99 protein-coding genes, 3 tRNA genes and 2 pseudogenes (1 of these 104 cut by a window edge) are annotated in these 115,343 nt (G+C 66.2%); 59 read left to right on the top strand and 45 right to left on the bottom strand.

All coding sequences use genetic code 11. The annotated features are described in order from the left end of the window. Positions 1-283: 283 nt before the first annotated feature. Complete coding sequence (locus tag H9654_RS06750; RefSeq protein WP_182655452.1) at positions 284-634, top strand: DUF3301 domain-containing protein; 351 nt, start codon at positions 284-286, stop codon at positions 632-634. 40 nt (positions 635-674) lie between these two features. Here the strand turns inward: H9654_RS06750 and H9654_RS06755 are convergent, their stop codons facing one another. The 7 genes from H9654_RS06755 to H9654_RS06785 all read right to left on the bottom strand — a co-directional run bounded on the left by H9654_RS06755 (position 675) and on the right by H9654_RS06785 (position 6,775). Beyond that, positions 675-1,145, bottom strand: a complete 471-nt coding sequence (locus tag H9654_RS06755) for a ClpXP protease specificity-enhancing factor (protein ID WP_191769993.1) — start codon at positions 1,143-1,145, stop codon at positions 675-677. Between the two features lie 78 nt (positions 1,146-1,223). After that, complete coding sequence (locus tag H9654_RS06760; RefSeq protein WP_182655450.1) at positions 1,224-1,859, bottom strand: glutathione S-transferase N-terminal domain-containing protein; 636 nt, start codon at positions 1,857-1,859, stop codon at positions 1,224-1,226. 162 nt (positions 1,860-2,021) lie between these two features. Then, positions 2,022-2,771, bottom strand: a complete 750-nt coding sequence (locus tag H9654_RS06765) for a cytochrome c1 (RefSeq protein WP_191769994.1) — start codon at positions 2,769-2,771, stop codon at positions 2,022-2,024. Further along, positions 2,764-4,023 carry a cytochrome b gene (locus tag H9654_RS06770; RefSeq protein WP_101100016.1) on the bottom strand — a complete coding sequence of 420 codons (1,260 nt, stop codon included), beginning with the start codon at positions 4,021-4,023 and terminating at the stop codon, positions 2,764-2,766. Before H9654_RS06770 ends, H9654_RS06765 begins: the two co-directional genes overlap by 8 nt. After that, complete coding sequence (gene petA / locus H9654_RS06775; RefSeq protein ID WP_101100015.1) at positions 4,023-4,643, bottom strand: ubiquinol-cytochrome c reductase iron-sulfur subunit; 621 nt, start codon at positions 4,641-4,643, stop codon at positions 4,023-4,025. Before petA ends, H9654_RS06770 begins: the two co-directional genes overlap by 1 nt. Before the next feature lie 150 nt (positions 4,644-4,793). Then, positions 4,794-5,753 carry a lytic transglycosylase domain-containing protein gene (locus H9654_RS06780; protein ID WP_191769996.1) on the bottom strand — a complete coding sequence of 320 codons (960 nt, stop codon included), beginning with the start codon at positions 5,751-5,753 and terminating at the stop codon, positions 4,794-4,796. Between the two features lie 47 nt (positions 5,754-5,800). Next, entirely contained in the window at positions 5,801-6,775 is a 975-nt protein-coding gene (locus H9654_RS06785; protein ID WP_191769997.1) for a helix-turn-helix transcriptional regulator, read from the bottom strand. Between the two features lie 75 nt (positions 6,776-6,850). On the opposite strand from H9654_RS06785, the gene H9654_RS06790 reads away from it, so the two are divergent. From H9654_RS06790 to H9654_RS06830, 9 genes are all read left to right on the top strand, one after another. Then, on the top strand, positions 6,851-7,471 hold the full coding sequence (locus tag H9654_RS06790; protein ID WP_191769999.1) for a glutathione S-transferase family protein: 621 nt from the start codon (positions 6,851-6,853) through the stop codon (positions 7,469-7,471). Positions 7,472-7,592: 121 nt separating this feature from the next. After that, a complete protein-coding gene (miaB, locus tag H9654_RS06795) occupies positions 7,593-9,014 on the top strand; it encodes a tRNA (N6-isopentenyl adenosine(37)-C2)-methylthiotransferase MiaB (protein ID WP_191770001.1) in 1,422 nt (473 codons plus the stop codon). 227 nt (positions 9,015-9,241) lie between these two features. Continuing rightward, entirely contained in the window at positions 9,242-10,228 is a 987-nt protein-coding gene (locus H9654_RS06800) for a PhoH family protein (RefSeq protein WP_101100123.1), read from the top strand. Then, the gene (gene ybeY / locus H9654_RS06805) at positions 10,225-10,710 is read left to right on the top strand and encodes an rRNA maturation RNase YbeY (RefSeq protein WP_042614395.1); all 486 of its coding nucleotides are present in this window, start codon (positions 10,225-10,227) and stop codon (positions 10,708-10,710) included. Before H9654_RS06800 ends, ybeY begins: the two co-directional genes overlap by 4 nt. 79 nt (positions 10,711-10,789) lie before the next feature. Beyond that, the gene (locus H9654_RS06810) at positions 10,790-10,984 is read left to right on the top strand and encodes a hypothetical protein (RefSeq protein WP_042614394.1); all 195 of its coding nucleotides are present in this window, start codon (positions 10,790-10,792) and stop codon (positions 10,982-10,984) included. Between the two features lie 95 nt (positions 10,985-11,079). Next, the gene (locus H9654_RS06815; RefSeq protein ID WP_182655445.1) at positions 11,080-11,634 is read left to right on the top strand and encodes a hypothetical protein; all 555 of its coding nucleotides are present in this window, start codon (positions 11,080-11,082) and stop codon (positions 11,632-11,634) included. 110 nt (positions 11,635-11,744) lie between these two features. Then, positions 11,745-12,626: an HlyC/CorC family transporter gene (locus H9654_RS06820; RefSeq protein ID WP_042614392.1), complete on the top strand. Its 882-nt coding sequence runs from the start codon at positions 11,745-11,747 to the stop codon at positions 12,624-12,626. Further along, positions 12,623-13,882, top strand: a complete 1,260-nt coding sequence (locus H9654_RS06825) for a lipoprotein N-acyltransferase Lnb domain-containing protein (protein WP_191770003.1) — start codon at positions 12,623-12,625, stop codon at positions 13,880-13,882. The genes H9654_RS06820 and H9654_RS06825 overlap by 4 nt, the downstream gene beginning before the upstream one ends. A gap of 15 nt (positions 13,883-13,897) precedes the next feature. Further along, positions 13,898-14,914: a magnesium and cobalt transport protein CorA gene (locus H9654_RS06830; RefSeq protein ID WP_191770005.1), complete on the top strand. Its 1,017-nt coding sequence runs from the start codon at positions 13,898-13,900 to the stop codon at positions 14,912-14,914. A 68-nt stretch (positions 14,915-14,982) separates the two neighbouring features. On the opposite strand, the gene H9654_RS06835 is transcribed toward H9654_RS06830, so the two are convergent. Then, entirely contained in the window at positions 14,983-16,347 is a 1,365-nt protein-coding gene (locus H9654_RS06835) for an NAD-dependent succinate-semialdehyde dehydrogenase (RefSeq protein WP_191770007.1), read from the bottom strand. A 282-nt stretch (positions 16,348-16,629) separates the two neighbouring features. On the opposite strand from H9654_RS06835, the gene H9654_RS06840 reads away from it, so the two are divergent. Next, on the top strand, positions 16,630-17,019 hold the full coding sequence (locus H9654_RS06840) for a MoaF-related domain-containing protein (RefSeq protein ID WP_191770009.1): 390 nt from the start codon (positions 16,630-16,632) through the stop codon (positions 17,017-17,019). 47 nt (positions 17,020-17,066) lie between these two features. Here the strand turns inward: H9654_RS06840 and H9654_RS06845 are convergent, their stop codons facing one another. The 3 genes from H9654_RS06845 to H9654_RS06855 are packed head-to-tail and all read right to left on the bottom strand — an operon-like array spanning position 17,067 to position 19,953. Next, complete coding sequence (locus H9654_RS06845) at positions 17,067-17,912, bottom strand: ABC transporter permease subunit (RefSeq protein WP_191770011.1); 846 nt, start codon at positions 17,910-17,912, stop codon at positions 17,067-17,069. Beyond that, positions 17,909-18,820: an ABC transporter permease subunit gene (locus H9654_RS06850; RefSeq protein WP_191770012.1), complete on the bottom strand. Its 912-nt coding sequence runs from the start codon at positions 18,818-18,820 to the stop codon at positions 17,909-17,911. Before H9654_RS06850 ends, H9654_RS06845 begins: the two co-directional genes overlap by 4 nt. Next, the gene (locus tag H9654_RS06855; RefSeq protein ID WP_191770014.1) at positions 18,817-19,953 is read right to left on the bottom strand and encodes an ABC transporter ATP-binding protein; all 1,137 of its coding nucleotides are present in this window, start codon (positions 19,951-19,953) and stop codon (positions 18,817-18,819) included. Before H9654_RS06855 ends, H9654_RS06850 begins: the two co-directional genes overlap by 4 nt. A 192-nt stretch (positions 19,954-20,145) precedes the next feature. Here H9654_RS06855 and H9654_RS06860 point away from each other — a divergent pair, with 192 nt between their 5' ends. Beyond that, on the top strand, positions 20,146-20,616 hold the full coding sequence (locus tag H9654_RS06860; protein WP_191770032.1) for a MoaF-related domain-containing protein: 471 nt from the start codon (positions 20,146-20,148) through the stop codon (positions 20,614-20,616). Between the two features lie 9 nt (positions 20,617-20,625). On the opposite strand, the gene H9654_RS06865 is transcribed toward H9654_RS06860, so the two are convergent. From H9654_RS06865 to H9654_RS06875, 3 genes are all read right to left on the bottom strand, one after another. After that, positions 20,626-21,741 carry a polyamine ABC transporter substrate-binding protein gene (locus H9654_RS06865; RefSeq protein WP_191770034.1) on the bottom strand — a complete coding sequence of 372 codons (1,116 nt, stop codon included), beginning with the start codon at positions 21,739-21,741 and terminating at the stop codon, positions 20,626-20,628. Positions 21,742-21,859: 118 nt separating this feature from the next. Next, positions 21,860-23,257: a glutamine synthetase family protein gene (locus tag H9654_RS06870; protein ID WP_191770036.1), complete on the bottom strand. Its 1,398-nt coding sequence runs from the start codon at positions 23,255-23,257 to the stop codon at positions 21,860-21,862. After that, positions 23,254-23,685 (bottom strand): gamma-glutamyl-gamma-aminobutyrate hydrolase family protein, encoded by a 432-nt coding sequence (locus H9654_RS06875; RefSeq protein ID WP_191770038.1) that lies wholly within the window; start codon positions 23,683-23,685, stop codon positions 23,254-23,256. Before H9654_RS06875 ends, H9654_RS06870 begins: the two co-directional genes overlap by 4 nt. Positions 23,686-23,782: 97 nt before the next feature. On the opposite strand from H9654_RS06875, the gene H9654_RS06880 reads away from it, so the two are divergent. The 3 genes from H9654_RS06880 (at position 23,783) to H9654_RS06890 (ending at position 27,222) form a co-directional block, all read left to right on the top strand. Further along, a complete protein-coding gene (locus tag H9654_RS06880) occupies positions 23,783-25,090 on the top strand; it encodes an NAD(P)/FAD-dependent oxidoreductase (protein WP_191770041.1) in 1,308 nt (435 codons plus the stop codon). 68 nt (positions 25,091-25,158) lie between these two features. Continuing rightward, entirely contained in the window at positions 25,159-26,484 is a 1,326-nt protein-coding gene (locus tag H9654_RS06885) for a GGDEF domain-containing response regulator (RefSeq protein ID WP_191770049.1), read from the top strand. A gap of 276 nt (positions 26,485-26,760) precedes the next feature. Then, positions 26,761-27,222 carry a bacteriohemerythrin gene (locus H9654_RS06890; protein WP_191770050.1) on the top strand — a complete coding sequence of 154 codons (462 nt, stop codon included), beginning with the start codon at positions 26,761-26,763 and terminating at the stop codon, positions 27,220-27,222. Here the strand turns inward: H9654_RS06890 and H9654_RS06895 are convergent, their stop codons facing one another. Continuing rightward, positions 27,223-28,515: an MFS transporter gene (locus H9654_RS06895; protein WP_042614378.1), complete on the bottom strand. Its 1,293-nt coding sequence runs from the start codon at positions 28,513-28,515 to the stop codon at positions 27,223-27,225. It lies immediately after the preceding gene. 251 nt (positions 28,516-28,766) lie between these two features. On the opposite strand from H9654_RS06895, the gene H9654_RS06900 reads away from it, so the two are divergent. Further along, positions 28,767-29,420 carry a hypothetical protein gene (locus tag H9654_RS06900; RefSeq protein ID WP_225211922.1) on the top strand — a complete coding sequence of 218 codons (654 nt, stop codon included), beginning with the start codon at positions 28,767-28,769 and terminating at the stop codon, positions 29,418-29,420. A gap of 754 nt (positions 29,421-30,174) precedes the next feature. Here H9654_RS06900 and H9654_RS17980 read toward each other — a convergent pair. The 7 genes and pseudogenes from H9654_RS17980 to H9654_RS06930 form a co-directional block, all read right to left on the bottom strand. Next, positions 30,175-30,465: pseudogene (locus H9654_RS17980) on the bottom strand (DUF5076 domain-containing protein); the annotation flags it as partial. Positions 30,466-30,505: 40 nt separating this feature from the next. Further along, positions 30,506-31,108, bottom strand: a complete 603-nt coding sequence (locus H9654_RS06910) for a DUF416 family protein (protein ID WP_191770057.1) — start codon at positions 31,106-31,108, stop codon at positions 30,506-30,508. 270 nt (positions 31,109-31,378) lie between these two features. Beyond that, the gene (locus H9654_RS18005) at positions 31,379-31,579 is read right to left on the bottom strand and encodes an immunity protein Imm33 domain-containing protein (RefSeq protein ID WP_455233758.1); all 201 of its coding nucleotides are present in this window, start codon (positions 31,577-31,579) and stop codon (positions 31,379-31,381) included. A gap of 580 nt (positions 31,580-32,159) precedes the next feature. Further along, complete coding sequence (locus H9654_RS06915) at positions 32,160-32,504, bottom strand: DUF6984 family protein (RefSeq protein ID WP_191770059.1); 345 nt, start codon at positions 32,502-32,504, stop codon at positions 32,160-32,162. Between the two features lie 460 nt (positions 32,505-32,964). Further along, on the bottom strand, positions 32,965-33,390 hold the full coding sequence (locus H9654_RS06920; RefSeq protein WP_225211924.1) for a DUF4265 domain-containing protein: 426 nt from the start codon (positions 33,388-33,390) through the stop codon (positions 32,965-32,967). Next, a complete protein-coding gene (locus H9654_RS06925; RefSeq protein WP_318241119.1) occupies positions 33,387-34,283 on the bottom strand; it encodes an RHS repeat domain-containing protein in 897 nt (298 codons plus the stop codon). The genes H9654_RS06920 and H9654_RS06925 overlap by 4 nt, the downstream gene beginning before the upstream one ends. After that, positions 34,280-40,189 carry an RHS repeat protein gene (locus tag H9654_RS06930; RefSeq protein ID WP_191770061.1) on the bottom strand — a complete coding sequence of 1,970 codons (5,910 nt, stop codon included), beginning with the start codon at positions 40,187-40,189 and terminating at the stop codon, positions 34,280-34,282. Before H9654_RS06930 ends, H9654_RS06925 begins: the two co-directional genes overlap by 4 nt. 376 nt (positions 40,190-40,565) lie before the next feature. Here H9654_RS06930 and H9654_RS06935 point away from each other — a divergent pair, with 376 nt between their 5' ends. From H9654_RS06935 to H9654_RS06975, 9 genes are all read left to right on the top strand, one after another. Next, a complete protein-coding gene (locus H9654_RS06935; RefSeq protein ID WP_191770063.1) occupies positions 40,566-41,918 on the top strand; it encodes an omega-aminotransferase AptA in 1,353 nt (450 codons plus the stop codon). A 63-nt stretch (positions 41,919-41,981) separates the two neighbouring features. Beyond that, the gene (locus H9654_RS06940) at positions 41,982-42,851 is read left to right on the top strand and encodes a ParB N-terminal domain-containing protein (RefSeq protein ID WP_191770065.1); all 870 of its coding nucleotides are present in this window, start codon (positions 41,982-41,984) and stop codon (positions 42,849-42,851) included. Between the two features lie 123 nt (positions 42,852-42,974). Then, positions 42,975-44,258, top strand: a complete 1,284-nt coding sequence (locus H9654_RS06945; protein WP_191770224.1) for a DUF445 domain-containing protein — start codon at positions 42,975-42,977, stop codon at positions 44,256-44,258. Between the two features lie 268 nt (positions 44,259-44,526). Further along, on the top strand, positions 44,527-45,672 hold the full coding sequence (locus tag H9654_RS06950; RefSeq protein WP_191770066.1) for a M23 family metallopeptidase: 1,146 nt from the start codon (positions 44,527-44,529) through the stop codon (positions 45,670-45,672). A 52-nt stretch (positions 45,673-45,724) separates the two neighbouring features. Then, entirely contained in the window at positions 45,725-46,126 is a 402-nt protein-coding gene (locus tag H9654_RS06955; RefSeq protein WP_157825150.1) for a hypothetical protein, read from the top strand. 264 nt (positions 46,127-46,390) lie between these two features. Further along, positions 46,391-48,613 carry a TonB-dependent siderophore receptor gene (locus tag H9654_RS06960; protein WP_191770068.1) on the top strand — a complete coding sequence of 741 codons (2,223 nt, stop codon included), beginning with the start codon at positions 46,391-46,393 and terminating at the stop codon, positions 48,611-48,613. Between the two features lie 99 nt (positions 48,614-48,712). Continuing rightward, positions 48,713-49,045, top strand: a complete 333-nt coding sequence (locus tag H9654_RS06965) for a DUF3649 domain-containing protein (RefSeq protein WP_318241120.1) — start codon at positions 48,713-48,715, stop codon at positions 49,043-49,045. Further along, the gene (locus H9654_RS06970) at positions 49,042-50,676 is read left to right on the top strand and encodes a PepSY-associated TM helix domain-containing protein (protein ID WP_191770070.1); all 1,635 of its coding nucleotides are present in this window, start codon (positions 49,042-49,044) and stop codon (positions 50,674-50,676) included. Before H9654_RS06965 ends, H9654_RS06970 begins: the two co-directional genes overlap by 4 nt. Continuing rightward, entirely contained in the window at positions 50,673-51,002 is a 330-nt protein-coding gene (locus tag H9654_RS06975; protein ID WP_101099990.1) for a DUF3325 domain-containing protein, read from the top strand. Before H9654_RS06970 ends, H9654_RS06975 begins: the two co-directional genes overlap by 4 nt. A 119-nt stretch (positions 51,003-51,121) precedes the next feature. Here the strand turns inward: H9654_RS06975 and rlmKL are convergent, their stop codons facing one another. After that, complete coding sequence (rlmKL, locus tag H9654_RS06980; protein ID WP_191770072.1) at positions 51,122-53,257, bottom strand: bifunctional 23S rRNA (guanine(2069)-N(7))-methyltransferase RlmK/23S rRNA (guanine(2445)-N(2))-methyltransferase RlmL; 2,136 nt, start codon at positions 53,255-53,257, stop codon at positions 51,122-51,124. Between the two features lie 265 nt (positions 53,258-53,522). Further along, the gene (locus H9654_RS06985) at positions 53,523-54,050 is read right to left on the bottom strand and encodes a hypothetical protein (protein ID WP_191770074.1); all 528 of its coding nucleotides are present in this window, start codon (positions 54,048-54,050) and stop codon (positions 53,523-53,525) included. A 72-nt stretch (positions 54,051-54,122) separates the two neighbouring features. Here H9654_RS06985 and H9654_RS06990 point away from each other — a divergent pair, with 72 nt between their 5' ends. After that, positions 54,123-54,692 (top strand): N-acetylmuramoyl-L-alanine amidase, encoded by a 570-nt coding sequence (locus H9654_RS06990; RefSeq protein ID WP_191770076.1) that lies wholly within the window; start codon positions 54,123-54,125, stop codon positions 54,690-54,692. 113 nt (positions 54,693-54,805) lie between these two features. Here H9654_RS06990 and H9654_RS06995 read toward each other — a convergent pair whose 3' ends face one another. From H9654_RS06995 to H9654_RS07005, 3 genes are all read right to left on the bottom strand, one after another. Next, positions 54,806-55,711, bottom strand: coding sequence for a sulfurtransferase (locus tag H9654_RS06995; protein WP_191770078.1), 906 nt, complete (start codon positions 55,709-55,711; stop codon positions 54,806-54,808). Continuing rightward, entirely contained in the window at positions 55,708-56,520 is an 813-nt protein-coding gene (locus tag H9654_RS07000; protein ID WP_191770080.1) for a CoA pyrophosphatase, read from the bottom strand. The genes H9654_RS06995 and H9654_RS07000 overlap by 4 nt, the downstream gene beginning before the upstream one ends. 99 nt (positions 56,521-56,619) lie before the next feature. Beyond that, positions 56,620-57,321 carry an FKBP-type peptidyl-prolyl cis-trans isomerase N-terminal domain-containing protein gene (locus H9654_RS07005; RefSeq protein ID WP_042614363.1) on the bottom strand — a complete coding sequence of 234 codons (702 nt, stop codon included), beginning with the start codon at positions 57,319-57,321 and terminating at the stop codon, positions 56,620-56,622. A 204-nt stretch (positions 57,322-57,525) separates the two neighbouring features. Here H9654_RS07005 and H9654_RS07010 point away from each other — a divergent pair, with 204 nt between their 5' ends. From H9654_RS07010 to rnt, 11 genes are all read left to right on the top strand, one after another. Next, entirely contained in the window at positions 57,526-58,284 is a 759-nt protein-coding gene (locus H9654_RS07010) for an enoyl-CoA hydratase/isomerase family protein (RefSeq protein ID WP_191770228.1), read from the top strand. 3 nt (positions 58,285-58,287) lie between these two features. Beyond that, positions 58,288-58,644, top strand: a complete 357-nt coding sequence (locus tag H9654_RS07015; RefSeq protein WP_191770082.1) for a hypothetical protein — start codon at positions 58,288-58,290, stop codon at positions 58,642-58,644. Then, complete coding sequence (nth, locus tag H9654_RS07020) at positions 58,644-59,333, top strand: endonuclease III (RefSeq protein WP_191770084.1); 690 nt, start codon at positions 58,644-58,646, stop codon at positions 59,331-59,333. Before H9654_RS07015 ends, nth begins: the two co-directional genes overlap by 1 nt. 183 nt (positions 59,334-59,516) lie before the next feature. Then, positions 59,517-60,728, top strand: coding sequence for an OprO/OprP family phosphate-selective porin (locus H9654_RS07025; protein ID WP_101099981.1), 1,212 nt, complete (start codon positions 59,517-59,519; stop codon positions 60,726-60,728). 206 nt (positions 60,729-60,934) lie between these two features. Continuing rightward, on the top strand, positions 60,935-61,954 hold the full coding sequence (pstS, locus tag H9654_RS07030; protein ID WP_191770086.1) for a phosphate ABC transporter substrate-binding protein PstS: 1,020 nt from the start codon (positions 60,935-60,937) through the stop codon (positions 61,952-61,954). Positions 61,955-62,398: 444 nt separating this feature from the next. Continuing rightward, a complete protein-coding gene (gene pstS, locus H9654_RS07035) occupies positions 62,399-63,490 on the top strand; it encodes a phosphate ABC transporter substrate-binding protein PstS (protein WP_042614356.1) in 1,092 nt (363 codons plus the stop codon). Positions 63,491-63,575: 85 nt separating this feature from the next. Next, on the top strand, positions 63,576-64,544 hold the full coding sequence (pstC, locus tag H9654_RS07040) for a phosphate ABC transporter permease subunit PstC (protein ID WP_042614355.1): 969 nt from the start codon (positions 63,576-63,578) through the stop codon (positions 64,542-64,544). Then, positions 64,544-65,407 carry a phosphate ABC transporter permease PstA gene (pstA, locus tag H9654_RS07045; RefSeq protein WP_042614354.1) on the top strand — a complete coding sequence of 288 codons (864 nt, stop codon included), beginning with the start codon at positions 64,544-64,546 and terminating at the stop codon, positions 65,405-65,407. Before pstC ends, pstA begins: the two co-directional genes overlap by 1 nt. Before the next feature lie 19 nt (positions 65,408-65,426). After that, a complete protein-coding gene (pstB, locus tag H9654_RS07050; RefSeq protein WP_042614353.1) occupies positions 65,427-66,257 on the top strand; it encodes a phosphate ABC transporter ATP-binding protein PstB in 831 nt (276 codons plus the stop codon). Between the two features lie 32 nt (positions 66,258-66,289). Further along, positions 66,290-66,994: a phosphate signaling complex protein PhoU gene (gene phoU, locus H9654_RS07055; RefSeq protein WP_042614352.1), complete on the top strand. Its 705-nt coding sequence runs from the start codon at positions 66,290-66,292 to the stop codon at positions 66,992-66,994. A gap of 114 nt (positions 66,995-67,108) precedes the next feature. Beyond that, entirely contained in the window at positions 67,109-67,744 is a 636-nt protein-coding gene (gene rnt, locus H9654_RS07060) for a ribonuclease T (protein ID WP_372487490.1), read from the top strand. A gap of 68 nt (positions 67,745-67,812) precedes the next feature. On the opposite strand, the gene H9654_RS07065 is transcribed toward rnt, so the two are convergent. From H9654_RS07065 to H9654_RS07075, 3 genes are all read right to left on the bottom strand, one after another. Next, complete coding sequence (locus tag H9654_RS07065) at positions 67,813-70,749, bottom strand: diguanylate cyclase (RefSeq protein ID WP_406833459.1); 2,937 nt, start codon at positions 70,747-70,749, stop codon at positions 67,813-67,815. 248 nt (positions 70,750-70,997) lie between these two features. After that, positions 70,998-72,413 (bottom strand): ATP-binding protein, encoded by a 1,416-nt coding sequence (locus H9654_RS07070; protein WP_191770090.1) that lies wholly within the window; start codon positions 72,411-72,413, stop codon positions 70,998-71,000. Then, on the bottom strand, positions 72,410-73,138 hold the full coding sequence (locus H9654_RS07075; RefSeq protein WP_042614348.1) for a response regulator: 729 nt from the start codon (positions 73,136-73,138) through the stop codon (positions 72,410-72,412). The genes H9654_RS07070 and H9654_RS07075 overlap by 4 nt, the downstream gene beginning before the upstream one ends. Positions 73,139-73,339: 201 nt before the next feature. Here H9654_RS07075 and H9654_RS07080 point away from each other — a divergent pair, with 201 nt between their 5' ends. From H9654_RS07080 to H9654_RS07090, 3 genes are read left to right on the top strand one after another with little or no spacing between them, the layout of a single operon-like run. Further along, positions 73,340-74,584: an efflux RND transporter periplasmic adaptor subunit gene (locus H9654_RS07080; RefSeq protein WP_191770092.1), complete on the top strand. Its 1,245-nt coding sequence runs from the start codon at positions 73,340-73,342 to the stop codon at positions 74,582-74,584. Further along, on the top strand, positions 74,581-76,548 hold the full coding sequence (locus H9654_RS07085; protein ID WP_191770094.1) for a MacB family efflux pump subunit: 1,968 nt from the start codon (positions 74,581-74,583) through the stop codon (positions 76,546-76,548). The genes H9654_RS07080 and H9654_RS07085 overlap by 4 nt, the downstream gene beginning before the upstream one ends. A gap of 8 nt (positions 76,549-76,556) precedes the next feature. Next, positions 76,557-77,996, top strand: coding sequence for an efflux transporter outer membrane subunit (locus H9654_RS07090; RefSeq protein WP_191770096.1), 1,440 nt, complete (start codon positions 76,557-76,559; stop codon positions 77,994-77,996). 258 nt (positions 77,997-78,254) lie between these two features. Here H9654_RS07090 and rlmB read toward each other — a convergent pair whose 3' ends face one another. The 3 genes from rlmB to rnr form a co-directional block, all read right to left on the bottom strand. Next, entirely contained in the window at positions 78,255-79,001 is a 747-nt protein-coding gene (rlmB, locus tag H9654_RS07095) for a 23S rRNA (guanosine(2251)-2'-O)-methyltransferase RlmB (protein WP_101099975.1), read from the bottom strand. A 63-nt stretch (positions 79,002-79,064) separates the two neighbouring features. Then, entirely contained in the window at positions 79,065-79,547 is a 483-nt protein-coding gene (locus tag H9654_RS07100) for a GFA family protein (protein ID WP_191770097.1), read from the bottom strand. A 58-nt stretch (positions 79,548-79,605) separates the two neighbouring features. Next, positions 79,606-82,077 carry a ribonuclease R gene (rnr, locus tag H9654_RS07105; protein WP_191770099.1) on the bottom strand — a complete coding sequence of 824 codons (2,472 nt, stop codon included), beginning with the start codon at positions 82,075-82,077 and terminating at the stop codon, positions 79,606-79,608. A 128-nt stretch (positions 82,078-82,205) separates the two neighbouring features. Between rnr and H9654_RS07110 the strand changes: the two genes are divergently transcribed. Together H9654_RS07110 and H9654_RS07115 are read left to right on the top strand one after the other, a co-directional pair. Then, positions 82,206-82,292 (top strand) — tRNA-Leu (locus H9654_RS07110). A 108-nt stretch (positions 82,293-82,400) separates the two neighbouring features. Then, a tRNA-Leu gene (locus tag H9654_RS07115) sits at positions 82,401-82,487 on the top strand. Between the two features lie 44 nt (positions 82,488-82,531). On the opposite strand, the gene H9654_RS07120 is transcribed toward H9654_RS07115, so the two are convergent. Beyond that, complete coding sequence (locus H9654_RS07120; protein ID WP_191770101.1) at positions 82,532-83,281, bottom strand: sulfite exporter TauE/SafE family protein; 750 nt, start codon at positions 83,279-83,281, stop codon at positions 82,532-82,534. 89 nt (positions 83,282-83,370) lie between these two features. On the opposite strand from H9654_RS07120, the gene H9654_RS07125 reads away from it, so the two are divergent. Together H9654_RS07125 and H9654_RS07130 are read left to right on the top strand one after the other, a co-directional pair. Continuing rightward, complete coding sequence (locus H9654_RS07125) at positions 83,371-84,267, top strand: LysR family transcriptional regulator (protein ID WP_191770102.1); 897 nt, start codon at positions 83,371-83,373, stop codon at positions 84,265-84,267. Positions 84,268-84,342: 75 nt separating this feature from the next. After that, positions 84,343-84,429, top strand: a tRNA-Leu gene (locus H9654_RS07130). A 115-nt stretch (positions 84,430-84,544) separates the two neighbouring features. Here the strand turns inward: H9654_RS07130 and H9654_RS07135 are convergent. The 4 genes and pseudogenes from H9654_RS07135 to H9654_RS07150 all read right to left on the bottom strand — a co-directional run bounded on the left by H9654_RS07135 (position 84,545) and on the right by H9654_RS07150 (position 89,333). Then, positions 84,545-86,128, bottom strand: a complete 1,584-nt coding sequence (locus H9654_RS07135) for a DHA2 family efflux MFS transporter permease subunit (RefSeq protein ID WP_191770104.1) — start codon at positions 86,126-86,128, stop codon at positions 84,545-84,547. 96 nt (positions 86,129-86,224) lie between these two features. Next, a pseudogene (locus tag H9654_RS07140) lies at positions 86,225-87,388 on the bottom strand (HlyD family secretion protein); the annotation flags it as partial. Positions 87,389-87,399: 11 nt separating this feature from the next. Further along, the gene (locus tag H9654_RS07145) at positions 87,400-88,893 is read right to left on the bottom strand and encodes an efflux transporter outer membrane subunit (RefSeq protein WP_191770108.1); all 1,494 of its coding nucleotides are present in this window, start codon (positions 88,891-88,893) and stop codon (positions 87,400-87,402) included. Then, positions 88,890-89,333, bottom strand: coding sequence for a MarR family winged helix-turn-helix transcriptional regulator (locus H9654_RS07150; RefSeq protein ID WP_042615348.1), 444 nt, complete (start codon positions 89,331-89,333; stop codon positions 88,890-88,892). Before H9654_RS07150 ends, H9654_RS07145 begins: the two co-directional genes overlap by 4 nt. Positions 89,334-89,476: 143 nt before the next feature. Between H9654_RS07150 and H9654_RS07155 the strand changes: the two genes are divergently transcribed. Both H9654_RS07155 and parC read left to right on the top strand, forming a co-directional pair. Continuing rightward, positions 89,477-90,382 (top strand): AraC family transcriptional regulator, encoded by a 906-nt coding sequence (locus tag H9654_RS07155; protein ID WP_191770110.1) that lies wholly within the window; start codon positions 89,477-89,479, stop codon positions 90,380-90,382. A gap of 58 nt (positions 90,383-90,440) precedes the next feature. Beyond that, on the top strand, positions 90,441-92,684 hold the full coding sequence (gene parC, locus H9654_RS07160; RefSeq protein ID WP_191770111.1) for a DNA topoisomerase IV subunit A: 2,244 nt from the start codon (positions 90,441-90,443) through the stop codon (positions 92,682-92,684). 118 nt (positions 92,685-92,802) lie between these two features. Here parC and bfr read toward each other — a convergent pair whose 3' ends face one another. After that, positions 92,803-93,291, bottom strand: a complete 489-nt coding sequence (gene bfr, locus H9654_RS07165) for a bacterioferritin (protein WP_101099965.1) — start codon at positions 93,289-93,291, stop codon at positions 92,803-92,805. Positions 93,292-93,442: 151 nt separating this feature from the next. On the opposite strand from bfr, the gene H9654_RS07170 reads away from it, so the two are divergent. Further along, complete coding sequence (locus H9654_RS07170; protein ID WP_191770113.1) at positions 93,443-95,752, top strand: penicillin acylase family protein; 2,310 nt, start codon at positions 93,443-93,445, stop codon at positions 95,750-95,752. A gap of 70 nt (positions 95,753-95,822) precedes the next feature. On the opposite strand, the gene asnB is transcribed toward H9654_RS07170, so the two are convergent. Further along, entirely contained in the window at positions 95,823-97,514 is a 1,692-nt protein-coding gene (asnB, locus tag H9654_RS07175; RefSeq protein ID WP_191770115.1) for an asparagine synthase B, read from the bottom strand. Between the two features lie 363 nt (positions 97,515-97,877). Here asnB and H9654_RS07180 point away from each other — a divergent pair, with 363 nt between their 5' ends. After that, positions 97,878-98,771: a tetratricopeptide repeat protein gene (locus H9654_RS07180; RefSeq protein ID WP_191770117.1), complete on the top strand. Its 894-nt coding sequence runs from the start codon at positions 97,878-97,880 to the stop codon at positions 98,769-98,771. A gap of 81 nt (positions 98,772-98,852) precedes the next feature. Further along, positions 98,853-99,536, top strand: a complete 684-nt coding sequence (locus H9654_RS07185; RefSeq protein ID WP_191770119.1) for a pentapeptide repeat-containing protein — start codon at positions 98,853-98,855, stop codon at positions 99,534-99,536. 13 nt (positions 99,537-99,549) lie between these two features. Here the strand turns inward: H9654_RS07185 and dapE are convergent, their stop codons facing one another. Genes dapE through map form a run of 5 tightly spaced genes read right to left on the bottom strand, consistent with a single transcriptional unit; the run spans position 99,550 to position 105,518 of the window. Then, a complete protein-coding gene (gene dapE / locus H9654_RS07190) occupies positions 99,550-100,677 on the bottom strand; it encodes a succinyl-diaminopimelate desuccinylase (RefSeq protein ID WP_191770121.1) in 1,128 nt (375 codons plus the stop codon). Further along, positions 100,674-101,036: an arsenate reductase gene (locus tag H9654_RS07195; protein ID WP_191770123.1), complete on the bottom strand. Its 363-nt coding sequence runs from the start codon at positions 101,034-101,036 to the stop codon at positions 100,674-100,676. Before H9654_RS07195 ends, dapE begins: the two co-directional genes overlap by 4 nt. 5 nt (positions 101,037-101,041) lie before the next feature. Then, complete coding sequence (gene dapD, locus H9654_RS07200; RefSeq protein ID WP_191770125.1) at positions 101,042-102,103, bottom strand: 2,3,4,5-tetrahydropyridine-2,6-dicarboxylate N-succinyltransferase; 1,062 nt, start codon at positions 102,101-102,103, stop codon at positions 101,042-101,044. Then, on the bottom strand, positions 102,103-104,739 hold the full coding sequence (locus H9654_RS07205) for a [protein-PII] uridylyltransferase (protein ID WP_191770230.1): 2,637 nt from the start codon (positions 104,737-104,739) through the stop codon (positions 102,103-102,105). The genes dapD and H9654_RS07205 overlap by 1 nt, the downstream gene beginning before the upstream one ends. 2 nt (positions 104,740-104,741) lie before the next feature. Beyond that, entirely contained in the window at positions 104,742-105,518 is a 777-nt protein-coding gene (map, locus tag H9654_RS07210) for a type I methionyl aminopeptidase (protein ID WP_042613845.1), read from the bottom strand. A 463-nt stretch (positions 105,519-105,981) separates the two neighbouring features. Between map and rpsB the strand changes: the two genes are divergently transcribed. The 10 genes from rpsB to bamA all read left to right on the top strand — a co-directional run. Further along, entirely contained in the window at positions 105,982-106,791 is an 810-nt protein-coding gene (rpsB, locus tag H9654_RS07215; protein ID WP_042613841.1) for a 30S ribosomal protein S2, read from the top strand. 124 nt (positions 106,792-106,915) lie between these two features. Then, positions 106,916-107,794 (top strand): translation elongation factor Ts, encoded by an 879-nt coding sequence (tsf, locus tag H9654_RS07220; RefSeq protein ID WP_042613840.1) that lies wholly within the window; start codon positions 106,916-106,918, stop codon positions 107,792-107,794. 210 nt (positions 107,795-108,004) lie between these two features. Next, the gene (locus H9654_RS07225; protein WP_191770127.1) at positions 108,005-109,543 is read left to right on the top strand and encodes a GGDEF domain-containing protein; all 1,539 of its coding nucleotides are present in this window, start codon (positions 108,005-108,007) and stop codon (positions 109,541-109,543) included. 85 nt (positions 109,544-109,628) lie between these two features. Next, on the top strand, positions 109,629-110,360 hold the full coding sequence (gene pyrH, locus H9654_RS07230) for a UMP kinase (protein WP_042613838.1): 732 nt from the start codon (positions 109,629-109,631) through the stop codon (positions 110,358-110,360). Positions 110,361-110,450: 90 nt separating this feature from the next. Beyond that, positions 110,451-111,008, top strand: coding sequence for a ribosome recycling factor (gene frr, locus H9654_RS07235; RefSeq protein WP_191770129.1), 558 nt, complete (start codon positions 110,451-110,453; stop codon positions 111,006-111,008). A 5-nt stretch (positions 111,009-111,013) separates the two neighbouring features. After that, positions 111,014-111,781, top strand: a complete 768-nt coding sequence (uppS, locus tag H9654_RS07240) for a polyprenyl diphosphate synthase (protein WP_101099954.1) — start codon at positions 111,014-111,016, stop codon at positions 111,779-111,781. Next, a complete protein-coding gene (locus tag H9654_RS07245) occupies positions 111,778-112,620 on the top strand; it encodes a phosphatidate cytidylyltransferase (RefSeq protein WP_101099953.1) in 843 nt (280 codons plus the stop codon). The genes uppS and H9654_RS07245 overlap by 4 nt, the downstream gene beginning before the upstream one ends. Before the next feature lie 2 nt (positions 112,621-112,622). Beyond that, entirely contained in the window at positions 112,623-113,813 is a 1,191-nt protein-coding gene (gene dxr / locus H9654_RS07250) for a 1-deoxy-D-xylulose-5-phosphate reductoisomerase (protein ID WP_191770131.1), read from the top strand. A gap of 34 nt (positions 113,814-113,847) precedes the next feature. After that, positions 113,848-115,206: an RIP metalloprotease RseP gene (gene rseP / locus H9654_RS07255; protein ID WP_191770133.1), complete on the top strand. Its 1,359-nt coding sequence runs from the start codon at positions 113,848-113,850 to the stop codon at positions 115,204-115,206. Between the two features lie 95 nt (positions 115,207-115,301). Continuing rightward, on the top strand, positions 115,302-115,343 hold the 5' end (the start) of the coding sequence (bamA, locus tag H9654_RS07260) for an outer membrane protein assembly factor BamA (protein ID WP_182655395.1). It continues 2,313 nt past the right edge of the window; 42 of the gene's 2,355 nt are visible here — the first part of the coding sequence; the start codon lies at positions 115,302-115,304; the stop codon falls past the right edge of the window.

Below are 115,343 nucleotides of genomic sequence, written 5' to 3' on the forward strand. Positions count from 1 at the left end.
ACCATGGGTCGGCGCTACCGAGGCCACCATGGACCTGTCGAAGGCGGGGTGGGGTAGCTGTGCAGGACCGTGTTTTCGCATGGATGCGAAAAGCGAGCCTACACGGACGTACTTGCGGCGTGTCCTGCACAGCTGCCCCGCCCCGCCAGCACACAGCCCTGCAGCTGTTGACGTTGGCGTTGACGTTGACGTTGACGTTCGCCTAAAAGCCCGCGCGCAGCGCTTGAACTACGCCATCCGCTGCACCATCTTGTGGGTTCCTACTTCAATCAGTACGCCGACCATGCCCACCCTGATCCTGCTGATGATCGTCGGCGCCTGCGGCTACGCCTTCTGGAACTCGTCGCGCGCGGCGGCCGAGCGTGCCGGCGTGCTCGGGCGCAACGCCTGCAAGGCTGCCGACGTGCAGTGGCTGGACCAGAGCGTGCATGCCATCGGCCTGAAAGTGGCGCGCGGCGACGACGGGCGCCTCTGCTTCGAGCGCACCTTCAAGTTCGAATATTCGTATGACGGCATCGATCGCCATGTAGGCAGGATGGTCCTGCGTGGCGATGAGCTGGTGTCTTTCAGCGGGCCCGGCGCGGCGCGGATCAGTGCGATCCGCCCCGACGTGGATGACGCCGAAGACGTCTGAGGGCGCGAAGGGAGCGGCCATCGCCGCTCCTCCGTCAGGATTACTTCACCACGCGCAGCTGCGGACGGCCGCTCGGGCGCGGTGGCGGATTGCCGTCCGGCGGCGTGTCATCCGGCGTGCCGTCGGCATCGGCCGACACGTCTTCCAGCGTCACCTCATCCTCGGCCGTTTCCGCACCGATGATGTCGTCAGGCAGCGCCATGCCCTGCCCGGTCTCGCGCGCGTATACCGCCAACACGGCGCTGATCGGCACCTGCACCGCAAAGCTCACGCCGGAAAAACGGGCCGAGAAAGCGACCGACTCGTTGTCGATCGCCAATCCCACCACCGCCCGTTCGGCGATGTTCAACACCACGCGGCCGTCCTTGATGCTGGACGGCGGCACCTGCACGCCAGCCACGCCGGCATCCACCAGGATGTGCGGGGTCAGCTGGTTGTCATTGATCCATTCCACCAGGGCGCGCAACAGGTACGGGCGGTGGCTGGTCATCCGGAAGAATTCGTCAGTCATGCGTGAAGTGTACGCGCACGCCCCCCTGCGTGGCAGGGGAGCGGACCAAGTGTTGGGCAAACAGTCGGGAAGTGCGGGTCAGCCCGGCAGGTCGCGCAGCTTCTTTTCCTGGTCGGTCAGGCTGCGGATGAAGCCGGGATGGCGGAAGATCCGGTTGCCGTAATCCTCGATCGCCTTGCCGTCCTTCGGCAGCGGCACATCCAGCGCCTGCAGGCGCCAGATGATCGGCGCGACCGCACAGTCGGCCAGGGTCATTTCAGGATTCAGGAAGAACTTGCTGGCCTTGAACAACGGCACCGCGCTGGTCAACAGTTCCTTCAATCGCTTACGACCGGCTTCGGCCTGGGTCTTGTTGCCCAGCTGGATGGCCTGCACCTGCGGCACCCAGTCATGCTCGATGCGCAGCATCGCAAGACGGATGCGCGCTCGCGACAGCGGATCGACAGGCATCAACGGCGGATGCGGATAGCGCTCATCAAGATATTCGCTGACCACCGACGCCGCATACAGCACCAGCTCGCGCTCCACCAGAGTGGGCACGGAGTGATAGGGGTTGAGGTCGATCAGGTCTTCAGGTGGATGTTGCGGATCCACCGGCACAAAGTCATAGGTGACGCCCTTGGCCGCAAGGACCAGACGTACCCGGTGACAGAGCACATCGTCGTTCGAGGAAAACAGCGTCAGGGTATTACGCATGCGTACGCTCGCCGCCATCAAAGGCTCTCCAACGACAGGAGTCCGCCTGCCGCATCGGCGCTGCCGGACCATTTCCGACAGTCGACTCTTTCCCGAGTGTGCAACCGACGCTCACAAAAGCCAATAGGCCAAGGGTATTGGGCCATGCATCAACGCAAACGACCGCGCATGCCGCAGCCGTCAATGGACATCCTTCCAGTAATCCTTCTTCAGCAGGTACAGCAGGAAGGTCAGGAAGGCCAGGAACAGCACCACCCAGACACCCAGCTGCTGGCGCTTGAGCGCGGCGGGTTCGCCGGCGTAGGCCAGGAAGTTGGTGATGTCACGCACGGCCTGGTCGTAGTGTCCTGGATCCACATTGCCCGGCGCGCGCAGCTCCAATGCCAGCACCGGCGGATCCAGCCCCGGCGCTTCCGGCTTGCCATGCACGGCATGCTGCAGGCCCTGCATCTGCCACAGCGGATTGGGCATGGAGGCATTGGGGAACACGGTGTTGTTCCAGCCCAACGGACGGCTGCTGTCCAGGTAGAACGACTTCAGATACGTGTAGACCCAGTCCGGCCCGCGCACCCGCGAGATCAGGCTGAGATCGGGAGGCATCTTGCCGAACCATTTCTCCGCTTCGGCCTTTGGCATCGATACCGGCACCGGATCACCAATCGCCGAGCCGGTGAAGTTGAGGTTGTTCATCACCTCTTCTTCGGTCAGGCCCAGGTCGGCGGCCATGCGCGAGTAACGCAGGTATTTCAGCGCATGGCAGCTGGAGCAGTAGTTCATGTACAGCTGCGCGCCGCGCTGCAGGGACGCGCGATCACCGAGGTCGTTGCCGGCCTGCAGCATCTTCGCCGTGCCTTCGGCGGCAGCGGCCAGGCCGCTTGCCAGCAGCATCGTGGCCACCAGGGCCATCCGCACCATCCAGCGCTCAGTCATGCGTGGTCACCCTTTCCGGTACCGGCTTGGTCTTGTCCAGTCGCGTCCATATCGGCATGGTGAGGAAGAAGGCGAAATACAGGAAGGTCAGCACCCGACCCACCCAGGTTTCCCACACCGCCGTTCCCGGGCCCGAACCGATAACCCCCAGCCAGATGAAGCACACCACCAGCACGCCCAGCATCACCTTGGATATCCAGCCCCGGTAGCGCACTGATTTGACCTTGCACTTGTCCAGCCAGGGCACCAGGAACAGGATCGCGATCGCCGAGAACATCACGATCACCCCGCCCAGCTTGTTCGGGATCACCCGCAACATCGCGTAATAAGGGGTGTAATACCAGACCGGCTTGATGTGTTCGGGGGTCACCAGGCGGTTGGCCTCGGTGAAGTTGTCGTGCTCCAGGAACTGCCCGCCGAAGGCCGGTGCGAAGAAGATGATGAAGGCGGCGATGACCAGCAGGAATCCGGCCCCTACCGCATCCTTCATCGTGTAATACGGGTGGAACGGGATGCCATCGGTGGGCGCGGTCGGCGACCAGCGGTTGCCCTTCGGCCCCTTCTTGATCTCCACGCCATCGGGATTGTTCGACCCGACCTCGTGCAGAGCGCCCAGGTGCAGCACCACCAGCAGCAGCAGCACCAGCGGCAGGGCGATGACGTGCAGGGCGAAGAACCGGTTGAGCGTGGCGTCGCTGGGCAGGTAGTCGCCCATGATCCATTCGGTCAGTCCGTTGCCGATCACCGGAATGGCGCCGAACAACGAAATGATCACCTTCGCGCCCCAGAACGACATCTGGCCCCACGGCAGCACGTAGCCCATGAAGGCTTCGGCCATCAGCACCAGGTAGATCAGCATGCCGAGGATCCACACCAGTTCGCGCGGCTTCTGGTAACTGCCGTACAGCAGCCCGCGGAACATGTGCAGGTAGACCACGATGAAGAACAGCGAGGCACCGGTGGAGTGCATGTAGCGGATCAGCCAGCCCCACTCCACGTCGCGCATGATGTATTCGACCGAAGCGAAGGCTTCGGCCGCGCTGGTCTTGTAGTGCATCGTCAGGAAGATGCCGGTGACGATCTGGTTGACCAGGATCAGCATCGCCAGCGAACCGAAGTAGTACCAGATGTTGAAATTCTTCGGTGCGTAGTACTCGCTGACGTGCTTGCGATACACCGGCATCAGCCCCGGCGCGCGCGCGTTGACCCACTCGGCGACACCGCTGGCGGTGCGGGCAAGGATGTTGGCCATCAGGCAGTTCCCTCCGGGTCCACGCCGATGATCAGGGTGTTGTCATCCTGGTAGTGATGCGGCGGCACCAACAGGTTGGTCGGGGCCGGGACATCATTGAAGACCCGCCCGGACATGTCGAAGCGCGACTTGTGGCAGGGGCAGAAATAGCCGCCCTTCCACTGCGCGTCATACGGTTCGGGACGGATCTCGGCGACCATTTCCGGCGAACACCCCAGGTGCGTGCACAGCCCGACCAGCACCGATACCGCCGGCTTGATCGAGCGCAGCTCCGGGTTTTCCTTCAGCACATACTCCGGCTGCTGGTCCTTGACGCTGGATTCGGGATCCTTCAGCCGGCCGTCCAGGCCCGGCAGCGCCTCGAGCACCGCCTTGGACCGTTTGACGATCCAGATAGGCTGCCCACGCCACTCCAGGATCAGCCGTTGGCCTTCCTGCAGGGCACTGATGTCAGCGGTGATCGGTGCACCGGCCAATTTGGCACGCGCACTGGGATTCCAGGACTTGATGAAAGGAACTGCGACGAAACCGACGCCGACTGCACCGACCACCGCCGTGGTGGCAGAAAGGAAACGGCGACGTCCATGGTTCACTGGATCGTATACCCCATCGTTGGCCATCCGGCACTCCGATATTGATTAGGTAGCTTTAAGGCTGCCGGCAACCTGGTGGGGGCCAGGCCGCTTTGAATCTGAAACGAGTGTAGCGAAACGTTTGTCGCGGTCAATGTGCCAGTGCAGCAGCGCCACGCCGCTGGACCGGCCGTGCAGCTACTGGTTGCTTGCCAGCGCTCCCCGGTAGCGTTCGGCAAGCTGCCCGACCCGCTGCACGTAGTAGCGCGTTTCACTGTAAGGCGGCACGCCGCCATGCCGGTCCACGGCGCCTTCGCCAGCGTTGTAACCGGCAGCGGCAAGCGTCAGGTCGCCATTGAAGCGCTTCAACAACCACGACAGGTACTGCACGCCGCCGCGGATGTTCTGCGCCGCATCATAGGAGTCGGTGACGCCGAAGCGTGCGGCGGTCGGCGGCATCAGCTGCATCAGGCCCTGCGCGCCGGCGCGGCTGAGCGCGGTCGGGTTGTAGGCCGATTCGGCATGGATGATCGCGCGTACGATGGCTTCTTCCACGCCGTACTGGCGGGCCGCCGCGGCGATCTCCGCCTGGAAGGCGGTGGTGTTCAGACGTACCGAGCCGAAATTGACACCCGGCTGGGTGCCGCAGGCGAAACACCGCTCGATGAAGCTGTAACGGATGGTACGCACCTGTTCCAGGCTGGCGACCTGCCGCGAAGGACGTGCGCTGGTGTAATGACGCACCCCATCCTGCATGTAGGAATAGACCTGGCCGCTGACCACGCGCCCCGCCTTGTTCTGCGGCTTTGGCGCTGCGACCGGAGTCAAGGCAGGGGTGACGGAAGGTGAGGCGATCACCGCGGCGGTGGTACTGGCGACCGCCGTGGCCGCGCCCATCATTCCGACCGGGACCGCGCCGGCGGCCGGTGCTTCACGCGGAGCGGCCACCGCAACCGGCGCTGCAGGGGCCACCACCGGTCGTGGCGAGCGGCTGTCGCGGGTGTAGCTGATGACGCTGCATCGGGCCCCGGCCAACCGCTTGCTGACATAGCTGGGCACGCCGTCGGCACCGACGCACTTGTATAGATTGCCGGCACTGGCCGGCACGGCAACCAGTGCAGCAACGATGAGTGCCGCGATCCCCAAGATCCCCTTCATGGGCGCGAGTGTCCCAGCTTGTGCGGCCCTTGCCAAGCACGTTCCACTCAAACCGCGCGTGAAGATCCCGCATCGGCCATCACCGCGGCCAGCCCGTCCAGGCAGGCGACCATCTCGGCACGCAGCGCCGCAGGCGTCGTCTCGATGCGCAGGGGCCGGATGCCCAGGCTGAGGATCTGGCTGGCCAGCATCGCCGGCGTGTCGGCCCCGACGTGCAGGATGCAGTGCCCCGGACCACCTTCCTGCAGCACCCCGCACCAGGGTGGCACCTGCGGGGCCAACTGTTGGAGCGACCCGGGCAGGTGCACTTCGGCCTTGAGCACGAAGGGCGCCTGGCTGACCGCCTGGTGCACCGCCACTTCCGGGGGCACCGACAGCGCGCGACGCATGCCCTGCCCCGGCAACGACTGCAGGCCACTGATACGGTCCACGCGCAGGGTGCGCCAGTCGGCCCGGCCGTGGTCCCAGGCCAGCAGGTACCAGCAGCGGCCGTAGTTCACCAGATGCTGGGCATCGACCCGGCGATGCGTGGCTGCACCGCCATGGCTCAGGTAATCGAACGCCAGCGGCGCGGCCTGCCGGCAGGCCACCGCCAGCTTGCCCAGCAGCTGGCCGTCCACGCTTGGCTTCTGCGACAGGGTGGCGGTGGCAGCATGGATCTCGCCGGCCTGCTGGCGCCGACGGCTGGGCACCAGCGGGTCCAGCTTGGTCAGCACCGAGCGCGCGGTGTCCTCCATGCCGGCCATGCTGGAGGCCGCCGCGCGCAGCGCCAGGGCGATGGCGGTGGCCTCTTCTTCTTCCAGCAGCAGCGGCAGCAACGGTCCGCCGGCGCCCATCCGGTAGCCTCCGCCTACCCCGGAAGATGCCCGCACCGGATAGCCCAGCTCCCGCAGCCGCTGGATGTCACGGCGGACGCTGCGCCGGTCCACCTGCATCCGCTCGGCCAGTTCGCCCCCGGACCAGTGCTGGCGGGCCTGCAGCAGGGCGATCAGGCGCAACAGGCGGTGGGCGGTATGCGACATGGGCCGGGCTATCGAGGTCAGAAGTTGTCCGCGATACTGCGCCACCATGGCGGCTCATTCCACTGGAGCGCGACCATGACCACCCGCCACGTCACCCTTTACCACGCCTCCCCGTCGCGTTCGAGCGGGGTGCTGGCCCTGCTCGAAGCCCTCGGCGCGGATTACGCGCTGGAACGGCTCAGCCTGAAGGAAGGCGACAACCTGGCGCCGGCGTACCTTGCCCTCAATCCCATGGGCAAGGTGCCTGCGATCGTGCATGACGGCGTTCTGGTGACCGAGCAGGTCGCGGTTTACCAGTACCTGGCCGAGCTGTACCCGGAGGCCGGGCTGGCCCCGCCGGCAGGTGATCGGCTGCGCGGTCCGTTCCTGCGCTGGCTGGCGTTCTATGGTTCGTGTTTCGAGCCGGCGATGGTCGACAAGGCGATGAAGCGCGATCCGGCGCCTCGCGGCATGTCGCCGTATGTGGATGCGGAAACCGTGCTGGCCGTGGTGGAAGAGCAGCTGCAGCAGGGGAATTACCTGCTGGGTGAGCGCCTGTCCGCAGCGGATTTCCTGTGGGGCAGCGCGCTGGGCTGGATGAGCGGTTTCGGCCTGCTGCAGCCCGGTCCGGCGACGGCGGCGTACATCGCCCGGATGGCTGCACATCCGGCTGTTCTGCGCGGGAAAGCGCTGGACGCGGGATTTGCGGCGGGCTGAGGCCGACGCGGACGGCCCATTGCCCACGGCCCGCTGCGCTCGCCGACCATGGGTCGGCGCTACCGGGGGCTGGCTCCGGTAAACTACGGGGCCATCACCCCACCCGCCTGGATTGATCGCCATGACCGGGACGCCAGACGTCTTCCTGCCCGCCAGCCCGGGCGACACCCCCCTGTTGCCCCTGCCCGCCGGTCCGCGCAAGCCCGGCACGGTGCGCGGCAAGCTCTACATCAAGACCCACGGATGCCAGATGAACGAGTACGACTCGGCCAAGATGGCCGACGTGCTCGCTGCCAGCGACGGGCTGGAGCTGACCGATCGGCCCGAAGAGGCCGACGTGATCCTGGTCAACACCTGCTCCATCCGCGAAAAAGCCCAGGAGAAGGTCTTCAGCCAGCTCGGCAACTGGAAGGCGTTCAAGAACAACGGCCGCGACGTGATCATCGGCGTGGGCGGCTGCGTGGCCTCGCAGGAAGGTGAAGCGATCATCAAGCGCGCGCCCTACGTGGACCTGGTGTTCGGGCCACAGACCCTGCACCGCCTGCCGGAACTGATCCGCGCACGTCGCGAGCAGAACCGTCCGCAGGTCGACATCAGCTTCCCGGAGATCGAGAAGTTCGACAACCTGCCGGCCCCGCGCGCCGAAGGCGCGTCGGCGTTCGTGTCGATCATGGAAGGCTGCTCCAAGTACTGCTCGTTCTGCGTGGTGCCCTACACCCGCGGCACGGAAGTCAGCCGGCCGTTCGAGGACGTGGTGGTGGAAGTGGCCGAACTGGCCGCGCAGGGCGTGCGCGAGATCAACCTGCTCGGGCAGAACGTCAACGCCTATCGTGGCCCATACGGCGAAGGCGAGTTCGCCGACCTCGGGCTGCTGATCCGCACCATCGCCGAGATCGACGGCATCGGGCGCATCCGCTTCACCACCTCGCATCCGTTGGAGTTCAGCGATTCGCTGGTGGACGCCTTCCGCGACGTACCGCAGCTGGCCAACTTCCTGCACCTGCCGGTGCAGGCGGGCAGCGACCGCGTACTGTCGGCGATGAAGCGCGGCTACACCGCGCTGGAATTCAAGTCGAAGATCCGCAAGCTGCGCGCGGTGCGCCCGGATATCTCGATCAGCTCGGATTTCATCGTCGGTTTCCCTGGCGAGACCGAAGCAGACTTCGAGAAGACCATGAAACTGATCGAAGACATCGGCTTCGACCAGAGCTTCTCCTTCATCTATTCGCGTCGCCCCGGCACGCCGGCGGCAGACCTGGAAGACACCATCAGCGACGCGGAAAAGCACGCCCGGCTGACGCGCCTGCAGGCGCGCATCAACCAGCACGCCAGCGGAATCTCCGAGCGCATGGTCGGTACGGTGCAGTCGGTACTGGTGGAAGGTCCTTCGCGCAAGGATCCCAACGAACTGAGCGGCAAGACCGAGAACATGCGCACGGTCAACTTCGCCGCACCGCCGCGGCTGGTCGGGCAGTTCGTCGATGTGCTGATCACCGAGGCGTACGCCAATTCGCTGCGCGGACGGGTGGTGGAGCGCGCCTGAGCGGTCCAGCAGGCGGTGCGCTGGCGAGGAAATGACCAGCACCTCGCCAGCGTTGTCCTCACTGCCTTTGCGCGGCTTATCCACACCTTCTTCGCATGCCCGCCCACAGTGCCTGTGGAAAGCAGGCCAAAGCCGCGCTGCGGTGGCGGTCCGTGCATGACAGCGCTACTCTGTTGTCCCATTCCAAGCCCTGCGGCACGGTCGTCCCGGCGGTGCCGCCTGATGCAATGACCGCACTTGCCCATCGCGATTTCACCCTGTCCCCGGAAGACACCGAACGGCTTGCCAACCTGAGCGGCCCCTTCGATGGCCACCTGCGCCAGATCGAACTGAAACTCGGCGTGGAGATCGCCAACCGCGCCCACGTGTTCCGCATCACCGGACCGGCCGAAGCCGCCGCCGAAGCCCAGAAGCTGGTCGAGGCCCTGTACGAAGAGGCCGCCGAAGTCACCTTCGACAGCCAGGCCATCCACCTGCGGCTGAACCAGGCCAACGTGGAACACATCGCCGAACGCGCCTACGAGGCGCAGGACGTGGCGATCAAGGTCAAGCGCGGCACGGTACGCGGACGCGGTGCCAACCAGGCCCGCTACCTGCACCAGATCGCCGCGCATGACATCAATTTCGGCATCGGCCCGGCCGGTACCGGCAAGACCTTCCTGGCCGTGGCCAGCGCGGTGGAAGCACTGAACGAATCGCGCGTGCAGCGGCTGATCCTGGTGCGCCCGGCAGTGGAAGCCGGCGAGAAGCTCGGCTTCCTGCCCGGCGACCTTTCCCAGAAAGTCGACCCGTACCTGCGCCCGCTGTACGACGCGCTGTACGAAATGCTGGGCGTGGAAAAGGTCGTCAAACTGCTGGAAAAGAACGTGATCGAGATCGCGCCGCTGGCCTATATGCGCGGCCGCACGCTCAACGACGCGTTCGTGATCCTGGACGAAGCACAGAACACCACCATCGAACAGATGAAGATGTTCCTGACCCGGCTGGGCTATGGCTCCACCGCCGTGGTCACCGGCGACCTGACCCAGACCGACCTGCCCAAGCATGTGAAGTCTGGCCTGCGCGATGCCATCGACGTGCTGCGTGATGTCGAAGGGGTGAGCTTCACCTTCCTGGAGGCCCGCGATGTCGTGCGCCATCCGCTGGTGGCCCGTATCGTAACCGCCTATGACCGTCGCGATCTGCACGAAATCCAGCCCGGAGCCACCCCATGACCAAGGGTCCGGTCCGCCTTGATGTTGCGGTCAGCTACGCCCTGCCCCGCACCGGGCTGCCCTCGGCGGTGAGTTTCCGGAAGTGGGTGGCGGCGGCGCTGAAAGGCCGCATCCGCGAGGCGGATCTTGCCATCCGGCTGGTCGATGCCAAGGAAGGTCAATCCCTCAACCGCCACTACCGCGGCAAGGATTACGCCACCAACGTGCTCAGCTTCCCGGCCGAACTGCCCGAAGGCCTGCCGAAGGGGGTGAAATTCCCGCTGCTGGGTGACCTGGTGATCTGCGCGCCAGTGGTGGCACGCGAAGCCGACGAACAGGCCAAGGCGCTCAACGCCCACTATGCGCACCTCACCGTGCACGGGGTGCTGCACCTGCTCGGATGGGACCACGAGGACGACAAGGAAGCCGACGCGATGGAACAGCTGGAGCGCGAGATCCTGGCCGAGCTCGGCATTTCCGATCCCTATGCCGGCGAGCGCTGAATCTGTCGCTGACGGCTCTTCCGTAGGCCGTGGGGTTCGTGCTTCAATCCCGCGTCGAATTCATGCCAGGAAGGCTGTGATGCTGGAACAACGTCCGACCGCCGTCGCTCCCCTGCTGCTCGTTCTCGGCGCGGCCTGCGCGCTGGGTGCAGGCTGGCTGCCGCTCTCCCCGAACAGCGGCATGGCGGTGACCGCACTGGGTACCGTCGGCGCGGTCCTGGCAGCCGGTCCGGCCTGGCGCTGGTGGACCCGCAGCGAGCAGCGCCTGCGCTGACCGGTACAGCACGCCTGGCAGGACACCGTTGGTCGATACCGGCGTGGTGCCGCTATCATCGGGCATCCTGCCCAGCGCACGCCCGTTGATTTCCGATGACACTGCCCGCCCGCATCGCCCTGCTGATCCTGTTGCCTGCACTGCCGGCCGCCGCCGCCGGCGTGGACATTCCGGCGCTGGTCGAGTGCCGCCAGGGAATCGCCGAGCATGCCGCCCTTGGCGCTGCCACCGCCGATCCGCTGAAGGCGGTCGCACTCGGCCTGCAGCCGATGCCACAGCAGAATCAGTTCATGACCGAATTCCGCCTGGCCAACCCCGCCACGGTGTTCGGCCGGCAGACCGACCACATCGCGCTGGCCGGCGCCAGCGTCATGGCCGTGCTCGACCTGGACGATCCGCGGCCGCTGGCCGGCGAATTGAAGCTGGAGACCGCCTACGACGCAGACGGCAAGTTCATGGCCGGGCGTGAAGTAGTCAGCCGTGACACCACCGATCCGAAGACCGGTGAGCCCATGATCGAGTCGATCATCCTCAGCGTGTCCACCGTCCGCAGCCACCCCGGCCAGACCCTGGCGGGCTGCACCTACAGCCTGGACCTGCCGGCGGAAGAAGCGACTGCCCCGGCCCCGACGGCGTCCGCAGAGGGCTGAACACGGCCTTCGGGGCCGGCCCCGGGCGTCGGCGGCAGACGCGTTGCACGTCCCGCCATCCTGCTAGACTGCGTCCATCGCCCGGCCTGCCGGGTGCCTTTTTTCCCGAGATGTCTGAAGACGACAGTACAAGCTCCGCACAGGAGCACAGTGAGAAGAAACGCAGCTGGCTTGAACGCCTGGGTGCTGCGTTTTCCGGTGAACCGCATACGCGCGACCAGCTGGTTGCGGTGCTGCACACAGCACACGAAGACGGCCTGATCGCGGCCGACACCCTGCGCATGATGGAAGGTGCCATTTCGGTTGCCGACCTGACCGTGGGCGATGTCATGATCTCGCGTTCGCAGATGGTGTCGCTGCCGGTGGAGGCCCCGTTCCTGGAGCTGATGCAGCAGGTGGTCGAATCCGGCCATTCGCGCTTCCCGGTGCACGGCGACAACAAGGACGACATCCTCGGCGTGCTGCTGGCCAAGGACCTGCTGCGCGGCGTGGTCGCCGACAACGGTCCGGGCAACATCCGCGAGCTGCTGCGGCCGGCAGTACTGATCCCCGAAGCCAAGCGCCTGAACGTGCTGCTGAAGGAATTCCGCCTGTCGCGCAACCACATGGCCATCGTGGTCGACGAGTACGGCGGTGTCGCCGGGCTGGTCACCATCGAGGACGTGCTGGAACAGATCGTCGGAGAGATCGACGACGAGCACGACGAAGCCGAAGATCCCACCGCCGGCATCGCCATCCAGGCCGACGGCCAGTACGTGGTGGATGCGCTGACGGCCATCGGCGACTTCAACGAGCGCTTCGGCGCTACCTTCCCCGATGATGACTACGACACCATCGGCGGGCTGGTCACCGAAGCCATCGGCCACCTGCCGGAGATCGGCGACGAGCTGGCCCTGGACCGCTTCATGTTCCGTGTTGCCCGTGCCGACGCCCGTCGCGTGCAGGCTTTCCACGTGACCGTGCTGCCGGCGGACGAGCAGGAAAACGCTTGAACCTTCGCACTGGAACGCTGCTGAGCTGCTGGCTGGCGGTACTGTTGTTGGCCGGCCTGCTGGGCCTGCCCATGCAGGCACTGGCGCAGCAGCCCGCGGCCGAGTCGGTTGCCAGCGCAGCAACCGACCCCGCGGTACCGCGCATCGGCGTGGTCACCATGCAGCCGGGCACGATCTTCTTCGAGCGCTTCGGCCACGATGCGATCGTGGTCGTCGACCCGGTCAGCGGCGCCGCCACCTCGTACAACTTCGGCTACTTCGACCCCGGTGAGCCTGATTTCGTCAGCCGCTTCGTGCGTGGCGAAATGATGTATTACCTGGTCGCGTTGCCGCTGGAGCAGGACCTGGGCTACTACGACCAGGCCGGCCGCGGCGCCAGCGTGCAGTGGCTCGACCTGGACCCGGCGCAGGCGCGTGCACTGGCCGCCGACCTGGCCGAGCGTGCCAAGCCGGAGAACGCGCGCTACCGCTACGACTACTACACCGCCAACTGCGCCACGATGGTGCGCGACACGCTGGACAAGGCGCTGGGCGGCGGCCTGCACGCGCAGCTGTCGGGCCGTTCGCGCGGCAACACCTACCGCAGCGAATCGGTGCGTCTGGCATCGCCCGCACCGTGGATGTGGCTCGGCTTCGACCTGGGCCTGGGCCCGTTCGCTGACCAGCCGCTGTCGCGTTGGCAGGAGGCCTTCGTGCCGATGCGGCTGGCCGATGCGCTGCGCCAGGCACGAAACAGCGAAGGGCGTCCACTGGTGCAGTCCGAACAACAGTTGCTGGCCCACCGCATCGATGCCGAACCGGCTGAACGCGCGCGTGCCTGGTGGCCGTGGCTGGCACTCGGGCTCGGGCTGGGCGCCGGGGTGATCGCGCTGCGTCGGCGGCCGCGCCTGCTGGCCGCGCTGGCGCTGCCGTTCTGGACCTTCAGCACAATCGCCGGCGGCCTGCTGGTGTTCCTGTGGGGCTTCAGCGACCACCACGCCGCGTGGGCCAACCGCAACCTGCTGCAGCTTTCACCGCTGTGCCTGCTGCTGCTGCCCGGCGCCGTCGCGCTGCTGCGCCGTCGCGCTCCCGGCCGCCTGTTCCGCATCACCCTGTGGAGCGTGGCGATGCTGTCAGTGGCGGGATTGGTACTGCATTGGCTCAGCCTGCAGGCGCAGTACAACATCCAGTGGATCGTGCTGCTGCTGCCCGTGCACGCCGCGCTGGCCTGGGTGCTGGGCCGACGCCTGCCGCGATTGGCGCTTCACGCACACTGACGCAGGATACGTGGCATGACCCTGCCTGATACCACCGGCCCCGCCCCACACAACCCCGCGTGCGTCATCAACTGTGTCCATTATGACGATGATGGCAAACGCCATGACATCAGCCTGGATGCGATCAGCGACGTAATCGCCAGTGGCAACGGCTTCGTATGGGTCGGCCTGTACGATCCGGCCGATCCGGTCCTGTTGAAACTGCAGGAGGAATTCGGCCTGCACGACCTGGCCATCGAAGACGCGCGCAACGCACACCAGCGGCCGAAGGTGGAAACCTACGGCAACTCGATGTTCGTGGTGGTCACCACCGCGCAGATGGTCGACGAGCGCATCCAGTACGGCGAAACCCATGCTTTCGTCGGGCCTCGCTTCCTGGTCACCGTGCGGCATGGCGCGTCGCTGTCCTATGCACCGGTGCGCGCACGCGTGGAGCGCGAGCCGCACCTGCTGAAGATGGGCCCCTCCTATTGCCTGTACGCGGTGCTGGACTTCGTGGTCGACAACTACCTGCCGATCACCAACCGCTTCCGCGATACGCTGGAGCTGCTGGAAAAAGATATCTTCGCCGAGAACTACAAGCGCAGCACCGTGGTGCGCCTGTACGAACTCAAGCGCGAGCTCAACAAGATGCGCATGGCAGTGGCTCCGCTGCAGGACGTACTGTCTGCGCTGAGGCGCTATCCCGCTGAAACCGGGCTGGTGCCCGATGAGGTCAAGCTGTACATCCGCGACGTGCATGACCATGCGGTGCGGATCAGCGATGTGATCGATACGCTGCGCGAGATGCTGGGCACCGCGCTCAGCGTCAACCTGTCACTGGTCACGCTGGCCCAGGGCGAAACGGTCAAGCGCCTCGGCGCCTGGGCCGCCCTGCTGGCGGCACCGACGCTGATCACCAGCTGGTACGGCATGAACTTCACCCACATGCCCGAGCTGGATCAGCCGTGGGCCTACCCGGCGATGATCATCGGCGTCGGCGCGGTCTGCGTGGGCCTGTTCCGGCTGTTCAAACGCGTGCGCTGGCTGTAATCGGTAGCGCCGCGCCATGCGCGGCGGATCACTCGACGCCGCGCATGGCGCAGCGCTACCGGCGCTGCTCAGGCGACGTAGATCGTCTTGATGTTCATGAACTCATGGATGCCGTGCTCGGCCAGTTCGCGGCCGAAACCGGACTCCTTGCTGCCGCCGAACGGCAGCCGCACGTCGCTCTTGACGATGGAATTGACGAATGCCGCGCCGCACTCCATCTGTTGCGCGAACGCTTCGCCACGCGCCGCATCGGTGGTCCACACGCTGCCACCCAGCCCGAAGCGGGTATCGTTGGCCACCCTCAGGGCGTCCGCTTCGTCCTTCACCCGGATCACCGCGGCAACCGGGCCGAACAGCTCCTCATCATAGGCCGGCATGCCCGGCCCGACCTGGTCCAGCACGGTTGCCGGATACCCTGCGTGGCTGCCAGCCACCGGCTCACCACCGGCCAGCACCCGCGCGCCCTTGGCAACGCTGGCCTGGACCTGCTTGTGCAGTTCATCGCGCAGGTCGGCCCGCGCCATCGGCGCCAGCGTGGTCCGCGCGTCGGCAGGATCGCCATATCGACGCTCGCCGGCTGCGGCGACGAAGCGTTCGGTGAAAGCATCAGCCACCGCCTCGACCACGATGAACCGCTTGGCCGCGATGCAGGTCTGTCCGCTGTTGTCGAAGCGGGACTTCACCGCCGCCTCGACCGTCTTGTCCAGGTCCGCGTCATCGAGCACGACGAAGGCATCGCTGCCGCCCAGTTCCATCACGCACTTCTTCAGGACGTCACCGGCGGTGGCGGCGATCGAGCGCCCTGCCCGCTCGCTGCCGGTCAGGGTGACTGCTTTCACCCGGCGGTCGCGCAGCACCTCGGCGGCCTGGTCGTTGTCGATATGCAGCACATCGAACACGCCATCGGGCAGGCCACCGGCGCGCACCACCTCGTTGATCAGGTCCGCGCATTGCGGCACGTTGCTGGCGTGCTTGAGCAGGGCCACGTTGCCGGCCATGAACGCAGGCGCGAGGAAGCGGAATACCTGCCAGATCGGGAAGTTCCACGGCATCACCGCGAACACGCAACCGATCGGCTCGTAGCGCACGTAGCTGCGCTGCGCCTCGGTATCGATCAACTGCGGCTTCAGGTAGTCGGCAGCATGGTCGGCGTAGTACTCGCAGGCGGCCGCGCATTTTTCCACTTCCGCCAGCGCCTCGGCCTTCAGTTTGCCCATCTCGCGGGTCATCGCGTCCTGGATGTCGTCCTTGCGGGCGCGCAGCTGGGCACCAATGCCGCGCAGCACCTTCGCGCGTTCCTGCAGGGACGTGGCGGACCACGCCGGAAAGGCGCTGGCCGCAGCCTGCAGGCGCTGTTCGATCCCGGCCTTGTCCAGCAGCTCATGGCGATAGTCCACGCGGCCGGTGGTGGGATTGACGATCTCGACGGTCATGGAGGGCTCCTGTAAGTCAGGCCTCCATTCTGCGCCGCCCAACGTGAGCCGGATGTTGCCGGACCAGCACCCTCGGCAGCCGACGGAGAAACCGGATGTCGCTCCCCTCTACCAGCCCGGGGTAAGACGGGCACATTGCACCAGCCGTCAATCCCCGACCGGCTTCCCTCTTACGGCGCTGGGCCCATGCGGTGAAACTTCCTCTGCGCCAGCCCTCACGCCAGCGCCATCCACGGCCTTCAAACAGGCCCACAAGGAAACGTCGTGTACAGGAAGATCATCATGAGCACACTGCTGGGGTTGACCGCCGCCGCCGCCCTGGCCAGTCCCACGCCGCAGACGCATCCGGACCATCCGTACCCCGGCATCGGCAGGGTCGTGGAGGTGGATTTCGGCGAGAATGCCTACGAACTGCGGTTCGAAGAAGATGGCCGCACCATGACCTATGTCGGCATCCGCGGTCCCGAGCAGGGCGAGACCGAAACCGTTGAATACACCGCCATCGCCACTGCGCCGGACCATTATCTTCTCTACTGGATCGAGCCGGTCCATCGGGCGACGGTCGCGCAGGTCCAGGACTGGTTCGAAGACCGCGTCTACACCAACATCACCAGCGAAGGACTGGAGTTCACCAACCTGAGCGGAACGCTGCGCGACAAGGGGCCTCTCTGACCGGCTGAGCCTGCCGGCGTCGGGTGCCTGCTGCGCACCCGATACCCTCAGCCGTTGTCCTGGCGCGCCAGCAACAGGTCGCGCTGGCGGCGTTTTTCGCCGCGCGCGGTGACATACCAGCCGATCACCGCGGCCACCGCCACCGCCGATACCATCAGCGTGGCCAGTGCGTTGATCTTCGGGCTGATGCCCATGCGCACCGAAGCAAAAACCTTCATCGGCAACGTCGTCGAACTGGGCCCCGCCACGAAGCTGGCGATCACCACGTCGTCCAGCGACAGGGTGAAGGCCAGCAGCCAACCAGCCAGCAGCGCCGGGGCGATGATCGGCAGGGTGATCTTCAAGAACACGGTCAGCCGGCTGGCGCCCAGGTCCATCGCGGCCTCTTCCAGGGATATGTCCAGCTCCTGCAGCCGCGAAGACAGCACCACCGTCACGAAGGACAGGGTGAAGGTCACGTGGGCGATCCAGATGGTGGCCGCGCCCCGTGCCGGGAACCCGGGAATGCCGCCCATCGACACCAGCAGGGTCATCAGTGAAAAGCCCAGGATCACATCCGGCATCACCAGCGGCGCGGTGATCAACGCACTGAAGGCGGATTTGCCACGGAAGTGCCGGAAGCGGGTCAACACCATGGCCGCCATCGTGCCCAGCACGGTGGCCGCACAGGCGGTCCAGAACGCCACTTTCAGGCTCATCCACAGCGCATCCATCAATGCGCGGTCGTTGAACAGTTCGCCATACCAGCGTGTGGAAAAACCGGCCCAGACCGTGGCCAGCCGTGAGCTGTTGAAGGAGAACACCATCAGCAGCAGGATCGGCAGGTACAGGAAGGCAAAGCCCAGCGCCAACGCGCCCCAGCCCATCCAGCGGTAACCGCGCAGGGTGCTCATGCCTGCTTTCCTTCCAGCACACGCTGCTGGGACCGGTTGAACAGGAAGATCGGTACCAGCAGCAGCAACAGCATCACCACCGCCACCGCCGAGGCCACCGGCCAGTTGCGGTTGTTGAAGAACTCGCCCCACAGCACGCGGCCAATCATCAGTGTGTCCGGTCCACCGAGCATTTCGGGAATCACGAATTCGCCCACCGCCGGGATCATCACCAGCATGCAGCCGGCGATGATGCCGGCCCTGGACAGCGGCAGGGTGATGCGCAGGAAGGCCTGCCACGGCTTGGCGCCGAGGTCGTAGGCGGCCTCCAGCAGGCGCTGGTCGTGCTTGACCAGGTTGGCATACAGCGGCAGCACCATGAACGGTAGATAGCAGTACACGATGCCGATGTAGGCTGCGGTCGGGGTGTACAGGATCTGCAGCGGCTGGTCGATCAGACCGATCTTCAGCAGCAGCTGGTTGAGCAGGCCGTTGCGGTCCAGGATGCCGATCCAGGCGTACACGCGGATCAGGAAGGAGGTCCACGACGGCAGCACCACCAGCATCATCATGATGTTGCGTGTGGAGGGCTTCATGCGCGCGATGGCATAGGCCATCGGATACCCGATCAGCAGGGTCAGCACGGTGGAAATGGCAGCGATCCTGAACGAGCTGACATAGGCCAGCACGTACTGCTGGTCGCGCACCAGCTGCAGGTAGTTTTCCAGGTTCAGCTTCAGCGCAAGCGCGCCATCCACGTACTGCAGCAGCCAAGTGTACGGCGGCGAACCCACCCGGGTATGCGCGAAGGAGATCATCAGGATGATCACGAACGGCACCGCGAAGAACAGCAGCAGCCACAGGTACGGTACGCCCACCACCGCATCGCGCAGTCCCGGCATCCAGCGCTTGCGCACTGCCCCGCTCATGAGGTCAGCACCACGCCGTCGTTGTCGCGCCAGTGCACCCACACCTCATCGCCCCAGGTCAGGCCATCGCTGGCCCAGCGCTGCGAATTGGCGAAGTTGGCCATCACCCTGGCCCCGCTGGGCAGGCGCACGTGGTACACCGAATGGCTGCCGAAGTAGGCGATGTCCTCGATCACGCCCTGGGCCTTGTTGGTATGCCCTTCCGGCTCGTCCTTGCCGATCATGATCTTCTCCGGTCGTACCGCGAAGGCGACCGGCTGGCCTTCGTAGCAGGTGATGCCGTGGCCGATGTAGATCGGCGCGGGAAACGCCGGCGAGCGCACGGTGACGTACTCCGGCAGGTCCTCGTCGATCACCCCTTCAAACGAATTCACCGAGCCGATGAAACCGGCAACGAAGCGGTTGGCCGGTTGCTCGTAGACATCCTCCGGCTTGCCCACCTGCTGGATCCAGCCGGCGTCCATCACCGCGATGCGGGTGGCCATGGTCATCGCCTCTTCCTGGTCGTGGGTGACCATCACGCAGGTCACCCCGGAGGTTTCGATGATGTTGACCAGCTCCAGCTGCATCTGCGAGCGCAGCTTCTTGTCCAGCGCACCCATCGGTTCGTCCAGCAGCAGCAGCTTGGGCCCCTTGGCCAGCGAACGGGCCAGCGCCACGCGCTGCTGCTGGCCACCGGACAGCTGGTGCGGCCGGCGCTTGGCCAGCTGGGTCATGTGTACCAGCTCGAGCATTTCACCCACCCGGCGGCGTATCGCGTCATTTGCCAGCCCATCCTGCTTCAGTCCGAAGGCGATGTTCTGCTCCACGCTCATGTGCGGGAACAGCGCGTAGGACTGGAACATCATGTTGACCGGACGCTTGTACGGCGGCAGCGCAACCAGCGGCTGGCCATCGAGCACGATGCTGCCCTTGGTGGGCGTTTCGAACCCGCCCAGGCAACGCAGCAGCGTGGATTTGCCACTGCCCGAGCCACCCAGCAGCGCGAAGATCTCGCCCTTGCGCACGTCCAGGTTGACGTCGTCGACCGCGACGAAACCGTCGAATTCCTTGCGCAGGTCACGGATGGACAGGTAGCCGGGCTCGCCGTGGGTATCGGCGACGACGGCTTCCGGCAGGGCTTCAGCGGGCATGGGGGGCTCCGGGAGCGGATGGTGGACAGCGGCGCCATTCTAGCCATGCCCGTGCCGAAGCGACATGACGGCAGTTGGCGGCCGGCGGCGCACCACTGCGGCGCGTCGCGGTCCGCTCTTACCCTGCGCACGATGGACAGGCACGCTCATCCCATAACCTGCACCGCAGTCCCCGAAGCCGAGACCCCTTCCATGCGCACCCTCCGCCCCTTCGCCGCCCTGATCCTCGCCTGCGCACCGCTGGGTGCCTGGGCCTGCAGCCCCACCGGCTACCCCGGAACCGGCCAGACCATGCTGTCGGACTTCGACAACGGCGCCTTCCTCATCCATTTCCACGACGACGGCTGTACGGCCAGCTTCTGGGGAGTCAGCGGTGATGCAATCGGCAACGACAACACCGTGGAGTACGCGTACACGCCCATGGGCGCCGGCCTCCACAGGCTCACCTGGGTGGCATTCAAGCCGGAGAAAGTGGTGTTCGCCAACGTCGTGCACATACAGAACTGGAACACCTGCATGGTCTATAGCAGCTTGAGCAAACCGGATATGACGTTCGTGCACTGGCAAGGTCCGCAGATCCGCAACTGGGACAGCACGTCCGACTCCGTCGCCTGCCCCGGCACCCGCATGCCCCCGCCCGAAGGCGGGGATCTGGCCGGCTGACCGCACCGATCAACGGCCGGTTTTGATTTCCGTCCACAAGCGGGTGTACAGCTTGTCGGTTTCCGGGGTGTTGATCGAATAGGTGAACATCTTCTCCGCCACGTCTGCCGGCGGGTAGATGGTCGGATCGGTACGGATCGCCTCGTCCACCAGCGGCGTCGCCTCGCTTACCGGGTTGGCGTAGTGGATGAAGTTGGTGTTGGCCGCGGCGACCTTCGGTTCCAGCAGGTAATTGATGAACTGGTAGGCGGCTTCCGGGTTCTTGGCATCTTTCGGGATGGCCAGCATGTCGAACCACTGCGGCGCCCCTTCGCGCGGGATCGAATAGGCCACGTGCACACCGTTGGCCGCTTCTTCGGCGCGGTCACGCGCCTGGATGATATCGCCCGACCACCCCACCACCAGGCAGGTGCCGCCGTTGGCCAGCGAGCCCACGTACTGTGAGGAGTGGAAGTTCTGCACGTACGGGCGGATCGACTTCAGCAGCTCGCCAGCCTTCTGGATATCGGCCGGATTGTTGCTGTGCGGGTCCAGGCCCAGGTAGTGCATGGCCACCGGAATCATGTCGGCCGGGGTGTCCAGCAGGGTCACGCCGCAGTCCTTCATCCTGGCGATGTTTTCCGGCTTGAACACCAGGTCCCAGCTGTTGGCGATGTCGGCGCTGCCGCCGAAACGTTCCTTCAGCATGTCCACGTTGTAGCCGATGCCGGTGGTGCCGATCATGTACGGCACGCCGTACTTGTTGCCCGGGTCCTGGGTGGCGATGCGCTCCATCACCTTCGGGTCGAGCTTGGCCAGGTTGGGGATCTTCGCCTTGTCCAGCGGCAGGAACACGCCGGCCTGGATCTGCCGGCCGAAGAAGTTCAGCGTCGGCACCACCACGTCGTAGCCGCTGTTGCCGGCCAGCAGCTTGGTTTCCACCATCTCGTCACTGTCGAACACATCGTAGGTGACCTTGACCCCGCTCTGCTTTTCGAACTCCGGGATGGTGTCTTCGGCGATGTAATCGCTGTAGTTGTAGACGTTCAGGACCTTGCTGTCCTGCGCGGTGCCGCTGCCACCACCGCCACCACAGGCGGCAAGCAGGGCGGCGGAAAGGCCGAGGGTCAGGGTACGCAGCTTCATGGGAGGGGGCTCCATAGCGGGGTGGGGGCCGATGCCGGCCTGCAGACGGCTGCCAGCCTAACGCCGCAGCGCCGGAACGGGTAGCGCCGAGCCATGCTCGGCCGAATGTATCCACTGTCTAGACATTCAGCAGCAGGAACTCGCGTTCCCACGAACTGATGACCCGGAAGAAGGTCTCGTATTCCTTGCGTTTCACCGAAATATAGGCCCTGCAGAAGCGCTCGCCGAGCAGCGCCTGCAGTTCGGCGCACTGCTCCAGCCCATCCAGTGCCTCGCCCAGTGATCGCGGCAGGTCGTAGCCCAGTTCCTTGGCGCTGCCACTGATCGGTGCATCCGGTGCCAGCTGTCCACGCAGGCCCAGCAGCCCGCAGGCCAGGGTGGCCGCCATCGCCAGGTACGGATTGGCATCGGAACCGGCAAAGCGGCTTTCCACCCGCATGTTGTCCGGCGTATCCATCGGCACGCGCAGGCCGCAGGTGCGGTTGTCGAAGCCCCAGTGCACGTTGCTCGGCGACACCTCGCCGAATACCAATCGCCGATAGGAGTTCACGTTGGGCGCGAAGAACGCCATCGCCTGCGGCGCGAACTTCTGCAGCCCGCCCAGGTAATGCCCGAACACCGGACTGAACTCCCCTTCCCCATCGCCATCGCCAGCGAACACATTGGCTCCGTCGTTGATCCGCAGCAGGCTCTGGTGGATGTGCATGGCACTACCTGGCTCGTTTTCCATCGGCTTGGCCAGGAACGTGGCATACACCCCGTGGCGCATGGCCGCCTCGCGCATGGTGCGCTTGAACAGGAACACCTGGTCGGCCAGGTTCATCGCGTCAGCATGGGTGAAATTGACTTCCAGCTGCGCCGCGCCGGATTCGTGGATCAGCGTATCCACGTCCAGCTTCATCGCATCGGCGTAGTCGTACATCAGGTCCAGGATCGGATCGAACTCGTTCACTGCATCGATGGAATAGGACTGCCGCGCGGTCTCCGGGCGCCCGGAGCGACCGGCCGGCGGCAACAGCGGGAAGTCCGGATCGGTGTTCTTCTGCACCAGGAAGAACTCCAGCTCCGGCGCCACCACCGGGCGCAGGCCCAGCTCCGTGTAGGCATCCAGCACGCGGCGCAGCACGTTGCGCGGCGCCAGTTCGTGCGGCTGGCCGTTCTTGGTGTAGCAGTCGTGGATGATCTGCGCGGTGGGATCGGTAGCCCACGGCACCATGCGCACCGTCTCCGGATCCGGGCGCAGCACCATGTCCGAATCCGAAGGCGAAGTCAGTTCGTAGTAATCATCCGGATAGTCACCGGTGACGGTGGTAGCGAAGATACCCTCCGGCAGACGCGTGCCGTAATCGTGGGAGAACTTGTCGGCCGGGATGATCTTGCCGCGCGCGATGCCGGTGATGTCCGGTACCAGGCACTCCACTTCGGTGATGCGGCGGTCCTTCAGCCAGCGCAGCAGGCTGCTTTCCTGCGCATCTTCCTCCGTTGGCATCCTGCGCGTGCGGCTGTCGGTACTCATGCGGAATCCTGTTGAAATCGTTGTCGCTGCCGGCAAGCTTGGCCGAACGCATGCAACACAGCGTGATAGAAGGGATTGTGGGTGACGCGCCCCACCGGATGCCACGGCACGCCCGGCACGAAGCAATGCCCACGGCTGCGGGCGGCTTCGACCAGGCCCTCGTCGGCATGCGCTTCGGCCAGCAGGCCGTCAGCCACGGCGTCGATTCCCTGGCCGTGTACCGGATTGACCACGGCAGAACGCCCGCCGTGCCACTGCGCCAGCCAGCCGCCCGCGGCCAGCGGCGGCTGCAGCGAGGGCAGCAGCACCGGGGTGACCACAGCGGCATCCAGCAGCGCGCGCACATACTTCCCGCCGGCCATCGCGAAGCGACGATGGCCCTGCAACGTGCTGTCGGTCGGCAATCCCACGAGGGGCGGAAGGCGCATGCGAAGGTCCTCGGCGCTGCGCACACGGTAACCCCGGCAGATGACCGCAGCAACCTTACCGGCAGTCACACCATCACCGTGGCAACTGCGCCAGACTATGCCCATGGACCCCACGCACGCCCTGCGCGAAGACCCTGCCCTGCCGCCCAGCTGGTATGCCGCCAGCGTACGACCCCGCGCCCCGCTGCCGGCGCTGGACGGCGATGTCCACGTTGACGTGGCGATCCTCGGCGCCGGCTACACCGGGCTTTCGGCGGCCCTGGAACTGGCGCGCCGTGGTCTGCGCGTGGTGGTGCTGGAAGCCTGCCGGATCGGCTGGGGGGCCTCCGGCCGCAATGGTGGTCAGGCGCTGGTCGGCTATGGCTGCGAGGTGGACGTGCTGGAAAAGCAGGTCGGCGCGGAAGACGCACGCACCCTGTTCGACTACTCCCGCCAGGGCGTGCAGCTGCTGCGCGATCGCATCGACCAGCACCGGATCGACTGCCATTGGGTGTCCGGCCATGCCAACGTACCGATCACCACGCGACAGTCGCAGGCGCTGCAGCGCGACGCGGAACGGCTGACCACCCATTACGACTACCCCATGCAGTGGTGGGACCGCGCTACCCTGCGCGCGCAGCTGGACAGCCCGCGCTACCAGGGCGCGATGTTCGACCCGCTGAGCGGCCACCTGCATCCGCTGGCCTACGCGCAGGGGCTGGCCGATGCCGCGATCGCCGCCGGCGCGGTGATCCACGAACACACGCCCGTGCTGGAACTGCAGCGCACGCCGCGCCCTGCCCTGCGCACCGCCACCGGCACCGTGCACGCCGCCCACGTGCTGCTGGCCGGCAATGCCTGGCTGGAAGGCATCGCCCCGGAACTGGAGCGCCACGTGATGCCGGTCGGCACCTATGTCGGTGCCACTCCGGTGCTGGGCGAAGCGCGCGCGCGGTCGCTGATCCGAAACAACATGGCCGTGTCCGATACCGGGCTGGTGCTGGACTATTTCCGGCTCAGCCACGACCACCGCGTGCTGTTCGGCGGCGGCGCCAGTTACTCGTCGCGGCCCCCGGCCGGCCTGGACGCGGTGATGCAGCGACGCCTGTGGCAGGTGTTCCCGCAGCTGCACGGCGTGCCGCTGGACTACCTGTGGGGCGGCTACGTGGACATCACTCCCAGCCGCGCCCCGCACTGGGGCCGGCTGACCCCGGACATCTACTTCGCGCAGGGCTTTTCCGGGCATGGGGTGGCCTCGGCCAACCTGGCCGGGCAGGTCATCGCCGAAGCCATCGCCGGCCAGGCCGGACGGCTGGACGTATTCGAGCGCCTGCCGCACCGGCCCTTCCCCGGCGGACGCCTGCTGCGCACCCCGTTGCTGGTCGCCACGATGGCATTTGTAAAGCTGCGCAATCTAATTTGGTGACGCAGTTCAAGTTTTCAGAGGAGCGGCCGATAGCCTTGAAGACCCAGCCCGTTCCGAGCGCACGCCTCATGCCCGCCTTGCTGCAGGGCGCTTTCGTAAGCGACCCCGGTGTTGACCCCCTGCCCCAGCGCATCCTGCTGGTGGAGAATTCGCGAACCTTCACCACCCTGGTGCGTGAAGCCATCGAACAGCGCCTGGAGCTGAAGGTGACGGTGGCTTCGACCCTTGCCGAAGCCGGCGGCCTGCTGGAGCAGGAACAGGGCTGGTTCCTGGTGCTGACCGGGCTGGTGCTTGCCGATGGCGACCGCGAAGCCGTGGTGGATTACTTCGTCTCCCGCGGCCTGCCGACGGTGGTGGTCAGCGGGGTGTATGACGAAGACGTGCGCCGCCGCGTGCTGGAACAGAAAGTCATCGATTACGTGCTGAAGAACACGCCGGGCAGTGTGGACTACCTGGTGTGGCTGGTGCAGCGGCTGGACCGCAACCGCCGCATCGCCGCGCTGGTGGTGGATGATTCGCCGTCCGCGCGTGCCTATGCCGCCGCCCTGCTGCGCATGTACGGCCACCCGGTGTATGAGGCCGCCGACGGTGAAAAAGGACTGGCAGCGATCGATGCACATCCGTCCATCCGGCTGGCCGTGGTGGACCAGGAAATGCCCGGCATGCAGGGCGTGGAATTCACCCGACGGCTGCGCATGCAGCGTTCGCGCGACAAGGTGGCGGTGATCGGCCTGTCCGGCAATACCGATGCCTCGCTGATTCCCCGTTTCCTGAAGAACGGCGCCAACGACTTCCTGCGCAAGCCTTTCTCGCGCGAAGAATTCTTCTGCCGCGTCTCGCAGAACGTGGACCAACTGGAACTGATCGGCACCCTGCAGGACCTGGCCACGCGCGATTTCCTGACCGGCCTGCCCAACCGCCGCTGCTTTCTGGAACACAGCCAGCGCCAGTTGCAGGGCGTGCAGCAGCAGGACGACTGGATCGCGGTGGCGATGGTGGACATCGACCACTTCAAGCACATCAACGACACCTTCGGCCACGACGGCGGCGACGACGCGCTGCGTGCCTGCGCCGATACCGTGGCCACGCACGCGCGCAGCGGCGATCTGGTCGCCCGCTTCGGGGGTGAAGAGTTCTGCCTGATGGTGCCCGGGCTGGCGCCGGACGAAGCGGTGGAGTACTTCGAAACCCTGCGCCAGAGCATCGCCGCGCTGCAGGTTCCCATCGCCGGCACCGCGCTGCGCATGACCGTCAGCATCGGCCTGTGCTGCATCCGCCCCCAGCATGACAGCCTGCACGAACTGATCACCGAAGCCGACCGCCAGCTGTACCTGGCCAAGGCCGGCGGCCGCAACCGGGTCTGCAGCGCCGCACTCGCCGCCACTGCCGCCTGACCTCTGCCCTGGTGGGTGACGACCGTTGGTCGTCACGCTGTTACCTCGGCGGCGTCCGGCGCGGACCGCGATGCCTGGAACATTCCGCCGAGCATGGCTCGGCGCTACCGGCCTACCGCCCTTGTGGGTGACGACCGACGCCCCGGTAGGTGACGGCCTACCGCCTTGGTAGGTGACGACCTTGGTCGTCACGCTGTCACCCGCTTTGATCCAGATCAGTGTCGCAATCGGAACGCCCGCCCAGACTCGCTCCCATCGCAAACAGGGAGCACGCAGATGGCCTTACTGGTCTGGCAGGACGATCTCAACATCGGCATCGAGGTCATCGACAACCAGCACAAGCGGATCGTGGAGATGCTCAACCATCTGCACGTCGCCCAGCAGGGCCTGCAGCAGCTTGCCGTGGCTGATGTGATCGACGAACTGGTGGACTACACCATGTCCCACTTCGCCTTCGAAGAAGAGCTGATGGAAGAAGCCGGCTACCCGTTCTGCGCCGCGCACAAGCGCGTGCACGAAATCTTCGGCAAGCGCGTGACCGACTACCGCCTGCGCTTCCAGGCCGGCGAAGACGTGACTGACGAACTGCGCACCATGCTCTCGCGCTGGCTGTTCAACCACATCCGCGGCGATGACAAAGCCTACGCCGAAACGGTCAAGCACCACCTCAACCAGTTCACCCGCGAACACCAGGGCGGCAACTGGCTGGGACGTACGCTGAAGCGCTTCTTCGGCTGATCAGCGCACCCGGCGCTGCAACGCCAGCAGCGCGCAGATGGTCACCAGCGCGGCGATGCACAGGTAATAGCCGACCGCCACCAGTCCGAAGCGTTCGGCCAGCCATGTCGCCAGGTACGGTGCGGGCGCCGCGCCGAGGATGCCGGCCAGATTGAACGACAACGAAGCGCCGGTGTAGCGCACCTCCACCGGGTAGATCTCTGCCAGGAACGTACCGCACGGACCGTAGGTGAGGCCCATCAGGAACAACCCCAGCGACAGGAAACCCAGCACCATCCACGGGCTGCCGGCCTGGAACATCGGCGCCAGCAGCACGCCGAACACCACGATCAGGCCACTGGCGATGATCATCGTGCGGCGCGTGCCCCAGCGGTCGCCGTAGCGCGCCGAAATGGGAATACCGGCGGCGAAAAACAGGATACCGACCATCTGCAGCAGCAGGAACTGCTCACGGCTGTAGCCCAGCACCGCGGTGCCATGGCCGAGCGCGAACACGGTCATCAGGTAGAACAGCACGAAGGTGGCGAACGCGCCCAACGTGCCCAGCAGCATCGGCATGGCGTGGTCGCGCAGCACCGTCAGCATCGGCAGCTTGACCCGCGCATGCGCATCCAGTGCCTTCTGGAAGGCAGGCGTCTCATGGATGTTCAAGCGCACCCACAGGCCCAGGCCGACCAGCAGCGCACTGGCCACGAACGGGATGCGCCAGCCCCACTGCAGGAAGTCATCGGCGCTGAGCAGGCGGCCCAGGATCAGGAAGATGCCGGCCGACAGCAGGAAGCCCAGCGGCGCGCCCAACTGCGGGAACATGCCGTACCAGGCACGCTTGCCCGGCGGCGCGTTTTCGGTGGCCAGCAGCACCGCACCGCCCCATTCCCCGCCCAGCCCCAGGCCCTGTCCGAAACGGCAAAGCGCCAGCAATGCCGGCGCCCACAGGCCGATCTGCGCATGCGTGGGCAGCAGGCCGATCAAGACCGTGGACAGGCCCATCGTCAGCAGCGCTGCCACCAGCGTGGCCTTGCGCCCGATGCGGTCGCCGAAGTGCCCGAACACCGCCGACCCCACCGGCCGTGCGATGAACGCCACCGCGAAGGTCGCCAGCGACTGCAGCATCGCCGCCTTGTCACTGCTCTCCGGGAAGAACAGGTGCGGGAACACCAGCACCGCCGCGGTGGCGTAGATGTAGAAGTCGAAGAACTCGATGGTGGTGCCGATCAGGCTGGCCAGCAGCACGCGCTGCGGCGAATTGGCCGGCGCGGACGGGATCGAGGCGGGTGCAGCAGTGGACGACATGGGCAGGATCAACAAGCAGAGAGCGTTCCGGATTCTGCCACGCTCCTCCCGAAGGGGGGCAGATTGGTTTCAGCCGACACCGCCCGGTAGCGCCGGGCCTCGCCCGCTTCTGGTAGCGCCCAGCCATGCTCGATTTTGGTAGCGCCGAGCCATGCTCGGCGAGCGAAGCGGCCGCCCCTGAACCCCCCAACGAAACTTTCCGCCCTCACGCCTACTCTCACCCCGAAGGTAACCGCATGGATGCACCACCAATGTCGACCCTCGCCCTACCCCGCCCATCACTCCCCGCCGCCGCCCCGCACGTCATCGCCTGGGCGCTGGTGATCGCCGTGCATGCCCTGATCGGCTGGTGGCTGCTGACCACCACGCGCGCCACCCTGACGCGCAGCGATGCCCATCGCATGAGCGTGCGCTGGTTGCCGCCGCCACCCCCTGCATCGCAGCCCATCGCGCTGCCCAGCAGCCCTGATGTTTCGCCCATGCAACGTAGCCTCCGCGTGGTCAGCCCGCTACAGCCTGTCGTTTCCGCACCCGATGCGGCGACCCTTGTGGACATCGCCGACCCGGTCGCAAGTGCGCCGCTGGACCTTCGCTTGCGCGGCGATGCGGTCAGCGGCGGTGACGGCATCGACGCTGCCACCCTCGCCCCGAAACTGATCGGACGCCGCGCCGTGCATGCGGCCTTCCAGGAGCGACCGCGCTACTTCCGCATGCGTCCGCAGATGAGTCCGCAGCAGATCATCGCCGGAGTGGCGCAGTTCCTTGGATTGTGGCCGCCCGGCTATACCGACGACCCCTGCGGACTGGGCAAGCAGGACCTACAGTACTTCCAGGATGCGGTGGACGAGCGGGATCGGCAGGCGCTGCGCGATGCGATACATCAGGTCAGCGCGAGCTGCCGTTGAGCCGCGCGGTTTGTCGCGACGGACGCGTTTTGCATGCTTTGCCCATGTACGTCGCCGGGTCGCGTTAAGCACGATCGCGATGCTGGCGACGTAGAAGCGCCAGCCAGGATTGGCGGTGTGTGGGGATTCCGTATATCCGCCGGTTTTTGGACTGCTGCACCGGTACGCCAACCCGCACCGCCCGCCACCCTGCGCCCTGACGCAGGGGGCCCATCCGGCTACGGGGTTGCCCCATGTCCGATCACACCCTAAGCGGTATGCGCCTGTATGCGGAAGACCCGACTGACCTTGGGTGGAAGCCTGCGCCCCTTGCGGGTGAAGGCCAATCGATGGAACCCCCTTATGCACTTGAAGCACCAGTCAACTCTGACCACGTCCACCGAAGCAAGAATCCTGGGCGAGGACTTCTCCATCATTGACATCAAGCGGACGGCGTAGACCCCGTTGATCCACAGAAGCAGAAGCGGACAAAACCGCAGCGCATTCTCAAGCCCCATCGCACCTCGCCGTCAGCCTCCAAGGCCGGAATACATCGCAAAATATCAAACACGCAAGCCAGCACGCGCGTCCCATCCGTTACCTTACTATCGAAGCATGTCGGCGAAAGCGCATCCGTGCTAATTCGAGGCATCCCACGCATCCAAGGCGTAGTCGAAGACAATCAAAGAATGTCAGCAAAACACGAATTCCTGATGCCCGTAGCAGCGTCGGCTCCATCGCCCCATGCAGGCACTTTTCGTGCAATGGACACGCGTCATGTCTCACCACGCATCTTGCCACTCCCACCGACGAATCCTCCTTCAACAGAAGATGCAGGCAGCGCCACCTCGCTTTTGAACGCGCGCGTTATCTCGTGAAGTACCGATTGCCGGTCCGTTCCATAGCCTGACTCCGGTGCGCTGGCCACGTGACGGGCCACGTCGCCCAGGATGATTCCCCCACGCCTTCTGCTCCGAACCTCCGACGATTCTTCGTACATGCCGGCTTTGATCGAGTAGTGAAGCCGCTTCGAGGCAATCCACACGCTAATCATCTCGACTGAGGCATCGTCATCAAGCGTAGCAACGGTATAGAGAGCTCATCCATCAGCCGGAACTGCTAGTCAGCGGCAGACTGCACGCGCACAGAGACGGAGAATGCGCACGCAATTCCGCGAGGGTAGCGGCGCGGTCCGTGCACCTTTCAAGCAACTGCAGACTCTCCCACTGGAGTTCGATTTCCGACTGCATCAGAGGGTGCGCAGCCATGACATCCTCAAAATCGAAAGAGGTTGGATCAATGTCCTCAGTGGATTGCACGAAGAGATCGGCGGTGTCTGTTGCATACGAAGCGACCGCGATGGCGCTCTCTACGGGGGCGCGGGTCAGTGCCCGCAGTGTCACGGCAAGCGCTGCACTGGCATCCAACGCAGCAGAGGTGTAGACCGAGGCATGTTCACCAGTAAAAGGCGCCTGTTCTTCGCATGCGCTGGCTACTTTCTCTGCATCAAGTGGCACCACCGACGCCGCGACCCATTCCCAGACCAAATCGAGCCCTGACCTCAGCACGGTTGCGTCACCGTATGACTCTTCTCTCTGAAACCGTTCGTAGTTGGGTAACATGCGCTCGCAGCAGCACGCCATGAAAGCGACCCGCCTCCATCCTGGCATTGTTGTGAGCTTGAGCCGCAGGCGGGTTGAATGCGCCATCACGGTACCGCGCCCTCGACTAATACCGCCTTCTTCTGCGCCTCAAAGACGAATCCGGCGACGGAAATGCACGGAAGCACCGCGGACGACCGGGCTGCCAGCAAGCGTCTTCTCATCATAGGACTCCATTCGATGGGTGCACGTTCTGGGTATAGCAACGCTAATTCTTGTCGCGCAACATGTATATTCCTCCCCACCCCAACAACTAAGCGGATAGCCGACAACTGCAACCCGCAATCGCAACCGCGACCGCGAACAGCTCACCGCAGCTCAGCACAATTCAGACGCGAACAATGACGCGTCGTACCAAATGTCTTCGTAGCCAATCGCGCCAATCAGTAATCGCCATCCCGGAGGCAGCGCTAGGTAAGGCGCGAACACCATTGGACCCGACAGGGCATGATTCACGTGCAACGGTTCAAAGAATTCAGGAAACTCGGGATAATCAACGGACCACGCCTGGCAACTCAGAACAAAACCTTCTCATCACGATCTCGATCGAATCCATAGTTGCCTGACCAATATAGATCTCTTACCGGACCTGACAACAACAAGAGCGAGCGCAATGGGCGCAATAACATGAAATACAGCATATGGGTCGGGCCCTAAATTTTTAATGATTAATATATACAAAGAATATAAAAATAAACAAACCCATGCAGCAAACACCGCGCATTGCTTTACAAGCATGAAAATCGAAACGTCGCCATTTTTCATCCCCACCCCGCGCTAATCGAAAGATGTTTCAGAACTCTCGAGAATAGAGCGAATCGCACCCTAGACTTTCTCCGCGTGGCGGACGCCGCTATCCGTTGATAGGGAGAACCCCGCCCCCTGCCCCCCCCTGAGTCAGGCCCAGCTTGTAACCCGCTTCGGGCACATGGATCTCCGTGCCGTCTCGCCTGCATATGTCCGCCTGCTGCGCCGCGTCTCGATCCTGCATGCCGACACGCTCCGCTCCAATCCTCCCCGCCGGGTCCAGGTCATCCGCGAAGTAGGGACGCGAGCGCATGATGCATTTGCAGGCCAAGAATTCTCATCGCTCGGCCAGTTAGTAGAACCTGGCGGAGCTGGCATCAGGAGCAAGCGGCAAACCCTCTCCCCACCGGATGATCTCAAGTTCGTAAAGTCGATTGTTCTCATCTGCGTATAGCACGGCAGTCAGCTCCGCTCCGTCTGCATCTGATAGGCGAATCTCAACTGGATAGCTGTGCGGGCCCTTGCAAGACGGTCGCTCATATCCCGCGATAGCAAACACAACCCTTGCACCCTGCACAGCATCATCGGCTACAACAGCGCGTTCCAGGTCGGCCGTAAGCCCTGAGGCCTCAAGAGGAGCAAGTCTGCTCGCGACGCCCTCGATCAAGAGCCTTTCGAGACCGGTGATATCCCGCATGAAAATTTCCTTGACGAGCTACCATCGGACCTGACCCCACTGCTCGCCGCACGGGATCCGATGGGTCTCCTCCGCGCCCTCGATCCTGAAAATTGACCACATCCCCACAGCCGTTCAATCCGTTCCGCTGTCAATGTCAAGTCCCTCAGAGACATGCAGGCTTCCCACAATCCACGAGTCCGACAGCACAGCACGATGCAATTTCGAACCGGGCGCAAGATCAATAAATCCAGCCAGTTCGGCCGAGACCTCCACCACCTCACGGAGACTCCAAACCTGAGCGCCATTGAGTCAGAATGACGCCACCCAGGATGTCCTACCGGACGAGCGGCTGGTGGTCGGGTTGATCGTGGCGGGGCGGGAGTTGGTGAAAGTGACTGGTCCTGCTGTTGATCTGCGGCAATTGCGCTGATGGGGAGTGCTGTCTAAGGTGACTCCTACGTCCCTTGCCGGAGGTACGTCAGTGACGGAATGAGGGGAAAGCCACCGAGACCTCCTCCCTATTGAGGGCATCCAAACACTCATCTAGCCGCTCTACGGGACACTCTGCGGGAACATCAACTGCGAAGTATCGATATGCCTCGAACTCCGCCACATTGCATCTCATGCGCTTTAGGCACTCGATTTCACTAGCAACAGAATAGTCGCCGGAAACCATGATCCAGACGATGCTTCGCTTCGACTTCTCAACATGAGACCAGGCTACGACTTCACCGTCTTCACCCCACACGACCTCGATAACGTCTCCAACTGACAAGTCTTTGATAAAAAGTGGCGGTTCTTGGATCTGGTACCCGCACTCCGCGTCGATACATCTCAAGCACTCTTTCGCCACAGGTGGCCAACCATCGTCGACATCCAGCACGAACATCAATTCTGTCTTCATTTTGCTCCCTTGTGGCGATCATTGTGACAACCAGGGCATAACACTACCGCCTTACTGTGTTTCCCGCCGCCATATTTGATGGCGGGGTCGTGGTGAATTTGTGCTTGATTTGAGGGTGTGGGAACCCCTCTCTGGCTTGCCACGCTTTCTACGCCCTTCGTACAATCAGTGCAGGCCATTTTTCCGCCGTTCTGGGCCGCGTTCTCAGCCTTAGCTGCATTTTTCTGAGCGCGCGTGAAGTCTCCAACCCGACCGCCGTTCTTGATGGCTGCTTTAGCGATATCCCCCCCGATGGGAACTACGCCAACAGCCGCACCAGCGATGTTCGCAGGCGTCGGAGCTTGGATCGCCTCAACTATCCCCTTGACATCACCCAGCACAGGAGTGAAATCCGCAACTATAGGGAGTATCTGCCGAGCCTGCTCAGCCGTTACAGGATTGTAGAAATCTCTTGGCGCCCCTACCACTTGACGACCATCGGGATCAGTGAACCGATATGGATTGCCATTCGCATACCGATACCGGTTGAACTGCCCTATCGGTTCGCTATAAGCAGTCACGGGATCCACAGACAAAAACAGCCCTACCTCCGGATCGTAGTACCGCTGCTGCATGTAGCTCAGCCCGGTTGCCGCATCACTCACATGCCCCGTATAGCCCGGGCCGTCAGCCACCGCGCCGCCCACCACCGCGCCATACGGCTCGAACGTAGTCCGCTCGACCACGTTCCCATTGGCATCGGTCTTCGCCACCACCGTACCCAGCGCATCGGTGTGCAGGTAGCGCACCGTCGTCTGCGCCTGGGCAGGCGCCAGACCTGCCACGGCCGCCGTGATTACCAGCAATCCGAATGCCTTGAGCAGCTTCGTCATCATCATCGCCTCAGTGCTCACGGGATCACCTCCCCATCGCCCGGATACGGGTCCTGTTCCAATGTCTGGTGGAATGGCGCGGACCAACCCGAGCAGCCCGCCGCATTGCATGCGCGCACAACATAAACCGTCGCACAGAATTGAATGGTCAGGTACTGGCCTTCTACAGTCGTGGCCGCTCCGCTGTAGAGCAGCGCTCCGCCGTGAGCCTGGAGGTCATAATGGCTCGCATATGACGCGGGCGTCCAAGTCACTTTGCACAAGGAGAACTCCCCATTGTGAGGACCGGCGTAGTAGTTGTGCTGGTGCGCATAGGTAATGCTGGGTGTGGCTGGCGGTCGCCGCACCGCCACCGTCTTGGTGGCCGACCACCCACCGCAGCCCGTCGCATTGCAGGCCTGCACGCGATACGCGTAGCTCCCTGAGCTGCCCGGGTTCAGCCCGACACTGGTGCCGCCATAGCTGCCAAGCGCGCCCCAGCCCCCACCGTTGATATTCTGCTGCACGTTGTAGCCGGTAGCGGTAGAGACGGCTGACCAGCTGATCGTATATGCAGCGGCGGCGGAGGCGGGGGCCGTCAACGTAGGCGCACTCTGCGGCACCAGCAGCACTGCCACGGTACCCGTGCCCGAGTATGCGCCGCAGCCACCTGCGTTGCAGGCACGTACCCGGAAGCGATAGCTGCCGGTGGCCCGTCCGGTGAATGCCTTGCTCAGCGCGGAAGTGTTCTGCTGCTGGGTCCACGCACTTCCGACCTGCTCTTCCAGCTCGTAGCGCGTGGAGGTGGCCACCGCCGCCCATGACACGCTGAAGCTGCCGTTTCCATTGGACGCGGGCAGACTCAAGGCCGGTGCAGCACCTGGCGGCCTCGTTACCACCGTGGTGACAATTGCAGAATACGCACCACAACCACTGGCGTTGCATGCCCGGCCGCGATATCCATGGCTCCCGGTACCGCGAGCGCTGGTTCCCCAGTTCACTGCCGTACCGGTGTATGCAAGAGCCCAAGCGCCGGCGTTGACCCGCTCTTCCAACTGATAAGAAGTTGCAGTAGCCACAGCCGCCCAACTCACCGTCCACGCACCACTGCTATTGGTGGCTGGCGTGGTCACTGCCGCGGCACCTGGCACACGCAGCACTGTGGTGGTTTTCTCCGCCGACCAACCGCTGCAACCGCCGGCGTTGCAGGCCTGTACGCGGTAACCGTAGGTGCCGTTTCCCTTGCCGCTGATCGCGCGCAGCGTGGCCGCTTCGGCCTGCAGCGCGCCCCAACTGCCGGTACCTGTGCGCTCTTCCAGGCGGTATTCCACCGCACCGGCCACTGCATTCCAGCCGACGTTGTAGCTGCCGCTGGTATTGCTTGCCGCCAGGGTAATTGCAGGCGCTGCGGCAGGCGGCAACAGCACGGACGTGGTAACGATGTTCGACCACGGGCCGCAACCGGCCGCGTTGCAGGCCCTCACTTGGTAGCCATGGCTACCGGTCGGTTTGCCGCTGATGCTCAGCGAGGTCGCCGTTGTGTTGGCCAAGTTGGTCCACGCACCGGTCCCCAGCCGCTCTTGCGGCTCGTAACGGGTGCTTCCGGTAACGGCAGTCCAGCTCACGATGAAGCTGCCGCTGTTGTTGCTCGTCGGCGCGGTAATGGTGGGGGCGGACTCCGACGGATAGATAACGGTCATCGCCTGTTCGGCGGACCAGCCGCTGCAGCCAGACACATTGCAGGCTTGGCCGCGGTAGCTGTACGCACCAGCGGCTCGACCACTCAGGGCCACACTCAGCCCAGCGGCATTATGGACGGATGTCCACGCACCCACCCCGGCGCGCTCCTCGATGGCATAGCGCGTGGCCCCGGTCACGGCCGGCCAGCCGATGCTGTAGCTGCCATTCAAACCGGCAGCCGGCACCACCAGGGCAGGCGCCGAGGCAGGAACCGGTACGACCTGCACCACCAGCGTGGCACTCCATCCGCCGCAATTGGAACCCTGGCAGGCACGCACCTGGTAGGAGCGCGACCCGGTGGGTGCGCCACTTACCGCATGCGATGTCGCGGTGCCGGTATAGGCCGAAGACCAGCTGGTACCTGCGTTGCTGGAATGACGCAGCTCATAGCGGTTTGCGTTGCCAACCGATGTCCAGCTGACGCTGTAGCTGCCGGTAGCCACGTTGGCCGGCCCGCTCAACGCCGGGACAGCGACTGCTACCGTGCTCTCCAGCTCTGCGAGCAGACTGGTGCCCAGGCTGACGTACTCCAGCTCCTTGCCGGTGCGCTTGTTGTGCTGCCGGCGCAGGACCCCATCGTTGCCGTAGAACGACAGGATGTCACCCAGCGAGGTGCTGTAGTTGCCGACCCGGCGCCCGTGGGCGTCGTAGGCGTACAGCTCCTTGCCCGCGCCATCGCGCAACCGATTGCCGTAGTCGAAGCGGAACACCTCGCCGTTCTTCTTGGCCAGGTTGCCTTGGACATCGTAGTCCAGGCCCATGATCGCACTGCCGTCGTCGCGGTTTACCGTCGTCATGCGGTTGCGCGCGTCGTAGTAATAATTGTGCTGCTTGATGGTGCCCAGCTTGGCGCTGCGGATGTTGTCCAGCACATCGTAGGTATAGCGGAATACGCCACCTCCACCGAACGCAGCCGAGGTAGCCTGGGTCAGGCGATCAAGCGCGTCGTACTGCATCTGACGCGACTTGCTGGCTTCCACCGCATCGGTCACGGTGGCCACGTTGCCATTGGCGTCGTAGGTGATCGTGTTGTCCAGCACGCCCGCATCGATGGCGCGTGCGGGCAGCGCACGCGCATTCTGGGTCATGCTGTGGGTGACACCATTGCCATAGGTGAACGAACGCAGCCCGCCGTTCGGGTAGTAGCGCACCGCCGATGCGTAGTTGCCTACCTGTGTCGGCTGGCCGAACGCGTTGGGCGCCAGCGTTACCTGCAATCCGCTGGGGTACTGCAGGCTGGCCATGGCCGCGTTGGCATCGTAGCCGTAGCCCATCGTCCAGATACCCACGCCCTGTTGCTGCATGGTTTCACCGGTGATCAGGCCGCGCCTGTTGTAAGCGTAGGTATTGATGACCTGGCGGCTGCCCGCATTTTCGGTCACCACCTGGGACGGTTTGCCTGCCGCAGTGTAGCTCCAGGTCTGGTTGCCATTGCCATCCGGGAAGCTCAGTTGATTCAGTCGGTTGCGACTGTCGTAGCCGCGGTCCACGCGGCGACCGGAGGCCTGTGCCGTGGCGGTCTCGCAGCCGTTTGCGGCGGTAAGTGCCAGCCCTGCTGCGCTCCAGGCAAGATTACCCGCTGCATCATAGGCCATCGCCGTCGCACCGGACTCGGGCTCGACCGATCTGCACAGTTGCTGCTGCCCGTCATACACGTAGGAGCGGGTGATGGCGACGCTGCTGTCTGCATTGCGGCGCTTGATCGATGTCGGTTTGCCGAAGCGGTCGCGGGCGATCTCGGTAAAGGCGCCAGCGGGGTGCTCTATCCGCGTCGGTGCGTCGTAGTTCGGCGTGTCGAAAGCCTGATGGCTGGTGATCGTTTTCTGCCCGCGCGGGTTGGTCGTACGCGTACGCAGGCCGGAGAGGTATTCGGTGATCGTGGTCAACAGGCCCAGTTCACTGTCAGCCGAAGTGGACGTCGGACGGCACAACGCGTCGTATTCACTCCACTGGCCACTGGTCAGGTTGGTGGTTGCACCGGGATACGACTGGAAGGTGGTGCGACCGGCATGGTCATAGCTGAAGCGCTGGTAGCGGTCGGTATCGGCGACGTTGCCGGCGTCGAACTCGCGGGTGATGAGCGGGCGCCACATGGCATCGAACCAGGTGGTCTTGCGACGGTTGCCGGTGCTGCTGCTCAGGCGCCAGTGGCCCGGTGCAATGCCAAGTTCATCAGCATCCACGCGCTCGAACACCTGGGTACTAGCATTCCACGCGACCGAATCGCCGCTGGCGAACACTGTCGCGGTGATGCGCCCCATCGCGTCGTAGTCATAGCTGGTCTGGTAGCCCAGTTCATTGGTGACTGAACGGATCCATCCGTTGTCATCCACCGTTGCGCTCATCCCGTTGCCGTCGGCAAAGCCGATGGTCTGCGGCGTGCCGCGTTTCCAGTTGTTGAGCGTGGTGCTGTTGCCGCGACCATCGGCAAAACTGGCCACCGCGCCATCGGCATGATAGTTCAGCGTCTGCACGAGCTTGCCGAATTGACGTTGCTCCACGGGCAGCGCCATACCGTTGAAACTGGTCTGGGATTCCACCAGGCCGGTATCGTTGTTGGTCACGCTGGCGGTCTGACCGAGCAGCCACGCACCGGTGTTGTCATGGTAGGCGGTGGTATCGGTACGACTGTGGCCCAAAGTGCTGCTGCGGGTGACCTTCACTGGCCTGGCTTTGGCGTCGAAGGTAGTGGCCTCCCAGGTCAGCGTGGCGCCATCACGCACGATGACTTTCCTGGCAAGCGGACGCACCAGCACCGAGGACTCGTCGCTACCGCCCCAGCGTGAGCCATAACGCGCAGGGAATGGCATGGACGGAACCTGCGCGTTGCTGACGTAGCTCAGCGTTTCGCTTTCCAGAGTCGTCCCGCTGGCGGCTACGGTACTGCGCGCCAGCATCTTGCCTTCATTGTGCGAATACACCACACCGTAGGTCTCCTCGACACTGCTGCCATCCGGCTGGGTGATGCGCACCACCTTGGACTGCACGCAGGTGGTGCACGGCGGAACGTTGCCGCTCCACGAACCGTAGCTTTGACCAAGGTCGGTGTAGTACCAGCGCAGCGGGGAGGACAGACCCGGGCCTTCGATGGTTTTCTCGGTCAGGCCCAGCACGTCGAACCAGGTCGGTACCGGGGTGTAGTGCACGATCGGGAACCCCGTGCCGATACTGCCTCCTTGCGCCTCGCCTTGGCACAGGATGCCAGGCACGCCGGATCGCGCAAGCCGCTGATGGTCGAAGCGGAAAGTGCCCAGGGCACCCGATGGGTGGCGCATCTGCAGGCGGTAAAGCTTGTCGGCCATCGGTGCGACGTTGCCGCAGCCCGGCCCGATATCTTCGTGCCAGATTTCATAGTTGATCCGGCGATCTTCCAGATGCGTGAACTCCCACGCGGCCTGGTCAGGCTGGGTCACCCGTTGCAGAGTTTCGCCGCTGTAGGCGTAGGTCCAGGTGCGCCCATGGGCGGAGGCGCTGACCAGCCGATCACCCGAATACTGGAGGGTTATCTGGCGCCCATCGCTGGCGCTGAAGGCGGTTGGATGGCCGTTACCGTTGTAGCTGATGTCGACGAAGTTGCCGAAACGATCCTGGATGCGGCTTGCCATCAGGAAGATTTCCACACGCTGGCGACCGGCGCCTCCGGAATCCCGCGCCATGAGCCCCATCGCGCGCTCGGTAGCCACGTTGAAGGTATAGGTGATGCCATCGGTGGTCTGCAGCACAAACCCTTCGCCGGGGTATCCACCTGCCATTGCGGTACAGGTAATTGAATCCAACGAGGTGGTGGTCCAGGCATGGGCCTGCCCGTCGGGGCGCTTGAACTCGTCCGGCGGCATGGCCACCAAGGAGCGCGCACCTTGGCCCGGAAGATTGACGTTGTAGCCTGACCAGACGTCTTCAAGCTTGTTGGGGACGTCCGTGCGGGGGTAGAAATTCGTACTGCAGCGCGGCGTGTCGCCAGTGACGGTCACGTTCCAGCGGAACGCCGAGTCGAATACGCCGGAGATATAGGGAACATCGATATTCCAGTCTGCCGCACCCGCATAAGTCTTGGGTGCAAGGCCGACAGCCGGGATGGGGCGGATGTTGAGCGACCGGCTCAGCCGCACCGGCAGCGCGTTGGTTCCCGGCAGATCGATATCGGTCTGGTTGAAGGTGGTGCTCTGGTCGTAGACGTTGACGGCGTCACCGAACAGATCCGAGGTCAAGGCCCCCACCTGTTCTGCAGTCCGTAGTCGCTTGTCGTACTCCTGATAGGGCTGCATGGGCTGGGCAGACGCCGTTGCCGCCATGCCGGCCCACACCATCGCTGTCCCTGCCCACGCGCCTGCGCGCGCACATGCCACGGCCGCACCTAAGCGGCCCTGCTTCACGATCTGCATCCTTGCACCCCTGTTATCGGCTTGCTCATAGTCATGGCTGGTTCAGACTGATTCAAGCCCGACGTTGGGCTCGGTGTGCCGATGCTTGTGCGGACCGCAGCGTGTCAATTGCACATACCGCTCATTCCCCACCTCAAGTCACGCCAGCGCGGCATATCCCTACGCTACAGTCAGATAAACCGCCGCCGTTCCGGAGCCCGTCATGCCCTCCCCGACCCCGCCGCTCAACGTCCTGGCCACCACGCAGCCGGACACTCTCGATGCCTTCTGGATGCCCTTCACCGCCAACGCGCAGTTCAAGGGCGCGCCGCGCCTGTTGGTCCGTGCGCAGGGCATGTATTACGAGGACGTGGAGGGTCGGCAGATCCTCGATGGCACCGCTGGGCTGTGGTGCTGCAATGCCGGTCATGGCCGCAAAAAGATCGTGCAGGCCATCGCCGAACAGGCCGGCACGCTGGATTTCGCACCCACCTTCCAGATGGGCTCACCGCTGCCGTTCGTACTGGCCCAGCGCCTGGCCGCGTTGGCACCGGCGGGCCTTAACCATGTGTTCTTTACCAACTCCGGTTCCGAGGCCGTGGATACGGCGATGAAGATCGTGCTGGCCCACCATCGTGCCCGTGGCGAAGGCCAGCGCACCCGCTTCATCGGGCGCGAGAAGGCTTACCACGGCGTCGGATTCGGCGGCATGGCGATCGGCGGGCTGCCCAACAACCGGCGCCAGTTCGGCCTGCAGTTGGGCGGCAGTGCGCATCTTCCGCATACGCTGGACCTGCAGCGCAATGCCTTCAGCCAGGGCCTGCCGCGGCACGGGGCGGAGCTGGCCGATGCGCTGGAGCGGCTGATCGCGCTGCACGATGCGTCCACCATCGCGGCGGTGTTCGTGGAACCCATCGCCGGCTCGGCCGGGGTCATCCTGCCGGCGCCAGGCTACCTGCAGCGCCTGCGCGAAATCTGCGATCACCACGGCATCGTGCTGGTGTTCGATGAGGTCATCACCGGCTTCGGCCGCGTCGGCATGCCCTTCGCCGCGCAGCGTTTCGGCGTCACCCCGGACCTGATCACCTTCGCCAAGGGCGCCAGCAACGGCGCGGTGCCGCTGGGCGGGGTGCTGGTCAGCGATGCCATCCATTCCAGCCTGCAGCAGGGGCCGGCGCAGGCCATCGACCTGTTCCACGGCTATACCTATTCCGGCCACCCGCTGGCCTGCGCCGCCGCGCTGGCTACCTTGGATGTGTATGCCGAAGAGCGCCTGTTCGAGCGCGCCATCGAACTGGGCGAGCACTGGCAGCGTGCCCTGCACGGCCTGCAGGGGTTGCCCAACGTGGTGGACATCCGCAACTTCGGGCTGGTCGGCGCGGTGGAGCTGGCGCCGCGCCGCGATGCCCCGGGCAGCCGCGGTTACGAGGTGTTCCGGCGCTGCTTCCACGACGGCAACCTGCTGGTGCGGCAGACCGGCGATACCATCGCGTTGTCGCCGCCGCTGATCGTGGAACCGGCGCAGATCGACCAGATCGCCGACGTTCTCGGCGCGATGATCCGCGCCACCGCCTGACCCGGGACGCGCCAGCCCGAGCCGGTACAATGGGCGGTTCCGCTCCACGACTGCCCGTTGCCCATGAACATCGTCGTCAAAGAAGAACTGAAGGCCTACATCGACCCGCTCACCGCAGACGAGTACGAAGCGCTGGAGCGCAGCATCCTGGCTGAAGGCTGCCGCGATGCGCTGGTGTTGTGGGGCGATGTGCTGGTGGACGGACACAACCGATATGGCATCTGCCAGAAGCACGATCTGCCGTTCAATACGGTGCAGAACACCCGCTTCCAGAGCATGGACGATGTCCACCTGTGGATGATCGAACAGCACCTGGGCCGGCGCAGCGTGTCTGACTTCCAGCGGGGCGAACTGGCGCTGCGCAAGCGCGAGATCCTGGCCCAGCGCAAGCGCATCGAGCAGGAAAAGCTGCAGCGCGAAAGCGACGGCACCGCCGACGGCCAGGACGAGGACCAGGACAGTCCGCCGTGGGATCCGGCACCCAGCTTCAGCCGCGCCGAACTGGCCCGTGAGGCGAAGCTGAGCAGCAACCAGATCAGCATGATCGAACGCATCCGTGCGCAGGCGGCGCCGGAAGTGGTGGAGGCGGTGAAGAACGGCCAGCTGTCGATCAGCGCGGCGGCAGCCGTGGCATCGCTACCGGAAGACGAGCAGCGCGCGGCCGCCACCGGTGGCAAGGATGAACTGAAGCAGGCCGCCAAGCGGGCCCGTGAAGCCAACCGCAAGCCGCGTGCGGCCAAGCCGGACGCGGCGGTGCAGGCCGAAGAGGTCAGCGAGGACGAGCAGGCGCTGCGCGATGCCGAGGTGATGCATGCCCTGGAACAGCTGGGCGAAGGCGCCCCGGCGCTGCGCGCCCGCATCGTCAGCCTGACCCGCGAAAACGATGCCCTGCGCCAGCAGCTGGCCGCGCTGCGCGCGCAGCTCAGCGCGTAATTCGGACGTGGAGCGGCATGCATCACGCTGCCGCTGCGCTCGCCGAGCATGGCTCGGCGCTACCGCATGCACTTGCCCGTCAACGGGGCCCAACACCGGCCCCGGTAGACTGCCCGCATGACCATGACTCCCGATGATCCGCGCCGCGCCCAGCTGCGGCGCCTGAAAGCCATCGCCTTCGGCATGCTGCTGGTGATGCTGGCCGGTTTCGCGGTCAGCCACTGGCAGGGCGAGCGCGGTATCTGGGCTTGGGTCGCCGCGTTCTGCGAAGCCGCGGCGGTGGGCGCCATGGCCGACTGGTTCGCGGTGGTGGCCCTGTTCCGCCGGCCGATGGGCCTGCCCATCCCGCATACCGCGATCATCCCGCGCAGCAAGGAACGCATCGGCGACAGCCTGGCGGTCTTCGTGCGCGACCAGTTCCTGGCGCCGGACATGCTGCTGGCGCGATTGAAAGTCTTCGATCCGGCCGCCCGCCTGGGCAGCTGGCTGTCCGCGCCCGAGCAGGTGCGCATGCTGGCCGACATGGCGCGCGGCTGGGCCTTGCAGGCGCTGGATTTCTTCGACGAAGCGGCCGTGCGCCGCCAGCTGCACGGCTTCGTGGTGCAGCAGCTGCGGCAGTGGAACGCGGCCTCCACCGCCGGCGAACTGCTGACCCTGCTGACCGCCGATGGCCGCCACCAGCGCGTGCTGGACGAAGGCCTGCAGCGACTGGGGCGCTGGCTGGAACAGCCGGAGGTCAAGGAGCGGGCCTCGCAGCTGATCGTGCGCTACATCCAGCGCGAGTGGCCGACCCTGTCCAGCACGGTGAACTGGATCAAGCCGATCGACGAGATCGGCGACAGCGTGGCCGAACGGCTGGCCGGGGCGGTGCTGGAGGAAATGCAGCAGGTGCTGGCCGACCCGCTGCACCCGCTGCGGCAGGACTATGAACAGTGGCTCGGCACCTACGTACAGCGCCTGCGCGAGGACCCTGCGCTGGCTTCCCGCATTGAACAGCTGAAGCAGGAAATGATCGACCACCCTGCCCTTCAGGAGTACGTGCAGGGCCTGTGGTCGCGCATCCACGCCAGCCTGCGTGCGGACCTGCAGAGTGAGAACTCTGCGCTGGCCGGGCACCTGGAGCGCAGCATGGCCGCGCTGGGCCGCAGCCTGTCTTCGGACCCGGCGCTGCGTGATGCGCTCAACCTGCACCTGCTGGAGGGTGCGCAGCGGCTGACCTCGCGCCTGCGCGAAGGCGTCACCGCACATATCGCGCAGACGGTGAAGGGGTGGGACGAACGCCACCTGGTGGAACAGCTGGAACTGAGCGTAGGCCGCGACCTGCAGTTCATCCGCTTCAACGGCACGCTGGTCGGTGGCCTGATCGGGTTGCTGCTGCACGCGGCCACCACACTGCTGCCGATGTGAGTGCGGGCGTGCGGGCGTGCTGCCGAGCTGTCCGATTGATGGCATAGCCATCAATGCCATCTCCGATGGATCTTTCCAACACCAGTGACTTTGTGATTGCCGACAAACCCGGCGTTGTCCCACGTACCTAGCATTGGCCCTGCTCGCCCGCCAATAGCGGCAGCAGCGAGCCAGCCCCGACTTCTCGACGTGGTCCCTTCCGCAGGGTCCAGGGAAGGTTGCGGCCTGAATACACCATGCCGCTCAGATCCACTCTGGAATCCGAACGATGACCATCCATACGCGCCGATTGATGAAACCCGCACTGCTGGCCGTGCTCTGCGCGGCATCCACGCTGGGAACGGCGCAAGCCGGCGGGCCTGCCGTGCAGAGCCAGGACCTCGTGTACCAGTACGAGGAAATGTTTGATTTCGATATCGCCACCTGGCTGTCCGAGCATGCGCCACAGCTCAGCCGCCACGCCGAAGTGCTGTCCCATTGGGCGGGCTACAGCGGCATCAGTCCGCGCGTCCTGCTTGCCCTGATGGAGCTGCAGACCGGCGTGGTGGGCAACCTGGATGCTTCGCCTGGCAGTCTGGAACGGCCCTTCGGCACGCTGGTCACCAGGGCCGGCTTCGGGCCGCAGCTGCGCGAAGTGGCCGAAACGCTGCGTGATGCGATGTACGACGCCGCTGACACCCGCACGATGGGGCCTGTGGCGCTGTCGGCCGACAACCCGCTGCGCACCCTGTACGCGCTGTCAGGCATGGACACTGTGCGTGCCACGGCGCTGGCCGACGCCGGTTTCAATGATGTCTACCGCAAACTGTTCGGAAGCAGCCCAGCAAGGGAGCAACGCGGTGGCGAGACTCGGGCGCAGGCCGTTGTGCCGCCGACCAACCTCTTGCAGTTTCCTTATCCACTCAAGGCGAAGTGGCATATCGGCGGCGCACACACGCACTCCGGCAGCGGCCGGTTCCCGATGTCTTCGCTGGACATGTCGGTGGGCGGCTGGTGGGGCAGCAACCAGAGCAACTACTGGGTATCGGCATCGGCGTCGGGACGTTTCAAGCGTCACTCCTCCTGCATGGCCGAGATCGTGCACGAAGGTGGCTGGTCCACCACCTACTACCATCTGATGAACATCCGCCCCGCAACAGGCGCCATGGTGGCGGCCAACGATGCCATTGCCAACCCGGCCAATACCCGGAACCAGGCCTTGTGCGATGGAGGGTCCTCTACCGGCCCGCACGAACATTGGTCCCTGAAGTCCAACGGCAGCCAGCACCATCTGAACGGTGTGACCCTGTCCAGCTACCTGATCACCGCCACGGGCACCAGTTACGACACCAACTGCCAGCGCTTCAACCTCAGCCGTAATGGCAGGCGCTACTGTTCGGATTTCTACACCAACATAGGTGTTGACGCTCCCTGAATCGGGTATTCTCCCGCGCATCGCGCGCCAAGGCGGTGCGCCGGGGGGATCAATGACCAGGATGTTGGTGACGCTGGCGCTGTGCGCGCTGGCCACGCAGGCGCACGCGCAACGCGTGTACAAGTGCAGCGATGGCAAGCAGGTGGCCTATCAGTCGGTGCCCTGCCCGAAGGAGCAGGACACCGGCATCAGCCGGCCGGTCGTGCGCGATCCGAACCTGACCAGCGCCGACCGCGTGCGCGTGGCGCAGGAATCATCGCAGGCGCGCCGCTGGGTGCGTCAGGGCGCCGGTTACGACCAGCCCGACGTGCGCGGTACGGTGATCGACAACGTGGTCGATCCGCAATCCTGCGAAGACGCCCGCCTGCGCAAGGAGATGGCCGAAGTGTTCACCGGCCGCAGCGCTCCCGCGCGCATCGACCAGGAAATCCACCGCGCCTGCGCGGTACGCTGAAAGCCCGTGCGGTCCTACGTGTGACCGTACTGAAAACGCTTGCTTAACTAAATGCGAATACTTATCATTTAGTCAACAACGTACGCCCAGCCAGTCAATCGCGGATCCCTTCCGCCGTTGCCGCCCCGTGTACCAGCTAACGTTCGCCGCCCCAGCCTGGTGCGGTAACGATGGGAGCGGGCGCTGCATGCTGGCGCTGGGCATGCGCGCCTGCGCGGCCGTTTCCATCGCCGGCTTTCTTACCTGCATGGAATCGCATCCCTCATGTCGTCGCTGTTCAACGCTCCCCCCCGTTCGCTGCTCGCGCTTGCCAGTGGCAGCCTGTTGCTCGCTTCGGCCGCCCACGCCGACACCGCGGCCGATGCCTCCGCGCGCACGCTGGATGCGGTGCAGGTCACCGCCGATGGCGAAATCCGCAACGGCTATACGGTCAAGCACGCCAGCACCGCTACCAAGCTGGACCTGTCGCTGCGCGAGACGCCGCAGTCGGTCACCGTGATCACCCGCCAGCGGCTGGACGACATGGGCCTGTTCGCACTGTCCGATGTCATGGGCCAGGTCACCGGCGTGCACGTGTCGGTCACCGACAGCGAGCGCATCAACTACGTGTCGCGCGGCTACAACATCACCAATTTCCAGGTCGATGGCATGCTCAACACCTTCGGTGGGTCGATCAAGACCAACACCGACAGCGTGATCTACGAGCGTATCGAAGTGGTCCGCGGCGCCACCGGCCTGACCACCGGTGCCGGCGATCCGTCGGGCACCATCAGCTTCGTGCGCAAGCGCCCTACCGATACCTTCCAGGCCGGTGCCAACCTGACGGTGGGCCGCTGGGGCAACCAGCGACTGGAAGCCGACCTCGGCGGTCCGATGGCGCTGGACGGGCGCATCCGGGCGCGCGTGGTGGCGGCCAAGCAGCAGAGTGATTCGTTCCGCGATGTGTACCAACTGGACAAGGACGTGTTCTACGGCATCGTGCAGGCCGACGTCACCGACAGCACCCTGCTGGAACTGGGCTATGAGTACCAGTCGCCGTACACCTCCGGGGTGACCTGGGGCGTGGTGCCCTACTGGGGCGCCGATGGCACGCCGGCGAACCTGCCGCGCTCGACCAATCTGTCAGCCTCGTGGAGTGCCTGGCCGATCATTGAAAAGACCCGCTTCGTACGCCTTGAGCAGCAACTGGGCAACGGCTGGTCGGCCAAGGCCAGCCTGACCCACGCCGACCGCGATACCGATGGCAGCGTCTGGTACGGCGCCCAGGGTTATCCGCGCGCGGATGGCACCGGCGTGTCGGCCTACGTTTCGCACTTCAACGAACAGAGCACGATGGAGGTGTTCGACCTCAACGCCAGCGGGCCGTTCAAGCTGTTCGGGCGCGACCACGAACTGGTGTTCGGTCTGGGCCGGTCGGTGCGCAAGGGGGAATCCGATGCGCTCGATTTCGACTACACCGCCGCCTATGCGGTAGTGCCGGACTGGCGCAACTGGACAGGCGATGTGCCGCGCTTGCCGGTCACCCGGCTGGGCTACCTGGCATCGGAGAACGAGCTGAAGCAGAGCGCCGCCTACCTGGCCGCACGGCTGCAGTTGGCTGATCCGCTGCTGGCCGTGGTCGGTGCCCGTTATGGCAGCTGGGAAACCAAGACCTGGCGCTATACCCATGACACCGCCGGCAACCTGACCGCCACCACCCGCACCGGCTACAAGCCCGATGATTCGCTGACTCCGTACCTGGGTCTGGTGTACGACTTCAACGCGATCTTCAGCGGCTACGTCAGCTACGCCGATATCTTCCAGCCGCAGAATTACCGCGACCGCAATGGCGATCATCTGGAACCGGTGGTCGGCACGATGTGGGAAGGCGGCCTGAAGGCCGAGTTCTTCGGCGGTCTGCTCAATGCCTCCGCGGCGATCTTCGAAGGCGAGCAGGACAACGTGGCCGAGATCGATGATTCGGTGCCGCCGTCGTCGCTGCCCGATGGCAGCCAGGCCTACCGTTCCACCGGCAAGGGCAACAAGGTGAAAGGCTGGGAGCTGGAAACCCAGGGCAGCATCGGCGAGCACTGGAACCTCTCTGCCGGCTTTGCCCACACCACCATCCGCAACCGTGCCGGCGTGCTGCAGAAGACCACCAATCCGCAGGACACCTTCCGGCTCAACGCCAGCTGGCGCCCGGGCGGCATCGACGGCCGGTTCTGGCTGGGCGGTGGTGCGACATGGCAGAGCGGCATCTGGAACAACAGTACCAAGCCGCGCGCGGACTACCTGACCAGCGGCCGCACCGAAAGTGCGCGCATCCAACAGGATGCGTTCTACCTGGTGAACCTGTCGGCCGGCTACCGCTTCAACGAAAATTTCAGTGCCCAGCTCAACCTCAACAACGTGCTGGACAAGGCGTACTACAACAATGTCGGCTTCTACCAGGGCGTGTACTGGGGCGAACCGCGCAACGTCACCATGACACTGCGCTGGAAGCTCTGACGATCTGATGGATGCCGTCGGCGATGTGCCGGCGGCCGGCCACGGACGGCCACCTTTTCCACCGGCAGCGATGCCATCAACCGCAACTGCAGGATCACCGTGGACCGCTCGTCTTCTACTGCCAACACGACCGCCAGCGCCCGCCTGGCCACCTTCTTCGCCCGCCCCGGCTGGGGGGTGTTCTCGCGCAGCATGGCCGCCATCTTCGGTGGCTACGCGCTGGCCGCGGTGACCAGCGTTTTCTGCGCGCTGGCGTTGCCCGGCGCGCGCGGACAGACCGTGCTGACCGGCATGCTGCTGGCGATCGTGGTGTGTGCCTGCGCGGCGCTGTGGGCCTTTGCCACGCGCACGGCGTTGCGCGCATGGATCGGCATTCTGCTGCCCACCGTGGTGATGGCTGCGGTTGCGCGGGCACTTGGAGCGTGGGCATGAAGAACGGATTCCGCCAGTCGATGGCCTGGCTGCATACCTGGACCGGCCTGCTGGTGGGCTGGCTGTTGCTGCTGATCTTCATGGCTGGCACCGCCAGCTATTACCGCGAGGAAATCAGCCGCTGGATGCGCCCGGAACTGCCGGCCACCACGGTCAGCACCGATGTCGCCGCCGAGCGCGCGGTGCACTACCTGCAGGAACACGCTGGCCAGGCCGAAACCTGGTTCGTCACCCTGCCCGACCCGCGCAACCCGGCCATGCGCATGTTCTGGCGCAATCCCGAATCGATGGTCAAGCCGCCGGAGGAAGGCGAGCGCCGCCGCCGCGGTGGCGGACGCTTCGGCGACGCCACGGTCGATCCGAACACCGGCGACAAGCTGGAAGCCCGCGAAACCCGCGGCGGTGAGTTCTTCTACCGCCTGCACTTCGATCTGCACTACATCCCGGTGCTGTGGGCGCGTTACCTGGTGGGTTTCTGCGCGATGTTCATGCTGGTGGCGATCATCACCGGGGTCATCACCCACAAGAAGATCTTCAAGGACTTCTTCACCTTCCGCAAGGACAAGGGCCTGCGTTCCTGGCTGGATTTCCACAACGTCAGCGCGGTGATGGCGCTGCCGTACCACGCGATGATCACCTACACCGGCATCGTCACCCTGATGGTGATGTACCTGCCGTGGGGCATCAAGGCGGCCTACCCGAGCGATGAAGATGCGTTCTTCAGCGAAGCGTTCGGCGGCATGCCGGAGGTCAGCGCACCGGCCGAAGGGCGCGCTGCGCCACTGCCGATCCAGCAGCTGCTGGACAGCGCGCGCGCACACTGGAAAGGCGTGGATGTGTCCGGCTTCAGCGTCACCCGCCCCGGTGCGGCCAATGCGGTGATCGACATCCGCCAACGCGATGGCCGCCGCCTGTCCATCGATACGCCGGCGCTGCGCTATGACATGGTGACCGGCAAGCTGCTGATGGAATCACCAGCCACCGGCGCAGCCACTGCCACCCGCGGGGTGATGTACGGGCTGCACCTGGCCCGCTTCGCCGACTGGGGACTGCGTGCGCTGTTCTTCCTGTCTGGCCTGACCGGCTGCCTGATGGTGGCCAGCGGCGTGGTGCTGTGGGCGGTGAAGGAGCGGCCCAAGCATGCCAAGAGCGGCCGGATCGGCTTCGGCCTGCGTCTGGTGGACGCGCTGAACATCGGCGCGGTGGCCGGCCTGCCGATCGCCTTTGCATCCTACTTCTGGGCCAACCGGCTGCTGCCGCTACAGGCTCCCGAGCGTGCCGATGCGGAGGTAAGCGTGTTCTTCTACGCCTGGGGCGCGGCCCTGCTGGCCGCGTTCGTCTGGCCCAAGCGGGTCATGTGGACCTGGCAGCTGTACCTCGGCGCGGCCCTGTTCGCGTTGTTGCCGCTGCTCAATGCGCTGACCACCCAGGCCCATCTGGGCGTGACCATCCCGGCCGGCGACTGGGTATTGGCCGGCTTCGACCTGGTGATGCTGGCCTTCGGCGCGATGCTGGCGATGTGCGGCTGGCGGATGCAGCGCTGGACGCCGCCGTTGAGCGCGGCAGAGAAGAAAAAGCGCGCGGCCGCGGCAGGCGGGGGCAGTGCGGTGGCGGTGGAGGCGAAGGCATGATGCTGCTGGCCTTGGGCCTGTCCTTCAGCGCGTTCACCGCGCTGTCGCTGGCGATGGAAAAGCACCAGCTGGACCTGCATGGAAAGCAGGCCGCGCCGGTGTCGCGGCGCCGGCAGTGGTCGGGGCTGGGCTGGGTGCTGCTGGGCGCGGCATTCGGGCTGAGCGTGGTCGACCACGGCTGGGCGATGGGACCGGTGCTGTGGCTGGGCACGATGACCATCGCCGGGCTGCTGCTGGCCTTCGGGCTGTACCCGTGGAAGCCACGCTGGATCGCGCCGCTGGCACTGGCGTTGCCCGCGCTGGGACTGGTTGCCGCGTTGGTTTGAGCGGTGTTTGGTGGGTGACGACCGTTGGTCGTCACGCTTTGGCGCCCCGCGCGATACCGGTAGTGACGACCAACGGTCGTCACCCACCGTAAGCGTCGGTCGTCACCCACCCGGTGCCATCACAGCGCGCGCAGTTCCCACGCGCGATGGATGCGCGCGTTGCGTTCGAAATCCGGCCCGATGGTGCGCGGGCTGATCTCGCGGCACGTGGCGAACCCGGCGATCGCGTTTTCTTCCAGCTTGAAGCGGCGGAAGTTGTTGGAGAAGTACAGCACGCCGCCCGGTGCAAGCCGGGCCACGGCCGCGCGCAACAGCCGCAGCTGCTCGCGCTGCACGTCGAAATCTTCGGCACGCGCCGAGTTGGAGAAGGTCGGCGGATCGCAGAAGATCACGTCGTACAGGCCTTCGTCGGCCTCCAGCCAGGCCATTGCATCGGCCTGCACCAGCAGGTGCTGGTTGCCGCCCTGCCCGTTCAAGGCCAGGTTGTCGTAGCACCACTGCAGGTAGGTCGCCGACAGGTCCACGCTGGTGGTGCTGGCCGCCCCCGCCACCGCCGCCTGCACACTGGCCACGCCGGTGTAGCAGAACAGGTTGAGGAAATGCTTGCCGCGGATCTGTTCGGCCATCGTCCGGCGCAGCGGACGGTGGTCCAGGAACAGGCCGGTATCCAGGTAATCGAACAGGTTCACCCGCAGCAGCGCGTTGTTCTCGCGCACGATGAGGAACTCATCGCGGCGCTCGAAGCGACCGTACTTGCTGCCGCCCTTGCCGCGCTCGCGCGACTTCAGCGCCACCTGCTCCGGCGGCACCTGGAACACCTCGCGCGCGGCCGACAGCAGTTCGTTGCGGCGGCGGCGTACGTCGTTTTCGGGGATGGTCGCCGGCGGGGCGTATTCCTGCACGTGCAGGAAGGTGCGGCCCTTGCCGCCATCTTCCTGGTAGACGTCGATGGCCGCCGCGTATTCGGGCAGATCGGCATCGTAGGCACGGAAGCAGGTCACCTGCTCGCGCGCACGCCAGGTCTTGAACTTCTTCAGGTTCTTGCGGATGCGGTTGGCCACCATCTGCGCGCCTTCGCTGAGCTCGCGCGGCACGGCCGGGTCGCGCTTGGGCACGGCGATCGGATCACAGACGATCAGCGCGCACTCCAGCGCACCGTTGAACATCTGGTACTTCTTGCCGGCGCGCAGGCCGGTGGCGAAGGCCAGTTCGTCATCGCCACACAGCAGGCTGGCGCGCCACTGCGGCACCGCCTTCTGCAGGGCATCGCCGAGGCGGCGGTAGAGCGCCGGATCGGCCGCCAGCCGCTCATCGTAGGGCGGATTGCAGACCACCGTGCCGATCTCCAGCGGCGGCGCCGGCAGGTCATCGATATCGGCGCGGGTGAAGGTGATCGCATGCGCGACGCCGGCTACTTCGGCATTCTCGCGCGCCGCGGCGATCGCCAGCGGATCGATATCGCTGCCGAAAACCACCGGCTTCAGTGCGGCCAGGCCGGCGGTCTCGCGCTCGCGCGCCTCGGTCAACAGGGCCTTCCAGCTGTCCTTGTCAAAGCCCAGCCAGCGGCTCGGCGGCAGGCTGCCGTGGCGCATCAGGCCGGGCGCCACGTCGGCGGCCATCAACGCGCCTTCGATCAGCAGCGTGCCACTGCCGCACATCGGGTCCAGCAGGCCACCCCCAGCAGCATGCAGGCGCGGCCACTGGCCACGCAGCAGCACGGCGGCGGCGAGGTTTTCGCGCAGCGGCGCCTCATGCGCGGCGCCACGCCAACCGCGGCGGTGCAGCGGGCCGCCACCGAGGTCGATGGAGATCGTGGCCCGGCCCTTGCGCAGGGACAGGTTGATGCGGATGTCGGGCAGATCGGTATTCACCGATGGGCGCTCCAGCCCCTCGCTGCGCATGCGGTCGACCACCGCGTCCTTGATCCGCTGCGTGGCAAAACGCGCGTGGGTGATCTTGTCGCCGGACACGTGGGCATCCACGGCCAGGGTCATCTCCGGCTTCATGTGGTCCTGCCACGGCATCATGTGCACGCCGTCATACAGGGCCTGTTCGTCGGGGCAGTCGAACTCGGCCAGCGGCCACAGCACGCGGCTGGCCAGGCGTGACCACAGCACCACGCGCTGCGCCTGGGCCAGGTCGCCTTCGGCGTTGGCGCCGGCAATGGTGGCGGTCGCCTTGGCAAGGCCCAGGGCCGACAGCTCGTCGGCAAGCAGGTATTCCAGGCCCTTGGCGCAGGAGACGAAGAAATTCACGGGATCGGTTTCGCAGGTGGGGCGGCCGCTTGCGCGGCGCAGGATCGGGCAGGCCCTGGCAACAGGCCCGCGCCCATGCCGGCGGCACGGGGGCACCATTGTAATCGTTGGCGGGCCGGCCCGCCCTGAAGGGTGGCCGGTGCTGGGACAAGAGCGTGACGACCAACGGTCGTCACCCACCGTGGGCAGAGTCGTCACCCACCGTGGGGAATGGTGGTCACCCACCTCCAGGCCTTGGTGGGTGGCGACCGTTGGTCGCCACGCCTTACAGCCGGCGCAGCAGGGCCTCGAAGGCGGCGGCCGATTCGGCCACGTGGTCGTTCAGGCGGTGGCCGTCGTTGACCATCAGCAGCGATGCCGAGCGCTTGCGCGCCCATTCGATGACCCCGGCCGCGGGGATCAGTTCGTCATGCCAAGCGTGGACCACGCTGGTCGGAACGGCGGCCGCATCCAGGGCCGGCATGGGGCCCATGGTGGTTGGCGGCACCATCAGGAACAGGCCGGCCACCGGCACGTGCAGCGAGGCGATGGCGGAGATGTAGGCGCCCAGGCTGGAACCTGCCAGCACCACCGGGCCGCGTGCCACGGCGGACGTGGCCCGCTCGATCAGCCGCTGCAGCCGTGCCGGCACATCGCCGAGCCGGCTCACGTCCGCTTTGGCATCCAGGTCCATGAAGTCCGGCCGCTCGTGGCTCCAGCCCAGGCGCTCGGCCACGTCGGCCAGCGCGGTCACCTTGATGGCATCGGGGCCGCTTTCGAAGCCATGCGACAGGATGCAGTGGCCGCGGCTCATGCGGACACCGGCGGAACACGCGCAGGGATCATTTCGGGAATGCAGTTCATCGCGCAATGCTAGCATCGGCACATGCCGAATCCGCTGATTCCCGGGCTGCAGATCCAGCCGCTGCCCTACCACGACCTGCTGCCACTGCGCGCGACGGATACGCTGCAGACGGTGGTGGTGCATTGCACCGAACTGCCCGACCTGGCCATGGCACGCCAGTACGGTGAGAAGCCGCTTTACGAGAGCGGTACCGGCAACAGCGGGCACTTCTATATCGACCGCGATGGCAGCGTGTACCAGTACGTGGCCACCGACCGCATCGCCCACCACGTGCGGGGCATGAACGATAAGTCCATCGGCATCGAGCTGGTCAATACGGGCCGTTATCCGGACTGGTTCGACAGCCGTTGCCAGACCATGCCGGAGGCCTATCCCGAAGCACAGATCGCCGCGCTGGTGCGCCTGGTCCAGGCATTGGCGGCTCGGTATCCGTCATTGCGCCACATCGTGGGCCATGACGAGCTGGACCTGGAGCAGATCCCGGCCAGTGACGATGCGGCGATCAAGGTGGCGCGCAAACGCGATCCCGGTCCGTTGTTTCCGTGGCGCGAGGTGCAGGCCGCCGTGCCGCTGCAGCACGCCGTGCCGTGAACGAAGCAGCTGTGTAGTGGCGAGCTTGCTCGCCGCCGCGTAGCGAGCTCGCCACCGCGTAGCGAGCAAGGTCACCGCGTAGCGAGCAAGCTCGCTACTACGGACAAGGGGCGCTATGCGCCGGTCGCCACCGGCCGGCTGCCGTCACTGATCCAGCCGCTCCAGGAATCGGCATAGATGCGTGCGCCGTGCAGGCCGGCCGATTCCATCGCCAGCAGCAGATGGCAGGCGGTAACGCCGGATCCACACATCAGCACCACCTGCGCCGGATCATGCGCGCCGATCACCTGCTGCAGTTCGGCGCGCAGTTCATCGGCCGGGCGCATCCTGCCGCCCACCACGTTCAAGCCGAACGGGCGGTTCACGGCACCAGGGACGTGGCCGGCCACGGGATCCAGCGGCTCGACTTCACCGCGGAAACGTTCGTTGGCGCGTGCATCGACCAGCCAGCCGGATGCATGTTTCAGCCGCATTGCCACTTCATCCACGCTGGCCACCTGACGGGCATCGAGCTGGCCGGGATACGGCGGCAGGGCGGCAGGTTGGACGAGCGCGGTTGCCACCGGAAGACCTGCCTGCTGCCATGCCGCGAAGCCACCATCGAGCACGGCCACCTGACGGTGACCCATCAAGCGCAGCAGCCACCACAGGCGTGCGGCGGCCATGCTGCCTTCGGCCGCGTCATACACCACCACCTGCGTGTCCGGGCCGATGCCCCAGCGACCCACGGTGGCAGCAAAGGTCGCGCTGTCCGGCAGCGGATGCCGGCCGTGGCCCACGCTGCGCTTGTCCGATAGATCGCGGTCGAGGTCGGCATATACCGCGCCGGGAATGTGCCCGGCGGCGTACTGTGCTGCCCCGGCCTGGGCATCGGCCAGCGAAAAACGCGCATCGACCACGCGCACTGCGGTGCTGGCCGTGGCGCGCGCGTCCACCACGCGCAGCGCATCGGCATCGAGCATCGCGGCCAATGATGCCGCATCGACAAGCGGGCTCCAGTTTGCATCGTTGGCGTTCATGACAGTTCCTCCAGGCGACGGCGCAGGTTGTACAGGATGGCCGCGGTTGCGCCCCATATGCGCTGGCCGGGCCAGCTGTATTCCAGGACGTGGCGCACGCGTCCACGATGGACGATTTCCACGTGGCGCAGGTTGTCCGGTGACATCAGAAAGTCCAGCGGCACCTCGAACACATCGGCCACTTCGTCAGGCGACGGCACCGGCTTGAAACCTGGATCAATCACCGCCACCACCGGCGTCACGCGGTAGCCGGTAATGGTCACGAACGGGTCCAGGTAACCGAGGGCCTGCACCTGGCCGGCCGCCAGCGCGATCTCTTCGTTGCTTTCGCGCAGCGCCGCGGCCACCGCATCGGCGTCGTCGGCCTCGGTGCGTCCGCCGGGGAAACCCACCTGGCCGCCATGCTGGCGCAGCGCTTCGGTGCGGCGGGTCAGGATCACCTGCGCGCCGGTGGCACGCGGCACGATGCCGGCCAGCACCGCCGCTTCGACCAGCGGCCCGGGCGGCAGCAGATCCTCCAGTTCGCTGCGGTTCCAGCCATCCCCCTGTGGCGGCGCATCCAGCGGATGCAGCGCGCGCATCAGGCGTTGATGATCGGCCAGCGAGCCTTCCAAGGAAGCTCGGAGCTGCTCGCGCAGCGGCAGGCGATGGTGCATGACGTGCTGCCGTTCGCGCTCGCTCATCGACGACCACCGCGCGATTTCGTCGAGGCTGCGCAGGCAGCCGGTGCACGACCGATGCGGGTCGAGTTGGCATTTTCCAATGCAGGGACTGGGCACGGCACGTGCTGGTTTTTCCGTGGTTTGCACCGCCGTACATTACCGCGAATGGACCGCGGCCGGCACCCGGCGCAAACAGAAACGCGCCGGTGGAAGCCACCGGCGCGTCGGGTCGAACGGCGCTGCTGATTACTTGACGCTAACCAGCTTGATTTCGAACTGCACGGCCACGTTCGGCGGGAACGGGGTACGCGGGTCGGCACCATAGGCCTGTTCCGGCGGCAGGGTCACTTCCCACTTCGAACCGGCCGGCATCTGCAGCAGGGTCTCGCGCATGGCCTTCATTTCCACTTCGCTCAGCTTCATCGCAGGAATCTGCTGGGCGGGGCGTGCTTCAGCCGGACGGGTGCCGTACGGGAACGGACCGGCCACTTCCAGCTGCACGGTGCTGGCCTGCGTCGGCTTGGCGCCCTTGCCGGCTTCGATCACGCGGTACTGCACGCCGCTGGCCAGGGTCTGCACGCCGGCCTTGGCCTTGTTGGTGGCCAGGAACTGGGTGCTCTTGGTCTTGTTTTCAGCAGCAGCCTTGTCGTACTCGGCCTTGGCGGCCTGCGCACGACCCTGCTCGCGCTTCTGGAACGCTTCAACGGCCGGCTTCAGCTGGTCGGCGGTAATGGCCGGCTGCTTCTTGGCGTAGGCATCCTGCAGGCCCTTCACCACCGAGTTGATGTCCAGCTGCTCACCGCGACCGGTCAGCTCGGCAAGGTTGTTGCCGTAGTCATAACCGAAGTAATAGCTGAGCTTGCCCTTTTCGGACGCAACGTCCTGGGCGAAGGCATTGCCCGTCAGGGCCAGGGCCGCGACGGCGACCGCGATAGAACGCAACTTCATCAAACAATTCTCCAGGGGTGGTAACTCAGGGGGCGTTTTCGCCGCCCTGAGGCGACGGGTTAGGATAGCGGCCGCGAGGGGGGTTCCGCTACTGACAACGCAGGCTTTGACCTGATTGCGTTTCAAGAGTTCAACATCACTGTTTTTTAACGTTTCTGGAGATTCCGCGTGGCCGACGCCCCGATTGCCGCCCCCGTTGCCGTAATGGACCACGGTGCCATCCGCACCGTGACGGTGCAGCGGCCGGAGAAACTCAATGCACTCAACGGGGAAACCCTGCGCGCGCTGGCTGCGGCGTTCGAGGACGCCGCCCGGGACCCGGCCGTGCGCGTCGTGATCCTGACCGGCGCCGGGCCGAAAGCCTTCGTTGCAGGGGCTGACATCAGTGAGATGAACACCCTGTCGGCCGTGCAGGGGCGGGACTTTTCCATTCTGGGACAGCGCCTTATGCGTCAGATCGAGCGGATGCCCAAGCCGGTCATCGCACGCGTGAACGGGTTCGCACTGGGCGGCGGGCTGGAGCTGGCCATGGCCTGCCACCTGCGTATCGCCGTCGATACCGCCCGGCTGGGCCAGCCGGAGATCACCCTGGGGCTGATTCCCGGCTTCGGCGGCAGCCAGCGCCTGCTGCGCCTGTGCGGACGCGCCGCCACGCTGGAACTGTGCCTGCTGGGCACTCCCATCGATGCTGCGCGTGCGCTGCAGCTGGGCCTGGTGAACGAAGTCGCCGGCGCCGAGGCGCTGGATGCGCGCGTGGCCGCGCACGCCGAACGCCTCGCAAACGCGGCGCCGCTGGCCCTGCGGGCGCTGCTGGATGCGGTGCACGTAGGCGGCGAATGCAGCCTGGAATCGGGGCTGGAATACGAAAGTGCGCAGTTCGGGCTGCTGTTTGCCACCCAGGACATGCGCGAAGGCACCAGCGCCTTCCTTGAACGCCGCCCTGCCGTATTCCAGAACCGCTGAACCATGGCACGCGTGATCGACCCTGCCGTGCTGCTGGAACGGGTGTTGGCCGACGACCTGGATGGCGCAGTGCAGGCTGGCCTGATGGAGTACGCGCCCGGTGAGGCCGATGCCAGCCGGGTGCCCGGGCATCCGGATCTGCCGCAGCGGTTGCTGCAGGCCCAGCACCAGCTGCGCCAGGCTTGGGCGGCACGGGAGCGCTACCGGGCACGTGCGGTACGCCTGGCGCGCCGCGATGCCGAGCGCGACGCGCGCCGCGCACCGCCGCCGGCACCCGACCAGAAGCCCGCCCTGCCCTCTGCCGCCGCGGCGATCCTGGCGCGCGCCAAGGCGCGGGCGGCCGCCCCCAAAGGAAGCTGATGGCTACCGCCAGCAAGACCGCACGCGCACCTGCGCGGCGTACCGCGAAGATGCCGCGCGCCGACGTGGTGGAGATGTTCACCCGATTGCGCGAGCTCAATCCGCATCCGAAGACCGAACTGGAGTACAGCTCACCGTTCGAGCTGCTGGTGGCCGTGGCGCTGTCGGCGCAGGCCACCGACGTGGGCGTCAACAAGGCCACGCGCAAGCTGTTTCCAGTGGCCAACACGCCGCAGGCGATCCTGGACCTGGGCGAAGAAGGCCTGAAGCGCTATATCTCCACCATCGGCCTGTTCAACGCCAAGGCGAAGAACGTGATCGCCGCCTGCCGCCTGCTGGTGGAGCAGCACGGCAGCGTGGTGCCGGAAGACCGCGCCGCGCTGGAAGCCCTGCCCGGCGTGGGCCGCAAGACCGCCAACGTGGTGCTCAACACCGCCTTCGGGCAGCCGACCATGGCGGTGGACACGCATATTTTCCGGGTGTCCAACCGTACCGGGCTGGCACCGGGCAAGGATGTGCGCGCCGTTGAGGACGGGCTGATGAAGGCGATTCCCGGGGAGTTCCTGCTCGATGCGCACCACTGGTTGATCCTGCACGGGCGCTATGTGTGCAAGGCGCGCAAGCCCGACTGCCCGCAGTGCGTGATCCGCGATCTGTGCCGCTTCAAGGACAAGACGCAAAGCGCCTGAAGCCAGTGCGCGCCCTGCCATCCCGACGCAATCCTGCCGTCATATGGATCGGGCCTGATAAGGGCCCTCCGCCCCGGCAAAGGCCGTGGCGGCCGACACGCGTTCGCAAACTGTCATATTTACGCAATCTTCACGATCTAGCCTGCGCGCATCTTCCCACCTGCCTGCAAGGCTACTTTCTCCATGAAACTGCATCGCCAACTTCTCACTGCGGCCGTTGCGGCTGCGCTGTTCGTCCCGGCCGCCCACGCTGAAGTGGCCATCGATGTGATCGGCGGCTCGGAGATCACCTTCGAAGGCCTGGTCCAGGCCGATGGCAACTGGTTCGACAACGATGTAGCCGACCTCAACGGCGGCGATGCAGCCAACGGCAAGGACAGCGAGTTCGAGCTGCGTCGTGCCGAACTGGTGCTCAAGGGCAAGGGCCCGGGCAACGTGGAATGGGTGGTCGGCTACGACGCGAAGGCCGACAAGTTCCTCGACACCAACATCAAGTACAAGCTGGGCGGCAACAGCAGCCACTTCATCCAGCTGGGCCAGTACAAGCAGCCCAACAGCCTGGAAGAACTCTCCAGCACCAAGAACAACGACTTCATCTCCAAGGCCGCAGTGACCAACACTTACGCCGTGGCGCGTCGCCTCGGCGGTGCCTGGGGCTACGGCCAGGACAACTGGTCGGTGACCGCCAGCGCCTTCGGTCGCGAACTGACCCGCAACCTCGCCCACGGCAGTGGCTACGGCGCACGCGGCACCTTCGCCCCGATCAACGAAAAGGGCCAGGTGCTGCATTTCGGCCTGAGCTACGTGGCCTATGACACCGACGCGGACACCCTGCGCGTGCGTGCCCGTCCGAATGCCGACCTCGCCACCGTGCGCCTGATCGACAGCGGCAACATGGTCGACACCGACAACGTCACCACCCTGGGCGTGGAAGCGATGTACATCGGTGGCCCGTTCAAGGCGCAGGGTGAGTACTACAGCAGCAAGGCCAAGCGCATGGCCAACGACAACTACACCAGCGATGGTTTCTATGTCAGCGGCCTGTGGAACATCACCGGTGAGACTTGGGGCTACAAGGGCGGCGTGCCGGGCACCGGCCTGCCGGACAACCCCGCCAGCGGCATGTGGCAGCTTGGCGCACGCTATGACCACATGGACCTCAACGACGGCAACCTGAGCGCCAACCCGGTCGCCGGTCGTCCGCCGATCGTGGACGGCGTGCTCGGCGGCAAGATGGATATCTGGACCGTGGGCGTGAACTACTACTGGCGCTCCAACACCAAGTTCGCCCTGAACTACGTGATGGTGGACAGCCAGAAGTACAGCTCCAGCGTGCGTGGCTTCGTCAATGACGACCCGAACATCCTGGAAGCACGCCTGCAGTTCTTCTGGTAAGACCCGTAGTTGCAATCAGCTGATCGTGGAGGGCACGGCATTGCGCCGTGCCCTTCTGCGTTTGTGGGCACCTTACCGCCGTCTGGTCGGTTTTTTACGCTGTCATGGATGCGTCATGTGACAGTCGCGCTGGTGTCACGCAATCGTTATGGAATGTGCAGCGACACGACGGGTACTCACCCGTCCACCACCCAGGAGCCATCCCCGTGATCCACGCCTTCAAGTCGCGCGCCGCCGTCGCCATCCTGGCCGCGTCGTCCGTCTTCGCCGCCAACGCCGCTGATGTGACCGGCGCCGGCGCGTCCTTCATCTTCCCCGTGATGTCCAAGTGGTCGGCCGATTACACCGTCGCCACCGGCAAGAAGGTCAATTACCAGTCCATCGGTTCCGGCGGTGGCATCGCGCAGATCAAGGCCGCCACGGTCGACTTCGGTTCCTCCGATGCTCCGCTGAAGCCGGAAGAACTGGCTGCTGCAGGCCTGGCCCAGTTCCCCTCGGTGATCGGCGGCGTGGTGCCGGTGATCAACGTGGCCGGCATCGCCCCGGGCGCGCTGAAGCTGGATGGCGCCACCCTGGCCAACATCTTCCTGGGCAAGATCAAGACCTGGAACGACCCGGCCATCGCCGCGCTGAACCCGGGCCTGACCCTGCCGGCGGCGAAGGTCACCATCGTCCACCGTTCGGACGGTTCGGGCACCACCTTCAACTTCGTCAACTACCTGTCCAAGGTCAGCCCGGAGTGGAAGAGCAAGGTCGGTGAAGGCACCTCGGTCCAGTGGCCGGCCGGCATCGGCGGCAAAGGCAACGAAGGCGTCGCTGCCTACGTGAAGCAGATCAAGGGCGGCATCGGCTACGTCGAACTGTCCTACGCACTGCAGAACCGCATGTCCTACGCTTCGATGAAGAACGCCGCCGGCAATGTCGTGCAGCCGTCGGACACCACCTTCGCCGCCGCTGCCGCCAGCGCCGACTGGGCCAACGCCAAGGACTTCTACCTGGTGATGACCAATGCACCGGGCGCCCAGGCTTGGCCGATCACCGCCACCAACTTCATCCTGGTGCGCAAGCAGCCGCGCAACGTGGCCAATGCGAAGGCGACCCAGGACTTCTTCCGCTGGATCTACAAGAGCGGCGACAACCAGGCCAAGCAGCTGGACTACGTGCCGCTGCCGGACAGCCTGGTGCAGCAGATCGAAACGTACTGGACGCAGAACCTGAAGTACTGATCCATCACGACATGGGGCCGGCGGGGACTCTCTCCCTCCGCCGGCCCCGTCCGGGGCGCGTGACCTTTCCAGGGTTGCGCGTTTTTTTTTGCGCCCGGTCTTTGGCAGGCACGCTCGGGCGAGTGGGCGAAGGGAGCTGGGCAGGACACGCCGCAAGTACGTCCTTGTAGGCTTCTGTTCGGCTCCTGCCTCACAGAGTCCTGCCCAGCTCCCTTCGCCCACTCCTGACAGACTGCGGGCGCGGTGGGGGGGGGAGCGAAGAGCAGAAGCCGCGCAGTTCTGGTCGCCCGCGCGGGAAGCGGGCGCTGGCGTGGGGGTGTGAAAGGCCCGTCATATGGTGACGTGGCGGGTGTTCGTGACCTGCGTCATCAGGCTGTAACAAAAACATCATTTCATAGCCGCAACCGCCGGACAGACCGGCAACCTACCGCTATGGAGTGACGCATGAAACTGCAGAAGGCCGGCCTGGCCACCCTTTCCCTGGCCATTGCCCTCGGGCTGTCGGCCTGCGGCGGCAACGAAGCGCCGACCGCCCAGCAGCCGGCCGATGGTTCCACTGCCGCGGCCCCGGCCGCCGGTGACAAGGTCAGCGCCGAAGTCTCCGGCGCCGGCGCTTCCTTCATCTTCCCGCTGGTGTCCAAGTGGTCGGCCGATTACAACGCGGCCAGCGGCGCCAAGATCAACTACCAGTCGATCGGCTCCGGCGGCGGCATCGCCCAGATCAAGGCAGGCACCGTTGATTTCGGTTCGTCGGACAAGCCGCTCAGCAGCGAAGAGCTGGCCCAGTCCGGCCTGGCGCAGTTCCCGTCGGCCATCGGCGGCGTGGTGCCGGTGGTCAACATCGAAGGCCTGGAGCCGGGCAAGCTGCGCCTGAGCGGCGCCCTGCTGGCCGACATCTTCCTGGGCAAGATCAAGACCTGGAACGACCCGGCCATCGTCGCCGCCAACCCGGGCGTGACCCTGCCGGAAGGCAAGATCACCCTGGTGCACCGCTCCGATGGTTCGGGCACCACCTTCAACTTCACCAACTACCTGTCCAAGGTCAGCGCGGACTGGAAGGGCAAGGTCGGCGAAGGCACTTCGGTGCAGTGGCCGGACGGCGTGGGTGGCAAGGGCAACGAAGGCGTGGCTTCGTACGTGAAGCAGATCAAGGGCTCGATCGGCTATGTCGAACTGGCCTACGCCCTGCAGAACAGCATGCCATACACCTCCATGCAGAACGCGGCCGGCACCTGGGTGCAGCCGAGCGCTGAAACCTTCGCCGCCGCTGCCGCCAGCGCCGACTGGGCCAGCGCCAAGGACTTCAACCTGGTCATCACCAATGCACCGGGTGAGCAGGCATGGCCGATCACCGCCACCAACTTCATGCTGATGCAGAAGCAGCCCAAGGATGCCAAGCGCAACCAGGACGCACTGGCGTTCTTCAAGTGGGCCTTCGAAAACGGCCAGGCGCAGGCCAACGAGCTGCACTACGTGCCGCTGCCGGCCGAGCTGGTCACCCAGATCGAAGCCTACTGGGGTACTGAACTGAAGTGATGCCGGCACGGTGCCCGCCCCGCGCGGGCACCGTCCTTTCGAGTACCGCGTCACCCCGCCCCCAACTGGCCGCGTCGCCTATCCCATGAATGCCATCGCACAGCCTGCCGCCGTACCTTCCACGCGTGATGCGCGTGACGCCCGCAATGACCGCCTGTTCCGATGGGTGCTGGTCGGCACCGTCATCTTCGTCCTGGCCGCGCTGGCCTGCGCCGCGCTGTCCATGCTGTGGGGCGGACGCCACGCCCTGGAAGCGCAGGGCCTGAGCTTCTTCTACTCCTCCGAATGGAATCCGGTGGAGAACAAATTCGGTGCGCTGGCACCGATCTACGGCACCCTGGTCACCGCGCTGATCGCCATGGTCATCGCCGTACCGGTGAGCTTCGGCATCGCCTTCTTCCTGACCGAAGTCGCCCCGCGCTGGATGCGCGGCCCGGTCGGTACGGCCATCGAACTGCTGGCCGGCATTCCTTCGATCATCTACGGCATGTGGGGCCTGTTCGTGCTGGTGCCGGTGATGACCGAGTACGTAACCCCCTTCCTCAATGAAACCCTGGGCGAATGGCCGATCATCGGCCCGATGTTCCAGGGTCCGCCGCTGGGCATCGGCATGCTCACCGCCGGCTTCGTGCTGGCCATCATGGTCATTCCCTTCATCTCTTCGGTGATGCGCGAAGTGTTCCTGACCGTACCGACCCGCCTTAAGGAATCGGCTTATGCGCTGGGTTCGACCAAATGGGAAGTCAGCTGGGACATCGTGCTGCCCTACACCCGCTCGGCGGTGATCGGCGGCATCTTCCTCGGCCTGGGGCGCGCCCTTGGCGAGACCATGGCGGTGGCCTTCGTGATCGGCAACAGCGTGCGCCTGTCGCCTTCGCTGCTGGAGCCAGGCACCACCATCGCCGCGCTGATCGCCAATGACTTCGGCGAAGCCACCGAGACCTACCGTTCCGCCCTGCTGCTGCTCGGCTTCGTCCTGTTCATCGTCACCTTCGTGGTGCTCGCCATCGCCCGCCTGATGCTGATGCGCCTGTCCCGCAAGGAGGGCAACTGATGTCCACTGCCACTGAATCGCTGTATCTGCGCCGCCGCATCGGCAACGTCGTGGCGATCCTGCTGTCCGTCGTCACCGCGCTGTTCGGCCTGTTCTTCCTCGGCTGGATCCTGTGGACGCTGTTTTCCAAGGGATTGCCGGGCATCAACTGGGCGCTGTTCACCCAGATGACCCCGCCGCCGATGCAGGAAGGCGGCCTGGCCAATGCCTTCTACGGCAGTGCGGTGATGTGCGCCATGGCGATCGGCATCGGTACCCCGCTGGGCGTGCTGGCCGGCACCTGGCTGGCCGAGTACGGCAACTTCCGCAAGGCTGGCACGGTGGTCCGTTTCGTCAACGACATCCTGCTGTCGGCCCCGTCGATCGTGCTGGGCCTGTTCGTCTACACGCTGTTCGTGATGCAGACCGGAGGCAGCTTCTCCGCCTTCGCCGGTGCATTGGCACTGGCCTTCATCGTGCTGCCGGTGGTGGTACGCACCACCGACGAGATGCTGCGCCTGGTGCCTTCGCAGATGCGCGAAGCGGCGCTGTCGCTGGGCATCCCGCAGTGGAAGGTCACCGTGCAGGTGCTGTACCGCAGCGCCTCGGCCGGCATCGTCACCGGCATCCTGCTGGCGCTGGCACGCATTTCCGGCGAGACCGCCCCGCTGCTGTTCACCGCCTTCGGCAACCAGTACTGGAGCAGCAACGTGTTCCAGCCGATGGCTTCGGTGCCGGTGGTGATGAACCAGTTCGCCGGCAGCCCGTACGAATCCTGGCAGGTGCTGGCCTGGGCCGGCGCGCTGGTGCTGACCGTCTTCGTGCTCCTTATCAGCCTGAGCGCACGCGGCATCCTGCTGCGCAACCGTATCTCCCATGACTGACCTTTCCGCGGACACTGCCATGAACGATCTTTCCAACGCCGTGCCGATGCAGCGCATCGTGGTCCCGGCCTCGCATGAATCGCTTGCCACCCCGGCGCCGGTCAAGCTGGCCGCGCGTGGACTGGACTTCTACTACGACAAGTTCCATGCCCTGAAGAGCATCGACATCGAAGTGCCGGAGAAGCGCGTCACCGCGCTGATCGGCCCTTCCGGCTGCGGCAAGTCGACCCTGCTGCGCATCTTCAACCGCATCTACGCGCTGTACCCGAAGCTGGAAGCGCGTGGTGAGGTGCTGCTGGATGGCGAGAACATCCTGTCGCCGAAGTACCCGATGAACCGCCTGCGCAGCAAGGTCGGCATGGTGTTCCAGAAGCCGGTGCCGTTCCCGATGACCATCTTCGAGAACGTGGCCTACGGCATCCGCCACCACGAAAAACTGTCCAAGGCGGACATGAACGACCGCGTCGAGCATGCGCTGCGCCAGGGCGCGCTGTGGGACGAAGTGAAGGACAAGCTGGGCCAGAGCGCGCTGGGCCTGTCCGGTGGCCAGCAGCAGCGCCTGTGCATCGCACGCGCCGTCGCCCTGCGCCCGGACGTGCTGCTGCTGGACGAACCGACCTCCGCGCTGGATCCGATCTCCACCAGCCGCATCGAACAGCTGGTGGAAGAGCTCAAGCACGATTACACCATCGTCATCGTGACCCACAACATGCAGCAGGCCGCGCGTGTTTCCGACTACACCGCCTTCATGTACCTGGGCGACCTGATCGAGCACGACCGGACCGAGGTGATCTTCTCGCAGCCCAGCAAGCAGCAGACCGAAGACTACATCACCGGCCGCTTCGGCTGATCCGCCGCACGCCCTTTTTCGAGAGCATAGACATGAACCTTCCCAACGACCACATCGTCAAGAGTTACGACGAAGAGCAGCAGCGCCTGGTCGCCGAAATCGTGCGCATGGGCGAGATGGCCGTGGCGCAGCTCGAGGCGTCGATGGACGTGATCGAGAAGCGCGACGAGAATGCCGCCCGCCGCATCATCGCCAATGATGAGGCCATCGACGCGCTGGAACAGCAGATCAGCCACGACGTCATGCGCCTGTCGCTGCGTGGCCCGATGGCGCGCGACCTGCGCGAGATCCTCGCTGGCCTGCGCATCCCGGCCGACATCGAACGCATCGGCGACTATGCCGCCAACGTGGCCAAGCGCTCCATCGCGCTGGGCAAGGTGCCGCCCCTGCCGCAGATCCAGGGCCTGCGGGCACTCGGCCGCTTGGCTGCGGTGCAGGTGCGCCGGGCCATCGAGGCCTACCGGGACAACGATGTGGAAGCGGCACTGGCGCTGCGCGAGGACGACGCCCGCCTGGATGCGCAGTACACCGCGCTGTTCCGCGAGCTGCTGACCTACATGATGGAAGACCCGCGCAACATCACCCCCTGCACCCACCTGCTGTTCATGGCCAAGAACCTGGAACGGGTCGGCGACCACGCCACCAACATCGCCGAGAACGTCTGGTTCCTGGTGCATGGCGAACAGCCGCTGCCGCCGCGCGAGAAGCGCGACGAGACCTCCAGCGCGGCGGAGTGATCCCCCCGGCGTGGCAGTGCCCGGAAGCCGAGCCCTGCTCGGCTTTCCTCGTTCATGCCCCTGGAGGGGGCGACCGGCGGCCTCTGTTAGAATTCGGGTATGACTGACACCCCGCTGCCCCCGCCCGTCGACGCCCCTGCCCCGCCTCCTGCCACGCACCGTGCGATGTCGCAGCGCTTCCGCGGCTTCCTGCCGGTGGTGGTGGACGTGGAAACCGGCGGCTTCGACTGCCGACGCAATGCCCTGCTGGAAATCGCGGCCGTTCCCATCGAAATGGACGACAACGGGCTGCTGTACCCGGGCCAGACGGCCAGCGCGCACGTAGTGCCGGCCGAGGGCCTGGAGATCGATCCCAAGTCGCTGGAGATCACCGGCATCATCCTGGACCACCCGTTCCGGCTGGCCAAGGAAGAGAAACACGCGCTGGACCACATCTTCACCCCGGTGCGTGCGGCGATGAAGAAGTACGGTTGCCAGCGCGCGATCCTGGTCGGCCATAACGCGCATTTCGACCTGGGTTTCGTCAACGCTGCGGTCGAGCGCGTGGGCCACAAGCGCAACCCGTTCCATCCCTTCAGCGTGTTCGACACGGTGACCATGGCCGGCATCGCCTACGGCCAGACCGTACTGGCCCGCGCCGCCACTGCGGCAGGACTCGGCTGGGATGCCGAAGAGGCGCACAGCGCGGTGTATGACACCGAGCAGACCGCCAAACTGTTCTGCACGATCGCCAATGCCTGGCCGCGCTGAGCTGCGTTGGAAGCGTGACGACCACCGGTCGTCACCCACGTGGACGAGCATCGGCTGACCCGAATGGGTCAGCCGATGCTTGTGCGATCGCGGCCGTCGCTCTTGGCGCGGTAAAGCGCGCGGTCGGCGCGCTGGTACAGCAGCTTGGGCGTGCGGTCGGCCGGGTCCAGCTCCACCAGGCCGGCGCTGAAGGTGACCCGCAGGTCCGGGATCCCGGCCCAGTCCGGATGGTCGTGGAACAGCCCGTGCAGGCGAGCGCAGACCTGCGCCGCTTCCTCCAGCCGGGTGTCGTTGAGCAACAGGGCGAACTCTTCACCGCCGGTGCGCGCAGGCAGGTCCGAATCGCGGCAGGCGGAGGCCAGCACCTGCGCCACCTCGACCAGCACCGCGTCGCCCACGCTGTGCGAATGGCGGTCGTTGACGTTCTTGAAGTGATCCACGTCAAGCACCACCAAGCACAGCGGATGCCCGCTGCGCTGCGAACGGGCGAAGTCACGCGCCATCGTTTCGTCGAAGGCGCGGCGGTTCGGCAGGCCGGTCAGTGCATCTTCGCGGGCCTGGCGTTCGAACGCCTCGGACTGCAGTGCCAGCCGGTCCACCAGGTCGCTCTTCTCTGAATTCAACGCCTGTAGGTGCACGGTCTGCGCCTGCAGGTCGCGCGTGGCCTCGTCCACCATGCGCGCCAGGCGGATATTGGAGGTCTTGTAGCGGTTGATCAGGAAACGGTACAGGGCGATCAGCGCGGCCAGCAGCAGCAGCGCCGCCACCGCCTGCACGCTGTGCCGCTGCCACCAGAACGGCTCGATGGTGAACGACCACACCGCTTCACTGTCACTCCAGGCACCGCCTGGATGCGCCGCCGATACATGCAGGGTGTAATCGCCTGGCGGCAGGCCGATGAACTCCACGCTGCGTTGCTGCCCGCGCTCCACCCAGCCACTGTCCAGTCCGTCCAGCCGGGTGCGGTAGCGGATCCGTTCGGACATCAGGTAGCTCAAGCCGACAAAGCTCACCGCCAGCCGTCGCCCGCCTTCGATGCGATTGCGCTCGCTGCCTTCCCAATGGATCGGTGCGCCGTCCACCTGCACGTTCTCGATCGCCGCCGGCGGCGCCAGCCGCTCGCGGAAGCGCTGCAGCCGCAGCGGATCAACCATGCTCAAGCCACCGGCGGTCACCACCCAGTAGGTGCCGTCCTGGCGCAACAGCGCCGCCGGCCCGGAACTGCCGTTGGCCTGCGAGTTCGCCATCCCGTCGATTTCGTTGTAACGCTCCACGTCCAGGCGCGCGGCGCGGCCGTCGGCCACTTCGTTGAGCATGCCCATGTCGGTACGCAGCACGCCGCGGTTGCTGCTGATCCAGACGTTGCCCACTTTGTCCGGCACCAGCTGGAACACGGTATCCACCGGCATGCCCTGCTCCAGCCCGACGCGCGAAAGCACGCCCTGCTGGTAGCGATAGAGACCGCGGTCGCTGCTGATCCACATCGCATCGCCGATCTGCTGGAAGCCGAACACACTGCGCCCCCCGCCCAGTCCGGCCAGGTCGATGTACTGCACGGTGTCGCCGCGCAGCACGCGGATGCCTTCGATGGTGCCGATCCACAGGTTGCCGGCGGCATCGTGGGCCAGCGCGGTGATCAATGCGGTCGGCATGCCTTCCATGCGCGGCAGGCTGGCACCGTTCTCATCGATGCGTGCCACGCCCCTCTGGGTACCGGCCCACACCACGCCCTGCGCATCGATGCTGATCGCGCGGATGTTGCCGATAGGCACCCCGTCGACGCTGTCATAGGTGCGTTCGGGATGCCCGCTTTCGTCCAGCCGCATCACCCCGTCACCGAAGGTGCCTACCCATACAGCGCGGTCCCGGCCCTGTGCCAGGCTCAGCACCGATGGGGGCTTGCCGCCCCGGTTATGCAGGATGACCGGTGCGAAACGACCGTCCGCGCCGCGCCGGTCCAGGCCGCTGGCGCTGCCGACCCACAGCGTGCGCTGCGCATCTTCCAGCACCGTGCGCACGTAGTCACCGCTCAGGCCGTCGCGCTCGGTGTAGCTGGCGAACAGGGTTTCGCGCAGCCGGTACAGCCCGCCATTGGCGCCGACCCAGATGCTGCCTTCGGCATCCTCGCGCAGGCTCACCACCCGCCCGCCGGGCAGGTTCAGGCCCGCCGGCAGGCGCTCCAGTCCGTGCTGTGAAATGCGCAGCAGGCCCTGGTTCTCCGTACCCAGCCACAGATCGCCGTGGCGATCCTGCAGCATGGCGGTCAGGTGGATCTGCCCTGGCAGACGATGGACCAGGTGCGGTGTATCGTCCTGCAACCGGTACAGGCTCTCCCCGCCGACGATCCACAGCACCCCATCGGGAGCGCGGTAGGGCCACACCAGACCGCTACCCACGCCCCAGGCGGCTGGCGCGCGCTTGAGCGTGCCATCGGTATCGCGCAGCACCAGGCCGTCCAGGGTTCCGATCCAGACCCGGTCCTGCGCATCGACCACCAGCTTGGTGAAGTTGAGCGCGAACGGCAGATCCTTCGGTGGCGCCTCGTAGACCATCTTCCCGTCCGGCCCCAGATAGCCGATCCCCTTGCCTTCGAACAACAGCCACAGGCGGCCATGGCTGTCCATCTGCATCGCCTGGATCAGCACCTGTGGAGTGTGTTGCTGGCGTTGCCACACGTCCCACTGGCCATCGGTCGAACGCCGGGTGATGTTGCCGCGCGAATCGCTGATCCACAGCCCGCCCTGCCGGTCCACCAGTAGCGAGCCCACGCCGTTGTCGCGCAGGCCGGGGCGCGTGCTGCGGTCGAAGACGGTGAAATCCAGGCCGTTGTAACGCACCAGGCCTTCCCAGGTGGCGAACCACAGGTGGCCTTCGGGGGTCTGGGCGATGTCGCGCAGCGAGTTGTGCGGCAGGCCATTGCGTGAGGTCCATACATCGATGGCGTAGTCGCGCAGCGGCGGCGCGCCGCCGCCGTGCGCGGATGCCGGCAGGCAGCCCACCAGCATCAGCAGCCCCAGCAGCACGTAAAGCGCCAGGCGCCGCAAGCCGGCCACGTCTCCATCGCGCCGCCGCGCGATGGCTTGAATCCCCCGGTGCCTCATCGCAGCGCGTCAGCTCCCGGCATACGATGGCACCGACGCACGCGCACGCAAGTGCGCCGTGCGCCCTTGCGGGCAGAGGCGGGATCGATCTGGTTCATCGGGTTGACGCTGGGAAGGTATGCGCATCATAGGCAAATCCGCGCCCGCCTGTGTCAAGCCCCGCCGCGCGAGGCGGCCATCACCGGCGCGGGCCAGTAAACGACTGCATCCAGACCGCCGCCTGCGCGGTTCTCCAGGCTCACCCGGGCGCCGTCCTTGCCGGCCAGGGCGCGGGCGATGGTCAGGCCCAGTCCGGCCCCGCCGGTTTCCCGCGAACGCGAGGTTTCCAGCCGCACGAAGGGATCGAACACGCTGCGCAGCTCGTCGTCGGCCAGCCCGGGGCCCTGATCGCTGATGCGCACCCGCACGCCCTTGCCATCCCGTTCGGCCCGCACACTGGCCGACTGCCCGTACATCAGCGCGTTGTCCAGCAGGTTGCTGAAAAGGCGGCGCATGGCCAGCGGCCGCAGCATCAGCACCGCGCCACAGCCGCCATCGAAGCGGGCGTCGGCCCCAGCTTCCACGGCATCTTCCACCAGGCTTTCCAGCAGCGAATCCAGGTCCAGCGGCGCCCGCTGTTCCGCGCTTTCGGCGCTGCGCGCCAGCTCCAGCCCCTCGCGGATCAGCGCCTGCATGGCCGCCAGGTCAGCGACCAGGCGCTCGCGCAGGGCTTCGTCTTCCACGTTCTCAAGCCGCAGGCGCAAGCGCGTGACCGGCGTCTGCAGGTCATGGGTGATCGCCGCCAGCATGTGGGTGCGCTCGGCCAGGTGCCGCTGCAGTTGCTGCTGCATGGCATTGAAGGCCTCGGCGGCGCGCTGGACCTCCAGCGGCCCGGTAACCGGCATCGGCTCGCGGTGCAGGTCCTGTCCCAGCTCCTGCGCAGCGCTGGCCAACCGCTGCAGCGGCGCACTGGCCATCCGCGCGACGGCATACGCCAGCACGGCGATGGCCAGCACCAGCAGGCTGAGGAACAGCGGATCCACCGCCAGCACGCCGTTGTGCGCCACTGCAGGCGATTCCAGCGCCAGCGCCAGCGCGGTGCCATCGGACAGGGTCAACTGCACTGCGCGGCAACGCGGTGGGATGAAGGCCGGATCGCGCTCGCGCGGCGGCCGGTTGCGGTGCTTGTCCTTGTCCTGCGGCGGCGGCAGCAGGTCTTCCATGCGCGGCAGGCAGGCCCGGAAGGACGTGAAATGCACCGACGCACTGGCCACCGGACCGGGGCGCGCCGCCAGCACGTCCATCAACGCGCTGTCCGCCCTGCCCTGGCGGGCACCGGGCAGCAGCACGCGCACGCTCGGACCGCCCGCCGCCAGCAGCCGCTCGCGCAGTTCCGGATTGCCGTCCAGCAGGTTCACGTAGCCCTGCAGGCGGTCAGCGATGCGGGTCAGGTTCTGCCGTTCGAACTCCTGCTGCCGCTTGGCGCCGGCCAGCAAGGTCGCGCCGATCGCCGCCACGCCCATGCCCAGCAGCAGGATCACGAACAGCCGGCCCACCATCGAAGACAGGAAGCGGCGCAGCCGGCTCATTCCAGCGTCACCGCCGCAGCCAGCACATAGCCTTCGTTGCGCACGGTCTTGATCAGGCCATCAGGGCCACCGTCGTCGGCCAGCTTGTTGCGCAGGCGACTGACCTGCAGGTCGATCGCGCGGTCCTGGGATTCGTAGTTGCGCCCGGTACTGAGGGCGACCAGCTGTTCGCGCGAGAGCACCTTGTTGGCGTGCCCAACGAATACCCGCAGCAGGCGGAACTCAGCACCGGACAGCACCACCACGCGACCATCGGGATCGACCAGATGGCGGTGTTCAAGGTCGAAGATCCAGCGCGAGAAGCGCGCACGGCGGATCGCCAGCGGCTCCAGGTTGGCCGGCAACGCTTCGGTCCTGCGCAGCACGTTGCGGATGCGCGCCAGCAGCTCACGCGGTTCGAACGGCTTGGCCAGGTAATCGTCGGCCCCCATTTCCAGCCCCAGCACGCGATCGATGGGTTCGGCGCGTGCAGTGAGCATGATCACCGGCGTGGCCGAGCGTGCGCGCAGGTCGCGGCAGAGGGTCAGCCCATCCTCGCGAGGAAGGTTCAGGTCCAGCACGATCAGGTCGACATGCTCGCGCTCCAGTACCTGGCGCATGCCCGCGCCATCGGCGGCGGTACTGACCTGGTAGCCGGCGCGACCGAGCTGCTCGGCCAGCAGGCTGCGGATGTCGTTGTCGTCATCGACGATGAGCAGGCGGTGCATCGGGTGGGTGGTCTCCATGGCGGCATCATCCCCTGTCGGCAGCTGAACCGCACTCGGGCCAATGCGTTGCAGTGTATCCAGTGGCAGACGCGATACACGGTGAAACACGCTTGATGCCGCCATGTTACACACGGACACATCTTGAGGATTGAGCCTGCAGGCAAACGGTTCGCACAATGAACACGATGCCGCTGGACGGCCTGTCGAGTACACCCCACCGTGAATTTCCGCCTGCTGCCCAAGACCCGCCGCGGTCGCCTGTTGCTGTCCCTGCTGGTCATCGTGTTGCTCGCCGCGATTGCCTGGTGGCTGCTGCGCAAGCCGGCTGCACCGACGCTGGCCACCTCCCCGGTGACCCGCGCCGACGTAGAGCAGACGGTGGACGCCACCGGGGTCATCGACGCCTACCGGCTGGTCAGCGTCGGCGCGCAGGCTTCCGGCCAGGTGCGCTCGCTGAAGGTCCAGCTCGGCGATACGGTGAAGGAAGGCGAGCTGATCGCTGAGATCGACGCCACCACCCAGCAGAACACTGTGCTCAAGGCCGAAGCCACCCTGCAGCAGCAGCGCGCGCAGTTGGCGGTACAGCAGGCCAGCCTGCGCCAGGCCGAACTGGACTTCGCCCGCCAGCAGCAGATGCTCGCCGCCGAAGCCACGTCGCGGCAGGAATACGACGCGGCCGAAGCCGCGCTGAAGACCGCCCGCGCGCAGATCCAGGCCAACCAGGCGCAGATCAAGGGCAGCGAAACCGAAGTCGCCACCGCGCGTGCCGACCTGGCCTACACCCGCATCACCGCGCCGATGGATGGCACCGTGGTGGCGGTGGTGACCGAAGAAGGCCGGACCGTGAATGCCAACCAGACCGCACCGACCATCGTGATGCTCGCGCGGCTGGACCTGGTCACGGTGAATGCGGAGATCTCCGAAGCCGACGTGGTCAAGATCAAGCCGGGCATGCCGGTGTACTTCACCACCCTGGGCGAACCGGACCGCAGGTACCACGCCACGCTGCGCCAGGTGAATCCGGCGCCGGCATCGATCGCCAACGAGAGCGCTTCCAGCTCCAGCAGTTCGTCCAGTTCGAGTTCCAGCACGGCGGTCTACTACAACGCGCTGTTCGACGTTGAAAACCCCGATGGCACCCTGCGCATCGACATGACCGCGCAGGTTTCGGTACTGCTGAAGCAGGCCAAGGATGCGCTGACCGTGCCATCGGTCGCGTTGGGGCCGAAGACCCGTGATGGCCAGCAGGTGGTGCGCGTGGTCGGTGAAGACGGCCAGCCGCAGCCGCGCCGGGTCAAGGTGGGGATCAACAACGGCGCCAATGCCGAGATCCTGTCCGGCCTGGCCGAAGGCGAGCGCGTGGTGGTCGGCGAAGGCGGCTCGGCCAGCGCCTCGGCCTCGTCCAACCGTGCCCCCGGGATGCGCATGGGTCCGGGCATGGGCGGCGGCGGGCCACGCCGATGAGCACGCCGGCCGCTTCCGCCGTGCTGCTGCGACTGCGCGACCTGCGCCGCGAATTCCCTGCCGGCGAAGACACCATCGCTGTGCTGCGTGACGTCAACCTGGACATCCATGCCGGTGAGATGGTCGCCATCGTCGGCCAGTCCGGCTCCGGCAAGTCGACGCTGATGAACATCCTGGGATGCCTGGACCGCCCTACCCGCGGCAGTTACCAGGTGGCCGGCCGCGAGACCGGTCGCATGGATCCGGATGAACTGGCGGAACTGCGCCGCGAGCACTTCGGCTTCATCTTCCAGCGCTACCACCTGCTCGGCGACCTGGATGCGCGTGGCAACGTGGAAGTGCCGGCCATCTATGCCGGCAACCCGAGCGAACAGCGCAGCGCGCGTGCGGTGCAGCTGCTGCAACGCCTGGGACTGGGCGATCGCATGCAGCACAAGCCGGGACAGTTGTCCGGTGGACAGCAGCAGCGCGTGTCCATCGCGCGTGCGCTGATGAACGGCGGCGAGGTGATCCTGGCCGACGAACCCACCGGCGCACTGGATACGCGTTCCGGCGAAGAAGTGATGGGCATCCTGGGCGAGCTGCATGCCGAAGGCCACACCATCATCATCGTCACCCACGACATGAGCGTGGCCGAGCACGCCCAGCGCATCATCGAAATCCGCGACGGCGAGATCATCGCCGACCGCATCAACGAGAAGGCGCCGGCCTACCGTGCGCAGCGCGCGCCGAGCATCGATGCCGGCAAGGGCAACAGCTGGCGTGCGGCCCGCGACCGCTTCACCGAAGCCTTCCGCATGGCCCTGCTGGCCATGAACGCGCACCGCCTGCGCACCTTCCTGACCATGCTCGGCATCATCATCGGCATCGCCTCGGTGGTGTCGGTGGTGGCACTGGGCAATGGCTCGCAACAGCAGATCCTGCAGAACATCAGTTCGCTGGGCACCAACACCATCGATGTCTATCCAGGACGTGGCTTCGGTGACATGCGTTCGGGGCGGGTGCAGACGCTCAAGGCCAGCGACGCCGATGCGCTGGCCGGGCAGAGCTACGTGGACAGCGCCACGCCCAGCGTCTCCACCTCGGTGACCGCACGTTACCGCAACCTGTCGGCCACCGCGTCGGTGAGCGGCGTGGGCGAGCAGTTCTTCCGGGTGAAAGGGGTGAGCCTGGTCAGTGGCAGCTTCTTCGATACCGACGCGGTGAAGTCACTGGCGCAGGTCGCGGTGATCGATGAAAACACCAGGACCCAGTTCTTCCCGGACAGCGACCCGATCGGCCAGGTGATCCTGCTCGGCAACGTACCGGCGCGCGTGGTCGGCGTGGCGAAGCGGCAGAGTTTCGGCTTTGGCGGCAGCACCAGCCTGAGTGTCTGGGTGCCGCACACCACGGCGATGTCGCGCATGCTGGGACAGAATTATGTGTCCAGCATCACCGTGCGGGTGAAGGACGATACGCCGATGGACGCCGCCCAGGCGGCGATCACCAACGTGCTGACGATGCGCCACGGCACCGAAGATTTCTTCCTGAGCAACAGCGCGGAGATCCGCGAGACCATCGAGCAGACCACCCGCACGATGACCCTGCTGATCGGGGCGATCGCCGCCATAGCGCTGCTGGTCGGCGGCATCGGAGTGATGAACATCATGCTGGTGTCGGTGACCGAGCGCACCCGCGAGATCGGCGTGCGCATGGCCGTGGGGGCGCGCCAGAGTGACATCCGACAGCAGTTCCTGATCGAAGCGGTGCTGGTCTGCCTGCTGGGCGGGCTGATCGGCGTCAGCCTCGCGCTGGCGCTGGGCTGGGCGTTCGGCCGGTTCTCCAACGATTTCCAGATGGTGTTCTCCACCGGGTCCATCATTGCTGCCTTTGCCTGTTCCACCCTGATCGGCGTGGCCTTCGGCTTCCTGCCCGCGCGCAGTGCCGCGCAGCTGGATCCGGTCGACGCGCTGGCCCGCGAATGAGGATCCCCATGACCCGTTCCTGCTCGATGCCTTCGCGCCTGCTGCTGGCCGGTTCGCTGCTCGCCGCGCTGGCCGGCTGCGCCACAGCGGGCCGCTACCCGGTGCAGGACGCCGCGGTTCCCGCCCGCTATGGCACCCACAGCGCCGGCCTCGGCACGGCCGATGCAGCACCGCTGAGCGGACTGGACCAGCCCCGCCCGGATGTACGCGCCGATGCCTGGTGGACCGGCTTCGGTGATGCCGGGCTGGACCGCCTGGTCAGCCGCGTACTGGACGCCAACAACGACCTCGCCGTGGCCGGGCTGAACGTGCAACGGGCCCGCCTCCAGGCTGGCCTCGCGCGCAATGCGCTGTGGCCGGACCCGTCCCTGTCCGGCATCAGCACCAGCACGGCGCGGCCGATCGACCGCAGTGCGGACTGGCAGCGTACGGGCGACTACAGCACCGGCGTTTCGCTGCAGTGGGAAGTGGACCTGTGGGGCAGACTGCGCGCCCAGCGTGACATCGCGGCGTGGTCGGCGCAGGCCAGCGAGGAAGACCGGCAGAACACCGCGCTGATCGCCATCGGCGATGCGGTCAACTACTACTGGAACCTGGCCTATCTCAACCAGTCCATCGCCGCGGGCGCGGAGGACCTCGCGCGCCTGCAGCGCACCCTGGAACTGGTGCAGGCGCGGCTGGATGCCGGCGCGGCATCGGGCATGGAAGTGCGCCAGGCCCGGCAAAGCCTTGAAGCCCAACGTGCGGGGCAATCCGCGCTGGAACAGCAGCGGGTGGAGGCACGCAACGCGCTGACCGTGCTGCTGGATGGCCAGCCGTGGCCGCAGGCGGAGGAGCCGCAGAGCCTGGCCGGTGCCAGCAGCCCGTCGCTGCAGGCCGGCCTGCCAGCCGAGCTGCTGGCGCGCCGGCCGGACCTGCGTGCGGCCGAACTGCGCCTGCGCAACAGCCTCAAGCAGATCCACGTGACGGCCACCAGCTACTACCCGACGCTGAGCCTGAACGGCGGCATCGGCACCAGCGGTCCGAACCTGGGCGATGTGCTGCGCAATCCGGTGGCTACGCTGGGCGCCGGACTTGCCCTTCCGTTCCTCAACCTGCAGCGTGCGCAGCTGGACACGGATGTGGCCGGCACGGACTACCAGATCGCCGCCACCACGTTCCGCAAGACGCTGTATACCGCGCTTTCCGAAGTGGACAACGCGCTGTCCGCACGTGACCAGCTGGCCATCCAGGTGGCCGCATCGCAAGCCTCGTTCAACGAGGCGGTGGCGGTGGAGCGTGCCGAAGAAGTGCGGTACCGGGTCGGTGCGACCGACCTGCGCGATTGGCTGCTGGCGCAGCAGACCCGGCGCCAGGCCGAGCTGTCACTGGCGCGCGTGCGGCAGAGCCAGCTGGCCAATGACGTCACGCTGTTCAAAGCACTGGGAGGCAGCGCAGCCGGGCAGTGACGGCCGCTGGCCGTCCTCCTGACGCCGGTAGTGACGGCCGCTGGCCGTCAGGCTTTCCGCCTTGGTGGGTGACGACCCGCCCTGGTGGGTGACGACCGTTGGTCGTCACGCTGTTGCTGCGTTACCGCTGCGCTCGCCGAGCATGGCTATGCCGGTCGTCCTGACCGACACCCTCCGGGCCGTCGCAAGCGACGTTGGCAGCGGCTCCAGGCCCGGCCCCCCCCCCCCCCCCCCCCCCCCCGCTACCGGTACGGTGGCTCAGCCGCGCTGGCGTACCACTTCGAACAGGCTCACGCCGGTGGCGACCGACACGTTCAGGCTTTCGATCTCGCCCGGCATCGGGATCTTGACCAGCCCGTCGCAGTTCTCGCGGGTCAGCCGGCGCAGGCCGTCCGCCTCGCCGCCCAGCACCAGCGCGATGTTGCCCTTCAGGTCCAGGTCGTACAGCGAGGCGGTCGCTTCACCGGCCAGCCCGTAGATCCACACACCCTGCTTCTGCAGGTCCTTCAGGCAGCGCGACAGGTTGGTCACCGCGACCACCGGGATACGGTCGGCCGCGCCGGCCGAGGTCTTGCGCACGGTGGCGTTCACCGTCGCCGACTTGTCCTTCGGAATGATCACCGCAGTGGCACCGGCCGCCGCCGCACTGCGCAGGCAGGCACCGAGGTTGTGCGGATCCTGCACTTCATCCAGCACCAGCAGCAGCGCCTTGCCCTCGGCAGCTTCCACCAGCGCTTCCAGCTCGTTTTCGTTGTAGGTGCGCGCAGCGGCATAGCGTGCGGCAACGCCCTGGTGACGCACCGACCCACCGACACCGTCCAGCGCCTGGCTGTTCACCTTGCGCACATCGATGCCCTTGCGGCGGGCATTCTCTTCGATCTCGACCAGCCGCGGGTTCTTCGCGCCTGCTTCGACCAGCACCTCGCGGACGTTCTCGGCATCGTTTTCGATGGAGGAAGCGACGGCGTTGACGCCGACAATCCACTGGCTGCTCTTGCTGCTCATGCTCGGCGTGACCGGTAAGGGGGGTGGGTATGGTAGAGCATCGGCCGCGCCGGCGCAGGCACCTCAGCGACTCTGCGGGGGCCAGTGCGGGGTGTCGTGGTCCGGATGCTGGTGGGAGACCAGCCGGGCCAGGAATTCCAGCGACTCCACGTCCTGCTCGGTACGCGAGGACGGCAACGCGCCCAGCGCATCGATGAACGGCAGCCGCGCTTCCATGCCGTACTGGCGCACCGGCGGCAGCCGCGCAGGCTGGTCGAAGGCCCCGGCGGCGATGGCCATTCCGTCCGGCGCGTCGTAGGTGAGCGGGGTTCCGCACTGGTTGCAGAAGCCGCGCCGCACCAGGTTGGACGACTGGAAGTGGCTGGGCTGGCCGCGGGTCCAGCTGAACTGCGCGCCGCGCACTGAAACCAACGGCGCGTAGTACGCACCGACGGCTTTCTGGCACATCCGGCAGTGGCATATCGAGCTGTCCTTCAGCTCACCGCGGACTTCGAAGCGGACGGCACCGCACTGGCAGCCGCCGCTGTGTTCGGGTTGGCCCTGCATGGTGTTCGCCTCCCTCTGCAGCGGACGCCGGGCAGGACCCGGCGCTACCCGCGTCTTCTCAGTACTTCTTCTTGGTTCGCTTGGCCGGCTTGCCGTGCTCGGGCAACGGTGCCGCGCGCGGCGCTTCTTCTTCCTCGCCCTTGTGCTCGACCAGGCGGAAGTCGATCTTGCGCTCTTCCATGCTGGCCTTGAGCACCAGTACGCGGACGCTGTCGCCCAAGCGGTAACTCGTGCCACGACGCTCGCCACCGAGCGTCTTACGCACCGCATCGAACTTGTAATAGTCATGCGGCAGCTGGGTGACATGCACCAGGCCCTGCACCTTGGAATCGGTCAATTCAACGAACAGACCGAAGCTGGTGACGCCACTGATCACGCCGTCGAACTGGCCGCCGACATGCTTTTCCATCCAGGCAGCGCGGTAGCGCTCATCCACCTCGCGCTCGGCCTCGTCCGCACGGCGCTCGCGCTCGGAACACTGCAGTGCCAGCGCGGCCATCTCGCGCGCGGTGTAGAGGTACTTGTCCGCGCGTGCGCCGGTGAGTGCGTGCTTGATTGCACGGTGCACCAGCAGATCGGGGTAGCGACGGATCGGCGAGGTGAAGTGCGCGTACGCCTCCAGGGCCAGCCCGAAGTGGCCATTGTTGTCGGGGTGGTACACCGCCATGCTCTGGCTGCGCAGCAACACCGACTCCAGCAGCGCCGCATCGGGGCGATCACGGATCTTCTTCAGCAGCTTGGTGTAGTCGCCCGGCACCACCTTCGACCACGGCGGCAGGCTCAGCTTGAATTCCTTCAGGAACTCCAGCAGGTCGGCGAACTTGGTCTCCGGCGGCTTGTCATGCACGCGGTAAGGCGCCGGTACGCCGTTGGCCAGCAGGTAGCGCGCGGCCTCCACGTTGGCGGCGATCATGCATTCTTCGATCAGCTTGTGCGCATCGTTGCGCATCAGCATGCCGGCCTGGGTGACCTCGCCGGTATTGTCCAGCACGAAGCGCACTTCGCTGGATTCGAACTCGATCGCACCGCGCTTGCTGCGCGCTTTGGCCAACACGTGGTACAGCTGGTACAGGCGTTCCACCTGCGGCAGCAGCGGTCCGATCACCGCCTTGGCGCCGGCATCGTCCTCGCCCACCGCCTGCCACACCTGGGTGTAGGTCAGGCGCGCGTGCGAGTTCATCACCGCTTCGTAGAATTTCGAGCTGCTGACCTGGCCGTCGCGGTCCACCTGCATGTCGCAGACAAAGCACATGCGGTCGACCTTGGGCATCAGCGAGCAGATGCCGTTGGACAGCGTCTCCGGCAGCATCGGCACCACGAAGCCCGGGAAATACACCGAGGTGGCGCGCTTCTGCGCTTCATCATCCAGCGGGGTGCCGGGACGCACGTAGTTGGAGACATCGGCGATGGCCACCACCAGCCGGAAGCCGTTGGCATTGGGTTCGCAGTAGACCGCGTCGTCGAAGTCCTTGGCATCCTCGCCATCGATGGTGACCAGCGGGGTGCTGCGCAGGTCCACGCGGTTGCCGATCATCGCCGGTTCGACCACCAGCGGTACCGAGGCGGCTTCATCGAGCACTTCCTGCGGGAATTCGAACGGCAGTTCGTGGCCGTGGATGGCCGTTTCCACCACCAGTGAAGCGGTCAGCTTGTCGCCGAGCACGGCGATGATGCGGCCGATCGGCGGACGGCGGCTGTCCGGGGCCTGGGTCAGTTCGCACACCACCAACTGTCCATCGCGCGCGCCACCGGTGTGGTCCGGCGGTACCTGCACATTGCGCTGGATGCGCTTGTCATCGGGCACCACGTAATTGATGCCCATCTCCACGCTGAAGCGGCCGATCAGCCGGGTCATGCCGCGCTCAAGCACGCGGGCGATGCTGCCCTCGCGGCGACCGCGGTGGTCGATGCCGGTCACGTTGGCCAGCACCTTGTCACCGTGCATGACCTTGCGCATTTCATAGGGTGGCAGGAACAGGTCATCACCGCCTTCCACCGGGCGCAGGAAGCCGAAGCCTTCCGGATTGGCGATCACCACGCCGGTCACCAGGTTCAGCGCCTGGATCGGGGCGAAGCCACCGCGGCGGTTCTGCACCAGCTGGCCATCGCGGACCATCGCGCCCAACCGGCGCGACAGCGCTTCAGCGCGATCCGGTGCGGTCAGGCCCAGGCGGGCACCGACTTCCTCGGCGGTCTGCGGCCCTTCGCAGCGTTCAAGCAAAGCCAGGATGGCCTCGCGGCTGGCAATGGGCTGCTCGTATTTTTCCGCCTCGCGGGCGGCATGCGGATCATCCACCGGTGCGCCCAGCGGCGGCAACGGACGGCGACCGCGCGGGCCGGACGGGGGCGGCCCGCGGCGGCCTGCGCCACGCGGGGCAGCAGCCGCACCGGCGCCTCCACCGGTCAGGGTTTCCGGCATCCACGGCGGCAGGCTCTTCTTCTTCGGGCCCTTCGGCGATCCGGCGGGGGCGCCCTGGGGCGGCGATGTGCGGGAGCTCTTCCCGCCCTTGCTTGGTTTTTTGGTGTTCATCGCCCTCCATGGTAGCCGGTGCGGGCGTGCAGAACGGGTCATGGCCCGGTGTAAATGAATGGCGGCCCTTTTTTCAGGAAAACCGTTGACAAGCGCCTCTCTCGTGTTCAAAATCGCCCGCTCTGCAAGCCCAGATGGCGGAATTGGTAGACGCACTAGCTTCAGGTGCTAGCGGGGGCAACTTCGTGGAGGTTCGAGTCCTCTTCTGGGCACCAAAACAAACAACCCTCGCGCAAGCGGGGGTTTTTTGTTGGGCGCGATGAAACGCCTGAAAAACAGGGTTGACAGCCTCTTCACGCCTCTGCATAATTCGCTCCCTCGATGCCCAGGTGGCGGAATTGGTAGACGCACTAGCTTCAGGTGCTAGCGGGGGCAACTTCGTGGAGGTTCGAGTCCTCTCCTGGGCACCATCGATGAAAAAAACCCCGCTGATGCGGGGTTTTTTTTTGCCTTCTCATCCGATCCACGGACGCACCACCAGCTCGATTCCCAGCAGCAGCAGGAAACCGAGAAAGCACAGCCGGAACGCGCGCGCGCTGATCCGCCCGCGGATCTTCTGCCCCAGCCACATTCCCGCCAGCGCCGGCACGATCGCCAGTGCGCTCAGCCCCAGCTGCTGCACACCGAACGCCCCGTGCACCAGCAGCCCGGTGGTCAGTGAGATCGTGGATACGGTGAACGCCAGGCCCAGCGCCTGCACCAGCTCATCGCGATCCAGCCCGAGCGATTGCAGGTACGGCACGGCCGGCATCACGAACACCCCGGTGGCGCCGGTGACCAGGCCGGATATCGCACCGACCAGCGGCGACAGCCAGCGCTCCTTTCGCGGCGGCACGCGGAAGGCCGGCGCGAGCGCCGAGTACAGGGCATACACGATCAGCGCCACGCCCAGTGCCAGGCCGGACCAGCGCGCCTGCACCCGCACCAGCAGCGCTGCGCCGGCCACGGTGGCCACCACCACGCCCAGCATCATCGGCCACAGCCGGCGCACGATGCGCCCGATCGACGGCCCGGCCAGGATCTGCCACGCGTTGGTGACCAGCGTCGGCACGAACAGCATCGAGGCGGCGGCCACCGGTGAAAGCGCGCTGCCCAGCAGGCCCATCGCAACCGTCGGCAGGCCCATCCCGGTCACGCCCTTGACCACGCCGGCCAACACGAACACCACCACCAACAGGAAATAGAAGTAGAGCGAATCATTCATTCCCTCATTAGGACCTGCCACCCGCCTGCGGCACAATGCGGCCTGGATGAGCGAGCCTTCGGCTGGGCCGAAGGCAGGGAGCAGCGGATATGCGAATGGACCTGGCCGACCTGCGCCTGTTCCTGATGGTGGTTGAAGCCGGCAGCATCACGGCAGGCGCCGAACGCGCGCACCTTGCACTGGCCTCGACCAGCGAACGGCTGCGCACGATGGAGGCCGAAGCGGGCATCGCCCTGCTGACCCGCCACCCGCGCGGGGTCACCACCACCGAGGCCGGTGAAGCCCTCGCCCACCATGCACGGCTGATGCTGCGCCAGCAGTCGCTGCTGCGCGAAGAACTGCAGGAGTTCGCCAGCGGTGCGCGTGGCACCCTGCATCTGTATGCCAACACCGGCGCACTCACCACCTTCCTGCCGGGCCGGCTGGCGCCCTGGATGGCTGCGCGACCGCGCCTGCACGTGGACCTGAAGGAACGCACCAGCAAGGAGATCGTGCGCGCGGTACGCGGCGGACAGGCCGAGGCCGGTATCACCTCCGATGCGGTGGACAGCGCCCCGCTGCAGCTGCAGCCGGTGGCCGATGATCCGCTGCTGCTGATCGTGCCGCCCAACCACCGCCTCGCGCACCGCACCGCGATCGGCTTCGCCGAGGTACTGGGCGATACCTTCGTCGCCCTCGCCGATGGCAACGCGCTGCAGGAACACATCGAAGACAACGCGCGTACGCTCGGCCGCAGCCTTTCACCGCGCATCCGCATGAAGACCTTCGAAGGCGTGTGCGAGATGGTCGGCCACGGTATCGGCATCGGCATCGTGCCGCGCTCGATCTGCCGGCAGCATCGGCGACGTTACGGCTTCCACGCCATCGCGCTGGAAGATGCCTGGGCGCGCCGCCAGCTGAGCCTGTGCTTCGTCCGCTGGAACGGCCTTTCACGCTCGATGCAGAGCCTGCTGCTGCACCTCGGCGGGCATGCCGTAGAGGACTGACGAGGCGGCGTCATCGGAATGCAGAAATAGTGTTGACACGAATTAATTCGTTCCCCATAATTCTCCTCCTGAGTCGCCCAGGTGGCGGAATTGGTAGACGCACTAGCTTCAGGTGCTAGCGGGGGCAACTTCGTGGAGGTTCGAGTCCTCTCCTGGGCACCACGACTCGGAAAATGATCAAACCCGCGCAAGCGGGTTTTTTCATGCCTGGCGTTCGGCTTTGATGGCGCCGTGCAAAAGAAAACGCCGAGCAATGCTCGGCGTTCTCGATTGCGGATCAGTGCCCCCCGGCGGCCGCCGCACTTCCCGCGCCTGCGCCGAACGGCGGCTTGGCCAACCACAGGAACGCGATGATGGCCAGGAAAATCCAGCCCAGCAGGAAGAAGATGTCGTTGAATCCCATCTGCGATGCCTGATGGTTGATCATCGTATTGAGCGCCGCCGCGCCATGTTGCAGGTCGCCCTGCCCCATCGCGGTCACCTGCTCCTGGATGCCCGGCTGGTACACCGATATGTGCTCGGTGATGTCGGCATGGTGCACCTGGGTGCGCCGTGACCACAGCCAGGTGGTCAACGAAGCCGCGAAGCTGCCGCCCAGCGTGCGCAGGAACGTGGCCAGGCCGGAGCCGGCGGCGATCTCGCGCCCGTCCAGGTCGGACAACAGGATCTGCAGCACCGGCATGAAGAACAGCGCCACGCCCACGCCCATCAGCAACTGCACGCCGGCGACGTGCTGGAAGTCCACCTGCAGGTTGAACCCGGAACGCAGGAAGCTGGTGAAGGAAAGGAACACGAACGCCACCGAAGCCAGCATGCGCATGTCGAAGCGCGATGCGTACTTGCCCACGAAGGGGGTCATGATCACCGGCAGGATGCCGATCGGCGCGGTGGCCAGGCCGGCCCAGATCGCGGTGTAGCCCATGTCACGCTGCAGCCATTGCGGGATCAGCAGCGACACGCTGAAGAACGCCGCGTAGGCCACCACCATCGCCATCGTGCCTGCACGGAAGTTGCGATGGCGGAACAGCCGCAGATCGACGATGGGGTCCTTGTCGGTCAGTTCCCAGATCAGGAACACCGCCAGCGCGACCACCGAAACGCAGGACAGCGCGACGATCATCGGCGAACTGAACCAGTCTTCGTCGTTGCCCAGATCGAGCACCAACTGCAGCGCGCCGACGCCGATCACCAGGGTGACCAGGCCGACGTAATCCATCTTCGGCTTTTCGATCTGCTCCGGGCGGCCCTTCATCTGGTTGCCCACTACCAGCGCGGCGAAGATGCCCAGCGGCACGTTGATCAGGAAGATCCACTCCCAACTGTAGTTGTCGGTGATCCACCCCCCCAGGATCGGCCCGCAGATAGGCGCCACCACGGTGATCATCGCCAGCAGCGCCAGCGCCTGTCCGCGCTTCTCACGCGGGTAGATCGACACCAGCAGCGACTGGGTGATGGGATACATCGGGCCGGCGACGAAGCCCTGCAACGCGCGTGACACCACCAGCATGCCCATGCTCTGGGCCAGGCCGCACAGCAGCGAGGCGATGGTGAAGGCCAACGTGGCCCAGACGAACAGCTTGGTCTCGCCGACCCGGCGGCTGAGCCAGCCGGTCAGCGGCAGCGCGATGGCGGTGCTGACCGCGAACGAGGTGATCACCCAGGTGGCCTGCTGCGAACTGGCCCCCAGGTTGCCAGCGATGGTCGGCAGGGACACGTTGGCGATGGTGGTGTCCAGCACCTGCATGAACGAGGCCATCGCCAAGCCGGCGGTGCACAGGGCGATGTTGGGCGGCAGGAAACCGGTCGCCGGGGCGGCCGGCGGGCCCGGCGTACCGGGCACGGCAGGGACTTGGGAAGACATGGAAACTCAGCCTGCCTTGGAGGCGTGGGGCGGCGTGGTCGGCTGCTGGCCCACCGCGGCGGTCGCCTTCGTGCCGGCCGCTGCGGCCGCGTCGGCGCGCTGCGGCAGGTTGCCCTGGATGATGCTGTGGATCGCCTCGTCGGCATCGTGCATCTGCTTGGAATACACATCGGTGTCGAACACCGAACCGGTAGCGACCTGGCTGGGCAGCACTTCGCCCTTCTGGTCACGCAGGCTCACCTCGGCCTTCATCGACAGGCCGATGCGCAGCGGGTGTTCGGCCAGTTGCTTGGCATCGATGGCGATGCGCACCGGCACGCGCTGGACGATCTTGATCCAGTTGCCGCTGGCATTCTGCGCCGGCAGCAGCGAGAACGCTGAGCCGGTGCCCATGCCCAGGCTGGTCAGGTGGCCGGTATAGCGCACGTCGCCGCCGTACAGGTCCGAACGCAGCTCCACTTCCTGGCCCAGGCGCATGTGCCGCAACTGGGTTTCCTTGAAGTTGGCTTCCACCCACATCTGCTCGGTCGGCACCACCGCCATCAGCGCATTGCCCGGCTGCACGCGCTGGCCCACCTGCACCGAACGACGCGCAACGTAGCCGCTGACCGGCGAAACGATGCCGGCACGCGCATTGTTGAGCCACGCCTGGCGCAGCTGCGCCGCGGCTGCCTGCACGTCCGGCTGGGTGGCGATCACGGTGTCATCCACCAATGCCCGGCTGCGCTCGAAGGTCTCGCGCGAACCGGCCACGGCTGCTTCGGCAGCGGCCAGTTCATCGCGCGCATGCGCCAGCTCTTCATTGGAAATGGCGCCGGTGGCCGCCAGGTCCTTGCGGCGTGCGAAGTCATCACGGGCGCGCTTCAGGGTGACCTGGCGGGCATTGAGTTCGGCCTGCGCTCCTTCCACGCTGCGGTACAGACCGCGTACCTGGCGCACGGTACCGGCCAGCTTGGCTTCGGCCTGCTGCAGGGCGACTTCGGTATCGGACCGATCCAGCTGCACCAGCACCTGGCCACGCTCCACGCGCATGCCGTCATCGGCGGCGATGCCAACCACCGTGCCGGTGATCATCGAGGTGATCTGCACCTGGTTGCCACCGACATAGGCATCGTCGGTTTCTTCGAACCAACGGCCGAACATGAAGTACCACAGCGCGGCCGCAGCGATCAGCAGCAGCACGATGACAAGCAGTCCGCGCAGCAGCTTGCCGCGGCGGCTGGGAGCGGCGGGGGCCGCGGAATTGGGAGTCTGGCTCATGGGAGGCTTCTTCAGGAATGCGAGGAATCGGAAAGGGAGGCGGCGCGGCGGCTGTCATCGGCGGAGGGCTCGAAGCCCCCGCCCAGCGCCTGGCTGAGGCGCACCGAGGACAGCACCTGTTGCGACTGCAGCCCGGCCAACCGCTGCTGTGCCTGCAACAAGGTGGACTGCGCGGTCAGCACGTCGAGATAGCCGCCGATGCCGGCGCGGTAGCGTTGTTCGGCCAGGCCATGCGCGGCGCGGGCGGTATCCACCGCCTGCTGCTGCGACTGCGCCTGCTGTTGCAGCGAGCGCACCGCGTTGACCTGGTCGGCCACCTCGTGCAGCGCGTCCACCAGCCGCTGGTTGTAGGTGGCCACCGCCAGATCGTAGTCGGCGTCCTTGCTGTCCAGTCCCGCGCGGAGGCGGCCGCCATCGAAGATCGGCAGGCTCAACGCAGGGCCGATGTAGGCGAAGGTGGAGCTGCTCTGCAACAGGTCGCCAACGTTCGGGGCGACCACCCCGGCCAGCGCGGTGAGGTTGAGGCTGGGATAGAACTTTGCCTTGGCTGCATCGATCTGCTTGCCGGCCGCTTCCACCCGCCAGCGCGCCGCCACGATGTCCGGACGACGGCCCAGCAGCGCGCTGGGCAGCACGCCCGGCAGCTGCAGCGCTATTGGATCAAGCGCATGGGGGCGTTCGATCCGCAGGCCACGATCCGGCCCCTGCCCGACCAGCGCAGCCAAAGCGGTACGGCCTTCGTCGATCTGCTGCTGGGCGGCCTGCAACTGCTGCTGCGCCGCCGGCACGCGGGATTCCGCCTGGCGCACCTGCAGGTCGCTGTCGATGCCGGCCGCGCGACGCTGGCGGGTCAACTGCAGCGCCTTCTGCGAGCGCGCCAGTTCTTCGGCCGCCACGTCGTGCAGTTGCCACGCGTAGGCCAGCCCGGCATACGCCTGGGTGATGTTGGCCGAAAGGTTCAGTCGAGCGGCCTGCGCATCGATGGCGGCCGCGTGGGCGCTGTCCACCGCCGCTTCCCAGGTCGCGCGCTTGCCGCCCCACAGGTCCACGCCGTAGCTGAAATTGAATGCGACCTGCCCGCTGCCGGCGTAATGGCCACCGGTCTCCTCGCCGAGCATCGACTCGGGCAGGCGCAGGCCGGTGTAACCACCGGAAACAGACAGGTTCGGCAACTGGTCGGCACGTGCACCGCCCACCTGCGAACGGGCCTGGCGCAGGCGTGCGTCAGCCGCTTCCAGGCTGGGGTGGCTGGCCAGCCCTTCGCTGATCAGGGCATCCAGCTGCGGGTCGCCCAGCGCGGTCCACCAGTCGCGCGCAGGGAAACCGGCCGCACCCAGCGAGGCATCGGCCAGCGTGCGCTCGCTGTGCAGGGAATCGACATCGCGCAGGGTGCCTTGCGGCTGCAGGCCGCGGCTGCTGGCGCACGCTGCCAGCGCCAGCGCAAGGCCAGCAAGCAGCAACGGCCGGCCGTGCCGCCATTTGGAAGAGAGAGTGATGGGAGTCATGGAGTCGCCAGGGAGTCGCGGATTCGGGTCAACAGGGAGAGCAGCTGCGCGCGTTCGTCGGCGCTGAGCTCACGGGAGGCGTAATCGATCACGTCTTCGCCACGTTTCTGCAGCCGCAGCCACAGCGCGCGGCCTTCTTCGGTCAGTACGATCTGCAGCGCGCGCCGGTCCTGCGCGTGCGCTTCACGGCGAACACAGCCCAGCGCCTCAAGCTTGTCCAGCAGGCGGGTCACCGCGCTGGGCACCTGGTCGATGGCCTTGGCCAGTTCGTTGGCGGTGCACGGCGCCATCCGCGCAAGCACTTTCAGGCCGATGTAGTGGGTGAAGTTGAGGCCAAGGTCTTCTTCGGCCATCGAGGCATCAAGCTGCCGGACCAGGCCGTCGCGCACCTGGCGCAACAACAGCCCGAAGCTGGGGGGAGAGTCGGAAGGACAGATCATGGCGTTGCATTCTCTTCCAAAAAATATATTTCTCAATGGAAATATTTCGATCTGGCTGGGAATGCTGTGTTGCAGCAGTGACGTGATCGGCAGGTCGCCACGTTAATGGCGTACGCAGTTGGCCTGGTAGTACAATCCAGCCAATGAATGACAGTTTCCAGCCAACTTCACCGGCCCTCGTCCGCCAAGGCCCCGATATCGAGGCGGGCCGGCAGGTCCTGCGCGAGAGTGCGCTGGAGTGGTTTGAACGCGAGGATGGGCTGCCGGTGGTGGGCTTCCGCATCGACAGCCCGACCGGCCTGGCCAACGAGGTGGACTGGCACACCCATGGCCGTGCCCAGCTGATCTGCGTGGAAAGTGGCCTGCTGACCACCCGCACCCGCCACGGGACGTGGTCACTGGCGCCCGGGTCCGCCGGCTGGATGCCTGCTGCCGAACCGCACACGGTGGCCATCGATGGGCCGCTGCGGGGCTGGGGCATGGTGCTGGCGCCGACGCTGTGCCGCGATCTGCCGGCTGATCCCTGCGTGATCGGCATTTCCCCGTTGCTGCAGGCGGTGGCGCTGCGGGTCTGCGACTGGCCGGTCGCCGATACAGCCAGCGCACCCCAGCAGCACCTTATCCAGGTGCTGCTGGACGAGATCCGCGCCGCCCCGCGCCAGCGCATGCACCTGCCGATGCCGCGCGACCGGCGCCTGCTGAAGATCGCCTCGCAGCTGCTGGCCGAACCGGCCGATGACCGCAGCCTGGCGCAGTGGGCGGCCTGGGCGGGCCTGTCGACCCGTTCGCTGACCCGCCATTTCCGCGAAGAGACCACGTTGAGCTTTGCCCACTGGCGCCAGCAGGCGCGGCTGGCCGAGGCGCTGCGCCAGCTCAGCGAGGGCCGCGCGGTGGCCGATATCGCCCACGCACTGGGCTTCAGCAGCTCCAGCGCCTTCGTCACCGTGTTCCGCCGCCACTTCGGGGTACCGCCCGGACGCTATCTGGCTCGTGCCGCGCACGGACTGGATCCACCACGTGGCTTGGCTTCTCCGGCCGCATCCGGATAATCAACGCATTGCGAGGGCGACGGCCGTCGCCGCCTCCGAACACAGGTAACAACCCCGCATGACCGATCTTGCCCGCCCCGTCTTCCACGGCTTCGAACAACTGCCGCTGCGCGAGTATGCCGAGCGCGCCTACCTCGATTACTCGATGTACGTCGTGCTGGACCGTGCGCTGCCTTTCCTCGGCGACGGCCTCAAGCCGGTGCAGCGCCGCATCATCTATGCGATGAGCGAGCTGGGGCTGAACGCTGCCTCCAAGCCGAAGAAGTCCGCCCGCACCGTCGGCGACGTCATCGGTAAGTACCACCCGCATGGTGACAGCGCCTGCTACGAGGCACTGGTGCTGATGGCGCAGCCGTTTTCATACCGCTATCCGCTGATCGAAGGCCAGGGCAACTTCGGTTCCAGCGACGACCCGAAATCCTTCGCGGCGATGCGCTACACCGAATCCAAGCTGACCCCGATCGCCGAAGTGCTGCTGGGCGAGCTGGGCCACGGCACGACCGACTGGACGCCGAACTTCGACGGCACGATGCAGGAGCCGACCTGGATGCCGGCGCGGCTGCCGCACCTGCTGCTCAACGGCACCACCGGCATCGCCGTGGGCATGGCCACCGACGTGCCGCCGCACAACCTCAACGAGATCGTCAGCGCCCTGCTGCACCTGCTGGAAGATCCCGATGCCAGCGTGCGCGACCTGTGCGAACACGTGAAGGGCCCGGACTATCCATCCAACGCGGAGATCATCACCCCGGCCGCCGATCTGCTGCACATGTACGAGACCGGCCATGGCAGCGTCCGCGCGCGTGCGACGTTCTTCAAGGAAAACGGCAACGTGGTGGTCAACGCCCTGCCCTTCCAGGTATCACCGTCCAAGGTGATCGAGCAGATCGCCGCGCAGATGCGCGCCAAGAAGCTGCCGTGGATCGAGGACGTGCGCGATGAATCCGACCATGCCAACCCGGTACGGGTGGTGCTGGTGCCGCGCTCCAACCGGGTCGACGCCGACCAGCTGATGGGCCACCTGTTCGCCACCACGGACATGGAACGCAGCTACCGGGTCAACCTCAACGTGATCGGCCTGGATGGCCGCCCGCAGGTCAAGAACCTCAAGACCCTGCTGAGCGAATGGCTGGCCTTCCGCAGCAGCACCGTGACCCGCCGCCTGCAGCATCGCCTGCAGAAGGTGGAGCGTCGCCTGCACCTGTTGGAAGGCCTGCTGGTCGCCTTCCTCAACCTGGACGAGGTGATCCACATCATCCGTACCGAAGACGAGCCGAAGGCCGCGTTGATCGCGCGCTTCGGCCTGTCCGACGACCAGGCCGAGTACATCCTGGAAACCAAGCTGAAGCAGTTGGCCCGCCTGGAAGAAATGAAGATCCGCGGCGAACAGGACGAGCTCGCCAAGGAACGCGACAAGATCCTCGGCATCCTGGACAGCAAGGCCAAGCTGAAGAAGCTGATCAAGGACGAACTGACCGCCGATGCGAAAAAGTTCGGCGACGCGCGTCGTTCGCCGCTGGTGCAGCGCACTGCCGCCCAGGCCATCGACGAAACCGAGCTGGTGCCCAGCGAGCCGATGACCGTGGTGCTGTCGGAGAAGGGCTGGATCCGCGCGGCCAAGGGCCACGACGTGGATGCGTCGTCGCTGAATTACCGCGATGGCGACAGCATGCTGGCTTCGGTGCGCGCGCGCAGCACCCAGCAGGTCGCCTTCCTGGACAGCGAGGGCCGCGCGTATTCCACGCCGGTGCACACGCTGCCGTCGGCACGCGGCAACGGTGAACCGCTTACCGGCCGCTTCTCGCCGGCCCCGGGCACCAGCTTCGTCACCCTGGCCAGTGCCGAGCCGAACGGCCGCTTCGTGCTGGCCTCCACCCATGGCTACGGCTTCGTGACCCGCTTCGAGAACCTCATCGGCCGCAACAAGGCCGGCAAGGCGATGCTCAACCTGGCATCGGGCTCGTCGGTGCTGCAGCCGGCGCTGGTGGCCAACGTGGATACCGACCGCATCGTGGCGGTGACCAGTTCGGGCAACCTGCTGGCGATCGCCGCCAGTGACCTGCCGGAACTGGACAAGGGCAAGGGCAACAAGATCATCGAGATCCCGAAAGCCAAGCTGGCCACCGAGCGGGTGGTGGCGGTAGTGGCGATCAGCCCCGGCCAGACCCTGCAGGTCCGCAGTGGCCAACGCACCATGGGCCTGAAGTTCGGCGAGCTGGACACCTACCTTGGTTCGCGCGCCACGCGTGGCCACCTGCTGCCGCGTGGCTGGCAGAAGGTGGAAGGACTGTCGGTGGAATGAGGGAGGTAGCGTCGGGCCCTGCCCGGCGCCACGCACGGCCTGGAATCGAACAAAAAAAAGCCGGGGACATCCCCGGCTTTTTCGTTGCTGGCTGGCGCGAGGCTGGCTGGCTGCGAGGTCAGTGCGCGGCAGCGCCCTTCCCGTCGATCTTGCTCAGCTGGTACAGCTCCAGGCCGATGCGCTGGATCAAACCGAGCTGCTGCTCAAGCCACCAGGCGTGGTCTTCTTCGGTGTCCTTCAACTGCACCAGCAACATGTCACGACTGACATAGTCGCCGTTGGCTTCGCACAGCTTCATGCCGGCGGCCAGGTTGTTGCGCACCGCATATTCGGTGTCCAGGTCCTTGCGCAGCATCTCTTCCACGGTCTTGCCGGGTTCGAAGGCATGCGCGCGCATGTCCGGGTCGCCGCCCAGGAACAGGATCCGGCGCAGCAGCGCATCGGCGTGCTGGGTCTCTTCTTCCATTTCGTGGTTCAGGCGTTCATACAGCGCGAACAGGCCCTGGTCCTCGTAACGGCGGGAATGGATGAAGTACTGGTCGCGGGCAGCAAGCTCGCCGCGCAGCAGTTCTTTCAGGCAGGCGATGACGTCCGGATTGCCTTTCATGGGGGATGCTCCTTTGACTCGATGGCGCCATGGTGCCCTATCCGGAAATCCCGTGATCTAATCGGAATCAATCGCAGTCGCGTCACGTCTGCGATCTGCCATACCGGCTGTCTACACTCGTTCCCACTCTTTCCCTGCAAGGAAGCGCCCCATGCGTCGATGGTTGTTGCGGCTGTTCTGGCTGCTGCTGATACTGGCCTTGGGACTCGGCCTGATGGCCTGGTGGTTGCTGCGCGGCAGCCTTGCGCCGCTGGACGGCGAGCAGGTCCTCGGTGGCCTGCAGGCCCCGGTGACCGTCAGCCGCGACGGCCTGGGCGTGGTCACCATCGAAGGCGCCAGCCAACGCGATGTGATGCGCGCCCTGGGCCAGGTGCACGCACAGGAACGCGGTTTCGAGATGGACCTGATGCGCCGCAGCGCCGCCGGCGAGTTGTCCGCGCTGTTTGGCCCGGCCGCGCTGGAGGTGGACAAACGCATGCGCGTGCATCGCCTGCGCCACCGCGCATCGAAAGAACCGGTGAGTGCCGAACTGCAGGCTTACGTGGAAGGGGTGAACGCAGGAATCGCCAGCCTGCACGTGCGGCCCTGGCCCTACCTGCTGCTGCGCCAGCGGCCCGCGCCGTGGCAGGCCAGCGACAGCCTGCTTACCGGCTATGCGATGTATGCCGACCTGCAGGATCCGGCCAACCAGAGCGAGCTGGCGTACAGCCGCCTGCGTGCCGTAGTGCCACCGGCGCTGTACGCACTGCTGAGCCACGATGGCAGCAGTTGGGACGCGCCGTTGATGGGCGGACCGCGCGGCGATGCCGTGTTGCCCGGCGCCGATGTGCTGGACCTGCGTGGCCAGCCTGCCGCGCCTGCCGCTGCCGTGGCGGATACGGATGTCAAAGGCAGCAACAACTTCGCCGTCGGCGCGGCGCTGACCACCGATGGCCGCGCGATCCTCGCCGACGACATGCACCTGGGCCTGCGCGCACCGAATATCTGGTTCCGCGTGCGCCTGCGCTACCCTGATCCGCAGGCGCCCGGTGGGCAGGTCGACGTGAGTGGATTTTCGCTGCCTGGCCTGCCGGCGATCATCGTCGGCAGCAACGGACACGTGGCGTGGGGCTTCACCAACAGCTACATCGATACCGCGGATTTCCAGCCGGTGCCGGCCGGCACGAAACTGTCCGAGTACCACGAAAAGATCGAGGTGGCCGGTGCTGCGCCGGTGGATTTCACCGTGCGCGAGAGCGCATGGGGGCCGTTGCTGCACCAGCGTGCCGATGGCAGCGGCGATGCGCTGCGCTGGGTTGCCCACCAACCCGGCGCGGTGAGCCTGGCGCTGACCGAGCTTGCACGCGTCGCCGATCTTGACCAGGCATTGCAGGTCGCCGACCGCACCCGCATCCCGGCGCAGAACCTGCTGCTGGCCGACAGCAACGGACGCATTGCCTGGCGTGTGCTGGGTGCGCGCCCGGACCGTGCTGCCGGCTGCGCGCCCACCGGCATGCGCACCACCACGGCCGATGGCTGCCCGGCATGGGGCATCCGCAGTGATGCGGCGCCCTCGCTGGTCGACCCGCCAAGCCACCGCCTGTGGACCGCCAACGGACGTGTGATGGACGGCGAAGCACTGGCTCTCGCCGGTGACGGCGGCTACGACCTCGGCGCGCGCGGCGCACAGATCCGCGATGCACTGCAGGCCAGCGGACGTTTCAGCGAAGCGGACCTGCTGGCGATCCAGCTGGATGACCGCGCGGTATTCCTGCAGCGCTGGTGGCACCTGCTGCGCCGGGTGGTGGAGGGCTCGAATGACCCGCAACTGCAGCGGCTGGAGGCCATCACGCGCAGCTGGGAGGGCCATGCGTCGGTGGATTCGGTGAGCTATCGGGTAGTGCGTGGTTTCCGAGGCATGCTGCTGGACGAAGTATCCGGTGCGATGCTGGCACCGGCGAAACAAGCGCTGGGCGAGGACTGGCTGGAACCGCGGCTGGCGCAGTTCGAAGGTGTGCTGTGGCCGCTGGTCGACCAGCGCCCGGCGCATCTACTGCCGCCTGGCCACGCAAGCTGGGACGCGCTGCTGGCCGACACCGCCAAGCGCCTGGAAGCGGACCTGACCGCGCAGGGGCCGCTGGCCGACCGCACCTGGGGTGAGCGCAATACCGCTGCGATCTGCCACCCGATCAGTCGTGCCCTGCCCGCCTTCGCAGAACGCTGGCTGTGCATGCCGGCCGAGCCGCTGCCCGGCGACAACAACATGCCGCGCGTGCAGGGGCCAGGCTTCGGCGCTTCGCAGCGCATGGTGGTATCCCCTGGCCACGAAGACCAGGGCATCATCCACATGCCGGGCGGCCAGAGCGGCCATCCGTTGTCACCGTTCTGGGCGGCCGGCCACGAGGACTACGTGCACGGACGTCCGACCCCGTTCCTGCCCGGTCCCAGCCGCCACACGCTTACCCTGCGGCCTGCCCGCTGACCTGTGTCCCGGTATCCATCCGCGGCCTTCGACAAGGAGTCGCCGAACACGGCTCGGCGATACCCACATGTCAGGCCAACGCCGCTTCGTGCACGCCGGCGATCGCCCGACCGGACGGGTCCGCGGCGGCGGCGAAACTGGCATCCCACGCGATCGCCGCCGGTGACGAACAGGCGATCGACTTGCCACCCGGCACCGTTTCCGCCGCCGCATGGCTGGGGAAGTACTGCTCGAAAACGTGCCGGTAGTAATACGCCTCTTTGGTCTGCGGCGGGTTGTGCGGGAAGCGCTTGTCGGCGGCAGCCAGCACACGGTCGCTGACCTGCGCTTCGGCGTGTGCCTTCAGGCCGTCGATCCACCCGTAGCCCACGCCATCGCTGAACTGTTCCTTCTGCCGCCACAGGATGCTCTCCGGCAGATAGCCTTCGAACGCCGCACGCAGCACACCCTTCTCCACCCGGCGCCCACCGGAGGCTTCACTGCCGACCATCTTGTGCGCGGCATCGAAACGCATCGCCACGTCCAGGAACTCGCGGTCCAGGAACGGCACGCGCGGCTCCACGCCCCACGCCATCATCGACTTGTTGGCGCGCAGGCAGTCGTAGTTGTGCAGGGCGTCCAGCTTGCGCACCAGCTCGCTGTGGAACTCCCGTGCATCCGGCGCCTTGTGGAAGTACAGGTAGCCCCCGAAGATCTCGTCGCTGCCCTCGCCGGACAGCACCATCTTCACGCCCATCGCCTTGATCCGCCGTGCCAGCAGGAACATCGGGGTGGAGGCGCGGATGGTGGTGACGTCGTAGGTTTCGATGTGGCGGATCACCTCCGGCAGCACGTCCAGGCCTTCCTCGAAGGTGTATTCGAACCCGTGGTGCACCGTACCCAGCGCCTCGGCGGCAATGGCGGCGGCGGCAAGATCGGGCGAGCCCTTGAGCCCGATGGCGAAGGAATGCAGGCGCGGCCACCACGCTTCACTCTCACCACCGTCTTCAATGCGTCGGCGCGCATAGCGTGCGGCCACCGCAGCCACCAGCGAAGAATCCAGGCCACCGGAGAGCAGCACGCCGTAAGGCACGTCGCTCATCAGCTGGCGCTCCACCGCGCGCTCGAACGCTTCACGCAGTTCGGCCAGGTCCACCGGCTTGCCCTGCACGGCGTCGTACTCGCGCCAGGACTGCTGGTAGTAACGCACCAGCTCGCCGGTTGCGCTGTCGTAGTAATGACCCGGCGGGAACTGCGCGGCATCGGCGCAGCTATCCACCAGCGCCTTCAATTCGGACGCTACGCGCAGGCGCCCCTGTGCATCGTGGCCCCAGTACAGCGGCACCACCCCGATCGGGTCACGCGCCACCAGCACCCGCGCAGCCGCCTTGTCCCACAACGCAAAGGCGAAGATGCCGTTGAGTTGTTCCAGCCACTGCGACGGTTCACCCTGGCGGTACAGCGCGTTGATCACTTCGCAGTCCGAGCCGGTCTGGAACGCATACGGCTGGCTCAGTCCGGCCTTCAGCTGCTGGTGGTTGTAGATCTCGCCGTTGACCGCCAGCGCCAGGCCACCGTCTTCGGACAGCAGCGGCTGCGAGCCGCCAGCGGGATCGACGATGGCCAACCGCTCGTGCACCAGCAGTGCGCCGTCGTCCAGGTAGACACCGCTCCAGTCCGGCCCGCGGTGGCGCTGGCGCTGCGATGATTCCAATGCGTGCCGGCGCAGCGCGGGGAGGTCGTCACCGGCCTGCAGGCCGAATATTCCGAAGATCGAACACATGGGGGAAGCTCCTGTTTGGTGTCTATACGCGGTAGGGGTGTTCGACCGGCCAGCCTGGCCCGGGAGGTTTCCCGGGCACAAAAAAAACCCGCATCGGCCGATGCGGGTTTTCTGGTGTCCGGGTGTGTAGTGTCTTATCTACCCAGGGCGCAGTCCCGCATCGGCCGCGCACGATTATTCGCGCGCAGGTTATTGCGGTTGGTATTGCGGACGGCGGTGGCGGGGAGCAAGGACATGGATCGACCGTAACCGGGTTCCGGCGGCGGCGCAACTGTTGCGATGGCAACCGTTCCTGCGCCGACGTTCAGCCGCCACGCGGTAGACGTCCCGGATAATCTCCCGCCCCCCTTGAGGACTTCACGGATGATTCCCTTCCCCCGCCGCGCACTGTTGCATGCGCTGGCACTGCTTGCCCTGGCCGGCTGTGCCAGCACGCCCACCCGCCCGCCCAGCGACACCGAGCGCGACGCCCTCGCCGCGGCCGCCGATGGTCGTTTCGACTCGGCGTTGCGCGTGGCCCGGATGTACCAAGCCTGGAATGATCCGCGCGCGCTGGACTGGTATGCGCGCGCGGCCGCGACGACCCCGCGCACGCACCACAGCACCAGTGCCGAGGAAACGCTCGGCACACTGTACGCACGCGGCCGCCTGGACAGCGGCGAGGGCCCACAGAAGCCCGCCGACGTGGTCATGAAGGCGTCACCGCGCAAGGCGTTCGGCTGGTTCCAGAGTGCGGCCTACCACGGCTCGCCCTATGCGATGCACGACCTGGAGCGCTGGTACGAAGGTCGCGGCGACATGACCGGCGCGCTGCGCTGGCGGCTGCGTTCGGCGGTGTACCTGCGCGAGCTGTACAAGCTGAAGCCGCTGCGCGAGGCAACCCGTGGCTCGGCACCGCATGGCCAGCCGATCGATACAGGCCCGGCGCCGAACCCGGTCATCGCCGGTATCCAGCGCCGCGCCGCGCGTGGCGATGCCGAGGCCCAGGTCGACCTCGGTGCACTGCATGAAGCCGGCATCGGCGTGGTGCAGGACAAGGCCGAAGCATTGCGCTGGTATGAACGTGCCGGCAGGCAGGGCAACGTGTATGGCCAGTACCTGGCCGGGCTGGCCGTGGGCCGTGGCGGCGACGGACTGGCCAAGGACGTGGATGCGGCGGCGGCATGGTTCGCCCTGGCCGAAGCACAGGGCTTCTACATGGCGGCCGAATCGTATTGGCGCGAGGCGATCGCACCGCCCTTCTGGACGTTCGAGTAACGCCGTTCCGCTGGCTTCGTACACACTCCAACGCAATGCTCAAGTCTATTGTGAGCGGTGCACATCGCCCAGAATGGCAGCATGACGACTGCCATTTTCCGCGCTGAAACCCTCACCCGCGAACGCATGCAGGCGATCATCGCCGCGCACCCCCGCGCGGCGATATTCGAAGGCTGCAGCTTCGATCATGGCGACTTTTCGCGGCTGGACATGGACGGCTTCCAGTTCAACCAGTGTTCGCTGGCGGGTGCGAACTGGTTGGCGGCTTCGCTGGAGGAAAGCCAGTGGAACAAGTGCCGCGGCGCGGCCTGCGACTTCAGTTCGGCCCTGCTCAGCGACGCGCGCTTTTCGCACTGCGATCTCAACAACAGCCACTGGCGGCGCGCTACGTTGTCTTCGGTGCAGTTCCTGGATTGCAAGCTGACCGGCGCGCACCTGCAGGAGGCAGGCGGATGGGCACTGGAGTTCCGCGACTGCCTGATGGTCAGTGCCGACCTGCGCGGCCTGTCGTTCCGCAAGGCCCAGTTGCAGGGCATGGATTTCTCCGATGCGGATCTTTCCGGCTGCGACTTCCGCGAGGCGGTGTTCAATGGCGGCAGCCTGCGCCACGCGCAGACCCGGCTGACCCGCTTCGAAGGCGCGGACCTGCGCGGGACCGACATCACCGGGCTCAACGTGATGGAGGCCAAGCTGTTCCGGAAAGCGGTGATTTCGCAGCGCCAGGCCGCCGCAGCGCTGGCCGCGTTCGGCCTGGTGGTGGCCTAGCCGCGATCCGCCTTCACCCCAGCAGGCGTTCGATCAATCGCTGGTACAGCGCCGGCAGCCGCTCAAGCTCGTCCACGCGCACGTTCTCGTCCACTTGGTGGATGCTCGCATTGACCGGACCTACTTCGATGCATTGCGCGCCCAACGGCGCAATGAAACGCGCGTCCGACGTCCCGCCGCCGGTGCTTTCTTCCGGCGGTGCACCGGCGAATTCGCCGAGCACCTCGCGTGCCACGCGCCGCAGCGTGCCTTCCGGGGTATGGAACGGCTCGCCGCTGCGATGCCACTTCACGGTGTACTCCAGCCCGTGCCGGTCCAGCAGCGCAGCGATCTCCGTTTCCAGCTTGTCTGCGTTCCAATGCGGGTTGTAGCGCAGGTTGAAATCGACCTGCAGCTGACCGGGAATCACGTTGTTGGCACCGGTCCCGGCATGCACGTTGGACACCTGCAGGCTGGTCGGCGGAAAGCTCTCAAAGCCCTCGTCCCACTGTCGGGCGGCCAGTTCGGCCAGCGCAGGCGCGGCCTGGTGGATCGGGTTGCGCGCTTTGTCCGGATACGCGACATGGCCCTGCACGCCCTGCACCAGCAGGCGCGCGGACAGGCTGCCGCGGCGACCTACCCGCAACAGATCACCCAGCCTGGCAGTCGACGACGGCTCACCGGTGATGCACCAGTCGATACGCTCGCCACGCTCGGCGAACAGCCGCGCGACATGGCGCACGCCATCGATCGCATCGCCTTCTTCGTCGCTGGTAAGCAGTACCGCCAGCGTTCCCGGATGGTCAGGGTGCGCGGCAACGAACTGTTCGGCTGCGACCACGAAGGCGGCCACGCTGCCCTTCATGTCGGCCGCCCCGCGCCCGTACAGCACGCCATCGCGCACGGTCGGCACGAACGGATCACTGGTCCAGTCCGCCACCGGCCCGGTCGGCACCACATCGGTGTGGCCGAGCAGTACCAGCACCGGCCCATCGCTGCCATGGGTGGCCCACAGATTGTCGACCTCGCCCAGCCGCAGGTGCTCGCACTGGAAGCCGGCGGCCTGCAGCCGCGTGGCCAGCAGCTGCTGGCAGCCCGCATCATCGGGGGTGACCGACGGCCGTGCGATCAGCTCGCAGGCCAGGTCGAGCACCGCACTCACGCGCCCACTCCGAAGCGCTGCTTGAAGCCGTTGTCCGAGAAGCCCTGGCTGACCTTGCCATCGGCGGTCACCACCACCGGCCGCTTGATCAACTGCGGGTATTCGCGCAGCAGCAGCTTCCACTCGGCATCCGAATCGGCCGCCTTGCGGTTGTCCGGCAGTTGCCGCCACGTGGTGGAGGATTTATTGACCAGCGCGGGGAAGCCACCGGCCTGGCTGGCCCAGTCGATCAGCGTCTCGGGCGAGGGCTTGTCCTGGCGATAATCAACGAAGGTGTACGGCACCTGGAAACGGTCCAGCCACCTGGTGGCCTTCCTGCAGGTATCGCAGTTCTTCAACCCGTGCACGGTGGTGGTCATGGCGGTCAGTCAGCCAGGCCGCGCAGCAGGTCGTTGACGCTGGTCTTGCTGCGGGTACGCGCGTCCACCTGCTTGACGATCACCGCGCAGTACAGCGAATGGGTGCCGTCGGCCGAAGGCAGCGAGCCGGACACCACCACGCTGTACGGCGGGATGTAGCCGTAGCTGATTTCGCCGGTGGCGCGGTTGTAGATGCGGGTGCTCTGGCTGAGGAACACGCCCATGCCGATCACGCTGTGATGGCCAACGACAACGCCCTCCACCACTTCCGAACGCGCACCGATGAAGCAATGGTCTTCGATGATGGTCGGGCTGGCCTGCAGCGGTTCCAGCACGCCACCGATGCCGGCACCACCGGACAGGTGGCAGTGCTGGCCGATCTGCGCGCAGGAACCGACGGTGGCCCAGGTGTCGACCATGGTGCCTTCGCCGACGTACGCACCGATGTTGGTGAAGCTCGGCATCAACACCACGTCCTTGCCGAAGTACGTGCCGCGGCGCGCGATCGCACCTGGCACCACGCGTACGCCAGCGCGGCGGAATTTCGCTTCGTCATGGCCGGCGAAGCGCGATTCGACCTTGTCCCAGAACGGTGCCGGGCGCGCATCGACCACCGCCATGTCGTTGACGCGGAAGTACAGCAGCACCGCCTTCTTCAACCATTCGTTGACCTTCCAGCCGCCGTGCCCGTCCGGCTCGGCGACGCGGAACTCGCCGCTTTCCAGGCCATCGATGACCCGGCCGACCAGCGGCTTGGTGGAGCCCTCCAGCTCATGCAGGGTCAAGGTGGCACGGCGCTCGAAGGCGCTCTCGATGCCGAACTTCAATTCTTCCACGCCCACCGCCGGTGGCTTGCGCAGCGACTTGCGGGCGATGTTCTCCGCGCGGGCCTTCTCCGCCGGCACCTTCTTCGCGACGGCCTTGCTGGCAGCCGGCTTCCTGGAAGCGGCCGGCTTGGCAGCGGCCTTTTTCACGGCCGGCTTGACTGCCACGGCCTTGCCGGCGGCGCTCTTTTTGGTTGCCACGGTCTTGGCAGCGGCGGTTCTCTTGGTCGGCTTGGTGGCCATCAGCGGGTATCTCCGGCGTTTCGGTCTGGGTCCAGGCAGCACAGCATGGCGTCCTGCAGCTGTTGCCTGGCGGTTTCATCCAGGGGGAGGTCGTGTTCGTCAGTGATCACGAAAGTATCTTCGGCGCGCTCGCCGAACGTGGCGATGCGTGCATCGTGCACGCGCAGCCGCTGGTTGCGCAGCACGTGCGCCACGTCGGCCAGCAGGCCGGGGCGGTCGGGTGCGACCAGGCTGAAGCGAGTGCCGGCGGCATCGCCCGCTTCATCGCGGAACTCGATGCGCGGGGCGAAGCGGAAGTGCCGCAGCTGGCGCGGGATCGCGCGTCGCGAAGGACGCAGCCGCGACAGGTCGCCGGACAGCGCTTCGCGCAGGGCGGCCTCAAGCCGCAGCGGGTCGCCATCGGCGAAGCTGTCGGCCGGGTTCACTTCGAAGGTATCGAAGATGGTGTCGGAGGGTCCATCCAGCACGCGCGCCCGGTGGATGCCGTAGCCCTTGCGGTCCAGCGTCATCACGATCGCGGCGAACAGGCCATCGCGGTCGGGCGAATGCACGAACACTTCCAGCGCCGGGTCATCCGGGCTGATCGGGCGTACCTTCACCAGCGTGTGGCCCTGGCGTACCGGCACCAGTGCACCCGCCTGCCACGCCAGCTGCTCCGGGCGCAGGCGGATGAAGCCTTCATCGGGCATCACCGCGAACTGGCGGTTGATCGTGGCATCGTCATAGCCCTGCTCGCGCACCAGCTGGCGCACGTATTCGCGCGCCTCGATCACCCGCTCAGCGGCCGGCAGCGGCGGCTCCAGGCCCTCACGCAGTGCGCGACGGGTAGCGAAATACAGGTCGGCCAGCAGACGGTCTTTCCATGCATTCCACAACTTCGGACTGGTGCCGGCGATGTCGGCGCAGGTCAGCAGGTACAGGTAATCCAGCCGCTCGCGGCTGGCAACCAGCGTGGCGAAGCGATGGATCACGGCCGGATCGGAAATGTCCTGCTTCTGCGCGGTCACCGACATGCGCAGGTGCTGTTCCACCAGCCAGGCCACCAGGTCGGTGTCGGCGGTACTCATTTCCAGGGTCTGGCAGAAGGCGCGCGCGTCGACCGCGCCGAGCTCGGAATGGTCGCCGCCGCGGCCCTTGGCGATGTCATGGAACAGCCCGGCAAGCAGCAGCAGTTCGGGCTTGCGCAGGCGCGGCCACACCTCATGGGCGATGGAGAAGCGTTCGGCGGCCCGGCTGCTGGAAAACTCGCCCATGTTCCGCAGCACCATCAGGGTGTGCTGGTCCACGGTATAGACATGGAACAGATCGAACTGCATGCGCCCGCTGACCTGGGCGAAGGCCGGGACCCACTGGCCGAGCACGCCCAGCCGCGCCATGCGCGACAGCGTGTCGACCGGCCGCGGCTGGCGCAGCAGCGACAGGAACTGCTGACGCGTGTGTGGGGAGGCCTGCTCGTATCCGGGCAGCTGCGGCAATGCTTCGGCCAGCGCGCGCGCGGTGAGCGAATGCAGCCCGCGGACCTGCGGATTGTTGGCCCAGCTGGAAAACAGGGCGAAGACCTCGCCGATCTCCCCGCGCGGCCAGTCCGCATCATTGGCTGCCAGATACCCCCGGCGCAGCGAGAAGCCGACCGTCAAGGGCTCCGGCACCGCCTCGCCATCGAACTGTTCCTCGAAGCGCTGCAGCAGCCGGTCGCTGATCCGCCGCACCACCGATGCGGCGCGGTAGAAGCCCTGCATCATTTTCTCGACGCCCAGGCTTTCCGCGTCGTCTTCAAACCCCAGCCGCGCGGCCAGGGTCTTCTGGTAATCAAAGCGCAATCGTTCTTCAGGGCGTCCGGCGACCAGGTGCAGTCCATAGCGCAGCCCGGCCAGCACCGCGCGCTCGCGCTGCAGTGCCACCGCTTCATCGGCGCCCAGGTGGCCCAGCCCGACCAGCGCTTCCAGTTCGCGCACGCCGAAGGCACGCAACGCCATCCAGCCCAGCGTATTGAGATCGCGCAGCCCCCCGGGGCCATCCTTCAGATCCGGCTCCAGGTTGTCAGCGGTATCGCCGAAGCGGGCATGCCGCGTGCGCAGTTCCTCCAGCTTGGCCAGGAAGAAGGCACGCGGTGGCCACAGCGATCCAGCATCGGTGGCCTGGCGCAGGGCACCCCGCGCGCCGTCTGCGGTGACCAGCGGACGTGCTTCGATCAGCGCGGTGAGTACGGTCTGGTCGGCAGCGGCGTCACGGCATTGCTGCAGCGAGCGCACCGCATGGCTGACCGGCAGGCCGCAATCCCACAGCAGCGCGAACAGCCGCGACAGCCCCGCTTCGGCGGCGTGCTGGGCCGAGGTTTCGCCCAGCACCAGCACGTCGATGTCCGAGTGCGGGAACAGTTCGCCGCGACCGTAGCCGCCTACGGCAAACAGCGAAAGGCCTTGCCCGGCCGGCATGCAGCGCTGCCAGGCGAGCCGGATCAGATGATCGGCGGCGCGTGCACGCAGTGCCAGCAGGCGCTCGATCCGATCGCCCTGGTCGAAGCGGCGGTGCAGGCGCGCGTCGGCCTGCTGCAGCGCCTGGCGCGCCGCGGCAGCCCATTCGGCATCGGGCACCGACGAAGCCGGCGTGTCCAGCAACGAACCCGCCGGCAGCATCGTCAAGCGACCTGCGATTCGCCCGGCGAGAGGGTCAGCACGTCCACGCCGGTCTCGGTGACCGCGATCATGTGCTCCCACTGCGCCGACAACTTGCGATCCTTGGTGACCACGGTCCAGCCGTCCGGCAGCACCTTGTTGTAGCGGGTGCCCTCGTTGATCATCGGTTCGATGGTGAAGGTCATGCCCGGCTGCAGCACCAGGCCCTGTCCCGGGCGGCCGTAATGCACCACCTGCGGTTCATCGTGGTAGACCTTGCCGATGCCATGGCCGCAGTACTCGCGCACCACGCTGAAGCGCTCGCTTTCGGCGTAGCTCTGGATGGCATGGCCGATATCGCCCAAGGTGGCGCCCGGCTTGACCGCACGGATGCCGCGCCACATCGCTTCATAGGTCGCATCGACCAGGCGCTTGGCCATCACCGAGGGCGTGCCCACGTAATACATGCGGCTGGTGTCGCCGTGCCAGCCGTCCTTGATCACGGTGACGTCGATGTTGACGATGTCGCCGTCCTTGAGCACCTTGGCCTCGCTGGGGATGCCATGGCAGATCACGTTGTTGACCGACGTGCATACGCTCTTGGGAAAGCCGCGGTAGCCGACGTTGGCAGGGATCGTCTTCTGCACGTTGACGATGTGGTCATGGCAGATGCGGTCCAGCTCTTCGGTGGTGACACCGGGCTTGACGAAGGGCGTGACGATGTCCAGCACTTCGCTGGCCAGTCGCCCGGCCTCGCGCATCAACTCGATTTCCTGGGGGGTTTTCAGATTTACGCTCATGCCTGCCATTATCGCCGATCCGGGCCCGATGCTGAACGGGTTGGTGACACAGCGACGTGCGGGGCTGACCGAGGGCACGGGAACATAAAGGAAGCTGAATACGGGCCGGCAGGCACTCTCGCCTGGGACCCAAAGCCCTGCCGGGTGGCCGCTCCAGCCCCGTCGCGCCGTCGCCGTTGTCGCTCACCTGGAGCGGATTGCAGCGTGCGCCCTGCTGGCCTATAATCGGCGGATTGCCTGCCGCATCCCTGCGCGGGACATCGTCCACACCGGACGTCACCGGTGAATCCACACCCATCGTCCCGATCCGTGCCGGGGTGCCCCGCAAGGGGTTCGGCCACGGAGACGATGGGGAAGCCCAACCCCGGAACCATCAATGCGCGCCCGCGCAGTCCCGCACACTTTCCGCGGGCGTCCCGCAAGGGACAACGGAGCACGCCGGTTCCCTGCCAGGAGTTTTGCAATGCCCCAGATCACCATGCGCCAGATGCTCGAAGCCGGCGTCCATTTCGGTCACCAGACCCGTTACTGGAACCCGAAGATGGCTCCGTACATCTTCGGTGCCCGTGGCAAGATTCACATCATCAACCTGGAAAAGACCGTCCCGCTGTTCAACGATGCGATGAACTTCATCTCCTCGGTGGCCCAGAAGCGCGGCACCATCCTTTTCCTGGGCACCAAGCGCAGCGCGCGTGAGTCGATCCGCGAAGAAGCCGAGCGTTGCGGCATGCCGTTCATGAACCAGCGTTGGCTGGGCGGCACCCTGACCAACTTCCGTACCGTCAAGCAGTCGGTTGCCCGCCTGAAGGAACTGGAAGCCGGCGAAAACGACGGCAGCTTCGAGAAGCTGGTCAAGCACGAAGTGCTGGGCCTGCGTCGCGAGCGCGACAAGCTGGAAGCTTCGCTGGGCGGCATCAAGGACATGAACCGCCTGCCGGACGCGATCTTCGTGATCGATATCGGCCATGAAGACATCGCCATCAAGGAAGCCAAGAAGCTCGGCATCCCGGTGATCGCCGTGGTCGACACCAACTACAACCCGGAACTGGTGGACTACGCCATCCCGGGCAACGACGACGCCATCCGTGCCGTGCAGCTGTACGCCCGCGCCGCCGCTGACTCCGTGCTGGAAGGCAAGGCCGCCGCGCCGCATGCCGCCACCGTGCGCGAAGAAGAGTTCGCCGAAGCCGCTGAAGGCGAAGAGGCCAAGCCGGCCCGTCGCGCTCCGGCCAAGAAGGCTGCGCCGAAGAAGTCCGACGACGCACAGGCCTGATCCAGGCCCCGGGTGGATGCGCTGCGTCCACCCGCCCTGCCGGCCGCTTCGGCGGCTGACAGCACCTTGTCATACGGGCCGGCCAGCATGCCGGCCCAACCCCTTTCTTTTGTGAGGTAATCCCATGGAAATCACTGCTTCCCTGGTCAAGGAACTGCGCGAGCGCACCGGCGCCGGCATGATGGAATGCAAGAAGGCGCTCGTTGAGAACAACGGCGACATCGAGGCATCCATCGAAGCGCTGCGCAAGTCCGGCCTGGCCAAGGCTGACAAGAAGTCCGACCGCGTTGCCGCCGAAGGCGTCATCGTGGCCGCCCAGGAAGCCGGCAAGGCCGTGCTGGTCGAGATCAACTCCGAAACCGACTTCGTCGCCAAGGATGAGAACTTCACCAACTTCGCCAAGTCGGTCGTCGACGTTGCGCTGTCCTCCGGCGCTGCCGACATCGATTCGCTGAAGGCCGCCAAGCTGGCTTCGGGCGACACCGTCGACGAGACCCGCGCTGCGGTCATCGCCAAGGTCGGCGAGAAGGTCGACGTGCGTCGCATCGTGCGCCTGGAAAGCAGCAACAACGTGGCCGCCTACGTCCACGGCGGTCGCATCGGCGTGCTGGTGGAACTGGCCGGCGGCGATGCCGAACTGGCCCGTGGCCTGGCCATGCACGTGGCGGCGATGAATCCCCCGCACAACAAGGCGTCCGATGTTCCGGCCGACTTCGTTGCCAAGGAGAAGGAAATCGAGCTGGCCAAGATGACCGACAAGGACAAGGCCAAGCCGGCCGACATCCTGGAAAAGATCATCAGCGGCAAGATCGCCAAGATCGTCAACGAAGTCACCCTGTACGGCCAGCCGTACGTGCTGAACACCGACCAGACCGTCGAGCAGGTGCTGAAGGCTGCCGGCGCCGACGTGGTGGGCTTCAAGCGCCTGGCTGTGGGCGAAGGCATCGAGAAGGTGGTGGAAGACTACGCCGCCGAGGTGATGAAGCAGGCCGGCCTGGCTTGATTGCCGGGTTGACCTGATTCACGAAGAAGCCGCGCTTTGCGCGGCTTTTTTGTGCGTGCGGCGCAGGGGCCCCGGGCCAGCGCCGCACTGCCTTTGCGTTATGTGGCGTTCGGACCGATACTTCTTCCGGGGGAGTTCGTTTAGTGCAAGGGCCACTATGCAGATCTGTGACGGAACCCTCATCCCGCACCCTTGAACGATCGACTCGATATGCCTCCCGAGCTGACAGCCGTCCTGGCGCTCTGCCGCAATCTCCCGTCGCCTCCCGGCATCGCGCTGCGCATCATCGAACTGGCCCAGGATCCCGAAGCGGACCTCAGCACCGCCGCCGATATCATCGCCATCGACATGGCGCTCAGCGCGCGCATGCTGCGCATCGCCAATTCCCCGCTGTATGCCAGCCGCCGCCGGATCGACAACCTGGGCCAGGCGCTGACCATGCTCGGGCTCAATGCCACCCTCAGCCTGGCCCTGGGCTTCACCATTACCCAGGGCGTGGCAGGGACGGCGGGCAGCCCCGAACAGGACCTGCGCGAACGCGCTTGGCGCCGCAGCATCCTCAGCGCGCTGGCCGCCAGCCAGCTGGGCCAGGCGCGCGGCCTGCGCCGGCTGGAAGAACTGATGCTGGCCGGCCTGCTGCAGGACATCGGTGTGCTTGCGCTGGCCCAGTCACACCCCGATACCTACCTGCCGCTGCTGCGTGACGCCGACAGCAACGCGGCCCTGCTGGACGCCGAACGCGCGCAGCTGCAGTGCACCCACGCCGAGGTCGGGGCCTACATGGCCGCGCAGTGGGACCTGCCCCGCTACCTCAGCGAAGCGATCGCGCGCAGTGAAGACGGCACCCCGTCCCAGGACACCTTCCAGGCCTGTGTCCAGCTGTCCGGCACGGTGGCCGACATCTGGCTGGACAGCGACCCCGACGCCGCACGCGAGCGCGCGCTTGAGCAGGTCCATGCCCGCCTGCAGCTGGACAGCGCGCAGTTCGACCAGGTGCTGGCGCAGATCAGCCAGGCCCTGCCGACCATCGCCAGCCTGTTCGACACCGCGCCGACCACCCCGGCGCGCGTGCAGCTGCTGATCGACCACGCACAGGAGCTGGCGACCCTGCGCAACCTGCGCCAGATGCAGGACGCCGAGCAGGCCCGCCGCCGCGCCGACGAGTTTGAAGCGCGGGCCAACCGGCTTACCGAACAGGCCCACCGCGATGCCCTGACCGGCGTGCTCAACCGCCGCCAGCTGGAAACCGTGCTGGAACAGGAATTCCTTCGCGCTACGCGGCACGGCTGGCCGCTTTCGGTGGCCTTCATCGACCTGGACGACTTCAAGAAGATCAACGATGCGCACGGCCACCTGACCGGCGATGAAGTGCTGCGCGAGTTCGCCGGCACGCTGCAGGGACAGCTGCGCACCAGCGACACGGTGGCGCGTTTTGGTGGCGAAGAGTTCGTCGCGCTGCTGCCCAACACCACCGAATCGGTCGCCCTGGATGTGATCCGCCGCGTGCTGGCGCGCATCGTGTCCACGCCGATGGCAATGCTGGAAGGCGGGCCGCTGTTCATCACCTTCTCCGCCGGCGTGGCGACCCAGGGGGGCTATGAACGCTTCGCCGACGTGCAGGACCTGCTGCGTGCCGCCGATGATGTGCTCTACCGCTCCAAGAACCTTGGCCGCAACCGGGTGATCGCGCGCTCCCCGGGCGATGGAGCGGCCCTGGCCCCACCGACCGAAGCCCCGTCCGCCGCCTGAACCAGAGCCCGCGCGCGAAATAACTACAGCAGCGCCGCGCTTGCCAGTAGAATCTGCCGGGAATTCACGCACCCTGAGGTCCCCCATGTCCAAGCTCGCCTATCGCCGCATCCTGTTGAAACTTTCCGGGGAGGCGCTGATGGGGGACGAGGACTACGGCATCGATCCCAAGATCATCAACCGCCTGGCCCGTGAAGTGGTCGAAGCCCAGCAGGCTGGCGCGGAAGTGGCACTGGTGATCGGTGGCGGCAACATCTTCCGCGGCGCCGGGCTGGCTGCAGGCGGCATGGATCGCGTCACCGGCGACCAGATGGGCATGCTGGCCACGGTGATCAATGCGCTGGCCATGCAGGACGCACTGGAAAAAGTCGGCGCCAAGGCCCGCGTGATGAGCGCCATCAAGATAAACGACGTGTGCGAGGACTACATCCGCCGCCGCGCCATCCGCCACCTGGAAAAGGGCCGCCTGGTGATCTTCGCCGCCGGCGTCGGCAGTCCGTTCTTCACCACCGATTCGGGCGCCGCCCTGCGCGCCATCGAGATCGGCGCGGACCTGCTGCTGAAGGCCACCAAGGTCGATGGCGTCTACGACAAGGATCCGAACAAGTACAGCGATGCGGTGCGCTTCGACAGCCTGACCTACGACGAAGTGATCATCCGCGGCCTGGAAGTGATGGATACCGCGGCCTTCGCCCTGGCGCGCGACAGCGACCTGCCGATGCGCGTGTTCGACATGGGCCAGCCGGGTGAGCTGCTGAAGATCCTGCACGGCGAGAACATCGGCACCCTGGTCAGCGGCCGCAATCCCGCCGCCTGAGCGCCGGATGCATGACCGGGGCCCTGCGGTCCCGGCTGGGCGCCTATTCGCCTATAATCGCCCGATTCCAGTAATACCCAGGACCGGGCGATGCTCAACGACATCAAGCAGAACGCGCAGACGCGCATGGCCAAGAGCATCGACGCTCTGCGCCACACCCTGACCACCATCCGCACCGGCCGCGCCTCGCCGGCGCTGCTGGACGGCATTTCCGTGCTGGCCTATGGCTCGCAGTCGCCGCTGGCCAACGTGGCCACCATCAGCGTTTCCGAAGGTCGTTCGCTGGTGATCTCGGTATTCGACAAGTCGCTGGTCGCAGCGGTCGAAAAGTCGATCTACGCCTCCGACCTGGGCCTGACCCCGACCGTGGTCGGCACCGTCATCCGCCTGAACCTGCCGCCGCTCACCGAAGAGCGCCGCAAGGAACTGGCCAAGACCGTGGGCAAGGAAGGCGAGGAAACCAAGGTCGCCATCCGCAACATCCGCCGTGATGCCAACCAGGAAGTAGCCAAGCTGCTCAAGGACAAGGAAATCACCGAGGACGACAAGAAGCGCGCCGAGGACGATATCCAGAAGCTGACCGACAGCAGCATCAAGGACGTGGACAAGGTCGTGGCGGAAAAAGAAAAGGAACTGATGGCGGTCTGAAGTCGATGCCTTCAGCCCCGCCCCCGCTGCCCAGCGCGCTGCCGCGCCACGTTGCCATCATCATGGATGGCAACGGGCGTTGGGCGCAGCAGCGCCGCCGCCCGCGCATGATCGGCCATCGTGCCGGTGCCCGCGCGGTCAACCGCACCATCGACCGCTGCCTGGAACTGGGCATCCCGGCGCTGACCCTGTTCGCGTTCTCCAGCGAAAACTGGGGCCGCCCGGATGACGAGGTACAGGCCCTGATGAAGCTGTTCCTGCACGCGCTGGATCGCGAAGTGGACGAGCTGCACCGGCGTGGCGTGCGCGTACGCTTCATCGGCGAACGCGAGCGATTCGGTGCCTCGCTGGTGAGCCGCATGCAACTGGCCGAACAGCGCACCGTGGACAACACGGCGATGACCCTGTCCATCGCCGCCAGCTACGGCGGCCGCCAGGACATCGCCCGTGCCGCGCGTACGCTGGCCCAGGAAGTGGCCGCCGGCCGCCTGTTGCCCGAACAGATCGATGAAGACCTGCTGGGCAGCCACGTGGCGCTGGCCGACATACCGGCCCCGGACCTGTTCATCCGCACCGGTGGCGACACCCGCATCAGCAACTTCCTGCTGTGGCAGCTGGCCTACACCGAACTCTGGTTCACCGATGTACTGTGGCCGGACTTCGACACCGACCAGCTGCAGCGCGCGCTGGACACCTACGCCGGGCGGGAGCGCCGTTTCGGCCTGACCAGTGCCCAGATCGCTGCCCTGGCCACCGAGACGTCCAGCCCATGACCAAGACCCGAGTCCTCGCCGCGCTGATCATGGCGCCGGCGGCCATCGCCGCGATCCTGCTGCTGCCCAGCCAATGGCTCGCCGCCGCCGCCGCCGCGGTGTTCCTGATCGGCCTGTGGGAATGGCTGAAGCTGGCGGGCGTGGAAGACACGCTGGCCCGCACCACCCTGCTGCTGCTCAACCTGGTGCTGATGGTGCTGGTGGTCTGGGACCGCGACGCGTCGCTGTTCCTGTTCCGCGTGGCTGCGCTGATCGGCGTCGGCTGGTGGCTGCTGGCCCTGCTGTGGCTGCGTTTCTTCAACTTCGGTGCACAGCCGGACAGCCCGGCGCGCGCGCTCAAGCTGCTCGCCGGCACCCTAGCGATCCTGCCGGCGTGGGCCTCGCTGGTGCTGCTGCACGCCACCAGCGACCAGGGCCACCTGTGGCTGCTGACCGCGCTGGCCGTGGTCTGGGCCGCCGATTCGGGCGCCTATTTCGCCGGCCGCACCTTCGGCCGCCACAAGCTGGCCCCGCGCATCAGCCCCAACAAGACCTGGGAAGGCCTGTTCGGTGGGCTGGTCGCCGGCCTGCTGGTGGCTACCGCGTTCGGCCTTGGTTTCGGCGTGGATGCCTGGCAGCTGGTCACCCCTGCACAGTTGCCCTGGCTGCTGCTGGTGACGGTGGTGGCGGTGTTCGCCTCGGTGCTCGGCGACCTGTTCGAGAGCCTGCTCAAGCGCCATGCCGGCGCCAAGGATTCGGGCCACATCATTCCCGGCCATGGCGGCGTGCTGGACCGTATCGACGGCGTATTGGCCGCATTGCCGGTGTTTGCCATCGGCAAGGAAATCTTCGGACTCTGACCATGCATGCTGCCCCTGCCCTGCGCCGTGTCGCCGTGTTCGGCGCCACCGGCTCGATCGGCGCATCGGCGCTGGATGTCATCGCGCGCCACCCGGACCGCTTCCAGCCAACCGTGCTGGCTGCCGGGACCCAGGTCGATGCGCTGATCGCGCTGTGCCTCGTCCACCGTCCGCTGCACGCGGTGATCGCCGATCAGGCGCTGTACCCGCGCCTGCGTGATGGCCTGCGCGAGGCCGGGCTGGCAACCACCGCCCACGCCGGCAGCGCTGCACTGGACACGCTGGCCGCCGGCGATGACTGCGATACGGTGATCGCCGCGATCGTCGGTGCCGCCGGGTTGTCCTCCACGCTCGCCGCTGCGGCGGCAGGCAAGCGCCTCCTGCTGGCCAACAAGGAATCGCTGGTACTGGCCGGCGAACTGCTGATGCGCACCGCGCAGCAGGCGGGGGCGGAAATCATCCCGATCGACAGCGAACACAGCGCCATTTTCCAGTGCCTGCGCTCCCGCGACGCTACCCTGGAAGGCGCCGGCGTACGCCGCATCCTGCTGACCGCTTCCGGCGGCCCGTTCCGTGGCCGCAGCCGCGCCGAACTGGAACAGGTCACCCCGGCACAGGCCGTGGCGCACCCCAAGTGGTCGATGGGACCCAAGATTTCGGTGGATTCAGCCACCCTGATGAACAAGGGGCTGGAAGTCATCGAAGCCCACCACCTGTTCAACGTGCCGGCTTCGCGGATCGAGGTGCTGGTGCATCCGCAGAGCCTGGTCCATTCACTGGTCGAGTTCGTCGATGGCTCCACCCTGGCGCAGATGGGCCTGCCGGACATGCGCACCACCCTGGCGGTGGGGCTGGGCTGGCCGCAGCGCATCGATGCCGGGGTGGCCGGCCTGGATCTGCTGCGCCAGGGCCGGCTGGATTTCGAAGCTCCCGATACCGACGCCTTCCCCTGCCTGGCGCTGGCCTGGCAGGCCATGCAGGCCGGCGGCACCGCCGCGGCGGTCCTCAACGCGGCCAACGAGGAGGCCGTTTCAGCGTTTCTTCAGGGAAGGATAGGCTTCCTGACCATTCCCGCGCTTGTGGATAACGCGCTGTCAACACTGCCGGTCGAGCCTGCCGATACACTGGGTGGCCTGCTCGCCGCCGACCAGCGTGCCCGCCTGCTCACCCGGACTGCCATCGAAGCCCTCTGAATGCACTGCCCTGCCACCACCACCGTGAGCTGCCATGACTGAGTTCCTCGGATCGGTATGGTGGATGATCGTCAGCCTGGGCCTGCTCGTGACCATCCACGAGTTCGGGCACTACTGGGTGGCGCGCCGGTGCGGGATCAAGGTGCTGCGCTTTTCGGTGGGCTTCGGCAAGCCGCTGTGGTCGCGCCGCGACCGCCATGGCACCGAGTTCGCCATCGCCGCCATTCCGCTCGGCGGCTACGTGAAGATGCTGGATGAGCGCGAGGTGGAGGTGCACCCCCACGAGCGCGGACAGGCCTTCAACCACAAGACCGTCTGGCAGCGCATCGCGGTGGTCGCCGCCGGTCCGCTGGCCAACCTGCTGTTGTGCATGCTGCTGCTGTGGGCGATGTTCGTGATCGGCAAGCAGGATTATTCAGCTACCGTCGGCCGCGCCACGGGCATGGCCCAGGCCGCCGGCCTGCAGGGCGGCGAGCGCATCGTGTCGGTGGACGGCCGCAGCGTGGCCACCGTGGGCGAGGCCAGCATGGCGCTCACCGCGGCGGCGATGGACCGCCACGACGTCACCCTGCAGGTGGTCGACGCCCAGGAACGCCAGCACCAGCGTGTGCTGCCGCTGTCCCAGCTGCCGGCCGGCTTCGACGAACGCCGGGTCGCCCCGCTGGCCGGGATCAACTGGCAGTTCTGGCTGCAGCCGGCGCTGGTGGACCGGCTGGTGGACGACTCCGCCGTACGCGGCGTACTGCAACCCGGCGACCTGATCGTGGCGGTGGACGGCGAGCGCATCGATGCGGCAGACCAGGTCTACCCGGCCGTGCAGGCACTGGGCAAGCGCGGCGGGCCCGGCATGATCGACTTGCTGCGGGGCGGCGAGCGGCTGGCGCTGGAAGTCACCCCCCGGCAGGGTCTGGATGGCAACCGGCAGCCCGTCTGGCAGCTCGGCATCGGTTTTTCCGAGTCGCACGCCCCCGCCTACGACACCGTGCTGAAGTACGGCGCTTTCGCCGCCGTGCCCGTCGCCATCGGCGAAACCGGGCGCATGGCCGCCGATTCGCTGGGCATGATGCGCCGGATCGTCACCGGCAGCGCCTCGCTGCAGAACGTTTCCGGGCCGGTCACCATCGCCCGGGTAGCCAATGTTTCCGCGCAGCGGGGGCTGGATTGGTTCCTCCAGTTCCTGGCTTTGCTGTCGCTCAGCCTGTGCATCATCAACCTGTTGCCCATTCCCGTCTTGGACGGCGGGCACCTGCTGTATTACCTTATCGAGTTGGTCAAGGGCAGCCCGCTCAGTGAGCGCGCCATGGCCGCCGGGCAGTTTGTTGGCCTGGCGCTGCTGGCAGGGCTGATGGGATTGGCGTTCTACAACGACATCCTTGGCCTGGTCACCCGATGAACCTGGGCTCCTTGATGAACTTTTTCCTGCTGTCGCCGTCTACACGTCGGCATCCCGCATCCCGCAACACGCAATCGACCTCAACCGGACGTGACATGACGCGACTCCCGAACCGCCGCCTGCTGGCCCTCGCCCTC

Source organism: Stenotrophomonas lacuserhaii (genome assembly GCF_014836545.1).
Taxonomy (GTDB): Bacteria; Pseudomonadota; Gammaproteobacteria; order Xanthomonadales; family Xanthomonadaceae; genus Stenotrophomonas; species Stenotrophomonas lacuserhaii.

Excerpts from the sequence above, each read along its gene's own strand:
- H9654_RS07025 (WP_101099981.1), top strand. The coding sequence starts at position 59,517 with ATGAAACTGCATCGCCAACTTCTCACTGCGGCCGTTGCGGCTGCGCTG.
- H9654_RS06940 (WP_191770065.1), top strand. The coding sequence starts at position 41,982 with ATGAACATCGTCGTCAAAGAAGAACTGAAGGCCTACATCGACCCGCTC.
- rpsB (WP_042613841.1), top strand. The coding sequence starts at position 105,982 with ATGCCCCAGATCACCATGCGCCAGATGCTCGAAGCCGGCGTCCATTTC.
- H9654_RS06790 (WP_191769999.1), top strand. The coding sequence starts at position 6,851 with ATGACCACCCGCCACGTCACCCTTTACCACGCCTCCCCGTCGCGTTCG.
- H9654_RS07205 (WP_191770230.1), bottom strand. The coding sequence starts at position 104,739 with ATGCTGCCGGCGGGTTCGTTGCTGGACACGCCGGCTTCGTCGGTGCCC.
- H9654_RS07120 (WP_191770101.1), bottom strand. The coding sequence starts at position 83,281 with ATGAATGATTCGCTCTACTTCTATTTCCTGTTGGTGGTGGTGTTCGTG.
- tsf (WP_042613840.1), top strand. The coding sequence starts at position 106,916 with ATGGAAATCACTGCTTCCCTGGTCAAGGAACTGCGCGAGCGCACCGGC.
- H9654_RS06810 (WP_042614394.1), top strand. The coding sequence starts at position 10,790 with ATGCTGGAACAACGTCCGACCGCCGTCGCTCCCCTGCTGCTCGTTCTC.
- H9654_RS06840 (WP_191770009.1), top strand. The coding sequence starts at position 16,630 with ATGAGCACACTGCTGGGGTTGACCGCCGCCGCCGCCCTGGCCAGTCCC.
- H9654_RS06890 (WP_191770050.1), top strand. The coding sequence starts at position 26,761 with ATGGCCTTACTGGTCTGGCAGGACGATCTCAACATCGGCATCGAGGTC.
- H9654_RS06750 (WP_182655452.1), top strand. The coding sequence starts at position 284 with ATGCCCACCCTGATCCTGCTGATGATCGTCGGCGCCTGCGGCTACGCC.
- H9654_RS06975 (WP_101099990.1), top strand. The coding sequence starts at position 50,673 with ATGATGCTGCTGGCCTTGGGCCTGTCCTTCAGCGCGTTCACCGCGCTG.
- H9654_RS07125 (WP_191770102.1), top strand. The coding sequence starts at position 83,371 with ATGCGAATGGACCTGGCCGACCTGCGCCTGTTCCTGATGGTGGTTGAA.
- H9654_RS06960 (WP_191770068.1), top strand. The coding sequence starts at position 46,391 with ATGTCGTCGCTGTTCAACGCTCCCCCCCGTTCGCTGCTCGCGCTTGCC.
- parC (WP_191770111.1), top strand. The coding sequence starts at position 90,441 with ATGACCGATCTTGCCCGCCCCGTCTTCCACGGCTTCGAACAACTGCCG.
- H9654_RS06895 (WP_042614378.1), bottom strand. The coding sequence starts at position 28,515 with ATGTCGTCCACTGCTGCACCCGCCTCGATCCCGTCCGCGCCGGCCAAT.
- pyrH (WP_042613838.1), top strand. The coding sequence starts at position 109,629 with ATGTCCAAGCTCGCCTATCGCCGCATCCTGTTGAAACTTTCCGGGGAG.
- H9654_RS07065 (WP_406833459.1), bottom strand. The coding sequence starts at position 70,749 with ATGCTGGTGGGCTGCCTGCCGGCATCCGCGCACGGCGGCGGCGCGCCG.
- H9654_RS06785 (WP_191769997.1), bottom strand. The coding sequence starts at position 6,775 with ATGTCGCATACCGCCCACCGCCTGTTGCGCCTGATCGCCCTGCTGCAG.
- bfr (WP_101099965.1), bottom strand. The coding sequence starts at position 93,291 with ATGAAAGGCAATCCGGACGTCATCGCCTGCCTGAAAGAACTGCTGCGC.
- H9654_RS06780 (WP_191769996.1), bottom strand. The coding sequence starts at position 5,753 with ATGAAGGGGATCTTGGGGATCGCGGCACTCATCGTTGCTGCACTGGTT.
- H9654_RS06870 (WP_191770036.1), bottom strand. The coding sequence starts at position 23,257 with ATGAGTACCGACAGCCGCACGCGCAGGATGCCAACGGAGGAAGATGCG.
- H9654_RS07185 (WP_191770119.1), top strand. The coding sequence starts at position 98,853 with ATGACGACTGCCATTTTCCGCGCTGAAACCCTCACCCGCGAACGCATG.
- H9654_RS06820 (WP_042614392.1), top strand. The coding sequence starts at position 11,745 with ATGTCTGAAGACGACAGTACAAGCTCCGCACAGGAGCACAGTGAGAAG.
- H9654_RS06955 (WP_157825150.1), top strand. The coding sequence starts at position 45,725 with ATGACCAGGATGTTGGTGACGCTGGCGCTGTGCGCGCTGGCCACGCAG.
- H9654_RS06835 (WP_191770007.1), bottom strand. The coding sequence starts at position 16,347 with ATGACCGTCGAGATCGTCAATCCCACCACCGGCCGCGTGGACTATCGC.
- pstB (WP_042614353.1), top strand. The coding sequence starts at position 65,427 with ATGAACGATCTTTCCAACGCCGTGCCGATGCAGCGCATCGTGGTCCCG.
- H9654_RS06830 (WP_191770005.1), top strand. The coding sequence starts at position 13,898 with ATGACCCTGCCTGATACCACCGGCCCCGCCCCACACAACCCCGCGTGC.
- phoU (WP_042614352.1), top strand. The coding sequence starts at position 66,290 with ATGAACCTTCCCAACGACCACATCGTCAAGAGTTACGACGAAGAGCAG.
- H9654_RS06770 (WP_101100016.1), bottom strand. The coding sequence starts at position 4,023 with ATGGCCAACATCCTTGCCCGCACCGCCAGCGGTGTCGCCGAGTGGGTC.
- H9654_RS07100 (WP_191770097.1), bottom strand. The coding sequence starts at position 79,547 with ATGCAGGGCCAACCCGAACACAGCGGCGGCTGCCAGTGCGGTGCCGTC.
- petA (WP_101100015.1), bottom strand. The coding sequence starts at position 4,643 with ATGGCCAACGATGGGGTATACGATCCAGTGAACCATGGACGTCGCCGT.
- dapD (WP_191770125.1), bottom strand. The coding sequence starts at position 102,103 with ATGGCCACCAAGCCGACCAAGAGAACCGCCGCTGCCAAGACCGTGGCA.
- H9654_RS06995 (WP_191770078.1), bottom strand. The coding sequence starts at position 55,711 with ATGAACGCCAACGATGCAAACTGGAGCCCGCTTGTCGATGCGGCATCA.
- rlmB (WP_101099975.1), bottom strand. The coding sequence starts at position 79,001 with ATGAGCAGCAAGAGCAGCCAGTGGATTGTCGGCGTCAACGCCGTCGCT.
- H9654_RS07090 (WP_191770096.1), top strand. The coding sequence starts at position 76,557 with ATGACCCGTTCCTGCTCGATGCCTTCGCGCCTGCTGCTGGCCGGTTCG.
- H9654_RS06920 (WP_225211924.1), bottom strand. The coding sequence starts at position 33,390 with ATGAAGACAGAATTGATGTTCGTGCTGGATGTCGACGATGGTTGGCCA.
- H9654_RS06990 (WP_191770076.1), top strand. The coding sequence starts at position 54,123 with ATGCCGAATCCGCTGATTCCCGGGCTGCAGATCCAGCCGCTGCCCTAC.
- H9654_RS06970 (WP_191770070.1), top strand. The coding sequence starts at position 49,042 with ATGAAGAACGGATTCCGCCAGTCGATGGCCTGGCTGCATACCTGGACC.
- pstS (WP_042614356.1), top strand. The coding sequence starts at position 62,399 with ATGAAACTGCAGAAGGCCGGCCTGGCCACCCTTTCCCTGGCCATTGCC.
- H9654_RS06950 (WP_191770066.1), top strand. The coding sequence starts at position 44,527 with ATGACCATCCATACGCGCCGATTGATGAAACCCGCACTGCTGGCCGTG.
- pstA (WP_042614354.1), top strand. The coding sequence starts at position 64,544 with ATGTCCACTGCCACTGAATCGCTGTATCTGCGCCGCCGCATCGGCAAC.
- H9654_RS07135 (WP_191770104.1), bottom strand. The coding sequence starts at position 86,128 with ATGTCTTCCCAAGTCCCTGCCGTGCCCGGTACGCCGGGCCCGCCGGCC.
- dxr (WP_191770131.1), top strand. The coding sequence starts at position 112,623 with ATGCATGCTGCCCCTGCCCTGCGCCGTGTCGCCGTGTTCGGCGCCACC.
- H9654_RS07245 (WP_101099953.1), top strand. The coding sequence starts at position 111,778 with ATGACCAAGACCCGAGTCCTCGCCGCGCTGATCATGGCGCCGGCGGCC.
- frr (WP_191770129.1), top strand. The coding sequence starts at position 110,451 with ATGCTCAACGACATCAAGCAGAACGCGCAGACGCGCATGGCCAAGAGC.
- H9654_RS06760 (WP_182655450.1), bottom strand. The coding sequence starts at position 1,859 with ATGGCGGCGAGCGTACGCATGCGTAATACCCTGACGCTGTTTTCCTCG.
- miaB (WP_191770001.1), top strand. The coding sequence starts at position 7,593 with ATGACCGGGACGCCAGACGTCTTCCTGCCCGCCAGCCCGGGCGACACC.
- nth (WP_191770084.1), top strand. The coding sequence starts at position 58,644 with ATGGCTACCGCCAGCAAGACCGCACGCGCACCTGCGCGGCGTACCGCG.
- H9654_RS07005 (WP_042614363.1), bottom strand. The coding sequence starts at position 57,321 with ATGAAGTTGCGTTCTATCGCGGTCGCCGTCGCGGCCCTGGCCCTGACG.
- H9654_RS06935 (WP_191770063.1), top strand. The coding sequence starts at position 40,566 with ATGCCCTCCCCGACCCCGCCGCTCAACGTCCTGGCCACCACGCAGCCG.
- H9654_RS06945 (WP_191770224.1), top strand. The coding sequence starts at position 42,975 with ATGACTCCCGATGATCCGCGCCGCGCCCAGCTGCGGCGCCTGAAAGCC.
- H9654_RS07010 (WP_191770228.1), top strand. The coding sequence starts at position 57,526 with ATGGACCACGGTGCCATCCGCACCGTGACGGTGCAGCGGCCGGAGAAA.
- H9654_RS07195 (WP_191770123.1), bottom strand. The coding sequence starts at position 101,036 with ATGACCACCACCGTGCACGGGTTGAAGAACTGCGATACCTGCAGGAAG.
- pstC (WP_042614355.1), top strand. The coding sequence starts at position 63,576 with ATGAATGCCATCGCACAGCCTGCCGCCGTACCTTCCACGCGTGATGCG.
- H9654_RS06900 (WP_225211922.1), top strand. The coding sequence starts at position 28,767 with ATGTCGACCCTCGCCCTACCCCGCCCATCACTCCCCGCCGCCGCCCCG.
- H9654_RS06850 (WP_191770012.1), bottom strand. The coding sequence starts at position 18,820 with ATGAGCGGGGCAGTGCGCAAGCGCTGGATGCCGGGACTGCGCGATGCG.
- H9654_RS07145 (WP_191770108.1), bottom strand. The coding sequence starts at position 88,893 with ATGACTCCCATCACTCTCTCTTCCAAATGGCGGCACGGCCGGCCGTTG.
- H9654_RS07150 (WP_042615348.1), bottom strand. The coding sequence starts at position 89,333 with ATGATCTGTCCTTCCGACTCTCCCCCCAGCTTCGGGCTGTTGTTGCGC.
- rnr (WP_191770099.1), bottom strand. The coding sequence starts at position 82,077 with ATGAACACCAAAAAACCAAGCAAGGGCGGGAAGAGCTCCCGCACATCG.
- H9654_RS06855 (WP_191770014.1), bottom strand. The coding sequence starts at position 19,953 with ATGCCCGCTGAAGCCCTGCCGGAAGCCGTCGTCGCCGATACCCACGGC.
- H9654_RS07225 (WP_191770127.1), top strand. The coding sequence starts at position 108,005 with ATGCCTCCCGAGCTGACAGCCGTCCTGGCGCTCTGCCGCAATCTCCCG.
- rseP (WP_191770133.1), top strand. The coding sequence starts at position 113,848 with ATGACTGAGTTCCTCGGATCGGTATGGTGGATGATCGTCAGCCTGGGC.
- H9654_RS06800 (WP_101100123.1), top strand. The coding sequence starts at position 9,242 with ATGACCGCACTTGCCCATCGCGATTTCACCCTGTCCCCGGAAGACACC.
- H9654_RS07170 (WP_191770113.1), top strand. The coding sequence starts at position 93,443 with ATGCGTCGATGGTTGTTGCGGCTGTTCTGGCTGCTGCTGATACTGGCC.
- H9654_RS07015 (WP_191770082.1), top strand. The coding sequence starts at position 58,288 with ATGGCACGCGTGATCGACCCTGCCGTGCTGCTGGAACGGGTGTTGGCC.
- H9654_RS06765 (WP_191769994.1), bottom strand. The coding sequence starts at position 2,771 with ATGACTGAGCGCTGGATGGTGCGGATGGCCCTGGTGGCCACGATGCTG.
- uppS (WP_101099954.1), top strand. The coding sequence starts at position 111,014 with ATGCCTTCAGCCCCGCCCCCGCTGCCCAGCGCGCTGCCGCGCCACGTT.
- H9654_RS06910 (WP_191770057.1), bottom strand. The coding sequence starts at position 31,108 with ATGGCGCATTCAACCCGCCTGCGGCTCAAGCTCACAACAATGCCAGGA.
- ybeY (WP_042614395.1), top strand. The coding sequence starts at position 10,225 with ATGACCAAGGGTCCGGTCCGCCTTGATGTTGCGGTCAGCTACGCCCTG.
- H9654_RS07085 (WP_191770094.1), top strand. The coding sequence starts at position 74,581 with ATGAGCACGCCGGCCGCTTCCGCCGTGCTGCTGCGACTGCGCGACCTG.
- H9654_RS06845 (WP_191770011.1), bottom strand. The coding sequence starts at position 17,912 with ATGAGCACCCTGCGCGGTTACCGCTGGATGGGCTGGGGCGCGTTGGCG.
- H9654_RS06985 (WP_191770074.1), bottom strand. The coding sequence starts at position 54,050 with ATGAGCCGCGGCCACTGCATCCTGTCGCATGGCTTCGAAAGCGGCCCC.
- H9654_RS06880 (WP_191770041.1), top strand. The coding sequence starts at position 23,783 with ATGCCCATGGACCCCACGCACGCCCTGCGCGAAGACCCTGCCCTGCCG.
- H9654_RS06755 (WP_191769993.1), bottom strand. The coding sequence starts at position 1,145 with ATGACTGACGAATTCTTCCGGATGACCAGCCACCGCCCGTACCTGTTG.
- map (WP_042613845.1), bottom strand. The coding sequence starts at position 105,518 with ATGAGCGTAAATCTGAAAACCCCCCAGGAAATCGAGTTGATGCGCGAG.
- H9654_RS07075 (WP_042614348.1), bottom strand. The coding sequence starts at position 73,138 with ATGGAGACCACCCACCCGATGCACCGCCTGCTCATCGTCGATGACGAC.
- H9654_RS06865 (WP_191770034.1), bottom strand. The coding sequence starts at position 21,741 with ATGAAGCTGCGTACCCTGACCCTCGGCCTTTCCGCCGCCCTGCTTGCC.
- H9654_RS07155 (WP_191770110.1), top strand. The coding sequence starts at position 89,477 with ATGAATGACAGTTTCCAGCCAACTTCACCGGCCCTCGTCCGCCAAGGC.
- H9654_RS06885 (WP_191770049.1), top strand. The coding sequence starts at position 25,159 with ATGCCCGCCTTGCTGCAGGGCGCTTTCGTAAGCGACCCCGGTGTTGAC.
- H9654_RS07180 (WP_191770117.1), top strand. The coding sequence starts at position 97,878 with ATGATTCCCTTCCCCCGCCGCGCACTGTTGCATGCGCTGGCACTGCTT.
- H9654_RS06815 (WP_182655445.1), top strand. The coding sequence starts at position 11,080 with ATGACACTGCCCGCCCGCATCGCCCTGCTGATCCTGTTGCCTGCACTG.
- H9654_RS07070 (WP_191770090.1), bottom strand. The coding sequence starts at position 72,413 with ATGAGCCGGCTGCGCCGCTTCCTGTCTTCGATGGTGGGCCGGCTGTTC.
- H9654_RS06875 (WP_191770038.1), bottom strand. The coding sequence starts at position 23,685 with ATGCGCCTTCCGCCCCTCGTGGGATTGCCGACCGACAGCACGTTGCAG.
- H9654_RS06860 (WP_191770032.1), top strand. The coding sequence starts at position 20,146 with ATGCGCACCCTCCGCCCCTTCGCCGCCCTGATCCTCGCCTGCGCACCG.
- asnB (WP_191770115.1), bottom strand. The coding sequence starts at position 97,514 with ATGTGTTCGATCTTCGGAATATTCGGCCTGCAGGCCGGTGACGACCTC.
- H9654_RS06915 (WP_191770059.1), bottom strand. The coding sequence starts at position 32,504 with ATGCGGGATATCACCGGTCTCGAAAGGCTCTTGATCGAGGGCGTCGCG.